This is a genomic window from Paraburkholderia suaedae (assembly GCF_040812055.1).
In the GTDB taxonomy this organism is placed as follows: Bacteria; Pseudomonadota; Gammaproteobacteria; order Burkholderiales; family Burkholderiaceae; genus Paraburkholderia.
In genome coordinates, this window is sequence record NZ_JBFOAH010000018.1 from 57,471 (window position 1) to 166,626 (window position 109,156).

The window sequence follows — 109,156 nt, forward strand, 5'->3', positions numbered from 1 at the left end:
GTGTCCGAGCTTCGCGAGTTCCCGGCCCCAGTAGTGCGAAGAGCCGCATGCTTCCATGCCAATTACACACGGTTCGAGCGTTGCGAAATACCGAAGTACATCCGTGCGTCTCAGCTGTTTGCGTACAACGATGTGGCCTTGCAAGTCCACTGCGTGGACCTGCAGCACCTTCTTGGCCAGATCCAGTCCCACAGTCGCTATCTTCATGATGAACTCCTATGCCGTGGATATCACGATCTCTCCACTCTGGCACAAACCTCTCCCCGCGTAGCGGGAGTCGTCCATCACATCACAGCCCTCAGCCGGAGGTACGGGGTGGAGGAATGCGAAGTGCCCATCCCCGGAGGAATTTGGGTGCCCGCCAGGGCGGCTGGGCGAACGTTAAACTTCGGTCTGTTCTGCCATCTGCCATCTATGGCTCAGAGACGCTGTACCAGCGGTTCTAAGCCGCCACCACTGGGCAGGTATCTTGTCGCGGCGCGTGATCCATCAGACGGAAGCGGAATTTCTCACCGAGCTTGCGGCCACCGGCAGTCGTAACGAGCGGATCTTGAAAACGTTGCGCGCCAGGGGCGGCTCGGAAAAACGTGATCCACCGGTCAATCACGCGATCCGTTGCATGTACTTCGGCAAATCGGGTTCGGGCAGCACCGCCAGCACCTTCAAACGCTTCAGCGTGCGTTTTTGCGCGACATGCAGATGCGCGCCTAGCGCTTCGGTTGCAGCGTCGACATTGCCATCGAGCAGGTGCCGCAATACCGCGCGATGTTCCGTTAGCGTCGCCAAGTCGGGATGCAGATTGAAGGCGTTGTGGAACGCATGATTCACCGTTAGCGGCATGTGCGCATGCCCGATCATGCGTAGCAGCTTCTTGTTGTGCGCATGCTGCAGGCAGTCGACGTGCAGTGTGCTCTCAAGCCGCTGCAAGCCATCTGCATCGATCGAATCGGGGTCGCGGATCGCACTTTCGATTTCGGCATACGCATCGGTGAGCACATCTTCCGCGAGCAAGGGCTGGCTGGCGCGAAGCGCGGCCGGCTCCAGCAACATCCGCAGTTCATAGTCCTGCGCTACCGCACGCGCGGTCAGCGGACCGGCAAGCCAGTGCGAGTAAGCGGACTTCTCGATCAGTCCGAGATCGCGAAGTCGGTTCAGCGCTTCACGTACCGTACTCCGACTCACGCCGAATGCTTCTGCAGCGACGCTCTCGTCGATGCGGAAATGACCGAACGCGATCCCGATCGACACCGCCGCTTCGAGCGCGTGATAGATGCGCTCGCTGTTCGACGGCAGCGCTAGCGCAACCGGCGCCTCGCCCAAGCCGAGTGTCGCTTCGGACAACGGTGCCCGTAGCGGTTCTGCGACGCTGCCGTCGGGATGTGCGACCAGGTAGCCGCGCCCTTGGAACGTGTGCACCAGCCCAGCGGCATGCAGCATCTCAAACGCCTTGCGCACCGGCACACGGCTCGTGCCGAAGATCCGTGCGACCGGTGCCTCGACCAACACCAGTCCTGGCGCAACGCGTCCGAGGGCGATCGCCTTTCTCAGGTGGTCGTAGATCAGGCGATAGCGTAGTCGGGTGTCCGCATCGACCGCTGCTTCCGCAAGCGTACAGGGCGGCGGCGAAACCGGAGCACGTGTGCGTCTTGTCATCTTCAGGTTTTCTGTGAGTCGTCAGGCTTGCGTGAATTCATTCCAGCGACGCACCAGGTAATTGTGCTCGTCCATCACGGAGTTCCACACCGCGATTCGGCCCATGCGCGACACATAGTTGCCGCCATCGCGTTGCTGACCCGCGGCGATTAGGTGCTTGCTGGTCGGGCCCGGCAGTTCGGACTCAGCGGGCTTGCCATCGTACCAGTAAGCCCATTCCGCAGCGTCGAGATAGCCGCGCGAGCGCTCGGAGTTGGAGATATAGAAGCCCTGTCGCGCCATGGCCGCGCCAGCCCATCCGTCGAGCCACCAGTTGAGGTAATCATACGCGGCATCGAGTACGCGTCCCTGCGCGAGACGCGACAGCGACATCCCTCCGAACCATGCGCGGTAGCCCTCTTTGGGACTGGCCAGCCGGAAGCGCAAACCGGCGCGCTGCAGTTCGACGGCCGCGGGCGACCAGACACTTTGGATCGCGACCTTGTTGGCAATCATCAGTTGCGCAGCGTCTGCAAAAGTCGACCAAAAGCCGGCAAAGTGGCCGCGCCGCTTGAAGCCGATCAGCGTCGAGATCAGCGCGTCGATCTCTTCGATCGTCAGGTTCCCGATGTCCGCGAACTGCATGAGGCCACTGGCCTCGACAGCGAGCGCGGCGTCGATTGCCCCGATCGCAGCATCAGCCTGCAACGCGACGCGACCGGCCAGTTCCGGCGCAAGCAGCCACGCCCAGCTTTCCGGCGTTGCCGCCAGTGCCGGCGGCAACGCGTCCTCGAGATATACGAAGCTGTCCGCGTTGTGCGTCAGCGGTAGCATACTGATGCGCCCGGATGCCTTGCGGGCGAGAGAGCCGTCAGCCTGTACGTAAAGGCGGTCAACCGGAACGCTGCCGGCGCTTGCGCACTTATGCCGCGCGAGGCTATTCGCGCGCGGCAGCGAATTGACTTCTTGCCAGCGCCTGATTCGCGCGAGGTCGATCGGCTGAAGCGCCCGCGCGGGCCACAGGCAATCGATGCTGTGAAACCACTGGTCGTAGATTTCGTAGCTCTCGGGGTGCATCACGCCGGCACGCTGCACGGCCGAGCTGTCGTCGACGATGAAGCGCAGCCGGATCCCCAGATCTTCCTCGGCCTGCTTGCGGATGTGTTCCTGCAGCGTGGAAGTGGTGCCCAGTACACGCAGTTCGGTCTTGCCCCGGTGAACCGCGGGTGCCCGTCCCGGTCGGGACGATGCGCCTGGTGTGTCGTCTGGCGCCACAGGGGGCGAATGAGGCGTCGGCGGATCGGGCCTGCGACGGGAGAGTTTAGCGCGGACTGTGTTCAATGATGAGGTTCTTCGAGGCGTTGGCGGAATCGCGCATATGACGCTTCGACGCTGTCGCGTGCGAGCCCCTCCGTGATAAAGACGAGTTTTGACCACCTCTGGGCATCGGGCCAAGCGTCAAGGTGCAGCACCGGATGGACCATGTGCTGTACGGCGTGCAGGACCGCCGGCTGAGCGCAGCCCGCGATCGACAGCAGGCCTTTGACGCGCAAGATCTTATCACCGTGACGGTTCAGCAGCATAGTGAACCAGATCGTGAACACCTGCCAGTCAATCGGTTCATCGATCTGCATGCAGAACGACACGATGTCCTGTGGCTCCATTCGATCGAGCACTGCAAGCGACGGCATAGCGCGGCGGTGCGCGAGGGACGCGGGGTCGCTCGACCAGGCCCGGTACCTGCCTTCGTCGTGCGCGCCATTGCATCCGGTAGCGCGTTCCGCGGACCGGGCCGAATCGACGCTCGCAAATGTCGCCCCCCTCCCCAGCTCCCGCTGCCCGCTGCCGAGCCTGCGCATCAGGTCGGTCGAGCTAGCGGGAGTGAAAAGTATATCGACTCTTTCCGCCGCGCTTGCGCGTACCACCACTTCCGCCGCCGGGTTCAGTGCCGCGAGCGTGCGGGCCAGCGCGGCAATGTCCGTAGCGTCGACAAGGTCCGACTTGCTGATCAGGAGCCGGTCGGCAGCGCTCACCTGCGCAAGCCATTCCGGATGACGTGCGCGCTGCTGCGCGGCGTTCAGCGCGTCGACCACGGTCACAGTCGCATTCAACGCATAGTGACTGCGGATCACCGGATCGGCGAGCAGCGTCGCGATGATCGGCGCTGGTGTCGCGAGGCCTGTGGTCTCTAGTACCACTCGGGAAAACGGCGGCAGGTCACCGCGCGCGCGTTGCGAAAACAGCGTCGCCAGAGCCTCCTTGAGCTCACCGCGAATCGAGCAGCAGACGCAGCCATTATCGAGCAGTACCGTGCGTGCATTGACCTCACCGACCAGCAGATGATCGAGTCCCACTTCGCCGAACTCGTTGATCAGGACGGCGGTGTCTTTTGCCGCGTCGCCGTGAAGCACGTCGGCCAACAACGTCGACTTTCCGCTGCCAAGAAAGCCGGTGACGAGAGTGACCGGCAGGATGTCGTAACTGGGGCTCATGATGCGGATTTCTTGTCCGCGAAACGGTGGCGGGCGGTGGCGGCCGCTCGATCGCGGGAGGGTGGCGTTGAGGGTGACGTTGCTTCGTCCGCGTCGAAAAGGATGAGCGGATCGAGCGGCCTTCCCAGCATCTGCTCGGCGACGCGCCAAACCTGCGCGAAATCGCCGACGAGTTCGCTTGTGCCCGTCGGGGACGACAGGACGAACGACTGTCCATGAAAATCGTCGAGTCTGAGCCGGTACGAGGCGAGCACGCGGTTCGCCAGGGCCACGTGAATAAGGCGCTGGCGTCGCGTGTTCGCCCCTTTGACTGGCGGGATCGCGTTAGACCAGTGATTGCCGCCGCCTAGCAGCCCACACATTCCACACATGCTCACGCTCCGTCTGGTGGTGGCATGCCCTTCACCAACGACGCTTCGTTAGGAAACGCGCGCGAATCGGCTTCAAACCACAGTGCGAGCAGCACAGGGGAAAGACCGAGTGCAATGGGCATGATATCGGTGTAGTCCGATTACAAAACAACGCGGTCGGCGGACAATCGATCGAGTTCACGACAATGTGTCCGCCGGCCTGCCAAACGACGGAAACCGGGCGCGCCAACTACAAAAATCTTCGAACGCGTTGTCTAAAAAGAATTTGGGTTGATAACCGGTGTCCCGTCTGAGGCGCTCGATGCTCATTGGAGCGCGCGGAATCGATGCAGTCTGTCCGACCGTGCACCGCTCCAGTACTTCGGCGGATTCGTAGCGGAACGCCGGAAAGCGCTGCTTGAGATGTTGACACCACCCCGCCAGCGACCAGCGCATGCCGGCCGACAAATGGTAAATCGGCTCTGGCGTATCGTGCCGGTCGAGCAAGGCGACGATGCCGCTTGTGACGTCGGTCGCGTACACCCAATCATCGCCCGCGCCTCTATGCACGACCGCGGAACCACCCGCCTCTGCGATATCGAATAACTGCAGCGGCAGGCTGAGCGTGTCACGCATCCCAGTGTCGTATTCCCATCGGCCGAACACGACGCCTAGCCGCGCCACCGCAACATTGAGGCCGCGGCTGCTGCGGTAGCGCACCGCGGTGCGTTCAGCCGCGTATTTGCTGATGCCATACATGGTAAGCGGAACAGCCGGACTGGTATGCTCATCCAGCATCGCGCTGGCGGTACCGGCGGCGCCGAAAATTGAACCCGTTCCGAGCTGAACAACGCGGCTTACGCCGTGGCGCAATGCCGCTTCCAGAAGTTCGACCGTTCCCAGCAGGTTTACGGCAAAGATGTCGCGCGCGGCGCGCTTCTCGCGCGCCAGATCCGCGGTAATAGCCGCGCCGTGGACAACCCGGTCGATCGTATACGAACCGAACACCGCGTCGAGATCGGCTGCCACCGATACATCGCCGCGGGCCAGCGATAGCTGGCCGGGATTGCGCTCCAGACATTCGACCGCTGCGGGGGGCGGCGCGCCGGGACCGAACAAAACGACATCTGCGCCCCGCGCCAGCAAGTTCTCCGCAACGTTCAGACCGACAAATCCGGCGCCGCCGGTAATTAAGACCGCCATTTCAGCATCCTTTAAACTGGGCTAAACCCGAATCAGGCTGACACGACTCGGCTTGCCTAACCTAACCCGCCCATCCATGTTCCGCCAATATACGGTTCACCTGTGTCGCTGCGCTTCGCAACGTGGCAATTTCGCCTTCGCTCCAGACGCGCGTGCTGGGGACGTAGTGGAGCGATACGAATCCGAACAGCTCGTCCTGCGCCATCAAGGGTGCAAGCATCTGCGCCTTGACGCCGTACACAGCAGTCAACGCTTTGGGAGGCTTGACCGCGTGGTTCTCGCAATCGCTCTGGATCAGCAGATCGCGGTTCGCTTCCAACCACTTCACCGTCGGCAGACTTCTCTGGTTCATCGAAGAATTCAGTTTGAGCGGCACGATGCCCGGCGCCATCGCTTCGGCGCATACCGTATCCAAGTGGCAGTTGTGAGCGGGAATATCGATACGCACGGTGGTCCGGCTCGCACCGGTCGCCTGCAATAGTGTGGCCATCGTTTGCTCCAGCGCGGTGAGCACCGGATTGTCCCGCAGAAGCTTGCCCCAGCCGTGCAACGGTACATTGATGCCGGTCATCTGCAACGCCTTCCACAGCATCACCCCGATGCTGTCGAAGATCGGTTTGCCCAATTCCGCTTCCATTTCGTCGACAACGACGGTCGCCGGCAGATTGGTGCCGGCGACGACGATGCACTCGGCCTGCGACGAATCCGCCTCACGCAGCAATTGTTTAATCCGCTCGAACGGGACATCGGCGACGCGAATGCTCTCGGTTTCATCGAGCCGGGCGGACTTCACCGCGGTAAATCCCTCAGCCCCGTAGGCGTCAATGATGTTGCGGGTGGGCGCCTCGAAGTACGGAACCGCCAGTCCGAAATGCTTGATACCGTAGCGCTTCAGGACCTCGACCTGCGCCAGTGACGCGGTTGAAGCCGGTACGCCCGTCACCCGGCCGATTTCATCACACAGCGTCAGATCGGCCCTGAATCCCTTGCCGGTCCAGCTGCCCGAGGTGCCGCCCCAGAGCATCGCGTTCATGCCGCCATCTTTCAGGAGCGCCCCCGCGTCCGCCATTCTCTGCGTTTGAAACTGATCGACGTCCCGGGTATCGAGCGTAAGCGTCTTCACCGGCACCCGGCTGAAATGAGTCGAGACCCGGTCGCTGATTGGATGCGTCATTTGCGTCGTCAACAGCTCTAATGCGGTATTCGACGACGGCGTGATGAAACCCACCTTTTTCAAGGCTTTGAAGCTTTCCAATTTTTTCAAACTGCTTTCCACCTTCCGCTCCTTTGGGATGTTGCCAGCGACACAATGTCATGAGGTCAAACCGCACGCTGGTCCTCACAATACGCGCGATCAGGCGATGTAGAGCCCATGCCGACACTATGCCGCCAGCCAGTCACATCGGACTATGAGACCGGTGTGCCGCCGGAAGCTCGCACCGATCCGTCGTTCCCGTACTACGGTCGTCATACCGCTTCCGATGGCAGTTCTTGGGGATAATTTCAAGTGGCGTTGTAGCCGCCATCTACCAGCAGATCGGCACCGGTCATGAAACTCGATGCATCGCTCGCGAGGAAAACCGCGGCGCTGGCAATTTCATCCGGTTGCCCGAGGCGGTTCAGCAGATGCTCGGGGCCCAACTTTTGACGCGCCTGCTGCATCGACCCGAACTGGTACACCAGCCTGTCCGTTTCGATGGCACCGGGTGACAGCGTATTGACGCGGATGCCCTGCGCGGCATGATCGGCAGCCATCGCGCGCGCCATGTTGATCAATGCCCCTTTCACGGCGCAATACACCACCCGGCCCGCACGGCCAACCCCGCCCAACTGCGATGAAATGTGAATCACCGATCCGCCGCCGCTTTTGATCATGTGCGGAATCGCCGCCCGGCTGGCAAGGAAGCAGCCGGTCAGATCGACCGCCAATACCTTGTTCCAGTCGGCCAGGCTGTAGTCGAGCACCGTGCCGATCGGGTCCGCCGTGGCCGCGCAGTTGACCAGGACGTGCACGCCGCCAAATGCGGCATGCACGGCATTGATCGCCGAGCCGACCTCGTCCTCCTGGGTCACGTCGACTTTGAAGGAGCGCGCCTGGCCGCCCGCCTCGGTGATTTGGAAAGCGGTGGTAGCCGCGTTCGACGCATGAAAATCAAGGCACCCGACCGCGGCGCCCGCTTGCGCGTACGCGTGGCTGATGGCGCGACCGATTGCGCCGCCGGCGCCAACCACAATCGCCACCTTACCCTCCAAGGAGTATCTGTCCAAAATTGATGCCATGCATATTCCCTTTTTTCGGAAGGTTAGATGTACTGACGCTTGCCGCTGCCCGTCGCGACTGTGTGAACGAACAGGCCTCTCGATCCGCGCGCTTTCAGTAGCATGTTAGTCTTTCAGCGCTTGGAGGAACGTCTTCTGGCCGTCCTTGTATTGGTAGATGGACACCGACGTGTTCAGCAAATCTCCGTTCGGCTTGAAGCGAATCTGACCGGTCACCCCAGGGTAATTGGTCGATGGCATCATCGCGAGAATTCTTGAGGGATCGATGGATTGAGCTCGCTTCATTGCATCTACAATGACATAAACCGCGTCGTAACTGTATGGCGCGTAGCTCTGGATTGGGACATTGAAGCGTTTCTCATACGCATCCTGGAAAGCACGTCCACGTGGCATCTCCGACAAGGCAACGCCGCCCTCGGAACAGTAGATATTTGCTGCGGCCGGACCAGCAAGCGAGCCCAGGTTCGACGTACATGCACCATCGCCCATCAGAAGTTTCGAATCCATCTCCAGTTGTCTGGCCTGCTTAGCCATTGGGCCACCCGTAGCATCCATTCCCCCGAACATGATCATTTGGGGACGGTCGGCTTTGATCCTCGTAAGAATCGCTCGAAAATCGACAGCCTTGTCATTGGTGACCTCGTGGGACGTCACTGCGAAGCCTTGTGACTTCGCGCTTTTTTCGAATTCTCTGGCCAGGCCTTGACCATAGGCCGTCGCATCGTCAACGACCGCCACGGATTTCAGGTGGAGATTTGATGCTGCGAACTTGGCAAGAGCCGGCCCCTGGTCAGCATCCGTTGCAACCAAACGAAATTCCGTCTTGAACCCTTGCATGGTTAAAAGCGGGTTTGACGCTGCGGGAGTGATGTTGGTAATGCCAGCGTCGTTGTAAAGTTTCGAAGCAGGGATGTTCACCCCAGAATTAAGGTGGCCGACCACCGCGACGACCTTGTCATCGATGAGTCGCTGCGCAGCCTGCGTACCTATTCGCGGGTCACCAGCGTCATCCTGAGAGTCGAGTTGCAGCTTTACTTTGTGACCATTGATGACAAGTTCTGCGTGATTGATCTCCTCTACGGCGAGGCGGGCGCCGTTTTCCAGATCCTTGCCCACGTGTGCGGCGGCGCCTGTTAGCGGAGCGATGTGCCCGATCTTCACTACGATTTCGTCCTGCGCAACCGCGCCTGTTGCCGCGCCAAGCGCGGCGAGAGCGAAGACGGCAAGCGAGGAAAGATGTCGTACATTCATTTGTTAATCCTTTTAACGATATTCCAATGAGTTTTGTCTTCGCTCTGTCTAAGCGCCAGTAGCTCATTTCAATGAGAGGTCTTAATGTGGAATCAGGCTCTGTCGCTCCTTCCACGCCAATATGTAGCGGGTGTGACGAGTGGTGGGCCGTGCGCATGCAGCTTCCAGTACGCCTCGTGCAGACGAGCAGTGCTACGAGCTGGACCTTTGTCGGTCACCTTTTCATCGATCATGGTGACGTGACCTGCAGCTCGGGCAGCGCGACGCCGAGCCTGGCGGCGAGCGGCTTCCTCATCAGCGTCCCCACGTATTGCGAATTGGAGATCGACAGCATGCAACGTGGCCCGAGGCCCAACTGGAGCCACCGGCTATGCGTGGCCGCCGTCGAGACCGTCCTGGCGACCGGTTCATCGAGAGGCTGCGAGCCTGTACTCATTGGTTCTCTCCAGAATGCATAGAGTCGCGCTCAGCGGCGATGCGCACGAGCGCTCACCCGAAGCCAGGTCAGCCGCGCGGATTGTTCGCCAGGAAGTCGTCGGCCATCTCGTCGCAGGTGCAAAAGCGCACGCCGTCGTGCGCGCGGAAGTAGGCGATCAGGCGCTCGAGCATCAACAGCACCTGCGGACGACCGGCGACGTCCGGGTGGATCGTGATCGGGAACACTGCATCGTCGTATTCGCGATAAACCCAGTCAAACTGATCGCGCCACATCTGCTCGATGTCGCGCGGATTGACGAAGCCATGGCTGTTCGGCGACTTCTTAACGAACATCATCGGCGGCAGGTCGTCGAGGTACCAGTTCGCCGGGATCTCGACCAGACTGGTTTCCTGCCCGCGCACCAGCGGCTTCATCCATGTGCTCGGGTGCTTGCTGTAGTCGATTTTGGTCCACGTGTCGCCGACGCGAACGTAGTAGGGGTGAAAGTCGTTATGCATCAGGCTGTGGTCGTACTTGATTCCCTTCTTGATCAGCAGCTCGTTCGACACTGGGCTGAATTCCCACCAGGGCGCCACGTAACCCGTCGGCCGTTGGCCCGATAACTGCGTGATGAGTTCGATACTGCGGTCGAGCACGGCCTCTTCCTGCTCCGGCGTCATCGCGATGGGGTTCTCGTGGCTGTACCCGTGAAGGCCGATCTCGTGGCCGGCCGCAGCGACTGCCTTCATCTGTTCGGGGAAGGTTTCGATCGAGTGCCCCGGGATGAACCAACTGGTCTTGAGATTCTCACGCTCGAACAGCTTAAGCAGACGCATCGAACCGACCTCTCCCGCGAACATCCCACGCGAAATATCGTCGGGCGAGTCTTCGCCGCCATAGGAGCCGAGCCAGCCCGCCACGGCGTCGACGTGAATACCCAGTGAGATAAGAATTTTCTTAGTCAAGTTTTTCCTCTTCCTCTGTCGATTGGCATCGTGCCGCATAGGGCGGCGCGGCGTCTATGTATTTTGTTGTCAAGATACGTTTATTAAAGCCTGACAAAACGGCATAACATATAAGGGTAATCACTTATAGAGAACGTGCATCCAGGTCAGGCCGCCAAGCCGTTTCCAGCGCGGCCAGCATCCCGGCATGTTCGCCACGAACGCACGCATTCCCTTTCCGGACGAGCCCACATTCCCGAAGGGCTATGGCATTCACGCCAATTCTCGTGAAATAGCCGTGCGGGCGTTACTTTCAATGAGGTTGGTTGCGATGATTTTTCGGACGCTAGGTGTCCTGGCGGGCGTTTCGAGTTAAGCCGGACGCTTCTCCAGGGATCGAGAAAAGCGTCCGATGAATCTACGCCACATCCGCACAACTGGATGCAGACGCTTGAATCTGGCTCAGCCCGCGTGGAACGGCGGCCAAGGCGAAATGCCCGCCACTTGCAGCAGTAGAACGACGTTGAGGGCCAGCACAACGACCGTGCCGATCACAGCAGCGAGCGTTGTCGAGCGGCGGTTCCGGTAGCGGCCCATCAGGTCGCCGCGCGACGTGAACCAGACCAGCGCGATCATCGGCACAGGCAGGGCGATGCTCAACACCACCTGGCTTAGCACCAGCGCGCGCGTCGCATCGACGCCCCAAGCCACGACGACGAAGGCCGGCACCATCGTAATCAGCCTTCGGGCCCACACTGGAATATGGAAGCCGACGAAGCCCTGCATGATCATCTGTCCGGCCATCGTGCCGACAACCGAACTCGATACGCCGGACGCAATCAGCGCAGCAAGGAAAAGACCCGCGGCCGCGCCACCGAGCAGCGGAGTAAGTGTGCGCCATGCGGTTTCGATGCTGGCGATCTCAACGTGGCCGGCATGGAACGCGCTCGACGCCATGATCACCATCGCCATGTTGATGAGCCCGGCGACGCCCAGCGCGACCACCACCTCGATGTTCGAAAACCGCAGCAGCTTCGCGCGCTCGCCTTCGTTGCGCGGCTTCGCGCGATTCTGCGTGAGTCCCGAATGCAGGAACAGCACATGTGGCATCACCGTCGCGCCGATGATGCCGACCGAGATCGTCAGAGCATTGCTATCGGGCATGCGCGGCGTGAAGGTATGCGCAACCACCGAAGACCAATGCACCGGGGCAATCAGCAACTCGGCCAGATATGACAGGCCAATCACGCCGACCATTGCCGCAATCGCCAATTCGAGCGGACGAAAGCCGCGTTTCTCGAACTGCAGCAAGCCGTAGGTGACGGCTGCGGTGATCAGCATGCTCGGCAGCATCGGCAGATGCAGCAGCAACGACACGCCGATTGCGCCGCCGACGAATTCGGCCAGATCGGTCGCCATCGCCGCGATTTCGCTAATGACCCACATCGCAAACACGCAGCGTCGCGGCAGCGCCGAGCGGCAAAGCTCGGCGAGATTGCGGCCGGTCACGAGCCCGAGCTTGGCGGACAGCGATTGAAACAGCATCGCGAAGATATTCGCCACCGCCACCACCCACAGCAGCGTATAGCCGTAGCCGGCGCCGGCCTGAATATTGGTCGCGAAGTTGCCGGGGTCCATGTACGCGATCGACGCCACCATTGCCGGTCCGACGAACGGCAGCATCGCTCGCAGGCCGCGCCGCCGGCCCGCCAGTGTTTCCCGGATATCGAAACAGGTCTGCTCGGTGAGCGTCTGCGGCACGGCCGCCTGACTCATCGCTTCGTTCATGACTGCGCCTTTATTGTTCATTGCCGCAAGTGTTGCAGGGGCATTGTCGCGGCTCTCGTCTCCCAAATGAGCATTCGACAATGCGACGCCTAGCAGCCGCAAGGCGTCTGGCGGCTATCGCTCAGCCGATCGCGTGCTTGTCCAAACACGTCGCTAGGGGCAGGCAGACGTGGCACCGTTCGTGAACGGTGCCAGCTTTTGCCAAGGCGCGGCCTGCTCAAACGCCGCCGCAAGCGACAGCAGCAAAGCCTCGCCGCCCAAAGCAGTGACGAATTGCAAACCGATGGGTGTGGAACCGCTCGGTACCGGCGCGGGAAGCGACATCGCTGGCAGTCCTGCGAGACTGACCGCCGCTGTGAACGCCCCCGGCGCGCCGCTTTTAGCCGGCTCACCCGCAATGGCGGGCGGCGAAGGCTGGTCACGGAGCCAGCCCGCAGTTGCCATGACGGGCGTGACGATTACGTCGAAATCGGCGATAGCATCGCGCAGACGCCACCGAAACAACGTCAATTTGTCGATGACCTCGACGTAACGATCGGCGGATACATCGCGGCCGGCCTCCGCCATGGCGAGCACCGCAGGCGTAACGTCCTCACGCCAGGTGGGGATATCCTTCACCACCCGAGCGATCCCGACGTTCACGAGTGCGTTGAAGATATCGCGCGCCACCTCGGGATTCCAGAGCGGATCGATAAGAAGCACTTCATGCCCCATCGAGCGAAGCACCGCAACACCTTCGTCGAAAGCGCTAGAGACCGTAGCGTCCACATTCTCCGCAATGGCGTTCCCCGGGAAACGCACGAATGCGCCGATGCGCAGGCGCCGGGGCAACTCCGATTGAAAGGGACGATCCGCGATGGCAGCATAAACCGACGTCAAATCGGCAACGCTACGGGCGAAGGGACCAATCACCTGCACATCATGCGCCAATGGCAAAAAGCCATAACGGCGCGGGACACTGCCGATTCCGGGCTTCAGGCCCACTACACCCGTTTGTCCCGCTGGCTTGCGGATCGAGCCTCCTGCGTCCGTCCCGAGCGAAATCGGACATATTCCGGCAGCCACCGCGGCAGCGGAGCCACCGCTTGAACCGCCTGGGGTCATCGCCAGGTTCCAAGGGTTGGCGGTAGAACCGAATACGCGATTGTATGTATAGCCCGCCATCGACAACTCGGGCGTGTTTGTTTTCCCGAGAAACACGCAGCCGGCTCTTTTCAGTGCGGCCACGGGCAAATCATCAGAGGACGGAATAAAAGATGGGTATAGCAAGCTGCCCCACGTGGCACGCACGCCGCCCACATAAATATTGTCCTTGATCGTAATTGGAATGCCGTCGAGGTCGCTCACCGGCGCGCCTCTTTGCCATCTACGAGTGGCCGATTTTGCCGCAAGTCGAGCGCCGTCTATATCGAGCGTCACGACCGCGTTGATGTCCGCGTTGACCTCCTCGACACGTGACAAAACGCTTTCGAGCGCCATCTCGGGGGTGGCGGCACCACTTGCGAAGCGCGATCGAAGGTCGCTAGCGTCGCACCTCCATAGCTCCAGCGTACTCATAGAATGGAGTTCTTTCATGATGAAGACGTCTTCTACCAAGCCCTGCGGCTTATTAAAAAAACGGCGCCCCTTACACAAGGGCCACCGCTCAAGGCGATAGGCGCGGGCGAAGCGAGCGGGAAAGCCTAGCGCATCCTGAATATCACCCCATCTGATTGTTCGACTCTTCCCGAATGAGTTGGATTAGTCGATGTGCCAGATCTCCGAACTCGGGGCTGAAGCGGTCCCGTGGGTTCTTGAAATCGACGTCGATCACCTCTTTAACCCTGCCAGGCCGTGTTCCCATGACCACGATTCGATCGGCCAAAAAGATGGCTTCCGAAATACTATGCGTGACGAAGACGACGGTCTTCCGTTCATGTTCCCAGATCCGTTTCATTTCATCCTGGAGGGTCTCGCGCGTTTGTGCATCAAGCGCGCCAAATGGCTCGTCCATCAGCAGGATCGACGGATCGTTCGCCAAAGCGCGCGCTATCGCGACGCGTTGCTTCATCCCTCCCGACAAGTTCCGAGGATACATATGGGCGTTCTTGGCAAGCCCCACCTTGCCGAGATGCTTGAGTGCGATATCTCGTTGATCGTTCTTGTTTTTACCTTGAAACATTGGACCAACCGCCACGTTCTCGAGGACCGTACGCCAGGGGAAAAGCGCATATTCCTGAAACACCATCCCACGGTCTCTGCCCGGGCCGCGAACGACATTGCCATCGATCAGGATGTCTCCCGTCGTCGGCTCGAGAAATCCCGCCATCATGTTCAAAAGGGTCGACTTGCCACAGCCCGATGGCCCGAGAAGACAAGTAAAACTGTTTTCATACAATGAAAGATCGACGCGATCCAAAACCGTTTTGCCTGAAAACGATTTTGTGACACCGCTTATCGAAATCTTCGTCGTACGCGCCGCGACTGCTTCGGAGACCATATTTTCACCGCTCTGTCGCATATTCATTTACTTGACTCCGCGCGCCATGCTAGCGCCTTCCCTTCCAGAGTTTTCAGGATCCAGTTGACGATGTAGCCAAAAAAACCGACCACTGCGGCACCGAACAACATCTGCGAGACCATGAAGTAAATCCTCGCATTGTTGATTAGATAGCCAATGCCCGAATCAGCGCCGAGGAACTCCGCCGCCACGATCACAAAAAAGGCCAACGCGATGCCCAGCCGCAGACCCGTAAAAATCGAGGGCAGCGCCGATGGCAATATCACGTATCTGAACATCTGCGTACGCGTTGCACCCAGGCTGTTGGCCGCCCTTATCAACACCGGATCGACATGCTTAATCCCTTCGACAGAGGTGATGAATATGGGGAAAAACGCCGAATACGCAATAAAGGACACTTTGGAGAACTCGCCGATACCGAACCACAAGACCAGCATCGGCAGGAACGCCAGCGGCGGTATCGGACGTAATATCTCTATCAAGGGCTCGACGAAAAAAGCGACTGGCTTGCACACCGCCACCAGGAACGCGGTCAGTACGCCAAATACACAGGCAATCACAAACCCTTCGCCAATTCGGGACAAGCTTGCAAGGATGTCCCCCTGCAACTCGCCGGTCCGCGCCGTTTCAATCCCGCTTTTGATGACATCGATAGGACCAGGTAACAGGTTAGGATTGACCCAACTGAAGACCCGGGCATTGAGATAGGCGAACACGAACCACAAGAGGATAACCGCTCCCGCGGAGATCAAGGTCCTGTTGGCCTCAACTAGGCGACGGAAGTTCATGCTTGCGGCCCCCACGTCACACGCGCCGGCGCGACCGCTTTAAGCGCGTCTGGATAGATCCCCGAGTTAATATCCGCGGGTTTCAGGATGCGATGATTGGCAAGCGCCCATGTCGAGATCGAGTTGTACGTGTTGGCCAAAGGCTGGGAAATCGACAGGCTATAAACACTTGAATCCGTCATTGCCTCGAGCGGAGCGGCCGGGATCTTCAATACAGCTTCGAGCCCCTCCATCGCCTTACTTTTATTGTTGAAATATACTTCCTCGGCCTTGATTAGCGCTCGAAGCAATGCCTGTGTTGTATTTGGATGCGCGCTCAGCCACGCCGGATTGGCGACCAGCGTCGAGTTCTGATGCAGAAGCTTGTCTGCTTCTGAAAGCTTCTGTGGGGGGTGCGTGAAATAAATTGTGTTGCCCGTTGCGTAAAGCGTGCCATTCAACTGCTGCAGCCGATATAAAAAGGGCTGCCACGACAAAAGCATGTCGACATCGCCTCGACTCGCAGCCACCACCCCTTCGCTCGGCTCCATATTGATCATGCGAATCTTCGTATGATCGAACCCATATTTGGTACCGAGTCCTGACAGGATGAGCGGGTTGTTTACCCCTTCCGTAAAGGCGCACTTTCTTCCTTCGAGCTCGCGCGGCGTCTTCGGCTGAAATTTTGGCGCGAGGACAACACCGTGCCCCCCCGATATGTCAGCGAATGCGCAAACGATCGTGGTAGGAACATTGCGCGACGCCAAAACGATCTGCGTCAATGGATTGCCTATGCCAATGGGGAAGCCCCCGCCCATGATGTTCAGTACATCGCCACTCGACTGCTGCCAACGAATCTTGACGTCGATACCCTCCGCCTTGAACAAACCAAGGTACTCCGCCACCGCCAGGTGCATACCCAGTTGCGGATCGCGTACGCCCAAGAATTCGAACGACGTCAACTCCGGCGTCCCTGCGGCTCTCGCCAGGGAAGGCAGTAACATAGAAGCCGACATCACACCGAGGAAATCCCGCCTGCTAATCTTAGCCATCGTCTTTCATCCATTCAGCGTGGTTGCGGCCCGGAAAGGGCCCACGACCACTAAACAAAAAAGTTTTAAAAAGCTCTACTGCCTCGCCAGCTTCTTACGCTTGTAATGCATGGACCGCATCGATATCGACCTCCGCACCGTGGCCGATGCCCGGGGGCACCTCCACCAGCCCGCGCGCAATGTTCAATGGGCTTTTGACGACATCCTGAGAGAGATAGCCGTTGGTAAAGCTGACGCCGGTCTCCAGATCTGGCACGGTCGCGGAGAAGTGGGCCATTGCGCTGGCCCCAATGCTGGACTCGGCGATCTTGCAGGCGAGGATCGTTCGATTTCCTGTTGAATGACAAAAGTCGACCGCTTCCTGAAGGGGGAGATAACCACCCAGCTTGATCAGTTTCAGACCGAACCAACGCACACCCACTTGCGCGTTGTGTTTGACGTCTTGCAGGTCATGGATACCCTCGTCGGCGGCAATATCGATTAAGCCGAGATGCGACAGCCGCCCAGCGCCCGCGACGTCCTTCGCGCCGAGCGGTTGCTCCAGATAGTGCAGTTTCGAGCCAACGACGTTTTCAAGAAATACCCTGCTCTGGGATTCATCCCAGCCCATGTTGGCATCCGCCGAGATAGCCATATCCCAACCGCACAGATCCCGAATCGCGGCCACACGCCGCGCGTCGGTTAGCGGATCGTTCGCCCCAACCTTGATCTTTATGTGTCCGATCCCCATGCGTCGAGCGGTGCTAGCCTGCTTCAGTTCCTCGGCCTCGTCGTCATCGCCGATGATCAGCAGTGCCGGAATACGGTTGCGCTGGAGATCGCCGAAAAGCTGCCACATCGGCACCTTGCGCTGACGGGCGAACAGATCGTATAGCGCCATGATCACGGCTGCCTTGGCAGCGGTGTTGGCGCCCACACTGCGGGCGATGCATGTTTCAAGTACCCGCAGATCATCGAAGCTCGCCAGCTCTTGGCCGATGATGGACGGTGCTATCTTCTCGCTTGCGCATGCGTACATGGTCGATTGCGTTTCGCCCGTCATGGTCGGGGCCGACGCCGCCTCGCCCCATCCCACGACATTGTCGGAGCAAGTGAGGCGCACCAACACATTTTGCGCGACCTGAATGCGCTCGCTTGCAAGCTTCATGGGCTTGCACAACGGTAGATTCACGCGAAATACATCTACTTTTTCAATATTGGCCAAAGTCCATCTCCCGGGAATAAACGCTTAACGCCGGATCAATTTATGCGCGTCGATCGCATTACCCAACAGAAATTCCTCGACGGTATAGTGATCCGATGCCAGTCCGTAATCGAGCTTGCTGACAACAAGATCGGGCATCTTTTGCCCGACGCGCGTCCAGGCAAAGCGAATGCCGTCCTTCACGCCGCAAGCGTAGGTATTCGCTTGCCCGACGACTCCAGCGAGGATGATCCGCTCCGGCGGCAGACAGGCAGTGACAGAGAAGAGCGCGCTTCCCAAGGCGTATCCGCCGGCATAAAAGAGCTTCCCGGCCGCGGTGTTTCTGGCGTCCGATAGGCGAATGACATCGAGCAGTTCCTGCGGGTCGAATTCGTTGAGATTTCCGCCATCGCTGAACAGATCCACCGACTTCAGGCGCCTGATGATTGAGTGACCGGACGCGCTCGTCAGAAGACAGCCGCGGGCGCCGCAGATGCATCTTTCCTCTTTCCCCGAAATGGGGATATGCGCGAACAGCCGTTCGTCTTGCTGATTGCCATACGAGCGGCCATTGACCAGAAAATTGGCGCCCATACCGAAGGCGACATGCACCACAAGCGCCGTGTTCAGGCTTGCTTCCTGCCCTTGTCGCTCGTCGTCCTTGTGCGCGGCCTGCTTTTCGAGAATGACCTTCTCGCCGATATTGATCGCTTCGCCGATGGTGGCCAAAGCGACTGGCAAACCCAACAATTGCTCGAGCGGATCGGCCACGTTCTGCCCGTTCAATCCGTTGATCGATGACGCAATGATGTTCCTGCTTGCTTTATCGACTGAGCCCACCGTCGTGATGCCGATACCGAGGATATTGCTGACCGCGATATCAAGCGTCTTGACGACTTCCCGAACCTTTTCCGCGATCATCAACGCGGCTTCCTCCCCGGATGCGGAAAGTATCTCGGGAAACTCGACGCGCAATATGCGTTTTCCGAGCAGATCGAGCACACTTATGCTGTGATCGAACGCCGTAAGGCAGATAGACGCGACATAGGCCGCGTCGGCGACGATATCCAATGCAATATGTCGACGCCCAGGCCTCCCGGAGACAGGTGCCGTTTCCGTTTCGTATAACAAGCCGTCATCGATCAGTTCGCGCACGATTCGCGAAATGCCCGCCTCGGTCAGACCGATGCGCTCGGCGATTTCGCTGCGTGACAACCCGCCGCGCCGACTCAGACACCACAAGACAAGCGCGCGATTGTGGTCGCGAACCTGCAACACGTTGCTGCCTAAGTCGCGCGGCCACATCATTCGATCCATGCCACAGCACGAATCGGGCTTCCGGTGCCGCCGCGGATCTTGAGCGGAAAGCCGATGAACTTGAATCTTCCCAAGCCGACCAGCAGATGCAGATTGTCCAGGCCTTCCATATGGGTAAATCCCATATCCCTGCAGACGTGGTGCACCTCGAAATTATTGCGCCCTGGTCGTCCCGGACTCATGGCCTCTACCCCAAACATGTTTATGCCGCGATTTCCCAACCACGTCGCCGACTCCTTGGTAAGGCCTGGGAAATCCGTGACATGCTCCGGCGTTCCTATTGTTCTGTGGTTGAAGTCCATGTACAGGAAGACCGTATCTTTCGGTTTTATCTCTACCCCGGCTGCTTTCTCGGCCGCCTGGAGATCTTCGATGCTGATGTCGCTCTGCAGTGGCTTGTGCGACAAATCCAGGCAAACCGCCTCGGTAAAGAAGTTTTCGATGGGCATATCGGCCATCGTCAAGGCGTCCTCACTAGCATCGAAGTGACAGGGTGCATCGACATGCGTGCCCGAGTGTTCGCCCATGACGAGCACGTTTACGGCGGTGGAAAATTCATAACCGTCGGCAATCCGTTTCTCCGCGTGGGTCGTGTAGGGGGTGATGCTGACGGTCGGGTGATTCGGCAGCCGTTGCATCTTGTGCGTTATTTCGCGGCTGAGATCGATGAGCTTCATTCGACATTCCTTGTGGAGTTGAAAATGCGGGTGACGCGGTCCGTCCATCGTAAGGGACGGGTTGGTTACCACCTACAAGCAACATCCGGGCCAAGCTTTTTAAAGGGGAAATTCACGAACTTGGTGCTAATTTTTTCGACAGTTTCTGATTTTTTTTGGGGCTAATTCCTTGAATGGATATTGATTAATTTCTCGTGTCTTGAGAAATGGGCGAGAAGACTCATTACTGTGCGTCTGCGCGGCTTTGTTCTCGATTGGTGCATTCGCTCTCGGCTCCCCCACCATGCTTTCTCCGGTGCGAAGTCTTGATGCCCGTGCACGGCGCAAAGAGGCGTTACGTCAAGGTGCCATCAGGTTCGACAATCGCCCACTCCACGTTATGTTATTAATCGTGGAAACATCATGAATAGGTCGTGCCATGAAAACGCTGGACGTCTCCCAGGCGACCGCCGCTGCCCAGGCGGGCGGTGTCCTGTCGGCCATCCTGAAGGCCGAGGGCGGTGCCTTCTACGTCGAACTGGAAACCCGCACAGCCGGCACCGCCGTACTCGTCACGTCGAACAACCGGCGCCCGCGGGCCTTCCGCAACCCGGTCAAGGCGCTCGGGGTGATCCGCGAACTGGGGTTACAGACGGGAAGGTTTTCGCTCGCGGCGTGGCGCCCGGATGAGGTCGAATCCGGGCGGCCAGGCCGGCCGGACCGCGCTGAGGCGATGAAAGCCACGCATGCGAGTGCCGCCGCCTACGACAAATGGGTCCGTCAGCAGGTACCGGAGGCGATCGATGACCCGCGCCCTCCGATCGCGCATGAGGACGTGATGGAAAAGGCTGAGGCGCGCATCGAGGCGATGCGCAAGGGCAAACGTGCGAAGGCTTGAACGGAAGGTCCAGGCAGAAAACGACCTCTTCGACATCCTCGATTACATCGGCGACGACAATCCCAATGCGGCCGTCGAACTGGTCCAGAAGGTCCGCGCCAAGGTTGACGCCTGCGCGAGCGCCCGACGCTGTACCGGGCCGGTCGCATCCGGGGCACCCGTGAGATGATCGTTCACCGCGACTACATCGTGTTTTATCGTGCGAGCGATGTCGATTTGCCCCATTTTCGTACACTTGATTCGCTACTGTACGTAACCGGTCGATTTCGTACGTAGCCCACCAAAAAAAAGCCCGCCTCAGTGGGCGGGCTTAATCCAGTTCTTGGGGAAGCTGGAGAAGACGAAGTAAGTATAAACCCTAATCTTCATCGATGCAGCGATGCCGAAGCGCTACATAAGCTTAAGATTGGGTCGAATGGGTGGCGGCGTTGAGCGCACCGCCGATCGAATCCGAAGGGCGCTCGCGCGTATAAATGAAGTGGTCCGCGTACGCAGCGCGCTGCTGCGTCGGGGCCGAAACGCGCGCACATGATCCCCTTCATCTCACTTTGCCGGAGGCTGGCATGAAACGAATATCGACGACATCGAGGGCCGTACTGGGCCTGCTGTGCGCCGCGTTGTGCGGGTTTGCCGCGCACGCGGGCGCGCAGGGCCTGAGTGCGCAGAACGACATGAACGCGCCGCAAAACAGCACGCGCCTGATGCCGAATGCGCCGCTCGGCAGCGAATATCCGACCCACGGCAACCAGCAGGCCGGCGAACTGAATCTGAACCCGACCGATCCGCGTGCGCAACTGGTCAACGGTTTGCCGAATCACGCCAGCGCGGGCGGTTATGGCGCGCCGCTTGCCGGCGTGCGGACTTACGTGCAGCCGATGCAACCGATGCCGACGCCGTCGAACTGAACCTTCGCGCCCGCGAGGGTCGTGCGCATCGCGCGCCGCACAGCCGCGCATCCATATGCACGTACCGCGCCGTTGCAGGTCGGATTCCGAACACGAGGCGCAACGTATCGTTGCGCGCGATCACCGATACGCCGATCGCCAGCAGGATCAGCGGCAGCAGCGCGGTGCCGTAGCGGCAGATCGGCGCGCCCAGCAGCGGATGCTCGACGAGCCATACCGCCGCCGCGCGATAGCCGCGACTGCACATATCAAACTAGTCAAAGCGTTTTTTATTACGACGACCCCGTCGAGATTTTTTTTGAATAGTTTTCCTATCTATCCGACACTGTGACCAACGCGCGGAGCGCGTGCGCGGGCAGCATCTTCCATTTCCGTTCGGGCGCATCGATATCGCCGGGTTGGTCGCTTTCGGCTTCATCGGCGAGGGCGAACGTATAGATCGGCGTACCGTCCTTTCCCTGCGCAGCCGACAAGCTAGGAAGCACCGCCGCGAGCGCGGCAGTGTATGCAACATCAGCCTCGGTTCCCTGCCGCTGCGGCGTACCGAGTTCTTCATCGATAGCACGACGCGCAGCAAGAATCGCTTCGTTCGCTGTCCCGCCGATCATCTTGTGGACCGGTGTGTTGTCTTTCCACGCCCAGCATCGCGCGCCGAAATCGCTGGGCCGCGCGACGAGAACATATCCCCGGTAGTTCTCTGTCTTCTCTGTCATTTTTTTCCGTGACTATCCGAGTTCTCGCATGCGAGAGCGTGTTTTTATAGGTGAGATTACTGCCGCAGTGCTTGCACTTATTTGCTTGCTTCTTTATGCGTTCGGCGCAGTCCGGACATTTTTTGGATGAGGCCGTATAGGAACTTTCCCATCCATACCCTCCCAACCATGTTTTCCGATTCGCAAGGACTGGTTGTTTGCGCCGGTCAGATCACTCTACGTCGCCACGCAACTTCATGCATGCCGAGTTGATCGCTTCATAGGTCAGCTGGTTCATAGGCGACGCCCAGCGCTCGGGGTGGGCGTGGACAAACCCGTCCACGACTCCGACAATCTGCGCCACGGTCCATCCTGTAAGACATCATTGTGTTTGCTTTTCCTACGCGTGCGACTGCTCGCCGAGATCTGCGTAGAACTGAGTCTGCTGCGCAGTTTCAGGGTCGTGCTGCTCGATCGCCTCGATCGCGGTAGCCGCAACCTTTACCATCTGAGCCCGCAAATCATTGCCGGCGCACGCGTCACTCAAGTGCTTCGTGATTTCGGCGATGCGATCTGCCGGGTTGCGAGCCGTCAGCACACCAGCTTTGTCGTACGCTTCAATTTGTGCGGCTGTCGCCATAATCATCTTCCCGGTTATCTGTTCGCCGGCCGCGCCGGCTTTTCCTATGACTCAAAGCGATCCGCGCGGATCGCTGCGATCGCCGTCTCGCGAGCAAGCCTCTCAGCGGTCGGCTTACGCGGAGCTTGGCCTCGGTAAACGCCCATGACGCGATTTTCCTGTCGATGCCAAACTTGAACGTCGCAAACATAGTCGCGGCCGCCATCCCGCTCAGGCATGCTGTAGGTGGCCATACGCGTCGGCCAACACGAAGCCGTACACACGCTGCGAACCCATCAGCAGCATCACTGCCGCGCACAATGACAGCAACGACTTGAACTTCATCTCAAAATGCGACATGAAGTAGACGAGCATGGCGAGCGCGCAGGCCACGAATAGAAGGGCCGTGACGATGCTCATGGTCGCTTCCTGCTTTTTCCTTAGTCAAAGGGATTCAACAGCCGAACCCCTGTTCCTGCAAAATCATCGACGTTGCGCGTAACAACGGTCAGGTCATGAATCAAGGCCGTGGCCGCGATCAGTTTGTCCAAAGCGTGCTCTGGATGTGGCACCCGGAGCCGTCCCCATAGCTGGCCGATTTCTTCATCGACAGACAGAACATTTTGGGCATAGTCAGCCATGACTGCCCCAAGCCACGTTTCGAGCATTGTCGCCTGCTGCGTGTCGCCCCTGTGACGGATCAACTCAACTCCACGGCGCAATTCCGCAACAGTAACCACTGACAAATAAATATCGCTGTCCTCTCGCACCGCCTGGCGGAAGAAAGCACGCACCCCTTTGTTTGCGCGGTCCCGTTTTCTGACCTCGCTAATAACGTTCGTATCAACCAAATACACGCGATGCCTCGCCGTCATCGACGCGCTCGAAGTCCGAATCTGCGCCGACGTTTGGAATCCCCGCCAACACTTCCGCGAAGCTTTTACGTTTGGGCTTGCGCAGAGCCTTTGCCAGGATTTCGCGATGTTCGGCTTCGGCGCTGCGGCCATGAGCAGCGGCCAGCTCGCGCAGACTCTGGACCAAGCTGTCGTCCACGTTGCGCACCAAAAGATTTGCCATTGCAATAACCTCCTGTGATGTTGCTATCAATGATAGCACTCAGGCGTAGAATTGCAAGCATTGCTATCATCGAAAACGGCATGCGGCTCTTACCTGATATCGGCTCATTGCGGAGCTCTCTTCAGTCCCATTCCAAGCAATCGAAGGCGGATACCTCCCACGATGCGGCCGTCTCTGTCGTGCTTGCCCCATGCCTTGCTGTCGGCCAGCGCGAAGTGCCTGAAATATCCATCGACAGATTCGTCGTCCGCCTCGCGAACAATATTCGCATTGTCATTGCGCCCAGCGAGCCGTCCAGGCATCGCAGACGAGTGTCTGTCATTCGCGCTTAGTCTGCGCCCAAGTCGAGAATTCTCCGATTAGTGCGACAATAAGCTGACATCAGTGCAAGCCAATTCCGGTCAGGGAGGCAAGCGTGATTCACATCGCAAATGCAGCGGTTCTGGCGACGGTGAACGGAATCGTCGCATCCCGGTTCTTCCGATGTTTTGCGCCGGTTCTTGCTGGCCTGATGGCAGCAACAGGTCCGGCGCAGGCTCAGTCCGCTTCGTTCGACTCATTTGCCGTGCCGTCCGGCAGCGCACCGCACGACGTCGCGCCAGAGCCTGATGGCACCGTCTGGTATACCGCTCAGGCGCAAGGTGCAGTCGGGAGGTTGGACCCGCGCAGCGGCAAGATCGACAGGGTCGCCCTCGGCGAGGGATCAGCGCCGCACGGCGTGATCATCGGTACCGATCGGGCAGCATGGATCACCGACGGCGGGTTGAACGCGATCATACGCGTCGATCCCAGGACACTCGCCGTCACCCGCTTCCCGTTGCCCAAAGACCGACCGAACGCCAATCTGAACACGGCGGTCTTCGACAAGAAAGGGCACCTGTGGTTTACCGGACAAGGCGGGATCTACGGAGAGCTCGACCCGGCGACCGCCCGCATGCGCGTGTTCAGTGCGCCGCGCGGGCCGGGCGCCTACGGAATCTGTGTCACCCCTGACGGCAGCCTGTACTTCGCTTCACTCGCTGGCAGCTACCTCGGCCGAATCGATCCGGTGAGCGGCTCGGCGCAGGTCATCGAGCCGCCAACACGGGAACAGGGAGCGCGCCGGGTATGGTCTGATTCGAAAGGACGCGCCTGGATCAGCGAGTGGAACGCAGGAAAGGTGGGAATGTTCGACCCGGCGACGCATCGGTGGCGCGAATGGAAACTGCCGGGCTCTGATCCGCATGCGTACGCAATATTCGTCGACGACAAAGACATCGTCTGGCTCAGCGAATGGAGCGCTAACGCGCTAGTGCGCTTCGACCCGCGAACCGAACGATTCGAGACGTTTGCGCTGCCGCGGCCACACGCGAACGTACGTCAGATGATGGGCCGGCCAGGAGAAATCTGGCTGTCCGAGTCTGGCACGGATCACCTGCTGCGCTACCGGTCTAACGTAGCGATTGCCGGCAGCAAGTGACGCCACAGCAACCGTCACCCAGTCCAGGCTACTCCAATGACAGACGATTCCGATCGCCATCCTGATTCCGATCCCGACGAACCAAAGGGCCCTGGTGGCATGACGATGCGACAGATCCACGAACAGGTGCGGAAATCAGTTGAGCGCGACCGTGAGGCGCAGGCCGCGCACAACTCGCCCGCGCCGAAAACCCGATGGCAGCGGTGGGTACGCTATGTATGGGGCCGGAGCGGGCGACGCTAGCTGCTGTTGTGGCAAAAGGTGCTTATCAATGCATTTCCAGATACCAGATTTCTTAAGAGCCTTGGTCCATGTCACTTGCGCCAAAGCGTGGCCAACCAGAGTCACCCACCTAGCCCAGCCTTCGCCATCATCCCGAGTGCCACGCAGATCAACACGCCCGCGAAACCCACTTGTACATGCATTGCGCGGAGACGGTGCGAGACCAGCCGCCCGGTCACCATGCCGGCGGCCGTCGCCAGGCTGAACCACAGCGTCAGACCGAGCGGCAACGGCGCGCCGTGCAGGACCGTCGCGACAACACCGCCGCTGCCGACCAGCGCGATCACCATTAGCGACGTCGCAACGATGCCATGCATCGACACGTTGGTGAGCTTGCGCAGCATTGGCACGATGATGAAGCCACCGCCCACACCAAGAAGTCCCGTCATCAGTCCGGTCAACGCACCGGTTGCCGCGAGAGCGGCCGCCGTGGTCCACGACCAGATCAGTCGGCCGGTGTCCGGATTGATGCGGCCGACACAAAGCCGCGAGTGCGGGCGGTCCTGGCGCACGCTCCGCAGTGCGTGTGACAGCAACCTTCCCGCCACCACCAGCATGACGCTAGCAAACAGTGCCAATAGCACGCGTTGTGGTAGCGCGTGCGCGAGGCGGACACCGAGCGAGGTCAGCGGTACGCCCGCCGCGGCCATGAATAGCGCGGCGCGATAACGGACGAGCCGCTTCCGGAAGGCTTCAAGCGCGCCGATAGCAGCGCTGCCCGCCACGGCGACCAGGGCGACCGGCGTCACCTGCTGCATCGGCCAGCCCATGCCGGCCACCAGCGCCGGAACGGCCAGGATGCCGCCACCCGCGCCAGTCAGGCCGAGCACCGCGCCAACGATGGCGCCAAGGATAAGTGAAGTCAGCATGAGAAATCCGACAGGTAGTTAGCCGCCGCGGCGTTAGCTCACAAGTTCAGGCTGCGCCAGCCAATCGCGCCGCTTGAGCATCCCGTGCCAGTACATCGGCGGCAGAATGCGCTCCTTCAGCAGCCACGCGAGGCGCGACGGATGTTTGCCCTCGATCCGCCAGCTTGGCAGCGGGACCCTGTTGCTTCTATTGATTACATGCACCGGGTCAGATTGCGTTGAGGGGAATCTTGAGATACGACACTCCGTTATCTTCCGCATCGGGCATATGTCCGGCGCGCATGTTGACCTGCACTGACGGCAGCATCAGCACCGGCATGTTGAGTGTCGCGTCGCGCGCGGTGCGCATCGCAACGAAGGCCTCCTGGCCGATACCGTCGCGTACATGGATGTTGTGTTCGCGTTCCTCGGCTACCGTGCTGACAAACTGCAAAGGCCGCCCACCCGGCTGGTAGTCGTGGCACATGTATAGCTTCGTGTCTGACGGCAGGCTCAACACCTTGTTGATCGACCGGTACAGCGTACGGGCGTCGCCGCCGGGAAAGTCGCAGCGCGCGGTACCGTAGTCGGGCATGAACAGGGTGTCTCCGACAAAGGCTGCGCTGCACTCGCCGTCGCTGACCAGATAGGTCATGCAGGCCGGCGTATGTCCGGGGGTATGGATGGCGCGCGCCTGCAACGCCCCGACGGCGAATGTTTCGCCGTCGGAGAACAGGTGATCGAACGGGCTGCCATCGTGCGCTAAGCGCGAGCCGGCGTTGAACAGCTTGCCGAACACGTCTTGCACTCGCGTCACGTGCGCGCCGATCGCGATCTTTCCGCCGAGCCTTTCCTTCAGGTAGGGCGCGGCGGACAGATGGTCCGCATGGACGTGGGTTTCGAGAAGCCACTGGACGTTCGCACCCAGCTCATGAACGCGAGCTATGAGCTTCTCGGCTGCCGTCGTGCCGGTACGGCCTGACTTGGGGTCATAGTCGAGCACACTGTCGATCAGTGCACAGTCGCCCGTGTGCACATCCAGCAAAAGGTAGCTGACCGTCGAGGTGGCGGGATCGAAAAAACCTTCGATCAGCATGGGGCTCGCGGTACTCGTATTGAGGCCAAGGAAATGGCGCGGTTAATAGGATTTGTACGGCAGGAACTTGCCCGATAGCAGGACCTTGACACGATCGCCTTTCGGATCGGCCTCACGCTGGATATCCATCGAAAAATCGATGGCGCTCATGATGCCGTCGCCGAACTCTTCGTGGATCAGTTCCTTGATCGTGGTGCCATACACGCTGACAATTTCGTACCAGCGGTAGATCAGTGGATCGGTCGGCACTGCAGTCTCGAGAGAACCCTTGTACGGCACGATCTGCAACCACGCAACGGCCTCATCCGGCAGCCCGAAAATCTCGCCGGCAATCTCGGCCTGCTGCTTGCTGAAGGTCATCTGTCCGAGGCACGCGGCCGTCGTCCATTCCTTGCTCTGGCCAATCTTCGCGGCAACCTCACTCCACTTCAGGCCCTTCGCGACCTTGGCGGAAACGATCATCTGCGTTACTTCATTGCGGCTGGAAATCATGGTTGGTTCCTTGGTTAAAAGGTCAGGCAATCGCCTTGAGATTGGGTCCGGCAGCCCGTGCGACTGTGGCCGGCGCGGCTGCGCCGTCATCGAGCCCGGGATAAACAAGCCGCGTTGCGGCGGCGGCCACGTGTCCGGTATCGGCTCGACCGCCGTGGGTGGCGCTCAGTTCTTTCGAACGTCGCACCAGAAAGTCGACCAGATAATTGCGGATCCGGTAAAACTGTCGGTCATGGTGCATGGTCTCGCGCTGACGATTAGCCGGCAGGGTGTTGACGACGATCTCGGCGATCCGGGCGCGCGGCCCGTTGCTCATCAGCATGATCTTGTTCGACAGCAGAATCGCTTCGTCGACGTCGTGCGTGATCATGAACACGGTTTGCTGCGTCGCGGTGCAGATTTTGAGCAGTTCATCCTGGATCACACCGCGCGTCAACGCGTCGAGGGCGCCGAACGGCTCGTCGAGCAACAGCATGCGCGGCTCGATCGCAAACGCCCGTGCGATGCCCACGCGCTGCTTCATCCCGCCCGACAACTCCGACGGCTTCTTCTTTTCAGCGCCCTTCAGGCCGACCATCTCGATGAAGCGCGCGCCGTGCACGGCGATCTGTTCGCGTGTCCAGTCTGGATAGCGTGAGCGCACTGCGAACGCAATGTTGCCTTCCACGGTCATCCACGGCAGCAGCGCATGGTTCTGGAACACCACGCCGCGATCGAGCCCCGGTCCGGAAATTTCGCGATTGCGCACGATCACGTGCCCCTCGCTGGGCTGCTCGAGACCAGCCAGCACGTTCAAAATGGTGCTCTTGCCACAGCCGGAATGGCCGATTACGCAAATGAATTCGCCCTGCTCGATCGTGAAGCTGACGTTTTCGAACACCGGGGGCAGGTCGTCGCGATAGCGCTTCGTCAGTCCTTCGACGCTGACGAAACTCGTAGCGCCGGACGTCTGGGCATTCGACTTAGTCGACATAGGTCACCTTGCGCTGAAGTTGGGCGAACAGCAGGTCGAGCGTCATGCCGACCAGACCGATGAGTAATACCGAGAACAACACGTTCGCCAGCGACAGGTTGTTCCATTCGTTCCACAGGAAGTAGCCGATGCCGGTGCCGCCGACCAGCATTTCGGCCGCGACGATCACGAGCCACGCGATGCCCATCGAAATCCGCATGCCGGTGACTATGGTGGGCGCCGCCGCGGGCAGCACGACCCACAGTGCACTGCGCAATGGCGGCACTTCAAGGGTGCGCGCCACGTTGAGCCAGTCGCGCCGCACGCCAGCGACTCCGAACGCGGTATTGACGAGCATGGGCCACACCGAGCAGATGAAAATAACGAACACCGCCGAGGCCGACGAACTCTTGATCGTGTACAACGCGATCGGCATCCAGGCGAGCGGCGAAATCGGCTTCAGCACCTGGACGAACGGATTGAAGGCGAGGAACGCAAGCCGCGACATGCCGATCACAAAACCGAGCGGCACCGCAACCAGCAGCGCAATCGCGTAACCGGCCGCGACCCGCACGAGCGAATAGCCGAGCTGGATGCCGACGCCTTTATCGTTCGGTCCGTTGTCGTGGAACGGATGCGCGAGCTGGCGTGCGGCCTCGTGCGCGAACTCGGCGGGCGATGGGAAGCCAGTGACCTTCATCGAATCCGCCGCTGCCCCGTCCGCGCCCGGATCGGGCGCCTTGCCCATCAGCACTGCGTACTCGGCAGCTTCGGCGGCCGCGGCACTCGTGGTTGTCGATGCCGTCGTCGCAGCTGTCGCGGCTGGCGTCTTCGGGAGCGTCGCGGCCTGCCAGACGACCAGCAGCAGCGCGAACAAGGCAAGCGAGCATAGCGCCGCCTTGCTTCGCAACGTGAATCGTCGAATTGCAGTCATTCAGTTTCTCCTGCGTTCAGGCGCGTTTGATGGTCAGGGCATTGAGGTAAGCGTCGGGCCGGCTGGAGTCGAAAGTTCGTCCCATCACCGTAATCGGCGGGTAGCCGCCGTTGCTCGCAATATCCGGCGGTGTCTCACCGATCTGCTTCATCGCGTTGTCCGCGTCGGTCAGCAGGAATATTTGCTGCGCGAGTGAACGGTAGTTGACGCCGCCCTTCAGATAACCCCAACGCTTCATCTGCGTCATCATCCATGTCGCCATCGAATACCACGGCAGCGGCTGAAAATCGATCCGGTCCGCGACGTGGTGCACGTGACCAATGCCGTCCGCAAAGGTGCCGGTCAGCACCTGCCGGATCACCAGCTCGGGCTGATTCAGATAGGCAGGCGCCGCAATCATTTTCGACAGCTCGGCGCGATGCGCAGAGTCGCTGGCATAGGCGGCCGCGCGCAGATTCGCACGCAGCAGCGCGGCGAACGCGTTCGGGTTCTGCCGCACGAACGCATCGGGCACACTGAACGAGCAGCAGGGGTGCCCCGCCCAGATGTCTTTCGACAGAATATGAATGAAACCGACCTCGTCGAATACCGCGCGTTGGTTAAACGGATCGGGTCCCAGAAATCCATCGATGTTGCCCGCGCGCAGGTTGGCGATCATCTCCGCGGGCGGTGTCACACGCAGTTGCACATCGCGATCCGGATCGATGCCATGCTCCGCGAGGTAATAGCGCAGCAGAAAGCTGTGCATCGAATAGTCGAACGGAATCGCGAAGCGGAAACCTTTCCAGTGGCGCGGGTCGCGATTGTCCTTGTGTTTGAGCGCCAGCACGATGGCCTGGCCGTTCACGTTCTGGATCGTCGCGACGCGCGTCGGCGTGGGCTGCGAACCGACGCCAAGCGAAATCGCGAGCGGCATCGGCGCAAGCATGTGCGATGCGTCGAGTTCGCGATTCAGCATCCGGTCGCGCACCAGCGCCCAGCCGCCCACCTTGTTCAGCGTGACGTTCAGCCCTTCCTCTTTGTAAAAGCCGAGCGGTTCTGCGGCGATCAGCGGCGTGGCGCACGTGATCGGCAGAAAGCCGACGTTGAGGTCGCGCTTTTCGGGCTGCGGGGCTTTCGTTTCTGCGAAAGCCTGCTGGAGCGACGCGATCGGCAGCACGCTGTACACGGCGGCGATGGCCGTGCTCTTGCCGACCGCACGGATAAAGGCACGCCGCATCGCGTTGCGCGGAAAGAGTGCGCGTACGGCCGCTGCTTCGATCGCGTCACACCACGCGGCTTCGCCGTCCGCGCGGCGTCCTTCATGCGCGTCGTGCGCGGTGCCCGCCGTGGCGGCGCGGTGCGCGGCTTCATCGGCATGGCGGCCACATGAGCAGCCGCCAAGTGTGCTGCCGGGGTCGAACGGTTGATAGCGGTTACCCATGTGGTGTCCGATGCGTGAAGGTGGGTTCAGGCCGCGAGCTCGACGCGCCGGCTCCCGACCGTCAACGAGGAAACGATGTCGCCATCACGGTACTGCGCCATCGCGAGGTGTCCGTCGTCTTCTTCGACGACTTGCCAGTCCAGTTCCCGCGAAGGCAGTCCGCGCAACACGATCGGCGTCGAGCGCGTCTTCACGCGAATCACCGGCGACTGGTGACGATATCCTGCGTATTCGCAGCCGGTCACCGCGTGCGCGATCGCTTCGGCCTGCGCGGCAATCGGCTCGATGAAGCGGCACGGCTCGCCGGCGAAGCTGATGCAGTCGCCGAGCGCGTAGATATCCGGCACGCTGGTCTGCAACGTGCGGCTGTCCACAACGATGCCGTGCGCGAATTCGAGTCCTGCCATTCTTGCAAGGCGCCCTTCGGTGGCGAGCCCCACCGCGCACAGCACGAGATCGGCGGCAATCCGCTCGCCGTGCTGCGTCGTGATCACCTTTTCGCTTCGCGTGGCGCTGACATCGGCGACACCGCCGCTTGCCGTCGTCGCGTCACTCGTCCGCTGTGTGGCGCCCGCGTCGAGCCCACGCCGCTCCTCGACGCTCACGCTGCGGCCGGGCAGAAAGTGGATGCCCAGTTGCGTCCAGCTGGCGAGCAGGCGGCGTGAGGCCGGCGCCGGCAACAAGGTCGCGAGGGGCCTGTCGCTCACATCCAGCACGGTGACCGTATGTCCCGCCCGTGCCAGGTCCTCCGCCAGCTCGCAGCCGACCAGACCCGCGCCGATTACCGCTACGCGCGTCGGCCCCGCCGTCAACCGGCGCTGCATGCTGCTCCACATCGACAGATCGTTGACGCGCCAGCACAGCTCGCGCGGCAAGCCGGACGGCACTACGGGCCGCGCCCCCTGGGCAAGAATCAGTTGCCGGTAACGGAACGTGCCCGCTGTCGTGCGCAGTTGATGCAGCGCCGGTGACAGCCCGATCGCGTAGGTATGGGCGACCAGCCGTACGCCGAGGCGCGTTGCGGCGGCCGGCCCGGTCTCGAATACGAGCCGCTCCGGTGTGCGCTTCTGGCTCAACGAAACCGACAGTTCCGGCTTGCGGTAACGGTCCGCCGAGCAGGCGCTCACCAGCGTGATCGGTATGTCCGGATCCAACGCCCGGACTGCTTCGACGGCTGCCCAACCCGCTGTGCCGCCGCCGACCACGATGACCCCAGGGGTGCGCGAGGGCGCGCCCTGCGCCGGCGCGCACGCCGCTGCGCCGGCCACAACCGGCTCGTAAAGCACAAAATCCGCTTTTGTCACCCCGCATAGCGGGCACTCCCAGTCATCGGGGATCTCGTCGAAGCGCGTACCGGCCGCAATGCCGCTATCGGGGTCCCCCAGTTCTTCGTCATAGATCACGCCGCACGCGCGGCAGATGTATTTCTTCCAGTCGACAATCAGGACGCTCATGCTGGAAGCTCCTCGGCGGAAAGGCGGGCCATTTCCCAACGCAGATGCTTGATGGCAGGCGTCACGATCGCCACGAAGTGCGACTCGCGAATCCGCCGCTGCGGCGCTGCGCTCATCAGATAGCCGCGCGCGCCTTGATGCAGCAGCGACGCCTGTGCCGCACGCAACGCGAGCTCGGCGCCGCGTGTGCGCAAATCGAGCACTTCGAGCAGATAGTCGGTGCTGCCGTCGTAGGCGGTGCGCGCAAGTCGCTGCGTCGCGCTCATCGCTTCGTCGAGTTCGGCCGTCAGTTCGACTGGCCGGTCGTGCAGGAAGCGGTTCACGTGACCGAGTACCGGCTCGACTTCGAGACACGAATCGATACTGCCTTGTGCGACACCCAGCGCCATGCCGACCTGCAGCAGAATGAACGCCGCCTTTATCCGCGCGACGAATGGCCGCGCCGGATCGGCAATCAGGTCGGCTTCGCCGACGAAATAGTTGGTGAGCTTGACGCCCCATGTGCTGGTGCCTTCCATGCCGGAGAACACCGGGCAGTGGCGCAACTCGACGCGCTCGTCGCAGCTCAGCAGGAACATGACCTCGTGCGAGACCGAACGGTCATCGCGATGCACCGCGGCGATCGCACCGCAATACTGGCCAAGGCCGATATGACTGACCCACGGCAGTGTGCCGTTAATCAGATAGCCGCCGGGCGTAGGCGTGGCGCGGAACATCATCGGCTCGATCCCTGAGAACGCTTTCATCGGGTTCGACAGCGCGGTGCCGCCGAACGTCTGGCCGCGGGCATGCGCGTCGAGCCGCGCGCCGCCCAGATACGGGTTGCCGGACTGCTCCATGTACAACCCGCAGACATCGTGGGCCCACATCAGGAAGCCGGTCGAGCCACACGCGCGGCTCGCTTCCTGCATCGCGGCGAGCGACAGACCGAACCGCGCGCCGTACCGGTCCAGGTGAACACCGAGCGCGCCGGCCGCGCCCAGCTCTCCCATGATGTCGAGCGGGTAGACTCCTTCGCCGTCGATCCGTGGCGCGGCTGCCGCGAGCGGACCGCGAGCGATCGCGGCCACGCGCGCCAGCACCGCTTCGTCACACCAGGTGTCGACGCTGGCCTCTTCTACCAATGCGTGTTCCATGTTGGTTTTCCTTCGAGTACCCGGGGCAGCCGCTACGGGCGGCGCGCACTAGCGAAGCGGCGCTTCAGTCGGCGAGCGTAACGGTCATGGGAATCGGATTGCGCATCGAGTTTGCAACCGGCGAGAAGTAATTAGCACGACTGACGATATCGTCAAGCTCGTCGCGCGTCGCATCGCCTTCGATGACAATTTTCACGCGGATCGCCTGGAAACCCATCTGCGCGGAGTCCATCTCGGCGCCACCTGCGCCCCATGCCGCGGGGTTGCCGATATCCGCTTCGAGGAACACCTCGAGCTTCGACAGCTTGACCTGCTTCCACGTCGCGACGGCTGTGATGCCCACCGCGAGGCAACCGCCAAGACCCGACAGCACGATCTCGCCCGGCGCAGGCGCGGTGTCTTCGCCGAACAGATGCAGCGGCTCATCCACTACGACGGGCGTATGGTTGCCAACATAGCTCAACGAGCGGTACTGACCTTGCATGACCGTATGCACGTTGTTCTTGCCGCGCGACCCCGGGTTATTGCGCCCCTTTTCGGCGAAGGCCATCAGCCCATCGCGGTCGATCGGCCGCAGGTAGGTGGAAACGGTCGTGGGATTATCGGTGACAGTGTTCAAGTGACGCTCCTTGATGCGTGGATGGTGAAGGCGCGGGCGTCGCATCGAAAGCGGGGCGCGCCGGCACATCACTAAGGCAACAGGCGTGCCAGTTTCTCTACATAGCCTCAAACTGCTTTCCTGGCGGGGGCTTTGGACCAAACAGCAAGAGGCGCCCTGGCTTGGCGCGGCGTCTTCCCTATCAACCGGCGAACCGACAATGTCGACAATGTCGACAATGTTCACCGCGGCCGGCCCGGCGGTCAGTCATTCGGCAGGCCAAGTTTTTGCCAGCGATAGCTGAACTGGCGCGCTGTCATGCCCAGCTGTTGCGCCGCGCGCGATTTGTTTCCCCCGCACTGTTCGAGCGCGTCGACAAGCGCCTGCGCCGGGTGCGAACCGACACGCCGGTAGGGGCGCATTGGCAGCGGCACCGTGTGGGTCACGCGATCATGCGAAGAAGCGCCCTGCCCGCGGTTTGCGGCCGCCGACTCTGCGGACGCGGGCGCAACATCCGGCTCATCCGCCGCGTGTGAAGGCAACAGCCGGTCGATATCCGCGGCATCGAGCAGCGGCTTCTCCGCCAGCAACACGATCCGCTCGATGAAATTGGTCAGCTCGCGAATATTGCCTGGCCACGGATACTCTTCGAGCCGATCCAGCGCGGCCGTCGTGAGATTGACGTTGCGCTGGTTGAGTTGATTCGTATGACTGATGAAATGCAGCGCAAGGACGCGAATGTCCTGGCGACGTTCGGCGAGCGACGGCAGGCGGATCGGAATCACGTTGAGCCGGTAGTACAGGTCCTGGCGGAAGGTGCCGCGCGTCACATCGCGTTGCAAATCGCGATTGGTGGCCGCGACGAGCCGCACTTCGACCCGGATCTCCGCCTTGCCGCCGAGGCGCGTAATGGTCCCTTCCTGAAGCGTACGCAGCAGCTTGGTCTGCATCGTCATTGGCAGTTCGCCGATCTCGTCGAGAAACAGCGTCCCGTTGCTGGCCTGCTCGAACCAGCCCGCGCGCATATTGTTCGCGCCCGTGAACGCGCCGCGTTCATACCCGAACAACTCGGACTCGAACAGCGTATCGGGTATCGCCGCGCAGTTGATCTTGATGAAGGCACGGTCGCGTCGCGGACTCGCCAGATGCAAGGCCCGTGCAAACAGCTCCTTGCCAGTACCCGAGTCGCCGAGCAATAGCACGCTCGCGGCGGAATCCGATACGCGCTCCAGTTCCGAGATTGCGCGCAGCAAAGGCGGCGCGGTGCCAACGATCCCATAGCGGGCGGCCGCCGATTCGAGGGCCCGCGCGAGCACTGCGTTCTGCTGTTCGAGCGCACGGGTTTTTTCCTCAAGGCCGGCTTCCAGCTGCAGCAATTGCCCCGCCAGGGTCGCCAGAATACGCAGCACCGTGATGTCGTCGGCCAGCGCACGCCAGCGGTGGCGAATGCGGTGACACGCAAGAACGCCGACAGCCCGCCGTTCGACGACGATCGGCAGCGCGATGAACGAGACCGGGCCGTCCGGCAACCGGGAGCGCTCAACGGCACGCGCCAGAAAATCCGGCTCGCGGTCGATGTCCTGGACGATCGTCAGTTGACCGTGCTGCAGCGCGCGCCCGGTGATGCCTTCACCATACGCATACACACCCCGGCTGATTTCCTCGGCGGTGAGTCCGTACGCGTACCGGATGCGACCGCTGCGAGCGGTTTCGTCCGTGAGCACGATACGGCCACGGTTCAGACCGAGCAGCTCGGACATCAGATGCAGCATCTCGCGCAGCGCAGGGGCGGGGGACAGGCTCTTGCCGACAAGCGCCATGACCTGCTGCAGCAGGAGCATTTCGTGTTCGCGCCAGTAGCCGGCAGATTCGCTGCCGGCTGAGGCGTCAGATGGTGTTTGCATGCGCGTGAGCCGCCGCAGTCGTGAGCGAAGCCTATTATTTCAGAACACAAAAAAACTCGCAGGCTCCCCATGCGACTGACCCTGCCCCTGTTTGACGAATCCCATAGCCGCGCAAATCAGGCCGCTTCGTTCGCACCGCGGCGCATATGAGTCAGCTATGGAGCGCATCCCGGACATTCGCATATGCACTTGCGGACAAAAACTTCAGCGTTCTGAATGGCTGATTGGCGCCTGATGCATGGATTGCGCGTATGATCCCGACTTTCGAATTCAGCGGCCGACGTCGCTAGTCGGCAACCGCTGCGCGTCGTGCTTTACCTCTTCAAGGTGAGAGCCATGTTCAGGGATTTTTTTCAATTAGGCTTTGCGACTGTCGTTGTATCGATACTTGGGGCGTGTGCGACGGCGCCTGCAGTTCCCGCCAGTTCTTCCATCGACCCGCCTCAGGGCGAGCGCGTGATGACGTTGGTGGCGTCTGGTGTGCAGACTTATTCGTGTGAGTTCGACGCGCAGCACCATCTGGCATGGATGTTCAAAAGCCCACAAGCGACCCTGTTCGACATGAGCGGCCGCGCCGCGGTCCGGCACGGCGCCGGGCCGTCCTGGGAAGCGGAAGACGGAAGCCGGATTGTAGGGCGTGTGCTCGCACAGCGTCCCAGCGAAACGTCGGCAAGCATACCGCAACTGTTGCTCGAAGCTCATAGCACGTCCGGTATCGGCACATTGTCGGCTGTCCGGTATGTGCAGCGAGTGCATACCGTTGGAGGGTTGATGCCGGCCGCACCATGTTCGACGGAACACGAAATCGGTAGCTCGCCCTATCTCGCGGATTATGTTTTCTATCGGTAGCAGCACGCGTCAACGGCCGTTCCTTTGACTTGTTCGTCGTCGGCTATCGCCGCCGTTCGCGCGTTGACCTTGATACGGCCGCTGACCACTGGTTCAGCGGCCATTCGCTCCAGTCGCTCGGCAGGTCATCGGCAATGAGCTGATAAACCTTGCACGCCTGGCGATCATCTGCATTAGCGCCCAACCCTGCTGCTCGCAGGTTGTCACGGTGCTCAGCGGGGACAACACCAGCGTTGTGCCGCCGTTTATCGACGCAAGCCGGCAGTCGTTTTCGCCATGACCGACCTGACCATACTCCGCAACTGTGATGGAGACGGTTGAATGGGATTCCACCAAAGACATCGTCAGCGCGGGCCGTACTTGAAATTGAGTGGCAAATTGCTCAGGTAATACTTTCCAGGTGGGCCGCGAACGACCGTCCATCGACGTCGGTCAGCCTCAAGGTGACGCGCGTGTCTGGCGACACGTTGCTGTGAGGAACAGGCGGCAGTGTGATCGTTGCAGCCGCACCCATCGACGCACGAATGCCGTATGGACCTGCGGCAAACTGGTTATAGGCGAAATCATTCGAGAACGCGGCCTTAGGCAACGTCGACAGAGCGGAAGCATCCCAGTGCTCGATGACCGTCCCATCCGTGCCCAGCAATGCCGCTTCGACGATGTGCACCGGCGCTTCGGGCGTGCCCGCGTCCAGATACACATGGAATCTGACCTGACCGTCCGCCAGCAATTTTCCGTTTCGCATCGTCAGATGGTGAACTGTCGGGCTGATCGGACCGCTGTGAAACGGCGTCACCACGGAACCGCGAAAGTAACTGTAGGTGCCGACGTTGTACGCCGCGACAAAGACGAACAAGGCCAACGCGAGGGTACGGAACGCACGATCGCTCTGCGGTAGCGGCAGACTGCCGCCCATCCATTGAAACCAGGCCTTACCGGAAAGCGCCGGCCTGATACGAAGCAGCACGTTGTCTATCGAATACGCGCTGCCGCCAGCCAGCAACAAGGTCGTGCCCATTGCGAGATTGCAGGCGGCCATGGTCCACTCATCGATGCAGGTCGCCCCCTGCCAGCCGAACAGTGCCATCAGCACCACAGACAGCAACATGGAAACGAGCGCACCCAGACGCGTGAGCAGCCCAACCATCAACATGAGGCCGAACACCAGTTCCACCGCGCTAAATATTATTACGCCGACGTAAAGTACGTAGAAATGCTGGAGCATGAATGCGATCAGATGATCGAGCCCGAACAGTGCCCCTGGCATCGCCGTCTGAAACTTGTAGGCCATCCAGTGCGGTGCGTGCGGATCAAGTTTGGCTGGCCCATAGATGAAGCGTCGTGAGCCACCGCCCCAATAGATGAACCCTTGTATGAAGCGTGTGACAGTCAGGGCGACACCGGCCAGTCGCCAGCTTCGAAGTGCGTCGTCACGTGGGGTGTCGACAGTCGTCGATTCCAATGGGAGGGTAGCCATGTTGATGTATTCGCGGATTACTAGAGCGGCATAAAGGCGTAACCCGCTTGCTGCAGGGTGGTCACGGTGGTCAGCGCGGACAACGACAGGGTCACTCTCGGGTCGATCCATTCGTACTCGAAGTGATGTTCTGCCATCGCCTGGCCACAGACTGCGATTGTGATGCCGTCCTTCTTCAGTGCATCAATCAACGGCAGATTGGGATTGGGCACACCGAACTGCGCGCGGTAATGCGTATCGTCGAGCACCAGTGACGTGGCCGAACCAGAAGCGACCGCGACGAATTTAAGCTTGCTCATTGGCACGCCCGACGCCACGTAGAGATTCACGGCACGGGCCACGTGATCGAGCGCCGGGCTCACCTGATCGGGATTTTTTGCCCCCTGCGTCAGAGAGAAGACCACCTTGTACGTGTGCCCCGGCTGAGGCTTGAACGCGCCGTTCGGCAGAAAGTGCATCTTGCCGTAGTCGCGAACGGTCGGCGTGGTCCAGAAGCCGGGCGAATCCATCGTGCCAGCGTGGACGGATAGTGAAGCAGCAGCAAGCACGGCGGTAGCAACGAAAGTTTTGACTTTGGACATGGCTGGTTGCGGTTTAGGTAAGGTCGGCATCCGCTTGGAGGATACCTGGCGGTCATTACCGCAACACCGACAAACACATGACAAATTTGTAATGGACTCTTTTTCACTTTGGCGATCTTCCGCCAAGCGCGCGACTAGCCGTAGCCCCCTACCGCGCGAGCGGTTCCGCGACCCTGGATAGACACCCGCCTTCCGAGGCGCAGCCGTCCGCTCACGGACAGGCAGCGACCATGCCGGATTGCAAGTAAAAAGTATCGTCTAAATCTACTGATCCGAAGGTAATCCCATAACTGATTGGATCACTACCTGAAGGCCGACTCCGCCCAGCCCGCCGCTGTTGCCACCGCTGCAGCGCCAAAGGAGGCGCTGCCATCGATGAACGACGCGGTGCCGCCAATCGGAGCAGCCCAGACAGGCAGTGATTCGGAAAAGGCGTCGAGCGGCAAGTAACCGTCGACGGCACCAGGCGCTCGAACCACGTTTGGTCCGCGTGGTAGTCAAGAGATTGGGGCGCGTCTAGAAGGACACCTGAGCCGCCAACAGGTCTTCGATCCGAACCGGAAGATCACGCACGCGCACGCCCGTCGCATGATAAACGGCGTTCGCAATCGCAGGCGCAATACCCGCGATTCCAATCTCCCCGACACCGCGTGCGCCGAGAGGATTCAATGCGAGATCCGGATAGTCGAGGAACGTGACATCGATCTTCGGTGCGTCGGCATGCGTGACCATGACATAGTCGGCGAGGCTCCGGTTGATTGGTGCGCCGGAACGGCTGTCGTAGTTCGTCTGTTCGAATAGCGCCATGCCGACGCCCATTACGACCGCTCCTTCGATCTGGTTGCGGGCCGTACGGGCATTGATGATCTTGCCTCCATCGATCACGCTAACCACGCGGCTGACTCGCAACCGCGCTGTTTCGGGCTGCCATGTAACCTCGGCAAAATGCGCGCAGTATGAGTGCACCGACACGCGTTTCGCGTCAGGATCTTCCTGATTCGGGCCGGACCGCCCTCTTCCCACCACCGCGTTGATACCCGCCGGCCCCAAAATCCGCTCAAAGGGCACCCCTGCAGCCGGTGAGGTTCCTTTGCGATACACCATCCCTTGCTCAAAACCAAGTGCATCCGCGTTCTGCCCGTTGAAGGGCGAGTTACCCGCTTCGGCTGCGGTGACCAAAAGGTGCTGGACTGCGACCTGTGCCGCCTGCGCGACCGCCGGAATCAGCGACGCGGTAGCCCTTGAGCCCCCCGACATCGGCCCGGGAGGCAAGCGTGTGTCACCGATCACAACTGAAATTCGGTCAAGCGCGATTCCGGTCGCATTCGCGACCATCTGGGCGATTACAGTGTACGTCCCCGTGCCGATGTCCTGAGTCGCTGTCAACACGCGCGCCGTTGCGTCAGCGTTCAGTTCAACGATGACTTCGGCTGCAGATCGCTGGGCCTGCCACGACCCCGCTGCGACTCCCCAACCGATCACCAGACCGTCGTTACGCATCGAACCGACCGGCGTCTTGCGTGACGCCCAGCCGAACTGCTCCGCGCCGCGCGTGAGGCATTCCTTAAGATGCCGGGATGAAAACGGCACATTCAGGCTTTCATCAATCGTCGGCTCGTTGACAAGGCGTAACTGGACCGGATCGATATTGAGCTTGATGGCTAGTTCATCGACGGCTGATTCGACTGCGAACAAGCCAGGCACGGCACCTGGGCCGCGCATTGATGTGCTGGGCCCGATGTCCCGGCGCGCATGGGCGGCAGTCACTTGCAGGTTCGGCGCGCTGTAGAGATAGCCTGTCGCCTCGCCGCAATTCTCTTTTCGTGTATCGAGGCGGCCCGTTTGATAGACGTAGTCCTGCTGCAGCGATGTCAAACGTCCATCGCGTGTTGCCGACAAGCGTAGGCGCTGCTCCGTGGCCGGACGGTGGCCCACGTTCTGGAACATCATCCCGCGGCTCAGCACCAGCTTGACGGGCCGCCGCAGACTGCGGGCCGCGGCGGCAGCGAGTAGCGAATGGGACCACGGAAACAGCTTGCCGCCGAATCCAGAGCCTAGATACTTCATGATCACGCGCACCTGATCTTCGGGCACACCAAGCATCTGTGCCATCATCTGCCGCTGGTTGACGATCGACTGCGTTGTTTCGTAAAGCGTATAGTTCGTGCCATCGAAAACCGCCACCGTGGCATGCAGTTCTATTGGGTTGTGCGTTTCGATCGGTGTCGTGTAGGTCTCGTCCAGCTTCAGCGCATCAGAAGCGGCCGCGAATGCGGCCTCCGCGTCGCCGCGCTGCGTGTCGACGGACGGGGCCCCCTGTGCGGACATCTGGACCGTTACATCGGGTTGGCTCTGCGCATACCGCGCCTTCACTGCATGGGATGCGGCCGTTGCCTGCTCGAACGTATCGGCCACTACCAGTGCAATGTACTGGCCATAGTACGAGATGATGTCGTCGTCGAGCGGCGGACGTCTTTCATCGATTCTTGGTCCGAAGCCGACGCGAAAGAACTTGCCGATGTTCTCGCGCGTGAAGACAGCCCGGACCCCTGGCATCGTCGAGGCAGCGGCCGTTTCAAGTTGATGGATGCGCCCCTTCGCGATTGTCGCGCAAACCGGTACGGCGTAAAGCGTCCCTGGAAAATTGAAATCCGACGTATACGTCGCCGCTCCGCTGACCTTAAACGGTCCGTCGATTCGGGTAAAGTCACCGCCGATGAGCGGCTCCGTTTTATTGCTAGCTAATTGCACGTTCTCTCCGCGTCACGAAGCTGGGTCAAGAATTTTGTGTGGCCAACTTGAGTGCTTGCTGGATGCAGCGTTTAGCAAGCTCAACCTTGAAGCCGTTCTGACTTTGCGGGCGCGCTGACTGGAGCGCGGCCTCGGCCGCCGCCTGGAACGCCGCAGGCTCAGGCGCGCGGCCGAGCAACGCGGCTTCGGCCTCGCGCGAGCGCCAGGGCTTAACGCCCACACCGCCAAGTGCGATCCTGATGTGAACGGTCCTGCCCGACGATACGGTCATGACGACCGCTGCCGACGCCAACGCAAATTCATACGATGCGCGATCGCGCAGTTTCAGATAGACGCTGTGACTGCCGGGAGCCGGCGCAGGGAGCGTCACGTGGGTGATGAGCTCGCCGGGATTGAGCATGGTCTCGCGTTCGGGCGTGGCCCCGGGCAACAGGAAGAAGTCATCAATTGCGATGCTTCGCTTGCCCTTGCTGCTTTCGACATGGATCGTGGATTCGAGCGCAGTCATTGCGACACTCATGTCCGAGGGGTTCGTCGCGATGCAATGATCGCTGGCCCCAAGAATGGCGAGGTTCCGATTGAACCCACCGATCGCAGAGCAACCCGTACCGGGCTTACGCTTGTTGCATGGCGTAGCGGTATCGCGAAAGTAGACGCAGCGTGTGCGCTGCAACAGGTTGCCGCCGGTCGTTGCCATGTTTCGCAACTGGGCTGACGCGCCGGAAAGCAATGCCTGCGACAGGACAGGATAGTGCGTCTTGATCAGGGGATGATTCGCGAGATCGGAATTTCGCACCGTCGCGCCAATTGCGACGCCGCCACCGTCTATGGCTTCGACCTGAGCGAGTGGCAGGCGATGGATATCGATGATCTGCGTCGGACGCTCCACGTCGAGCTTCATCAGGTCGAGCAGTGTTGTGCCGCCTGCCAGAAAGCGCATAGACGAGCCACTTTGCTGGCTGCCGTCGTCAGTCTGCGCGATGTCGAGTGCCTGTGCGACGCTGGAAGCGCGCCTGAGTTGAAACAGTTGCATTCGTACGCTCCGCTCAAGCTTTCCGGCGAACTTGCTGGATCGCCGAGACGATGTTGGAATAGGCGCCGCACCTGCAGATATTTCCGCTCATCGCTTCCTTGACGTCCTCGTCGCTGTGACCATAAGGCTCGCTGAGCAGCGCGACAGCCGACATGATCTGGCCGGAGGTGCAGTACCCGCACTGAAAGCCATCGTGTTCGACGAAGGCGGCCTGCATCGGATGCAGATTGCCCGGCCGTCCAAGGCCTTCGATGGTCGTGATCGCCTCACCCTCATGGGTGGCGGCAAGGCTTAGACAGGAATTCAGGCGCCTGCCGTCGACATGGACTGTGCAGGCGCCGCACTGGCCGTGGTCGCAACCCTTCTTTGTGCCGGTCAGCCCCAGATGCTCGCGCACGCAATCGAGCAGTGTCGTGCGGGGATCGATATCCAGTTCGTGATCGGTGCCGTTGACGTTCAATCGGACATGTACGTTGGTACTATCTGCACTGAGGTCGTTGGCTCGTGTTTCACCCTGGTCAGCACCGCCGGAAGCTGCATGCGCGACAGAGGAAAGTTGTCCGGCGCCAATCGTGATGCCGGCGGCACCCATGCGGCCCAGGAAAGACCGACGAGACACGCGTTGGAACACCGTCTCGGCATCACTTTGGCTTGTGCTTCGTTTCTGCGACTTTTCGTCCATGAATCGAATTCTCCACTGAATTTATGGATCGGCGAACGACGACGCAATGCGTCGGCGCCTGTTCGACCGAGCTTTTCTTTCTAACACCGGCGATATAAAACCGGACGGACGGCAAGATGAAACTCCTGTCATCTTTCAAGTTTGAGTGGGGCCGTGGCGGGACCAGGCAGGGCGGCGTTTCGTCGCACTGGCAAATGCTGCCCTTCCCTGCATCGCCCAGTGCTTGCCAATTTCATCTTCGGAGCATTAGCACTGAAGGCTTACGATTTCAAAGGTTTCCCTAATCCCGCCCGCGTTCGTATCGCGATTGCTGAGGAAGGTCTCACCAACCGCGTCGAGTCGTCCAGGTCGATCTGCCTGGCGGTGCACATAGGACTCCGAAGTTCCTTGCAAAAAAATCTTTCCGTGTCGTGCAGAAGATAACGAAAACGTCATCAACGGGTCAGTTCCAGGCCACTTCATTTGTCTACAGTAGAAGTCTCGGATTGCAAAACCGGAACAGATTCCATGAAGTTCATGAAACGGGTCTTCTCAATCGTTGTGCCGTCATGCATCGCGTTCGGTATGGCGGGCCATGCGCTCGCCGATCAGGACAATCAGGCACTGCTCCCCCCATCGGAGGCGATTCAGCGCACGCCTGAAGAGCTGCAGGAGCTTGTTGCTCCCATCGCGCTGTATCCGGATCCACTGGTCGCAGAAATTCTCGCGGCAGCCACACATACGGCGGAAGTCGTCGAAGCGGACCGCTGGATGCAATCGAATTCCCAATTGACCGGGGAGGCACTGGCCGCTCAAGTCGATCAGCAATTCTGGGATCCCAGCATCAAGGCGCTTACAGGATTTCCCGCCGTGCTCGCAGACATGGACCAGAATGTCGTCTGGACATCATCGCTTGGCGACGCGTACCTCAGCCAATCGCAGCAATTGATGGCGGCCATCCAGACGATGCGGCAGCGGGCCAGCACCGCAGGTAACCTGCAAATCAACCAGCAGGAAACGGTAGCGAACGATGGTGGATTGATCAGCATCATGCCAGCCGATCCCGCGGTTGTGTACGTGCCCGAATACGATCCGTCGCTCGTGTATGGTGCGCCGGTGGCGCTCTGGCCTGGCTGGTATCCCGATCCGGGCCTCTACCTTGATGGGCCGGGGATTGTGTTCGGCGTTGGATTCGATCTGGGATACTTCGGCGGTTACGGATGGGGCTGGCGACACTGGAGGCCCGACTGGCACCATCAGGCGGTATGGTTCCATGGCGGCCAGTATGCGTGGCACAACCGCAATATCGTTGACGCCAATCACTTCGCTCACAGCAACGAAGGTTTCAATCCTGCCCGCGGCGCTTACGGCATGCGCGGCATATACGGCGCGGCGCACACGCACCTGCCTGGGATGTCGTCGCGAGAATTTCTCGGACCGCATACGGCCCCCGGCGTCGGATTGGGCCGGTTCGGGGGAATCGACCCCGAAGGCTTCGGTCGCGCAGAGTTCGGTAGGGGGCGTTTAGGCTTTGGCGCGCTGGGACACGCGGGGGTAGGACACGTGAGCGCAGGCGCCCATGGCGGAAGCGGACACGGTTAGGAGCAGTGCGCGCGCCGCGCACTAGCAGTCACCGCGCCCGTTCCTGGCGGTCGTGGAAAGGCGTCTTGAGCAGGAAGTCGCGCCACATGCGGACTACGCTCTGCTGACCACGGTGCCCAGCATTGGTCAAACGCTGGCCACCGTCATCCGGCCGGAAGCCCGGAGCATCGACCGTTTCGCCAGCGCCGGTATTGCTTTTCGCAGCTCAGTGATGCAAGGTCAAGCTCGTCAATAAACGCCTCGATGATCCTGAACGGATTGTCCCCGGCAACGAACTCATCGAGGCATTCTGGAATGCATGTCACCAGCTTGCGATCCTCGGCTTCTGCGAATCGCTTCGTCGGGTCACCATGCTGAACGCGCTAATCCAGCCTACGGAACCCGGTTATTTCGCCGGGGCGCTGACTTCGTTAAGGAGCGTCAGGTCTTCCGGAGAAAGTTGCAGGCGCGTCGCCGCCACCATACTTTCCAGTTGTTCCACCGAGGTTGTGCTCGCAATCGGCGCCATCACGCTCGGCCGTGCGATAATCCAGGCAAGTGCCACGGTGGAGGGCGTGGTGTCGTTACGTTTGGCCACGTCAATGAGCGCATCGACGATTCGTAGTCCACGGTCGTTCAGGTACTTGTTCAGGAATGGACCACGCGCACGCTTATTGATGTCCGCCTTCGAACGGTATTTTCCGCTCAGGAAGCCGCTCGCCAGGCTGAAGTACGTGACTACCGCCAGGTTATGCGTCTGTGCGACCGGTTCGAGATCCGTCTCGTAACCTTCCCGATCGTACAGGTTGTACTCAGGCTGAAGCACCTGATAAGCCGGCAAGCCCGATTCCTTCGATACCTTCAACGCTGCCTCGAGCCGCGCGCCGGTGAAGTTCGACGCGCCAATCACGCGCACCTTGCCCGCCTTGATCAGCTTCTGGTACGCGCCGAGCGTCTCTTCCATCGGCGTCGTCTCGTCGTCGAAGTGAGAAAAATAGATGTCGATGTAATCGGTCTGAAGGCGGCGCAGCGAATCGTCGACGGCTGCCTCGATATTCACCGCCGACAGCCCGAGCCGCGTCTTCAACCTGCTGACCTTGGTCGCAAGCACGATCTTGTCGCGCTTGCCGCTTTCCTTGAACCACTTGCCGATGATCGTTTCGGACTCGCCGCCCTGATGGCCCTCGGCCCACTGCGAGTAGGCGTCGGCCGTATCGACGAAGTTCAAGCCGTGGTCGACGAACGCGTCAAGGATGGAGAACGACGTCCGCTCGTCGGCCGTCCAGCCGAAGACGTTGCCGCCGAAGACGAGGGGTGCGACTTGAAGACTGGAGGTTCCGATGGTGTGTAGGTGCATGGCTTTCTTCGCTTACGGTGTTGAGTTGAAACGAACGGAATGGGATACGCGCTAATACGGCCGATCGGTTGCAAAGGAAGGAACCCGAGGACTCGCCTGCAAGGCATCACGCGCGGAACGCCGGCGGGCTACCGGGCTCACATGAAAGTGAAAATCTGCTCGCGCGGCAGGCGCGACTTCGGTAGGTTGGCATTGAAATCCTGCTCGCTGCGATGGCCGAACGCCGCCAGCACAACGCTCGTAAGCCCGCGTTCGCGCAGCCCAAGCTCGAGGTCGAGCGCCCGCGAATCGAAGCCTTCCATCGGCGTCGCGTCGATGCCGAGCACGGCCGCGCTCACGAGCAGTCCGCCCAGCGCAAGATACACTTGCTTCTCCATCCACTGAGGCACGTCGCGCAACTCGTAGCGGTGCATGTCCACATACGAGCGGCGGGACTTTTCCTGCATGCCCCTCGCTCCGTCGACCTGGAACCGTCCGTCATGGCCTTCCTGCTCAAGGACAGCGTCGAGGTGATCCGCGTCCATATCGGTGCGCATACAGAGCGCGATCACGTGCGAGGCGTTCACTATTTTCGGTTCGTTGTACACGTAGGCGCCCTGCGTTGCCTTGGCCACGCGCGCGCGGCCTTCTGGCGTCGACGCGACGACATAGTGCCAAGGCTGCGAGTTGACCGACGAAGGACTGTAGTGAAGCGTCGCGAGCAACGCATCGACCGATGCTTGCGGCAACGAACGACCCGGCTCAAATGCTTTGACGGTGTGACGGGTTTGTACGGCGTCAATCAAATTCATGGCAATACCCTTCTAATGGAGACAGACTAGCAACCGAAACAGAAAGCTGACCGGCGACTCAAAACCCTTCGAGAACGATCTTGCCGCGCGCGCGATTGCTTTCGATGAGCGCGTGCGCGCGCCGCAGGTTGTCCGCGTTGATCGCCCCGAAATGCTCGCCAAGCGTCGTACGCAGCGTGCCTGCGTCGACCAGCGTTGCGATGCGCTCGAGAATCTCGTGCTGGCGGATCATGTCAGGCGTCTCGAATAGAGACCGCGTGAACATGAGTTCCCAGTGCAGCGAGATTGCTTTCAACTTGAGCGGCATCGCGTCGAGCGTTTTCGGATCGTCGATGACGCCAAGCTTGCCTTGCGGCGCGAGCACGTCGACGATCTGGGGATAGCGCGCCTCGGTATGCGTGAGGCTCGCGACATAGCGCACCTGCTCAACGCCGATCCGGCGCAGCTCGTCTTGCAGCGGGCGCGCATGATCGATGACGTCGTGCGCTCCCAGATCGCGAACCCATTCTTGCGTCTGCGGTCGTGATGCCGTGCCGATCACGCGCAGCTTCGTCAGTTGCCGCGCGAGTTGAGTGAGAATCGAGCCGACGCCACCGGCCGCGCCGATGATCAGAAGCGCATCGCCGTCGCCCCCGTCCTCGGCAACGCAGAGGCGATCAAAGAGCAGCTCCCAGGCTGTAAGTGAAGTCAGCGGCAATGCGGCCGCGCGCGCGTCGTCGAGCGTGGTGGGTTGATGACCCGCGATGCGCTCGTCGACGATGCAGTACTCGGCATAGGCGCCGGCGCGGGCGACGGAGCCGGCGTAAAACACCTTATCGCCGACCTTGAACAGCGTGACGGCGGCGCCGACGGCTTCTACCGTCCCGGCGGCATCCCATCCAAGCAAGCGCGGCGTGTCGCCCAGCATTCCCGCACGAACCTTGGTGTCGACGGGGTTCACGGCAATGGCGCGAATTTTCACCAGCAGATCGCGCGGACCCGGCTCGGGCTTTGGCAATTCGGTTTCGTATAGTGCACGCGGATCTTCGATCGGCAACCCGTGCTGGTCATAAACGATGGCTTTCATTCGGCGTTACTCTTTGGCGTTCGACAGCGAGCCGCTTTGGCGGCTCGGACGTTGTGTTAATGATGTACTGCACACGCATCCCGGAAAACGGGGAGAGTCTGGTAAAACTTTCACTACAGGAACGAAAAAGGTCCGGTTCGACGCCAGGTCGAACGCTTCTTTGCACTGGTCACCTACAAGGCCATCCGCACGGGCTCGTTTGGCTCGGTCAAACAACTGATCAGGCGCATCGATCGGTTCGTCTCCCACTGCAACGAAAACTGCAAACCATTCATGTGGACCGCCTCAGTTGACTCCATCCTCGAAAAACTATACCGACTTTGTTGGCGAATCAGCGGAACGCAACACTAGAGGATGACTTTGAGGCCGGTATAGATGAGTCGCACACCGATTACCAACAGGATGATGTACGCGAACTTATACAAATGCGTGACCTTTAGCCGGCGGTTCAGCCAAACACCTGCACAGATCCCAACTACCGCAAAAGGCGTGAGAGCGAGGCTCGCGAGTAAAGTCGTGCGGGTGAACAGCCCAAGCATCGAAAAGCTGACTAGTTTCGCTAAATTGACGACGGCAAAAAACGCAGCCGTGGTCCCGGCAAAGCAGCGCTTGGTTAGCTTATACGGCAACAGATAGATGGCCAGCGCCGGTTCGCCCGCGTTCGCCATGAAACTTGCGAAGCCAGAGGTAGCTCCCCAGAAGATGCTTGAGGCCGGGTGCAAACCATGGTGATCTTCCCTTGCAGGGGGACGAGACTCGGACCAGCGACGCCGGGCAAAGTCGATTGAGATCACACCGACGCCAAGTCTCAGCCATGCTTCCGAAAGATGGTGTATCGCCACTGCACCTAGCCCAATGCCAAACAGTGCGGCGGGGATCGCGATACGCAGCAATGGCCAATTCCATTCGCCGCGATATTGCCAGAGCGTGACCAGATCAGTCAGGCAAAGAATGGGCAAAAGAAGTGTCACGACAACGGGCACTGGCAAGTGCAGTGCCATAAGTGGCACTGCCACGACGCCGAGGCCAAGCCCGAGACTACCCTTTGAGATGCTGGTCAGGAGGAGTGCCGGGATGCTTGCAGCGTAGAACCAGGGATCGCTGATTAAGAAAGTACCAAACATCTAGTGAATTCCGATGCCGACGCATTACAAAGCTTGAGGCGACTATTCAACCATGGCTGGTCCGAGGCAGTCGCCAACTCCGGCACAACTGATCGAGCGAGTCGCATACGGTGCAACCCAGATTCGAGGGCGCGCTAGTAGCAGTGACTAACCCCCACGAATGATAAAACGCAATTGCGGTACGTTCGGATGGGGCGGCCAGCCGTAAAGCCGCAGAAACGCGAAAATTGGCATGCTACAGCTACTTGATCTCGCACGCAATGGAAACGATTATTATGTCTATTTCATCCGGCTTGTGACCCGATTGTTGCGCGTTGGAATGCTGTGGTTGCCCGTAATGTCGATGCAGCGCCGCTCAGTCGCTTCTTTCAATCTGCAGCTTCGGTGTGCCCCACCTGATTGGTCGTTGATCGGGACCCAACCCGCCGCGGGCGGCACGTCATTGTCGATGCCGCAACGAATGTGCCGATCCGAACGTTGATTCAATTCACGCCATAAATGACATTCCAGATAATTACCGAATAAAACCAACATCATTACAATTTCTTCATTGTGCAGATCCACAAAGTTCACTCACATTTAGAACGTTTGTCGCATAGTTCCGCATAAGGAATCAGTGGTTGTTTGACCAGAACAACACAACTGTTTCAGGTCGGCCTGAACCCTATGATCCGTTTGCACGGAGAATGCGCCCGCCAGACGTGTGAGACGGCAGGAAATCACCAGGCAACAGATCATGTTCCGATCCGGCATTTCGCCTCACTGAATACGTGATCCGATAACACGTACCTGACACACCGCATGAAGCAACTCGAATCAACCTGCATCGACCCGTTTAATCTATAAGGCGATTACCATGACTGATCTGTCTAGACGCAAAGTTCTGGTGGGTGCTGCCGCTTCCGCTGCGGCCATGGGCGTGGCGGCCACGGCCAAAGCCGCCTCGTTCGGCAACCCGGACCGGCCGCCCGAAGGCCAGATAAACGGGAAGAGCCCGACCAGTCTCAGCGATCCGGGCCCGCAGAATCCTGCGATCGCGAACCAGTTCCCGTCATTCCAGAATCCGCCAGCAACCGACATCAACGGCATGCCGCTCTTCTGGGCCTCGTTCAACAATGCGCACAAGCGTTATCAGAACGGCGGCTGGGCGCGTGAAGTGACGCAGGATGACTTCGCGATTTCGGAGGACATTTCGGGCGTGAACATGCGTCTCTCGGCCAATGGCATCCGTGAGATGCACTGGCACCAGCAGGCTGAGTGGGCCATCATGGTGGACGGAAAATGCCGGATCACGATCCTGGATGAACAAGGCCGTCCACAGGTGGCCGACGTCAAAACCGGCGACCTCTGGTATTTCCCCCCAGGCCTGCCGCACTCGTTGCAAGGCCTTGGCCCGAGTGGCGCTGAATTCGTCCTCGCGTTCGACAACGGCCGCGCATCCGAATTCAACACGCTCCTGGTAACGGACTGGGTTGCGCATACGCCGCCCGAGGTGCTCGCCCGTAACTTCAACGTGCCGGCCGACGTATTCAAGAATATCCCTCTCGACAATCTGTGGATCTTCCAGGGCACGAACCCCGGCCCGCTGGAGGCCGCGCAACGCGCAGTGGCGAGTCCTCGTGGCGCGCCGATGCATCCGTTCATCTTCTCGCTCGCCGATTTGCCGCCGCTCAAACAAACCAAAGGCGGGACGGTGCAGATTGCCGACAGCCGTAACTTCAAGGCATCGGCAAACATCGCCGCTGCGCTGGTCACGGTCAAGCCGGGCGGTATCCGCGAGTTGCACTGGCATCCGAACGCGGACGAGTGGCAGTACTACATCAAAGGTCAAGGCCGGATGACGGTATTCGACACGGGCCCGAAGGCGGCGACCGCCGACTTCCGTGCAGGCGACATCGGCTACGTAAAGAAGAGCCTCGGACATTACGTGGAGAATACCGGCGACACCGACCTGGTCATGGTTGAAGTCTTCAAGAGCGATCACTTCGCGGAAGTTTCGCTCTCCGACTGGCTGACGCACACGCCGCCGCAGATGATCATGGACACGCTGAACATCAGTGCTGCAGACCTCGCGCGTTTCCCGAACAATCGTCCGGACATCCTGCCGCTCTGATCCGCACGGTCGCGGGCGCGACGCATCCGCGCTGTGCTCGCCAACCGCCTGCCTCATTTTGAAGAGTGTCCAACAAACATGACGTCACCATTTTCCAAGTCGACCCAACCCAGCGTCGGGCCGACTGGCAGCGTGACGCTGCAGACGGAGCTTGCGGTGCGTGCGTCACTCGACGGACGCCGCAAAGGCCTGCGGGCATTGCTACCGTTCGTCGGGCCGGCGGTGATCGCGTCGGTCGGCTATATGGACCCGGGCAACTTTGCCACCAACCTGCAAGCCGGCTCGACGTACGGCTATCAGTTGCTTTGGGTGGTGTTGATTGCAAACCTCGTGGCAATGCTGTTCCAGTCGATGTCCGCGAAACTCGGCATCGTCACAGGCCGTAATCTTGCTCAGCTGTGCCGTGAGCAGTTTTCGCGGTCCGTTGTAATCGCCATGTGGATCGCATCGGAACTGGCTGCCATCGCCACGGATATCGCCGAATTCCTCGGCGGGGCATTAGGCATCTCCTTGCTGTTTCACGTCTCGCTCGTGGTCGGGATGGGCGTGACTGGGGTGGTGACCTTCGCCATCCTGTCGCTCGACAAACGCGGCTTTCGTCCGCTCGAACTGATGATTGCCGGGCTCGTCGCGGTGATCGGTCTTAGCTATCTGTACGAACTCGTGATCGCGCCGCCGGACTGGCATGCGGCACTCCTGGGTACCATTGTCCCGCATCTGCATGGTGCGTCGTCCGTGACGCTCGCGGTGGGGATCGTCGGTGCGACGATCATGCCACATACTCTTTATCTGCACTCCCGACTAACTCAGACTCGCACGCTTGCGCGTAACGACGGCGAACGTCGGCGGCTACTCCGCTTCTCAAACAAGGAAGTCGTCGTTGCGCTCGGCTTCGCCACTTTCGTGAATCTTGCGATGGTGATGATGTCGGCGTCCGTGTTCGGCAAATCCGGCTCGGGCGTGGCCGACGTCAGCGTCGCCTATCACACGCTGATTCCCCTGCTGGGTGTTGGCGCCGCGACCGTGTTTCTGGTTTCATTGCTGGCGTCCGGCATTTCGAGTTCAGCGGTGGGGACGATGGCCGGTCAGGTGATCATGCAGGGCTTCGTCGGCTTCAGAATTCCGATCTGGGTACGGCGCCTGATTACTGCAGTGCCGGCCTTCGTCGTCGGTCTGAACGGCAATGTGATGGACGCGATGATGGGCAGTCAGGTGGTGTTGAGCCTCATCTTGCCACTGCCGCTAGTTGCACTCGTCGTGGTGTCGTCGCGCCGTAGCGTGATGGGCGATTTTGTCGCCGGCAAGAAGACCGTATTGGCCGCGCTCGCCGCGACGGTCTTGATCGTCGTGCTCAATGTTGTGCTGATCTGGCAGATGGTGTCTTAAGAGTCCTTAACAAAATGAACGAAGGGGCTGTTAACCCTCGATGAATGCTGTTAACCTTTTCATTGTTTCGACGACGAAAAGGACATGGCCAAGCCGATACTCGACGACGAACTGTGGGCACTCATCGAACCGTTGCTGCCCCCTCCCAAACCACGACGAATCCGTTATCCGGGGCGCAAGCCGCTCGACAATCGTGCGGTGCTCACCGGCATTCTCTTCGTCTTACAGACAGGTCTGCGTTGGGACCTGCTACCTCGCGAGATGGGTTGCGGCAGCGGCATGAGTTGCTGGCGTCGCCTGCGTGACTGGCAAGCCGCTGGCGTCTGGGTGCAGTTGCACGAGGTGCTGCTTGCGCGACTGCGCGCAGCCGACCAAATCGACTGGTCTCGCGTCATCGTCGATTCCTCTTCAATCCGTGCTGTGGGCTCAGGTCAAAAACAGGACCGAATCCCACGGACCGCGCGCGACCCGGTTCAAAACACCATCTCATCACCGAAGCGCAGGGCATCCCGCTCGCGGTGATTCTGACCGGCGCCAACCGCAACGACGTCACTCAACTTCAAGCGTTGGTCGAGGCAATTCCGCCAATCGGCGGCAAGCGTGGCAGACCACTATCGAAGCCTCGGGTCGTTCAGGGCGACAGAGGCTACGACCACGACAAGTATCGACGTCCACTGCATGCCGCCGGCATTGCCACCGACATCGCTCGACGTGGTGAGCCTCATGGTAGTGGGCTAGGCAAGACACGCTGGGTTGTGGAGCGGACCATCTCGTGGCTTCACAACTTCCGTCGACTGCGCATCCGCTTCGAACAGCTCGCTTTCATCCACGAGGCTTTCCTCAGAATCGCCTGCTGCATCATATGTTGGCGACACCTGCAAAAGTCATTCTGTTAACACCTCTAAGGCGGATTCGAGGCGCTAAACGATGGCGTCGACGCACCCTGCTCGGCTGACACGGGTACACGCCGGCCGCCATAACCGGGCGAAAACCCTGCAATGGCTGCTGACCCACTGGTTCACCGGCCATACGCTAGCCGTGAGGCGGGTGACTGAAAACGCCACGACCCGACCGTTTGCGGTTCTTGCATTGGGGAATTTACGCGGCCTGCCCATGTTCTGTTACAGGAAGTGCCAGTTCCCCAGCATCGAGAGCGCGCGCGACGCATTGCCTGATTTCGGGTGTGTCGGCGTTGAGGTCCAACGTCACCGCACGGGTCGGCTGTAGGGAACAGTAAGCCGACTCGCGGTTATTCCGAAATTGGAAAGACGCCTTGCGGCGTCCTTCGAGTCGTGTGAGTGGCTACGAGTTACAACTCGAAGTCAGCATTTAGAACCGGTGGCGCAAGCCGATCGCCGTGACAAGCTGTTTGTTAGTCGAAGACTGCGTCATGCCGTAGACGCCAGCGTTAAATATAGCGTTGCCATTGCCGCCGCCGACGAGCTGATAGACCGCTTGCGCGTACACGTCGGTGCGAGCCGAAAACTGGTAATCGGCCTGAACCACAAAATTGTTCCAATGCGGGTCGGCCGCCGGTCCGGTTGATCCGCCCGAAAATGCACCCATGGTGTACGTGTACGACGCACCGAGGCTAAAATCGGGCCGCACGAAATAGCGGCCGTTGACCTCGAAGTTGTCGAATTTCATCGACTGGCCAGAGATGGTGTTGGTGGCGCCGAAGAGCGAGTTGATGTTGTAGGTAACGGAATGGGTGTATACGAGGCCGACGGTAGACTTTTCGCCGAACTTGTACTGAGCACTGGCGCCCCAGATTCGTTGGTCGCCGCCCCCCGCCAGCTGGTCGCCGTCGTTTATGCTTGATGCGCCTGCCGCGTTCGGCAATGCCGCGTCGCGGTTGAGTTGAAGATACGCGGCCCCAATATTGATGGGACCGTTGGAATAGCTGGCGCCCAAACTGTATGCGTTGTTGTCCCCGCCTGCGCCCGCCATGTTGGAGAATGCATACATCGCGCCGGCCTTGAAGCCGCCGTACGAGATGCTGCTGAACTTGACCGAATTGTTCAGACGCAAGTCGTTGTCCAGGTTGTCATTGTCATACGGGTGCGCGGCAAGATTGCCGCCGAAACCCGATCCCGTCCCGCTATTCGGTGCGACATAGTCAACCATGAAATCGTATTGACGGCCCAGCGTAAGCGCCCCGTACTGGTTGGAACTGAGACCCACCCACGCCTGCCGGCCAAACAGGTCCGTTTGCGCGGCTGTTGAATTCTTGAGCGCACCATTGTTCAACGTGAAGCCGTTTTCCAGGTCGAACACGGCGTGCAGACCGCCGCCGAGATCCTCATTGCCGCGCAAGCCCCAGCGCGAGGTACTCAGGCTTCCAGAGCTCAGCATGAATTGGCTAGCCCCTTGGCCGGTGCTAGTTTTCACGTTGTTCGCATAGACCATGCTCGTGTCGATGGTGCCGTAAAGCGTCACGCTGCTTTGCGCATGTGCTACCCCTGTGAAAAGCAGGGCTGACCCAATCGCCAGATTCTTCAACTTCATTTCAAGTTCCCCGATAACGTAAGTCGTTCCCGAACAGGCGATTCCCGATCGCCAATACAACAGCGTGCGGAGTATAAGTTTTTGTCGGCGCGCCGCGACTCGAAGTAGTGAAAGACACCGTTTCAGAAGCCTGAACGACGTGTCACAAATAGTCAGCAATCGATTGAGGAACAACGGCGGACGCACGTGGGCACAACGAGGCGCAGAAGGTACGGCGCTGCCTCGCACGGTTTGCTGTCGGGCAGGCGTGACGGTACGTGCGCCGAACGGACATCGAACCTGGACACCGACCCTATCAGTGCGCCGCAATTGGAGACTGTGTCCGGACATTCAGGGGCTGCTCCGTCGCGTGACGCCAGTTTGGCGTCTGATGGAATGCAACGGCGCTCGGCGAAACGCTAACTAAATAAACCTTAATCTGAGTGGCGATGTTTGCTTATGCCGCACCCCCGATCATCGCCTCTGCTGATACACCTCGTCGGTTCCCGCAGGATCAGGGCGCCGACGCAATGCTCATCCGACACAGACACCTTTACATGAACGCCATTGTCCTGGTTGCCTTGCGCCGCCCCCTCACCTTCGTGGTGATGAGCATCCTCATTATCCTGTTCGGCGCGATGGCCGTATTGAAGACGCCGACGGACATCTTTCCCGCCATCCGCATCCCGGTGATCGCGGTCGTGTGGAACTACAACGGACTGTCCCCGCAGGATATGTCCGGCCGCGTAGTCTACTACTACGAGCGCGCGTTGACCGCGACGGTGGCCAACATCGAGCACATCGAGAGCCAGTCCCTGTACGGTGCCGGCATCGTGAAGATCTTCTTTCAACCTGGCACCGACATCGCCGCCGCCCAGGCCCAGGTTGCATCCATCTCGCAGACCGTGCTGAAGCAAATGCCGGCGGGCATCACGCCGCCTCAAGTGCTGGTGTACAACGCGTCCTCGGTCCCGGTGCTGGACCTTCAGGTCTCTGCGCCGAACATGACGGCTGCGCAGGTGTACGACATGGCGTCTAATCTGGTCCGCCCGCAACTGGTGGCCGTGCCGGGTGTCTCAATCCCCAATCCGTATGGGGGCGCTTCATTGAACGTCGAAATCGATCTGGACCAGGCGAAGCTGCTGGCGCACGGCCTCTCGGCCGCAGATGTAGCGGCGGCGCTCAGGTCGCAGAACGTGGTGCTTCCTGCGGGCGACCAGAAGATCGGCGGCCTCGACTTCATGGTTGAAACGAATTCGACGCCTCTCACCGTGCCGACGTTCAACGACATGCCGATCAAGACGGTAAACGGCGCAACGGTCTATCTGCGCGACGTCGCCTACGTGCATCGCGGGGCGCCACCGCAGACGAACGCGGTCCTGGTGAAAGGCAAGCAGTCGGTGCTGATCCAGATTTTCAAGAGCGGCGACGCTTCGACACTGGCCGTGGTGGCAGGCATCAAGCAGGCGCTGCCCGGCATTGTCCGGACGCTGCCTCCGGGTGTGAAGATTACGCCGCTCAACGATGCCTCGGGGTTCGTGCGCGATTCCGTGCAAGAGGTAGTTCAGGAGATGATCACCGCAGCCATCTTGACAGGACTGACTGTGCTGCTCTTTCTCGGCAGTTGGCGTTCGACGTTGATCGTTGCGACGTCGATTCCGCTCGCGATCCTGTCTTCGATCCTGGTACTGCACTACACCGGGCAGACAATTAATGTCATGACGCTTGGCGGATTGGCGCTCGCGGTCGGTATTCTGGTCGACGACGCGACCGTCATGATCGAAAACATCGATTCCCACCTTGAAACGGGCGCCGATCTGGAAGAGGGAATCATTGCGGCGGCAAACCAGATCGTTGTGCCGACGCTCGTCGCGACGCTGTGCATCTGTATTGTGTGGCTGCCGTTGTTTCAGTTGGGCGGCATCTCAGGGTATCTGTTCCGCCCGCTTGCCGAAGCCATCATCTATGCGATGGTCGCTTCGTTCATCCTCTCGCGCACGCTGGTGCCGACGATGGCCGCATGGCTGTTGCGCGGCCAGGTCAAAGCGCACGGGCATGAGCACGAAGGCAACCCTGGCTTCTTCACCCGGTTTCAGCGACGCTTCGAGCAGGGTTTCTTGCACTTTCGCGATCAATATCGAGACGTTCTGACCGCCGCGGTGATTCATCGCAAGCGCTTCATCATAGGCTTCGTTGCCTTTGCGCTCGCGTCGATGAGTCTGCTGGCTTTCCTCGGCAGAGACTTTTTCCCAAGCATCAAATCGGGTGAACTCGATTTGCATATGCGCGCGCCGATCGGTACACGGCTTGAAGATGCATCGAAGATTGCGGTGCTCGTCAATGGCCAGATCCGGAAGATCCTGCCGGGCGACGTCGCCAATCTCGTCGATAACTGCGGTCTGCCCTCCAGCAGCCTCAACCTGGCCTATACCTCCGACGGCACGATCGGTCCGCAGGACTGCGACATTACGATCAGTCTGAAGGATGGACAGTCGCCTGTGGAGGACTACCGGTCCAAGCTGCGCCGCGCACTGCCAACGCTGTTTCCCGGCACGGTGTTTAGCTTCCTGCCCGGCGACATCACGGCCAAGATCCTGAACTTCGGCCTGCCCGCGCCAATCGATGTGCAGATCTCGGGCCGCCGACAAGCGCAGAACATGGCCTTCGCGCAGACGCTGGCGGCACGCATCCGCAAGATTCCGGGCAGCGCCGACGTCCGCATTCAACAGGCGTTCAACGAGCCGACGCTCAGGATTGCCGCGGACCGCTCGCTTGCCTCCGGTATGAACCTGACGGAAGCCGACATCGCGAATAACGCGCTTGCGACGCTGTCCGGCAGCGGGCAGACCGCGCCGACGTACTGGCTCGACACGACGAACGGCGTCTCGCACCTCGTCAACATGCAGACGCCGCAAGACCAGCTCGCGTCGACGAACGACCTGGAGACGATTCCGATCAATCAGGGCAACGGGAATCCAGGTGGACAGCCGTCGCAGTTGCTGGGCGCACTCGGCACCATAACGCAAACCGGCACGCCTCTGTTGGTGTCTCACTACGGCATCCTGCCCTCGGTCGATATCTACGTCAGCAACCAGGGGCGCGACCTCGGCGCTGTCTACGATCAGGTCGAACAGGTGGTGAAGGAGATGAATGCGCAAGTGCCGCAAGGCGCGACCGTGCATCTGCGCGGCCAGGCTACGACGATGAACAGCGCGTATGTGCAACTTCTCGGGGGACTGGCGCTTTCCGTGCTGCTGGTTTACCTGGTAATCGTCGTCAATTTCCAGTCATGGCTCGACCCTTTCATCATCATCACGGCATTGCCAGGAGCGCTCGCCGGCATTGTCTGGAGCCTCTTCCTCACACATACGAACGGTTCGGTGCCTGCGCTCACGGGCGCAATCATGTGCATGGGCACGGCGACGGCCAACTCGATCCTGGTCGTGTCGTATGCCCGTGAGCGCCTCGCGGAACACGGTGATGCGATCGCCGCGGCCATCGAAGCCGGATACGCCCGTATTCGCCCGGTTTTGATGACCGCCCTCGCGATGATCATCGGGATGCTCCCGATGTCCATGAGCAATACTCAAAACGCACCGCTCGGACGCGCGGTCATTGGTGGACTTCTCGTCGCGACGTTCGCAACTTTGCTCTTTGTTCCCTGCGTATTCGCGATGATGCATCGCAACGACAAGAAAGCCACGGAGTCCTATCTATGAACGTAAATCGCGAATTTGTGGCCCCGAGCCGAACCCGATCTAAGTGGTCCGCCGCAATTGCCGCGCTTGTTCTTGCCGGCCTCGTTGTCCGCGGCATCGTCGAACGCCACGACAATGTCACCGATCTCAAGTCGGTCGCGGACGAGGAGTCCATACCGCAGGTTCAGGTTATGACGCCTATGTCAGGACCCGCCACGCGAACGATCACGCTGCCCGGCAACATCAAGGCCTGGTACACCGCCCCGATCTATGCGCAGATTACCGGCTACGTGCACAAGTGGTACGTGGATTACGGCGCGTTCGTCAAGGCCGGTACCTTGCTCGCCACGATTGATGCGCCTACCGTCGACGAGCAGTACCAGACGGCGGTCGCGAATCTCGACGTGGCGAAAACCAACGGCACGCTTGCCGACGTGACGGCGCAGCGCTGGAAGGCACTTGCGGGCACGGAAGCCGTCGCGCAGGAGGAGGTGGACGTCAAAGTCGCGGATGCCGCAGCGAAGAAGGCTCAAGTGCTGGCAGCCCGGCATGACCTCGCGCGCTACCAGGCGCTCGAGGGGTTCAAGAATATCGTGGCGCCTTTCGACGGCGTCGTCACCTCGCGCGACACGGACGTAGGCAACTATGTGAACGCCGCGGGCGGTGACGTGAGTTCCCGTGGGACGGCGGATGAGCTGTTCTCAGTAGCGGATATACACAAGATGCGGCTCTTCGTTTCCGTGCCGCAGGACTATGCGGACATGCTGAAGCCGGACCTCGAGGCGACCTTCACCCTGCCTCAGTATCCGGGCCGCCAGTTCAATGCGACGCTCCTGACGACCGCGAACGCGTTCAACCCGCAGACGCGAACCGTCATCACGGAATTGGTGGCTCAAAACCCGGACCATCTGATCTGGCCCGGCACCTATGCGACGGTTCGATTTGTCGTGCCCACCAACAAGAGCGTGCTCGTCGTGCCCGAACAGGCGCTGCTGTTCCGCGACCAGGGCATGCAGCTGGCGGTCATCGGTTCGGATGACAGGGTGCACCTGCAAAACGTCAAGCTCGGGCTGAATCTTGGCCAGAACGTTCAAGTGCTCTCTGGCCTGAAACCAACCGACCGCTTCGTCGCCAATCCTTCGGCGGGCACCCTCGAAGGCGAGAAAGTGCAAATCGTAAGTGGCGTACCGGGCATCGCGCCCCAAGCGGAGGTCCGAACCTCGGCATCTGAGCCGGCGCATTCAAGCGGGAATCAGCAAGCCAACGTCGCGGCTGCCACGAGCGAGCCAAGATGATGCGTTACTTCAATCCTCGTTGCCGTCTTGCCGTCGCCACGACCCTGATGCTGCTCGGTCCGCTTGCCGGATGCAGCCTTGCGCCACCCTATACGCCGCCGCAAATGGCGCTGCCCGCCAGTTACAAAGGAACGGGCCCCTTCGCGCTCGCGCATCCGGAAGCGCAGCTCGCGCAGGGTGATTGGTGGAACATGTTCGGCGACGAACAACTCAATACCCTGGAAGCGAGCCTGAATGCCGCCAACCCCAATCTTCAGGCGGCGGAGGAAACCTACACCCAGGCGCGGGATATCGTGGGCGAGGCCCGCTCGCAATTGTTTCCGCAGTTGAGTGCCCAGGCGTATGGATCGAAGAACCGCCAATCCGAGCACCGATTGTTCCGCGCCGCCGGAGCCGGACCGAGTGAGGAAGGTTCGCTCGGCTACGGGGCGGCCCTGTCGTGGGAGCCAGATTTCTGGGGCGAGATTCGCAATCGGACCAGCTATGCGAAGGCCAACGCCCAGGCCACTGCGGCGATGGTTGCATCAGCACGGTTGAGCCTCGAAATCGAACTGGCCAATGACTATATGGCGCTGCGGGGGCTCGACTCGGAGCATGCGGTCTACACGAAAACGCTCGCCTATTACAGCGAAGCGCTCAAGATCACGAAGCTGCGCTTTGCGGGGAAGATTGCGGCAGGTCTCGACGTCGAGCGGGCTCAGGACCAGCTCTCCTCGGCACAGGCGGCCGATACCGATATCCAGGCGCAGCGCGGTGTGCTCGAACACGCGATCGCCGTGCTCGCAGGCGAAAACCCGTCGACCTTCAGCCTGCCCCCCAAAGGACTGGCATCGCTGGCGATTCCCACGATTCCGGTGGGCATACCCTCCGCTCTGCTGCAACGGCGCCCCGATATCGCCCAGTCCGAGCGACAGATGGCGGCAGAAAATGCGGCGATCGGCGTGGCGCGTGCGGCGTTCTATCCGAACATTCAGTTGAGCGCCAATGCGGGATTCGAGGACGACGCCTTCGGTGGGCTCGCTTCCCTGCCCAACAGCCTGTGGTCGATCGGCGCGTCGGCCGCGCTTCCGCTGTTCGAGGGTGGACTGCGCAGAGCGGAGGAACAGCAGAGCAAGTCAGCGTTCGCGCAGGCCGCAGACAATTACCGCGCGACTGTGCTGCAGGCGTTTCGCGAGGTCGAGGACCAGCTCTTACTGACGAACAGTCTTGTCTCGGAGAACACCCAGCAGCAAGATGCGCTCAAGGCTGCGCTCAAGGTGCAGGACCTCGCGCTGCGCCTCTATACCAACGGTCTGGACAACTACCTCAGTGTGACGGTTGCGCAGGTCGCCGCGCTGAGCGCGGAGCTCGCAACGGTTCAGGTGCAGACCCGCCAACTGCAAGCAGCTGCAGGGCTGATTGGCGCGGTGGGCGGTGGCTGGAGCACGGCGGATCTGCCGACCTCGAAGCAGACGATCCCCTTCAATCCGGTTGCGTTTCACCACGCGCCAGGTGACGTTCGCGAACCGAATTGACGATGCGGCGTGACCGGCTTTGACTGGTTCGTAAAAACTGCAGGCCCAATCGATGCAAATTAGGCATCCTGATTACCTATACACACTACGCAGAAACTTGAATCAACTTGTCGAAACCGCTTCAATCACCCGTAAAGGAAATGAAGATGACTGACCTGTCTAGACGTAAGGTTCTGGTAGGCGCTGCTGCATCAGCGGCCGCCACTGCCAATGCAGATTCGTCCGGCAACCAGAACCGGCCACGCGAAGGCCGGATCAACGCGAAGAGCGCTACCAGCCTGAGCGGTCCGGGCCCGCAAAGCCGGACGCTCGCGGACCAGTTCCCATCGTTTCAGAATACGCCTCCCACGCACGTCGATGGCATGCCGACCTGCTCGACCTCCTTCAGCAACGCGCACAGACACTATCAGAACGGCGGATGGGCGGGTGAACTGATGCAGGACGACTTTGCGATTGCGGAAGACATCTCGGGCGTCAGCGTGTGTCTCGCGGCCAACGGCGTGCGCGAGATGCACTGGCACGAGCAGGCCAAGTGGGCGATCATGGTCGACGGAAAGGCTCTGTCACGTTCGCGAGGTGATACGTGAGATTGCGCGATGGAGAAAACACGATCGCTTGTGAAACGGATGAACTTTTTTTACACTGCGTCGCGCACGTTCGGTGAAACAAGTTTCATCATTTTCGAATCCGTTTTCCACTTACGCCGTGCGCCCAACGCGCATACTTCTGCCGGTTAGCCAGTCGCAGGAGTCGATATGTCTCATCCAATGCAAGTGGAACTTATCAACGAATACGGCGATCAAGCGCTGCGCGTCACAATCGGCCCCAGCGCCGCGCTGCTCGACGTACCCAACGTAGACGCGTTGATCGAACAGCTTGCGCTGTTGCGCGCCCGGATGCGCCCCGAGGTGTCAAAGGAAGTCTCGCACCGGCATCGCTACGTGGTCGAGGTCGATCCGTGCTGGTACACCGAAAAGCATCCGCTGTTTGAAGGCGCGGTCGTGTTTTTCCGACATACGGGCTTCAACTGGGCCGGGTTCGCGGTGCCGAAGGAAAGTCTGATCAGACTGATCGATGCGTTGACGATGCACATGGAAGCATCGCTGGAAACGAACGGCATGCCGAACTGAGCGACGCGTCTAGTGCGAACAATGCTTCACATTGGGAGCGATTCGCTGACGAGTCGAAAAAACGCTCACACGCACCCCGCCGGATGAAAAAAATTTCACGGTCGTGCGGCCGAACCGCTATCGACCCCTGCTTACACTCGACTCTGACCGTTGCAAAGCGCTGACATTGGCGCGCGGTGGCCAAGCTCTTCTACCTCTAAAGGAATGCGACATGAAACTTCCTCTGATCCCCCTCGCCCTTGCCTGCGCAGCGTTCTGCGGTTCCGCCTTCGCGCAGACCGCCACGCTCGCGAACGCCCCAGCCGGCACGCTGTCCGCGCCGGCCGACCCGCCCGCCCCCGCAGCGCAAGCCGGCCAATGGTCCGCTCCGTATGGTCAGCCGGTGGCCGGCAAGACGCGTGCAGAGGTCTATCAGGAGCTGATTCAGGCAGAGAAAGACGGCCAGGAGCAGTACCTGAACACTGAGCTCTACTCACACGGCTAAACTCATCCGGGTCACGACGAGACGACGCACACGATGGAGAGCGGTCGGTCGAAAGCGCGACGTCTCGCGCAGCTCGGCTGCAACTTGTGCTGGTCGCAGCCGGTGCGATGGTGTCGGGCTGCGCTGCCGACGCAACGCTTATTCCGGGAAATACAGGAAAGTGAACCGCCCCAAAAGGTGCCGACCGCATGCGACGTTAGCGATGCGGTGACCATCTCGTCGCAAGCACGCGACGCTACTCGTTCCCCGTCTCGCCCACCGTTCAGGTTGCGTTCCCTGTCTAAACATTTCTTCACAAACATGCCGGGTGAAAGTTAGTCGCTAGGCCCGATGATGCAAGGCATCGACGACCTGGAGCCTTTCAAATGGATCAGATTCAGGGAATGCGCGTGTTCATGCGCGTGGTTGATCTGAACAGCTTCGCGCTCGCCGCGCGTCAGTTGGGTATGTCCGCCGCTGCAGTGACCCGCAGTATCAACATGCTGGAAGCGCATTTGAACTTGCGTCTCATCAACCGTTCGACGCGTTGCCTCTCATTGACCGAAGCGGGCGCCGAGTATCTCGAGGGATGCCGGAGGATCATTGACACGTTCGACGAAGTCGAGTCGAGTCTAGTCAAAACGACGCGCTCCCCGCACGGAACGTTGAGGATAGGCACTTCCGCGACGTTCGCGGCATCGCAGCTTTTCGGGCTACTCGCTGCCTATCACCAGACGCAGCCGCTCATTGACTTCGACGTATCCCCTTTCGACTCGCACATCGATATGATCGAAGGCGGATTCGATATCGGGTTCACGGATACACGCCGTCAACTCAACTCGTCGATGGTGAGCCGGGAACTCGTTCAGTTCGAGGAAATGCTCGTGGCGTCGCGTACCTACCTGGTACGGCGCGGTGCACCCGCCAAACCCGCCGAGCTCGGCTCACACAGCCTGCTCATCGCTTCCGACGGCGCCGCCCGCACATGGGAATTGACGGACGGCACAGAAATCTACCGTGTGCAGGCGCCGCGCAATGCGCTGCGCACACCCAGTCATGCGGTGGCGCATGCAGCCGCCCTCAACCATCTGGGCATCGCTTTGTTGCCGATGCCGCTCATCGGCCACGATCTCGAACGAGGCGCGCTAGTGCGCGTTCTCGAGCAGTATCGTCTCAACGACGGCCCGCGTACCGTGTCGATCGTCTATTCTGGCCGCACTCAATTGACTGCAAAAGTGCGCACCTTCATCGAGTTCTCGGTCGGTTTCTTCCGCGCCAGGAATTCCTCTGTGCCACTACGCGAAGTGGCCTAAGCCAGGTTGCGCAATGCAGTTCGGGCGACGGGGAGAACACCCGATGTCCGTCACGCATCAGTGATGTGCGTAGGCTGTCTTATTCAGATTGGCGAGTTGCCCATCCTGCTGCAGGTGAATCAGCTGCTGCGCCCGCACGGCGTCGTCTAAAAAAACCTTCATTTCTCCAAAGCCGTTCTGCGACTCACACTCCTTTACGCTGCATAGCGACCGTCTCGTGTTCCACACGGTCTGCGCCGAACCACACCGCCATCGCCGCGTGTGCCTTCCCGTTCTTTCTGGAGATGACCATCATGAATGGCACATTCAAGACCCTCGTCTGTACCGCACTGCTTGCCCTCACGACTTCTGCATTCGCCGCCGGCAAACTGACGCCTCAACAGTGTGAAGACTATCCTTTCACGCCGCTCAAAGGATCCGTCACACACGCGCAATTGATGAACGAACTGAGCGAATTGGAATCCGTCGGCTATCAGCCGTCGAACGGTGACGATGTGGACTATCCGGTTCCGATCGAAGAAGCCGAGCAGAAGCTGCACCTCAAGTATGAAGCCGACTGCGTAAGCGCCGTGCAGCCCAGGATGTCGACACAAGCCGATGTCACGCAATAGCGGATCTGTCGACGCGGGGTACGTCCGCGCTCGGCATGACCGACACATGAATATCTCTTCATGCTGGTATCGCCAAAGCGCTAGTCCCAGTTGTCTATCCTGATTTCTGTCGGATGCAATGAAGCTGCACCGGCCACCCATCGGCTTAATATGGAAAATGACTATGTATAAACTCACTTTGGCTGCGGCCGCATTGAGTGTGATCCTGTGCAATTCGGCATTTGCACAGAACACCCCCAGCAATCTCAGTACCGGGAGCGCCACTGCCACGGCTGCGCCACAGGTCGCGCAGGCTGCAGTGCCTGCTCAGCCAGGGCAGGGGGTGCCGCCGTATGATGAAGCAGTTCAACCCAAGACGCGTGCCCAGGTCTATCAGGAACTCGTTCACGCCGAGAAGGACGGACAACTCGCCTACCTGAATTCGACTGTCTACGCCGGCGGCTGAGCGCTGCTGCAGGGAGCCTTCATGAACGCAGCAATAATCAAGTCTCGCCAGCCTCGCGCGCTATACCGGCATGCAGCGCGCCTCGCACTCGCCGTCACCGTGCTGCTGTCGGGCTGCGCGGCGCAAAACACACAGGACGCCGGCGGTTGCGTCGGACCTGCGAGCTTTTGCAACATCTACTTCGGATCGTGAGCGTTAAAACAGAATGCCCGCTTGCGTGGCATTCTGTTATCCGGCAATGAAACAACACGGGCCCGGCCCTGAAACACAATCGGCCCACCGGCAGCCGGACAGGCTAGCGCGCGCCAGAGATCCGATAACCGAAGCGGCTCACCGTGCCGATCTGAACATGGGGGAATCGTTGCGCCAGCTTCCTGCGCAGACGCGAAACCACCAAATTGACGCTTGCGGGGTCGACATCTTCCTTTTCTGACCATGCATACCGGATCAACTGATCGCGCGGCACTGGCATGTCCGGCTGGCGCAGCAGACATTCGAGAAGTTGGTATTCACGCTTGGTCAGGGGAAGACGGACATTCGCGTCGACGAGTTCCCGCGTTGCCGCGTCGAGCGTCAGGAGTGCGGGCGCCGTGACGGTTTCGTTCGCCGCCTTCAGCGAAGATCGATACAACGCCAGCATCCGCTCGTGAATTTCCATAAACGACCACGGGTACGACAGACAGGCGTCGGCACCGGCACGCAGCACGTTGATCCGATCCTGTGGGGCGATTGAGCGCACCATCGCCACGACGATGGCACTATTCGGCAGACTCGCGAACAGCGGCACGGCAGCGAGCATCGCGGCCTGAGCGGCTGCATCGGCAGCCAGCAGGACGACAGCGTCGAAGGGCTCATGAGACGCCACGAACAGCGCGTCGCGCGTGTCCTCGGCACGTTGCAGACTATGTGCACTTTCCTGGAATGCCTTGTGTAACCAGCCGGCTTCGGGAATGGCCGGTGACACCAATAGGATGCGCATGCGATCAGCTCGAAATCGATGGGTTCAGTTACGAATCAGGACACGGCGGACTACACGAGTGTGTGCGGCCAACACTCGACCGTCACACGGGTGCCCGGTGTGGCGTCTTCCAGGATCAGCCGGAAGTCGTGGAGCCTCATGACGGCGCATACGACGCTCAGACCGAGTCCCGATCCCGCAAGATGCCGCGTTTGCTCGGCGCGGTAGAAGCGCTGCATGACCGCCCCGCGTTCGGCACTCGGAATGCCGGGCCCGTTGTCGGTCACGACCGCCTGCGGACCGCGGGGGGTTTGCCTCAGTTCGACTGTGACTGCCCCGCTGTCGGGCGTGAATTTCACCGCATTATCGACGAGATTGCTCAACGCTTCGAAGAGCAATGCCCGGTCGCCGTGAATGCGCTTGACGGGTTCTGTCTGCACCGTCAATGCGATCGAGCGCGTCTCGGCAAGCGGCTCGTACAGTTCACAGATGTCGCGCACCAGATCCTGCAGTTGCATCTGTGCAAAGCCTCCACGACGTTGCAACGCGCCGATCTCCGAAATGCGCAACATGGCGCGAAAGCGCTCGAGCAATTGATCCGTTTCCGTGCGCGCGCGTGACAGCAGGTCGAGAAGCGCGGAGTCCCCACACGGCCGCGCGCGCTCGTCGATGTGAGCCAGCAGCGTGCGCACATGAGCAAGGGGCGTACGCAGGTCGTGCGCAATGCCGTCGCACGCGTCTTTTACTTCCGTCATCAGCCGTTCGACCTCGTCGAGCATGTGATTGACAAGATGCGCCAGCATGTCGAGTTCATCCCGCCCGCCCACGGGCAACCGTTGACGCAGATCGCCTCGCGCGATCTGCTGCGTGACCCGCCGGACGGCTCGGACGCGGCGCGCTTGCCGCGAGCTCAACGCAAGGCCTCCCATCATCCCGGCGATCAGACAGAATACGCCGGCAATGACCAGCGTCTTCACGATGTCGTCGCGGATCCCGATGATATGCGTGAGGTCGCGCGCCACAACCAGAATGTCGCCGTTGCTGGTGTGATTCGCCATGACGCGCACCACGGGTGCACTCAACCCCTCGCCGACAGGCAGCGTGTGGCCCAGCGTGACGGGACGGCGGTCGGTCGGCACTTCAGGTGGCAGGCGCACCACGTCGCCCGCAATATGCTTCCCCTGCGCCGTAAACAGTCCGTAGTAGTCCACATGCATACGCTCGTGCTCGATACGACGCTGAACGGCTCGGGCGACCTCGTCATGCGGAAGTGAATCGAAATAGGCTAGTTGCCACTTCATCACGATATCGTTCTGGCGCTCCATTTCCCCCGTCACGACAAAAGACAGCACGGCGAGCAGCGTCATGACCGTGATCGCGAACATCAGCCCATAGGCCGACAGCAGCCGAAAGCTCGCCGTATGCCAGCGGCGCCCCAGGCTTGAGCGAGGTTCAGTAGTCATCTGGTTAGCGAATGATCGATTAGCCGAAGATATAGCCTGAGCCGCGTACTGTCTGAATCATGGGCTGTGTCCCCGCCGGATCGATCTTTTTGCGCAGCCTTCCCATGTGGACGTCGATCAGGTTCGTGCCGGGATCGAAGTGATAGCCCCATACCGCCTCGAACAGCATCGTACGGGTGATCGTTCGGCCGGCATGGCGCATCATGTACTCAAGCACCCGATACTCAGTCGGCAGCAGAAGAATCTCCTGCCCGTCACGCGTGACCTTGCGGGAGATGAGGTCGAGTTCGATGGGACCGACCCTCAGCGCCGTTTCCGACTGCGCGGGCGGCGACGCTCGTCGGCGCAGCAGCACTTCCAGCCGCGCAACCATTTCTTCCGGATCGAATGGCTTCGTCAAATAGTCGTCGCCGCCCGCGCGCAACCCCCTCACACGTTCGTCGACGTCGCCCAGCGCGCTCACCATCAGGACGGGCGTGGTAATGCCGATGCTGCGCATCGTCTTCAATATCGTCAGACCATCGACTCCGGGCAACATCCGGTCGAGGGTGATGATGTCGTATTCGTCGTTGAGCGCGTGAGTCATGCCATCGCGCCCATCGCTGACGCGCCGGACGGCGTATCCGCGTCGCGTCAGTTCATTGACGATTTCGTTTGCGGCGATATCGTCATCTTCAATCGTGAGCACTCGCAACATAGGTCTGCCTGGGGCACCGGCCGATACCGGATAAATGGCGTTGGTTAAAAAGTCGCACCGGCAGGCGAAAGCCCGCACGATTTTCGCGTGCGTTTTGCAAACGCAAGGTTAGCGTTATACCGGGGGCGCAACCGCAGCATTTCGATGAAAAAAAATATAAAGACCGGACGCTTCGTGTCGAAGCCACCGGAAGGCGCGGACGTTCCTGACGCTTCGAAACGTGCGACACCGTCCGGGTAACCATGTTGAATAACGCCAGGGCAATCGCCGAACCAGGATCACCGGTCCCACGCACCGGCACTGCGAGACGGGCAGCGTATGTCGACGCCATCAGGCATGCCCCCCGGATCCAGGGCGATCCGCGTGCGGCCAGCACAGCAGGCCGTTGCTTCTCAGATCGACGGTGATCTCCTGGCCGGGCGTCAGGCGGTGATGACGTACCAGATTGAGCGGCGCGGCCAGCCACAACTGTTCGGCGCCACAACGCAAGGCGACCTGGCAAAGCGCGCCGAGATTCAGCAAGGTTTCAACCCGGCCGACGACAGGGTTGCCACTGCGGTACTGCTCCGCCTTCGCTGACGGAAGTCGCACAGCCGCCGCAGGGATCATCCAGTGAACCCGTTGACCCGCTGCCAGCCCCGCCTGCTGCGGCACCCGCAATGTCGAGCCGTTTGCTGTGTCCCACTGCAGTACGGTCGTTCCTGTAGCAGCTTCATGCCCGGTAACGAGAGCCGTGAAGACGTTGCGATGTCCGAGCAACCGCGCGACTGCCACACTCGCCGGTCGGGACAACACTTGCTCGGGCGTGCCCTGCTGCACGATGCGTCGCCCGCTCATCACCGCAACGCGGTCCGCAAGCATCGCAAGATGCGGATCATGACTGACCGCCAACGCGGGCAAACCGAATTCGTGCATCTCAGAGATGAGTTCGGCCATGACCTCGTCGCGCGTCGCGGCGTCGAGAGCGGAGGTTGGCTCATCAAGCAGCAACAATTGCGGCTTGCGTGCCAACGCTCGTGCCAGTGCGACGCGCTGCTGTTGGCCGCCGGACAGCGCGATGGGGTAATGGTCGGCGACCTGCGCGAGTCGTACGCGCGCGAGGAGTTCCATCGCCTGCGCGCGTCTGTGCGATCCACGCGGCAGTGCAAACGCCACGTTTTCCCACGCCCGCAGGTGCGGAAACAACGCGTATCCCTGTGGCAGATAGCCGATTGCACGATGCTGCGGCGGCAGCCCGCCGAAGGGCTCGCCCTGGGCTGGCAGCAGGCCCGCGATGGCACGCAGCAGTGTGGTTTTGCCCTCGCCGCTTTGCCCGAGCAGCACCGTGAAACCCTCGACCTCAAAGCTGGCCTCCAATCGCACGGGACGGTCGATGCGGTAATCGATGCGCATGGGTTCAGAACAGTCGCTGGCGCCGCGAAGCGAGGCCAAGTATCAAAGGCAATGGCATCGCCACCAGAAAGAACACCCACAGCAACGGGTACACTGCAGTCAGCCCGATGTCCTGCAGATTGACCCAAAGTTTGACCGGAATGCCCTGAGGGTAATAGGCCAGGATCAATACGATGCCGAACTCGCCCAACGCGCGCACCCAAGCCAGCGCGACACCGGCAGCGAGGCCCAGACGCGCCAGCGGCATGCTCACCTGCCAGAAGGTTTGCCACGGCGATTTGCCGAGCGTGAGCGCGATATGTTCGAGCTCACGCGGCACGCCCTCGAATGCGGCGCGGGCCGCAACTACGTAGTAGGGCAACGCTCCGTAGAACTGCGCCAGCACGAAAGCCCCGGCGGAGTTGGTCAGCTCGAAGCCGGTGCGTGCCACCAGACTGCCTACCGGGCCATAGGGGCCGAACAGCGCCGTCAGCAGAATGCCCATCGCCAGCGGCGGTGTAAGCAACGCCAGCAGGATGATGGCTTCCAGCATCCATTTGCCGCGGAACGATTGTCGGGCCAGCCACCACGACAGGGGCGTACCCATTGCAATGATCAGCAGGAGCGAGATCAGACTGTACCCAAGCGATACAGCAACCGCGCCAGTATCGCCGGGAGCGAAATAAAAACTGCGCCAGTGCGTGACAAACGCCAGACCGAAGAACGGCCCGGCGATCAACAAGAGCGTGAGTGCGCTGATCAGCGCCGGCGCGCGTGCGCGCGGCAGACCGTCTGCCGCTTCGGAACCGGCTAGCGCGTTCATGCTGCGTTAAACCTCACGTTGATGTTTGAATGGTCCTGCGGATGCAAATCTTCGCGTTGTCCGACCGTCACTGGATCGGGCCGCCCTTCGGCGGGCTGTAGCCGTTGTCCCGCAGCATCTTCTGACCTTCGGGGCTTGTCAGGAACTGCACGAACTTTTCGGCCAGCGCGGGCTGCTTGCTATCTTTAAGCACCGTTGCATAGAACACCAGTGGCTGGGTATTGAGCGTTAACGCCTTGCCGCTGGGCAGCTTGATGCTGAACTGCACCGTCTTGTACCACTTCGCATCCATGTCCGGGTTGCTCAGATTGACTTCATCCGGCAGTGCGATAAACGGCAAGTTGTGGGATCGCGTCGCGCTCAGGTAACCCGACGAGGCGTCGATCTGCCCGGCTTCCAGGCGAGAAAGCAGCGAAGGTTCAGCGAAAATCTGCTGCGGATTCTGGTAATCGCCGAGGATCTGCTCGGCCAGCCCCGGCTGCTTGTAAAGATCCTGGGCCAGCAACATCGTAAAAATGATGTTCTGGCCTTGCGGATCGGTGGCCGGGTCCGTGCGTCCGAAGTGCAGCCCCGGCGTGCGCAGTACCTCATACCACGGCTTTTTGCCCTCTGATGCAGCTGCGAGTTGAGGGGCGAATCTGCTATGAGGACTGTACGCGATCACCATCTCGGTGCTGGCCACCGGCACGGCCGGTCCAATCATGTTGGCCTGTTTGAGGATGTCGATCGGTCCCGGCGTTATGGAAATGAACGCGTCGGCCTGCAACAGTTTGCCCTGCAACTGCCGCGCGAGTGCGTAAGCGCCCTGACCAATACCCTGATACTCAACGCCGTTCTGCTTCGCGAATGTCGGGCCGATGAAGCGGTCCATCACCACGCCCATCGAGCCGGCATAGGCAACACGAAAAACGTCGGCCGCGTGCGTTGTTGCTGTCGCAAAGAGGCATGTGCAGGTCACCAACATGCCGACCCATTTGCGCAGCTCAGACATCGTCATCCGGTTTGTCCTCAATATTCGATCTCGCTCAGACGGTGATCTACGTCTCGTTCATTTACCGGAATTTTGCCGCCGCTTACTCGATCCCGAAGGCACCTCCGCCGCGCCTGCAAACCGCCATACTTCAATCTCGCGGATTGCATGGTTGTTATCTCGACCTTCGCGCCGCCGCCCAGGACGGTCCATATCATTCAGGCGATGCACACACGGCGGCGCACAACTCCTATGTAAGGAGATAGGCTTAAGGCGCCCCACTGGGCACTCATGCTACCGGGTACGGTTCCGCTCGCATGACAGCGACCGTCTCCTGACGGTCTGCGACGGCCTGGATTCTATTCGACCATCAGCATCACCTGCAGCGCGGCATAGTGCGCAGGCGAACAGCACGAGAATGCCCCATGCGGACAGGCCCGCAGTTACGATCATTCCGGTCATCGTCGGCTCCTGTCAGGCTGCACATCCGCTGCCTTCCTCTGTCATTTCGGCGAAACACTTCGCACAGGAGACGGCGGTGATGTTGGGCCAAAGGCTCACGCGCTCCCGAACGTCTACTTTCAACTTGCCGCATTCATTGCAGCGATCCAGGACACGGACCTCCATCGGGCGGCGGTGCCACTGCTCCAACGCGTTCATTTCAGTAGTCCTCGTATTGATATGCGACGGCGACGCTTTTCGCGGCGCTCTTCCGCAGTTCTGCTGACTCACTGGAGATAGATTCGGCTAAGGTCAACAGTCCGGCGATACACGTTCTTGTTCAGCGGGGACGAACGTGTACTCGTCGCGCGGCTTGCTACTCATATAAACCCAGTTACGCACAACATTGGACCGGCTGACATTCATATGAAATCGGCAAGTCCATGGAATCAAGATAGACCGACGGCTGCACGAAAACCATTCTACGAACGGTCACTGCGGTCCTACTTGGATATAGTGCGCTTATACGTTCGGATGGTAGACCGCCCAGACTACTAGCACGAAACGGCCCGTTGATCAGACTGACTCCCTGCACCTGCACGCTAACCTCTTGTTGCTTCCAGGTGGGTCACGAAAGGCCGGATTTGTTCGTCGTCCGGATTAACATACACGACATCAGTGGGCACACGACGAGGAGCGTCAACTGTAAAGAAGATTGCCGGCGACTCTATTATTTCAGTTATCGCGTGTACAGTGTTCCGCTCAAAGGTCACTAGCTGGCCCGCAGTGAGGACGCGGGGCGCTTCGTCCTCGATCGCGAAGGCAACCTTTCCGGTCAGGAGGTACAGATGTTCTTCGCACGTTTCGTGGTAGTGGCGAGGAATAGGGTAATAGACACGAAAGATCCGTGAGCTTGCAGAGGGTTCATCGGTGAGATAGACGTCAACAATCGTACTATCCGCCTCGTCCGGGAATTGGCTAATGATCTCTTTTATATCGAAAAAATCGAACAATTCAATCTCCATTGTGTGGTGAGGCGACGAACAAATCGATGCGTTGTACCGTCCGGTAGCGTGGACGTCGCGTTATGTATCTGGATCAAGTCGTCTATGCACTCGTCCTGTTCGCCGCGGCTGACTACAGCTTGCCACGTGGAAGCGGAGCCGCGAAATGGCCGCATTTGGCAAATGAGATTTGCCAAATGCGGCCGTGGTCCACAGGGAACCACTTCCGTACCGGTGCATAGTCGAACGGGACATGCCTTCCAGGTCACTTTCCGGCATCGATATCGGTTCTCGCCAAGTCTCGCCCCGGACACGGCGCAGAGGGAACCATGACCAGCACGAACTATGGCCCGCGCCGCTCTCCACCATCGCATGGGTAATCAGAAAATGCTCAACGGCCTTCCCTGCACGTTCAGCGTATCGACAACGAATACTGAAAGAAGATAACGAAAACGTCATCACCCGGTCAGTTCCAGGACACTTTGTCTGCGTACAGTAGAAGTCTCAGATTGCAAAAGCCGAATACCTACGCCGCGGCAACAACCACGTTTCTGCGCGCAACGATTTGTCCGCAGACGCGCGGGCGGACTTCTTCTCGAACGCGTGGGAAGGTAGCCTGTTGCGAATAAAAGGGAAGATTTGGTCGAACCGCTGAAAGCCTGCGTGTACCTGATGCCCCATCTGTTTTTCAAATCCGCCCCTAACGTCTCGATCGCCCTCATCTCCTTGTGGCTAGCCCGTCACATTCTTTCAGTAAGTTTAAGACGGCCGGTCATGTAAATTGCACGAAAGGCAACTTATGCAAAACTTTACGTTTCAAAATCCCACGAAGATCATTTTCGGCGAAGGGCAGATTGCCGCGCTCGACGCGAATGTGCCGCGCAACGCGCGTGTTCTGATCACGTGTGGCGGCGGCAGCATCAAGAGCAACGGTGTGCTCGCGCAAGTACAGGCCGCGCTTGGTGAGCGCGCGTGGCACGTGTTCGGCGGCATCGAGCCGAATCCCACTTACGAAACGCTGATGGAAGCGGTTGCGCTCGCCCGTGAGAAGAACATCGACTTTCTCCTGGCGGTGGGCGGCGGCTCGGTGATCGACGGGACGAAGTTCATCGCGGCGGCGATGAAGTTTGACGGCGAACCATGGGACATTCTTGCGAAGCAGGCTCCGGTGCGCGATGCGGTGCCGTTTGGCAGCGTGCTGACGCTACCCGCGACAGGTTCGGAAATGAACAATGGTAGCGTCATCAGCTACCGCGCAAAGGGCGATAAGCTGTTTTTCACGAGCGACGCAACCTATCCGCTTTTCTCGGTGCTCGACCCGACCACGACCTATTCGTTGCCGCCTCGGCAAATCGCCAACGGCGTGGTCGATGCGTTCGTCCATACCGTCGAGCAATACCTGACCTACCCGGTCGATGCAAAGGTGCAGGACCGCTTTGCCGAAGGGTTGCTGATCACGCTGACCGAAGTCGGCCCACAAGCGCTCGCCGACCCTCACAACTACAGCGTGCGCGCGAACCTGATGTGGACGGCGACGCTGGCGCTGAACGGGCTCATCGGCGCCGGCGTGCCGCAGGACTGGGCCACACACATGCTGGGCCACGAGATCACCGCGCTGCATGGGCTCGACCACGCGCAAACGCTGGCCATCGTACTGCCGGCAATGCTGACCGTGCGCAAGGAACAGAAACGCGCGAAGTTGCTGCAGTACGCTGAGCGCGTATGGAACATCACCGAGGGCAGCGAGGACGAACGCATCGAAGCGGCGATCACGGCAACCCGTATGTTCTTCGAGACGATGACCGTCGGAACTCGACTGCGCGACTACCAGATCGGCGGGGATTCCGTCGACACACTGATCGCCAAACTGACGGAGCACGGCATGGTCGCATTAGGCGAGCACGGCGACGTCACGCCGGAAGTCAGCCGCAAGGTCTATCAGGTGGCCTTTTAAGCCAGAACCGGAGCCAGCTCTACGATGACGCTAACTAAATTCGTCCTGCTCGCGTGCGCCGCCTTCGCGGCGGTTTCCGGCGCGGCGCTTGCCGACGACGGTACGCTTGCGCCTCGGCAGGCGCCCGCGAAGACCATTCCGGTGCCGACGGAAGTCAGCCCCCAATTGCAAAAGCTGATCGCGGCGCCACTGAATCCCGCCTGGAATGTCTTGTGGTCGACGGGCGAGCAATGGAGAACGGCTGCCGACGCACAGGCCGCAAAGGTCATGAAAACGCTCCCGGCCATGCGCGCGCGTCTGGACGTGACGGTGCAGGCGTCGACGATCAACGGCGTGAGGGTGCACATCGTGACGCCCAACTATATTCCGCCCGAACATCGCGACAAGGTGCTGGTTCATATCCATGGCGGCTGCTATGAGCTCTTTCCAGGCGAGTCGGGCACGGGCGAGGCCATCATCATGGCGGGTCTTGGACACTACAAGGTCATTTCGGTCGACTACCGAATGCCGCCGGAGGCTTATTTCCCCGCCGCGCTCGACGACGCAGAGACTGTGTACAAGTCGGTGCTCCAGACGAACGACCCAAAGAATGTCGGCGTTTTCGGGACCTCGGCCGGCGGCGCACTCGTGCTTGAGCTGATGCTGCGCGCGAAGCAGGAAGGGCTGAAAATGCCGGGTGCGATCGCGCCCGGTACGCCGATGTCCGACCTGACGAAGACTGGCGACTCGTTCTACACGAACGAAAAGGTGGACAACGTGCTGGTGTCGCCCAGTGGGTTCTGCCATGCCGCGGCGGTTGTCTACGCGAACGGTCATGATCTGAAGGACCCGCTGCTCTCACCCGTCTACGGAGATATGCATGGCTTTCCGCCGGCGATTCTGACCACGGGAACACGCGACTTGCTGCTCAGCAACACGGTCCGTGTGCACCAGAAGCTTCAGCAGTCCGGCGTCAATGCACAACTCGAAGTCTTCGACGGAATGTCGCACGCTCAGTACCAGATGGATGATCGCGTGCCCGAGGATAAAGCGGCATTCGCAGAAATCACTCAATTCTTCGACAAGCACCTCGGCCATTGATCCACATTCGAGAGGAGCGCTTGCGCTCCTCTCGACATGTCGACGCTTAGCGCATGCACACGCCGACGAGCTTGCCGACTGTGATCAGCGCCTTTTCGATTTCGGGCGACCACGTATAGCTGTAGTTGAGCCGGATGAAATTGCGGTAGCTGTTCGTGGTGGAGAACATATAGCCGGGCCCGATCGTAATGCCTTGTTCGAGCGCGAGCTGGTAGAGTTTCATCGAGTCCACGTCTGGCGGCAGCTCGACCCACAGCACGTACCCACCCATCGGCTGAGACGTGCGCGTGCCTTCGGGGAAAAACCGCCTGACCGTCGCAACCATAAGGTCGGCCTGCTGCGCAAACGCCTTGCGTACGCGCCGCAAGTGATGTTCATAGCCGTCCTTCTCCAGGTATTCGGCGATCGCGAGCTGTGGCACCCACGGTGTCGTCAGTGTATTGAGAAATTTGAGTTTTTCAACCTGGTCCCGGTAACGGCCGGGAATCGTCCAGCCAATCCGATACGCGGACGTCAGGCTTTTGGAAAACGATGCGCAGTGCAGTACCAGCCCTTTCGTATCGTACGACTTGAGGGGACTGGGATGCGAGTTGCCGAAGTAGAGTTCGTTGTAGACGTCGCTTTCGATAGCCGGCACGTCGTGCCGCTCAAGCAGTTCGACCAGATCGCGCTTTCTCTCGTCGGGCATCTGGAACCCGAGGGGATTCTGGAAATTCGGCATCACCATGCACGCTGCGATACGACGCGTGTCGAGAAGCCCAGAAAGCGCGCCGATATCAATTCCTTCACGAGGATGCGTCGCGACTTCGATCGCGTACATTCCCATCCGCTCGATCGCGTGCAGCATCGCGTAGAACGTCGGCGATTCCACGGCCACCGTATCACCGGGCTTCGCGACGGCTTGCAAGCACAGATTGATGGCTTCAGTCGCGCCGAGCGTCACGACAATCTCGTTGGGATCCACCGTCACGCCGTTCTCCAGATAGCGGCGCGCGATCTGTCGCATCAATTGTGGATTCCCCGGCGGTAGTTCAGCGGCCAGACCCCACTGCGTCTTGCGTCGCGCGATGCGGTAGGCATAGCGGTTGATCTTGTCGAGTGGGAACAACTTTGGATCGGGGTAAGGCGAGCCCAGCGGCACGGCCGACTCCGTTCCGATCGAGCGCAGCGTGGACAGCACGAGCCGGCTTACGTCCACCTGCGCGGACACCGCGATCGGCTTCGAAGTCAGCAGCTCGTTCGCGGCCTGATTTCCTGCGCTGGCCGGCGCGAGACGAACGAAGTACCCGGATTGTGGACGGCTTTCGATGATGCCCTTGCTTTCGAGCAGCAAATACGCGTGGATCACTGTCGTAATGCTGAGCTTGTGATGCTGGCTCGTCTGCCTGACCGACGGGATGCGATCACCGTGGCGAAACACGCCGCGCCGGACCTGGCGTTCGATGTCTTTCGCCAACCTCTCGTATAAGTTCACCGACTTTCTCCAGTTGGGGCGACCTTCCATCCCGGCGCGGGCTGCGTCTCGGCCTCCCGCGTTCAGCGGCCAACTGTACTCTTCGAGGGCACAGTTTTCTGGACACGGCGTCGTACCTGAACTGTACTCTTTTCATCACCACAAATTTGTGCGCTTTGCCCATGGTCGAAGACTTTTAACCTTCAGTCACTGCACGCGCGACGCGATACGCCCCGACTGCCAGGACGCAAGCAAAGCGTAAAGTCTACGGAGGTGACGTCATGGAAAAATCCAAGCCGCAAGGTCGCATCGAGCCCTATCATCACCCGGCCGCCGGCTGGGGCGCACTGAAATACGTTGCCATCAATCTGATCAAGGAGAAGGTCGCAGGCGGCAACTACAAGACTCTCTTCAGGCAAAATCAGCCTGATGGTTTCGATTGTCCCGGCTGTGCGTGGCCGGACCGCCAACACACTTCGACTTTCGAGTTCTGTGAGAACGGTGTGAAGGCGGTTGCCGCCGAGGCGACCAGCAAACGCGTGACGCCCGCGTTCTTCGACGAGTACACGGTCGAGACGCTGATGAAGCAAACCGATTACGAACTCGAACGGCACGGCCGGTTGACCGACCCGATGGTCTATAACGCGCTCTCCGACAAGTACCAGCCGATCTCCTGGGACGACGCGTTCGGGCTCATCGCGAAGCACCTGAATGCGCTCGGCAACCCCAACCAGGCAGCGTTCTACACGTCGGGCCGCGCGAGCAACGAAGCGGCATTCCTCTATCAGCTGTTCGTGCGCATGTACGGCACCAACAACTTTCCGGATTGCTCGAACATGTGTCATGAAGCGACGAGCCGCGGCCTGCCCACCACGGTGGGCGTCGGCAAGGGCACCGTCACGCTTGACGATTTCGAACTCGCCGATACGGTCCTGATCTTCGGCCAGAATCCCGCGACGAACCACCCGCGCATGCTCGGCGAGCTGCGCGAATGCGCCAAACGCGGCGCCACCATCGTGTCGATCAATCCGCTGAAAGAGCGAGGGCTGGAGCGTTTCGCAAGCCCGCAGCACCCGCTCGAAATGCTCACGATGTCGAGCACGAAAATCGCGTCGACGTTCATCCAGCCAAAGCTTTCCGGTGATTTCGCTCTACTCAAAGGCGTCGCAAAGCGCGTGCTCGAACTCGATGACGAGGCGCGCGCGCAAGGCACCGAGCGCGTTCTTGACGTTCCGTTCATCAAGCAGCACACGTCCGGCTTCGAAGCCTTCGCAACCGATCTGCGCGCCGCAAGCTGGACCGCGCTCGAAGCCGAATCGGGTGTGCCCCGCGAAGACATCGAAGGCCTCGCGCGCATCTACGTCAACGGCAAGCGCGTGATCGCAACATGGGGTATGGGCCTCACGCAGCACAAGAACTCGGTTGCCACCGTGCACATGCTGTCGAACCTGATGTTGATGCGCGGCAATATCGGCCGCGAAGGCGCGGGCCTGTGCCCGGTTCGCGGCCACTCGAATGTGCAGGGCAACCGTACGGTCGGCATCGAAGACAAGCCGTCGCAAGCATTCCTGGACCGCCTCAGACAGGTATTCGATTTCGAGCCGCCGCGCGAGCACGGCTACGACGTCGTCGAAACGATCGAAGCGATGCTCGAGGGCCATGTGAAGGTGTTCGTCGGCCTCGGCGGCAACTTCTCGATCGCGACACCGGACACGCCGCGCACGTGGGAGGCCCTGCGCGCCTGCGACCTGACCGTCCATATCACCACCAAGCTCAACCGCAGCCATCTCGTGCACGGCAAGGACGCGCTCATCCTGCCGACCCTCGGTCGCACGGAAATCGACATCCAGGGCGGCGTGTCGCAAGGCGTGACGGTCGAGGACTCGATGAGCATGGTCCACGTCTCCTACGGCATGAACATCCCGGCATCGAAGAACTTGATGTCGGAACCCGCGATCGTCGCGCACATTGCGAACGCGACGCTCGGAAATTCGAAAGTCGACTGGCTCGGCTACGCAAAAGATTACGCGCGCGTGCGGGACGCGATCGAGAGCGTCCTCGACGACTTCGAACGCTACAACGAACGGATCGCGAATCCGGGCGGCTTTCGCCTGCGCGTCGCCTCCCGCGAGCGCGACTGGCAGACACCTACCGGCAAGGCAAACTTCGTCGTCCATCAGATCGAGGAGGATACCCCGCTCCGCCGCGCTAAGAAGCTGCACGGCGAACGCCTGATGACGCTGATGACGACCCGTTCGCACGACCAGTACAACACCACGATCTACGCGCTAGACGACCGCTACCGCGGCGTGTTCGGGCAACGCCGCGTCGTGTTCGTGAATCCGAGGGACCTGGAGATGCTCGGCTTCAAACCCGGCGATTGGGTCGACATGACTACGGTGTGGGACGACGGCATCGAACGGCGGGCCGACTCGTTCCTGGTCGTCGAGTACGACATTCCGCGTGGATGCATCGGGTCGTACTACCCGGAGACGAACCCGCTCGTCCCGCTCTCGAGCGTCGGCGACGTATGCAACACGCCGACCTCGAAGTCGGTCCCGGTGCTGTTGCATCGGTCAGCGCGGCCGGCCGCAAGCGCCGCAGCGTGAGGCCAACGCCCTCATGAATTGAGCAGCGCGCCGGCCGGCGCGCTCACCCGATTTCCAGTTTACCCCTGGTAACCGACATGCCACTCGAAGCCTTACATCTCGCGCGCGGCCAGTTCGCAATGACCGCCATCTTCCCTATCCTGTGGCCGATTCTGACGATCAGTCTGTCGGCCTTTCTGCTCGTCGTCGAAATTCTTTGGGTACGCACGAGTGAAGTCGTGTGGTATCGCCATGCGCGCTTCTGGACCAAGCTGCTTGTTCTCAAACTGGTCAATTCATTACAGGACCTGCAAAACGTTTCACTCGATCTCGCGGGTATCTATGCGCTTGGAAGGAATATCGACGCCAGCGCAACATCGCGTTCGCTCGCGAGCGTCGTGTAACGCCGATCGGAAACAGCGCCACGCCGTTCTCCGGCCAGGTCGACGGCATGGGACATAGCGTCGACCGGCTGGGGCAAACGGGCGGCCCTCATTTCGAACCTCGAAGAGGACCGTAGCGCTTCAGAAAATAGACTGGTCGTATCAACCTACCACTACCGGTGTCTGCGCGGTGCCGACGTTCGAACGTCGAACCAGGCTGCCCCAGTGCACATGGTGCCTGGAAGGCTATACATCCCGCTTCATTAGGGCCGGCGGTGACGGGGGAGGCAGCACCAGAGTAGAAACCTTGCCGTCGTTTTCGATTTCGACAAAACCGATTCTCCCGTACCAGTCATGAGCAGTTCGGTTGGATACCAAGACATTCAGGTACAGGGGTTTTTCTAGAACGCTGCACAACGATATGACCTTGGCGAGTGCTTGACTGCCGATCGATTTGCTTTGCATTGCTGGTACGACACAGAGCATCCTCAGCCACAGCAGATCTGGTTCGACGTCCCAGTGCACAAATCCGCATCGTTCGCCTTCGCAGGTAATTAATTGGCAAGTGCCTTGACGAAGACTCTTGGCGAATCCTGCTTGTTGTAGGGCCTCGTTCCAGCCAAACGCCGAGGTAACGAAACCCTTCATCGTTCGCCGGTACGTGTCAAATAGCCATTCCGAGTCTCCGGGTACGGCCTGTCTAAATTCCAGATCCATAACAACAGCCGATCGCGTGAGGCGAGTCTTCGCCAGGGTGACGGATACGAGGGATTGGACTCAACCCGTCAGGGCCGGCGAACGTCAACTGATGCCTATTGCCGTTAAACGGGCGGCTCTGTTAGCCATCCGCCGATGTGTGCTGCCTGACCCTGCCTTGAGTGTTCGCCCAGCAAGTCGACAAGCCCCTCCTCTTGACCTGATTCAATCCCACCGCTCATCACGCACCTGAACGATGCCCGCTTCGATCCGCACTGGAAACACCACCACATCCTCATAAGCCGGCGGCGCCAACACCTTCCCCGTCCTGATGCAAAACCGCGCACCGTGGCGCGGACAGATAACCACGTCGCCTTCCACCACACCGCCTGTCAGGATGCCGCCGTCGTGCGGGCAGATATCCTCGATTGCATAGCAAGTGCCGTCGACATTGAACACGGCAACCTGCGTGCCATCGACCTCGACGCTGCGGCTAGCACCGGGCGGAACATCCTTGATCGCGGCGACATCGACCCAGTCAGACATATCAAAGCATCCCCAATTGCAGGCGTGCCGCGTCCGACATGCGCTCTCTTGACCACGGCGGATCCCACACCAGTTCGACGTGCACGTCGTTCACACCGTTCACAGAAAACACCGCATCCTCAACCGTCGCCGGGAAGGTCTGCGCGACCGGACAGCCAGGGGCGGTCAACGTCATGCGGATTTCGACGCGACCTTCGGCGTCGTCCACGTCGAGACCATAGACAAGCCCCAGGTCGTAGATGTTGACCGGAATCTCCGGGTCGAACACGGTGCGCAGCGCGTCGATCACGCGTTCTTCAAGACGTTCTGTTGTTGCGCCGCTGCCAGGCTGTGCGGCCTCAGCGCGCTTGAGCCAGTCAAATGTGCTCATCGTCTGCCTCACTCTGTCGAAACGCGGCGATCCCCGTCGTGCAGCGCCGCATGCAACGTGTGCCACGCGAGCGTCGCGCACTTCACGCGCTCGGGAAATTCACGCACGCCGGACAGCACCGCCAGCTTGCCCAATGCCGACGCGGCTGCCGCCTGACCTGCAGCGGGTGTTGTCACCATGTCGTGAAAACGTCCGAACAGCGCTTCGGCCTCCGCTTCCGTTTTGCCTTTTAGTGCCTCGGTCATTAGCGACGCGGACGCGGTCGCAATCGCACAGCCCACGCCTTCGAAACTTGCGTCCTTGACGACGCCATCTTCGATTCGCAGATACAGCGTGATCTGGTCGCCGCACAACGGGTTGTAGCCCTCGGCCTTGTGATTGGCGTCGACCAGCCCATGACAGTTACGCGGCCGCCGGTAGTGGTCGAAGATGACTTCCTGATACAGGTCGCGCAGATCACTCATGAGCCAAATACCTCCCTGACCCTGCCGAGACCTTCGATCAGGGCGTCGATATCCTCGTGCGTGTTGTAAAGGGCGAGTGACGCGCGCACTGTCGCCGGTACGCCAAACCGCTGCATCACCGGCATCGCGCAGTGGTGGCCCGCCCGCACGGCGACGCCGTGATGATCGAGAATCGTGCCGACATCATGCGCATGCACGCCGTCGAGCACGAATGACAGGATGCTCGCCTTGTCGCGTGCGGTACCGATGAGACGCAGGCCCGGAATTCCCCGCAATGCATCCGTGGCGTAAGCAAGCAGGTCGGCCTCGTGCGCGGCGATGACTTCCATGCCGATGCGGTCGACATAGTCAAGCGCCGCACCCAGCGCAATCGCGCCGGCAATGTTCGGCGTGCCTGCCTCGAACTTCCACGGAATCGCGTTGTATTCCGTTTTCTCGAACGTCACCGAGCGGATCATGTCGCCACCGCCCTGCCACGGCGGCATCGCCTCAAGCAGCGCGGCCTTGGCGTACAGCACGCCGATACCAGTCGGCCCGTAAACCTTATGCCCAGAGAACGCGTAGAAATCACAACCGAGCGCGCGGACGTCGACCGGCAGATGCGAGATCGCCTGTGCGCCATCCAGCAGCACCGGCACGCCCTTCGCGTGCGCCGCTGCAACGATCAGCTCTACCGGATTGATGCTGCCGAGCGCGTTAGCCAGATGCGTAATCGCGACCAGCTGCGTACGGTCGTTCAAGAAGCGCTCGTACGCGCCGGCATCAAGTGCGCCCGTATCGTCAATCGGCACGACTTTCAGCACCGCCCCAGTTTGCTCGCAGACCATCTGCCACGGCACGATATTTGAATGGTGCTCCATCGCGCTGATCAGGATTTCGTCGCCAGGCTTGAGCTGCGGGCGCACAAAGCTCTGGGCGACGAGATTGATCGCTTCGGTCGTACCACGTACAAACACGATCTCCTCCGGACGCTGCGCGTTGATGAAGCGTGCGATCTTCGCGCGTGCTGCCTCGAACGCATCGGTTGCACGCTGCGACAGCAGATGCACGCCGCGGTGCACGTTGGCGTTGCTATGCCGGTAGTAGGCGTTTTCCGTGTAGATGACTGACGCCGGTTTTTGCGTAGTCGCACCGTTGTCGAGATAGACCAATGGCCGACCATGCACGCGCTCGCCCAGAATCGGAAAATCGGCCCGCCAGTGCTCGACATTGCGCGGATCTGGCACCTGCATCCGTTCAATCGGCTTCATAGCAGCTCCCCGATGCGCTCACCTTCCGGGGTGCGCGCGAGCAGCAGCCGTTCGAGCCGACCCCGAAGCGATTCGATGCGCACACGTTCGACAATGTCGCGCGCAAATGCGTAGGTCAGTAGCGCCCGCGCCATGCGCGCTTCGACACCGCGCGCACGCAGGTAGAACAACTGGTTTTCGTCAAGTTGACCGACCGTCGCACCGTGTGTGCATTTCACATCGTCGGCGTAGATCTCGAGTTGTGGCTTCGTGTCGATTTCCACGTCGCGCGACAGCAGCAGGTTGTGATTCGCCTGATGCGTATCTGTGTGCTGCGCATCGCGATGCACGATGACGCGCCCGTTGAACACGCCGCGCGCGGCGCCGTCGAGCACGCCGCGGTAGTATTCGCGACTCGAGCCATGCGGCTCTGCGTGATCGATGCGCGTGTGGTGATCGACGAGCTGCCGGCCACCAACGAAATAGAGCCCGTTCAACGTAGCTTGTGCGTTTTCGGCGTTCAGGCTCGTGCCGATGCCCGTGCGCGACAACGCACCGCCGAAGGCGAACGCATGCGATGCAAAACAACTGGCGCGTTGCTGCGCAACTGCGACCGACGCGATATGAAACGCCTTCGAGCCTTCCTGCTGTAACCGGTAGTGCTGCACGTCCGCCTGTTCGTCTGCGACGATGCGGGTCACTGCATTGGTCCAATACGCGTCGTCGCCCACCCCTACGAAGTGCTCGACGATCGTGCAGCCGGAGCGTGCTCCCGCATGCACGACATTGAACGGCTGCACCGCAAGACCGGCTTCGTCAGTCAGGAATAGCATGTGCAACGGTTGATCGATGACCTCGCCAGGCGGTAGCACGACGACAAATCCATCCGTCAGAAACGCCGTGTTGAGCGCGGTAAAGCCGTCGGCATACGTCCGCGAGGCGAACGCCGCTTGCAGTCGTTGTGGTATTTCCCTTAACGCCCGCGCGAGCGAGCCCACAAATACCCCATGCGGCAAGCCATTCAGGTTCGACAGCCGCGGCACATGCCGACCGTTGACAAAGACCAGTCGATGACCAGCATGGTCCAGCACGAGTTCATCGACGATGCGTCGCACGCCGCTATCGTCGGTGGGGCCGGTGCTTTGCGGCGCGAAATGCCAGGGACGCTTGCCGATCGCCGACACGTTCGTGTACTTCCAGTCCTCGTGGCGTGTGGTCGGAAAGCCGAGCGCGTCGAACTGTTCGAAGGCGCTTCGGCGCGCGGTACGGAGCCACGACAACTCGGCGCCGGGCAACGTCTTCGCGAGTTGTCCAAAAGCCTGGTGGAAGAAGTTGAGCGATTCGTTTTTCATGAGTGCCCCGCACTTGCTACACTGAGTCCGCTGGCTGATTGCCGGCCTCATCCTCGATCCAGCCATAGCCGTTGCGTTCCAGCTCCAGGGCCAGATCACGCGACCCCGACTTTACGATCCGGCCGCTCGCCAGCACGTGGACGCGATCCGGCACGACGTAATCCAGCAGTCGTTGATAGTGCGTAACCAGCACAATCGCCCGTTCTGCACTGCGCATGCTGTTGACACCCTGCGCAACGACCTGCAGCGCATCGATATCAAGTCCGGAATCCGTTTCGTCGAGAATGGCGAGCCGGGGCTCCAGCACCGCCATCTGCAGGATCTCGTTGCGCTTCTTTTCTCCACCGGAAAAGCCTTCGTTGACTGCGCGATACAGCAGGGTCTCGTCCATCTGCATCAGCGTCATTTTGTCCTTGACCAGTTGCAGAAACTCCATCGCGTCGAGTTCCGGCTCGCCACGATGCCGGCGCTGCGCGTTCAACGCTGCCTTCAGCAGATAAACATTGCTCACACCGGGTATCTCAACGGGATACTGGAACGCGAGAAACAGACCCGCGTGCGCGCGCTCTTCAGGCGCGAGCGCGAGAAGATCGCGACCGAGATACGAGACCGTTCCGCCGGTCACGACAACGTCCTCGCGCCCTGCCAGCACGTGGGCAAGCGTGCTCTTGCCCGAACCGTTGGGGCCCATGATCGCGTGCACCTCGCCGGCCTTCACGCTCAGATCGATCCCGCGCAGAATTTTCTTGCCGTCGACTTCGGCTTGCAGATTGCTGATTTCAAGCATGGTTCCAATTCCTCGCGAATCACCGTGGGCCAGGTGCTAACGGTTAGCCCACACTGCCCTCCAGGCTGACACCGAGCAGCTTCTGCGCCTCGACAGCGAACTCCATCGGCAGCTCCTTGAAGACTTCCTTGCAGAAGCCGTTCACAATCATCGACACCGCATCTTCCGCAGACAGCCCGCGCTGCCGGCAATAGAACAGCTGGTCTTCGCCGATGCGTGATGTCGACGCTTCGTGCTCGACCTTCGCGGTCGGGTTCTTGACCTCGATATAGGGAAACGTATGTGCGCTGCAACGGTCGCCGAGCAACAGCGACTCGCACTGTGTGTAATTGCGCGCATCTTCGGCCGCACGGCCGACCTTCACGAGGCCGCGGTACGCATTCTTTCCGCGGCCCGCTGAAATGCCTTTCGACAGAATCGTGCTGCGCGTATTGCGGCCGAGGTGAACCATCTTCGTCCCGGTATCGGCCTGTTGATAGTGATTGGTCAGCGCCACCGAATAGAATTCACCAACCGAGTTATCGCCCTGCAGGATCACGCTCGGGTACTTCCACGTGATCGCCGAACCGGTTTCCACCTGGGTCCACGAAATCTTCGAATTCGCCTCGCGGCAATCGCCACGCTTGGTCACGAAGTTGTAGATGCCGCCCTTGCCTGACGCATCGCCCGGATACCAGTTCTGCACCGTCGAATAGCGGATCTGGGCCCCTTCCAGCGCGATCAGTTCGACCACCGCGGCATGCAGCTGATTTTCGTCGCGCATTGGTGCGGTGCAGCCTTCCAGATAGCTCACGTACGCGCCTCTGTCCGCGATGATCAGTGTGCGCTCGAACTGCCCGGTGTTCTGCGCGTTGATGCGGAAGTACGTCGATAGCTCCATCGGGCAGCGCACGCCCCGCGGGATGTAACAGAACGAGCCGTCGCTGAACACGGCGGAATTCAGCGCAGCAAAGAAATTGTCGGTATGCGGCACCACCGAGCCGAGATACTTCTGCACCAGCTCAGGATGATGCTGCACGGCATCCGAGAACGAACAGAACAGGATGCCGAGTTCCGCAAGCTTGTCGCGGAACGTCGTGGCGACCGAGACGCTGTCGAATACCGCGTCCACCGCGACGCCTGCCAGGAGTTCGCGTTCTCTCAGCGGCACACCCAGCTTTTCGTAGGTACGCAGCAGTTCCGGATCGACTTCATCGAGACTCTTCGGACGATTCCTCTGCGCCATCGGCGCGGAATAATAGACGATGCTCTGGTAGTCGATCGGCGGATGCCGGACCGTCGCCCAATGCGGCTCGGTCATCGTAAGCCAGTGCCGATAGGCCGCGAGCCGCCATTCGAGCATGAACGCCGGCTCGTTTTTTTTTGCGGAAATGAGCCGGATCACGTCCTCGCTCAGCCCGCTCGGCAACGCGTCGGCCGCCAGGTCGGTCACGAAACCATGCTGGTATTCGCGACTGATCAGTTCGTCGAAACCGGTTGTAGATGCGCTCATGCGCAGCCTCCGTTAGTCGTTTTGCGCGCCAGGGGCGTCGCGTCGGTGCGGCGGCGGGGAATGCTGCGCGCGCGGATCGCGCTGATATCGACCGCGCGCAAGGTCGGTCCCGCCATGTCCGCCAGCGTGACCTGCTGTAACGCCTCGTAGATCACGCGATTGACCTTCTGCCAGTTGGCGCGCACCGCGCACACCGTCTCCTGGATGCACAGGCCTGGCTGCGTGCTGCATTCGGTGATCCCGATCGGGCCGTCGACCGCGGCGATCACCTCCGCCAGCGTGATCCGCCCGGGCGGCCGCGGCAGCAGGTAACCGCCGTTCGTGCCGCGCAGCGACTCCACGACACCGCCCCGCGTCAGGACTTTCAGCACCTTTGACACGGTGGGCATCGCGACGCCGGTCGCCGCCGCGATGCTGCTCGCGCTATGGACGGTGTCCGGGTCGCGCGCCATCGCGGTCATGATCACCGTGCTGTAGTCGGCCAGTTTGCTCATGCGCAACATCGGAATACCTCCCGTCTTAATCAGGACCTATTTAGTCCTGATTCGACCATAATGGAATCGGCACGTTTGCAGTGAAGGACACCGTCCTGCGCGGGGATTCCTGGCCACGTCGCCAACCGCTTCCCGTTTTCGGAGAAGCATTTCGATGTACGACGGTTACGTTGATTTCATTCTAGACCTGTATGCAAGACCTTGTCCGTGCATGGGTCTTCCTGAGGAGCGGCTATGGAACGCCATATCGCCCACGATTACCCATCGTGGCTTAACCCCATGAGCCGAGGTCATCGCCGGGCTGTGGTCGCCGTGGCCCGCTAATTCGCCGTCCCTGTGCACAAGATATGGGTGGATTGCACCGACTTCCGCTGCAGGTAGATGGAGGCGACGGCATGATGCAAAGCGCTCAACAGGTCCCAAACTCGTGGCGCCGACCGGCATCGAGCGCAACCAAATTAGCCCCGGTTCTGTCCCCACATAGCCGGAACCGGAGATCTCCATGCAGCCAAAGGTCGAATATCGTGGATGCGAAATTCACGTTGAGTTGGTATCCACGTCGAAGGGCACGTTCGACGTCTGGTTTCGTATCGAAGGCGCCACCCAACCTCCGGGCGTCGCGGCAATCGGCGAGCGCATAAAAGTTCGTGGCGGGCCGTTCTCTCGTCGCTGGGCTTATCTTGTTGCAGAGATAGTCGGCCAAGCTTGTCGCGACGGAAGTCGGCTATCGTCTTGAAGTCCGGCGCCAGACGACCCGTGAGCCACATCAATTCAACGTTGCGTTGACACTCCCGTTCCACGCGACGGCTCGATTGGACCCGGTTTTGATAGCCGTAGATATAGATCTTCAGCAGCACTGCTGGATGATAGGACGGCCGACCTGTAGTCGACGGCATCGCGCCATCGAAGCCCAGTGAGCCAAGCTCAAGCTCTTCAACGAACGCCTGACCGGATTGTCCTCGGCGGCGAAATCATCGGGGCATTCTGGAAGCAGCGTCACCTGCTTGCGGTCTTCACCTTCTATGAATCGCTTCATCCGGTCACACTGCTGAATGAGTTAATCCAGTCTAGGTGATCAGCGTGTTTTCACACAAGCTCGACCCGTACCGGCTCTTCAACGTGTCAGCCCGACTATGGCGGGTTGAGATGTGGAACGGACGTCCGCGCATTCAGCGATATCAGTCACGGATCCGCTCGGACGGTATATAACCACCAACGATCCATCAGAGGCGCGAGCGCATCGTTGCACTTGGGTCACACTTCAGTGACTATCCGCTCGATCATGCGGATTTCGTACAACACGCCTTTCACGTGACGTGCGCGCCCTGCAAGCAAGCCAAAAACGATAGCAGCGACCCCAACCGCGGCGAACATCCATCCCACGCTATCGAAATTTCCCGTCGATCCATGCAACACACCAACCAGCAATGGGCCCGCCGCTCCGACGCCATAGCCAACTCCCTGCACCATCCCGGAAAGTTCGGCGGCAACGTGTGCGTTTTTCGAGCGCAGCACAATCAGCGTCAACGCTACCGAGGTGAGCGCGCCCTGGCCGAGCCCCTGTACAACCGCCCAAAACCAAAGCGTTGAAAGTGGAGCAAACAGACAGCCAAGGAAACCACTTACAGCAAGTACAACCACGACGGCATTGAGCACACGCTGGTTTGGAAGCTTCGCTGCCGTAGCAGGCGCTACCAGGCACGCCAGCGTCTGCAGGATCACCGAGACCGACACCACCAGACCAGCGTGGTCGGCCGGGACACCGCGATCACGCAGGATTGGAGCCAGCCATCCAAACACGGTGAATGACAGCATCGACTGAAGCACCATGAAGGTCGTGACCTGCCATGCAAGTGGGCACTTCCACAGGCCACGCGACACGAACCGCGCTTGATGACGGACCACCTGCGGCGAGCGCAAATGAGGACGCCAGCAGAGTGCTGCGACGAGAGCCGGTAATGCCCAGAAGGCCAGTGCGGGTGCCCATGCACCGTGGAACCGCCGTTCGAGTGGCACGGTCAATCCGGCCGCCATGGCGGCACCCGCGCACAACGCCATTGTGTACAGTCCCGCCATCAGACCAGTACGTTCGGCAAAGTCCCGTTTGATCAGGCCGGGCAGCAGCACGTTAATGACCGCGATCGAAGCGCCAGCGAGGATCGTGCCCGCGAATAGCGCGACGATCGGCCCGGTCACCCTCAACGCGGTACCAACCGCAAGCAGCACCATCAGCCAGAAAATGATCCGTTCGGCGCCAAACCGGCGTGCAAGCGCAGGACTGGCCGGCGCAAAGATGCCAAGGCACAGGACCGGCAAGGTCGTGAGCGCGCTCGCCATCGCGGGCGCAAGGCCATTCGCACGGGCCACTTCAGGCAGCAACGAACCGAGGCTCGAAAACAGCGGACGGAGATTGAGCGCGACCAGCACAAGGCTGGCTCCAAGCAATACCTTCCCGCGAACAGTAGTGAGTGCTTCAGCCTTGGGCGGCGGCACGGAATCAACCTGCGCATCGATCAGCTGCTCGTCTGCAAGCGTCATGTCGGCGGCAGGCTGCAATTCTCTTGAACCGGCGTACTTCTGAGCGGCGAGCAATGAATCGGAAATCTCCGGGCTCATGAGCGAGACACCTCCGGCAACGCGACAAAAATGAAATCCATGAAATCGCGGACTGCCTTTTCCGCTATATCGGGAGAGCGCGACTCGATGGCGTCGATCAACGAGCGATGCGCTTCGTAATCGGGTTCAGGAATGTCGACTTCAAGCGTCGATGCGATGGTTTCATTCACCGCCATCGAGAGGAATTCGTAAGTTTCAAGAAGTGCGGGATTGTGCGCCGCCTTTACGATCGCCAGGTGGAACAGGTAGTCATCGGCAACAAATCGCACCTTGTCACTTTCGACGCCGAGCCAGTGACCGCGCTTCTCAAGCAACGAGCGCAATTGCTTGAGGTCGCGCGCTGTCGCCCGCACAGCCGCAAGGCGCATGGCCTCCACTTCAAGTGCGCGGCGTACCTCGAACTGACTCCGCAGGCCCATACGCCGTAGCCGCTTTACTTCAGCTGAACGCTCCCTGGCTGATGCCACAAAGGTACCCGCCCCCTGACGCACGTTCAGTAATCCCTCGACGACAAGGCTGCGCACAGCCGCACGCACTGTTCCACGACTGACCTCGAGAAGGATTGCCAGCTCAGGTTCGATTGGCAGTTTGTCGCCTACCCTCCACACACCGCTACGAATACGTTCACGCAAGATATCGGCGGCCGAATCGACGAGTGATAGGCGTGCGGCAGGCTGCCCAAATCGCTGACTGGAGAGATGAACTTTCATTTATTGATTATTGATTGATTCATTCAATGAATTTAAATGAGATCCGAGTCTGTGTCAAGGCGAGCCACGAACGTTCGCTTCGGCAGGCGAACCGCGCAAAGACGTCGTCCAGCGCTGGTACACGACACTGCTAGCGCTTCCGGGTCCGCCTGGCGTCGTTCGCCGCGCAGGAGAAATTCATCTTCATACGAAGGAAGACAACCATCCCGAGATCCCATACATCGATCCACAACCGCTCCTGCTCAGGCCGATTTCTTCCCCGGTTCAAACTTTAATCGGCGCGGTATGTGAATTAATTTGTCGCGCCCGGATGGGTCATTCCGCGAAGCAAAGCCGCATGAAACGCGTCCGGATCCTGCATCTGTGGCGCATGTCCTGCGCTCGGAAACTCGACGAGCTTGACGTGTGGAATCACAGCGGCGGCCTGATGTGCAAGTTGTGGATAATTGCCGAGAGAGGGGCGAATCCCGGTCGGTGCAAACTCTTTACCGATCGCGGTCGTGTCCTTGTCTCCAACCATCAACAGCGTCGGCGTCTTGATTTGCGACAGTTCGTAATAGACCGGTTGCGTCAGGATCATGTGGTACAGCAGCGCCGAGTTCCACGCCACCAGATCTCTTTGCGGTCCGCGATACATACCCGCGAGCATTTGAACTGACGGTTCGTAATCGGCTCTCCATTGGCCCGCGAAATAAGTGTTCCTTTCGTAATTCCGGATGCGATCAGCCGAAGTGTGCAACTCACGCTCATACCATTGATCGACGGAGACCGGCGGCACGCCTTTCGCCCCCCAGTCTTCCAGTCCAATCGGATTGACCAGCACGAGTTGTTCTGTTTGCTGAGGATAGGTTAGCGCGTAGCGAATCGCGAGCATTCCTCCGGTCGAGTGGCCAATCATCGTGGCCTGCTGGATATCGAGCGATTGCAACAGGTCGCGGGTATTGCGCGCCAGTTGCTGGAACGTGAACTGATAATTCTCGGGCTTGCTCGATTTGCAAAAGCCGATCTGGTCGATCGCAATCACGCGATAGCCGGCTTTGCTCAGCACACTAATTGTCGGCGCCCAGGTGGCCGCACAGTAATTCTTCCCATGCAGGAGCACCGCGGTTCTTCCGTTCGCCGTCTTTGGATCTGGGGCGACGTCCATATACGCCATCTGCAAGTCCTGTCGTTGCGAATGGAACTTGAAGTAGGAGACGGGATAGGGATAGTCAAAGCCCTGAAGTTCGGCGCCGTAGACCGGCCCGTCCTGCGCCATGGCGGCGGGCGTTTGCGCGAATGCGGAGGTGATGGGCAACGTGGACGACAGGAGAAGCGTCGCGGCAGCGACAATCGAAACAAGACAATGGGACTTTTTCATTGAAGGGACGGAAAGTAGGACAACGGAAACCCGTGACACGGTTTCGAACACTGCTGCGAGGATTCGCCGCCGGTGCGAGCGAGTTCGGCGAACGCGGTCCAGGCAAGGCATGATGGTGGCACATCAAAATATCCCTTGCCATTTTGCAACGCACCGCGTTCCCTGATTAAAGGAAGAGCTTGCGTCGCCCCCATACGTAGCAGCCGCGGCAATCCTGCGCAGTCTCAATACATCAGGTCGCGCGCCACGGCAGGCGAACTGACATTTCGTCTGCGCTCGGCCAGGGCGGAAACCAACCACAGTAGCAAGCCTCCTATCGCTAGATAGCTGCCCACCAATCCCGGCGAAGTCCATCCCTCCCCCCCGGCGATGGCAAGGCCGGCAAAAAAAGGGCCAAGCGCGTTCGCGCTGTTGAACGCGGAATGGTTCAGCGCCGCGGCAAGCCCTTGCGCGTCACCTGCGACATCCATCAGGCGGGTCTGCAGTACAGTGGCCAACGCGCCTCCCATGCCAATCAGAAAGACATCGACAGAGACGGCCCATACATTCATGGCGACCAGCGGGAAGATCGCAAGGAATACCGCGCTCCAAACCAGCAAAACGCCAGCGGTTCGCATGAGCGCCCGGCCAGCGAACATGGGCACGACGATGTTACCAATCGTCAATCCGATCCCGAACACGGCGAGCACGAGCGGCACTTGAGCCACTGCGACGTGCGTGACAGCGCCAAGAATGTCCGCGAGATAGGTATAAACCGCGAACAGTCCACCCAAGCCGATTGCGCCGATTCCCAGCGTCAGCCATACCTGCGGCTGCCCTAGCGCGCCAAGTTCGCGCAATGGGCTGGCGTGGGTCGTTGCCGGCGCCAGAGGAGCAAATAGCCGTACCATGATCATGGCCGCCAGCCCAAGCACCCCAACAAGGCCCAGGCTCCAGCGCCAACCGACGGCCTGCCCGAGCCAGTTTGCGAGCGGCACGCCTACAATCGTGGCGCATGTCAGTCCGAGGAAAACCCTTCCGACGGCGGCCACCCGCGGGCTTTCCAGCACCAGCGTGGTAGCAACGAGCGCGGCGCCGCCGAAATAGGCACCATGCGGCAAGCCACTGATGAAGCGGAAGAACAGCATCGCATGATAGGTGGGCGCCAATGCGCTCAACCCGCTCAATCCGTTACCCACGGCGAACATCCCCATGAGACTCACGAGGAGCGTCCTGCGCGCGAGGCGCGCTCCCAGTACCCCAAAACAAAGGCGCGCCGATAACCACACCGACTGCGTAGGCGCTGATTACATGGCGGGCGGTGGGAGCATCCATGTGAAGTCCTTGCGCGAGCATCGGCAACAGACTCATGGTCGCAATTCGGTGGTTCCGATCGCAAATGCGCCAAGGGCGAGCGCAAACAATACCCAGCCTACCTTTAAAGCGTTGTTGCCAGCCTTACTCATTGCCTGTCCTTAGGCTGACTATCGCTAAGTCACTGCCTTTTCTGCCGCTGCACCTCGAGATACTTCGAGTAGTGCTTGTCAAGCGCGTCTGCAGCAGGAGCGTCTGTGAAGCGATCCGCTACGACCGCTAGCGACTTGCCATCGTACTTCCCATAGTCAGTCAGTCGGAGCTGTAGTGCGACATGGACGATAGATCGTGAGTCGACCCTAAGAAGACCTTTACGCACAGCAAAAGCAGACGGCCGTGGGCGTCGCTGACAGAGTGGTTTTACCTGTCCCGATTGAACGATGCCGATGCTGTCAACAGCGACTGTCCACGAGGACAACGCCTGGCCGCTCAGGAATGGGTTTTGCGGCCATACGCCACTGTAACGCGCGATGGCATCCGGTCTGCGCAGCGCGCCGCGCCGCGCCGCGCCCCCGAATATGCCTGTTGCAAGGAGCCTATTGCAAGGAGCCGGCATTGTGACGAACCGTTTATTCAAACGACTCCACGATTACAGGCAGGCAAGGTCGACACGTATGGTCATGCCCCATGAGAGCTAACCGCGCCCTGGAAGCCTTGAATTTCTTCGCTGCGGACGTGCAGGCCGGCATCGGCCCGTTTCTCGGTGTGTTCCTTCAGGCGCGTGGTTGGGGCACTGACCTGATCGGGACGGTCATGACGATTGGCGGCATCGCAGGTATGGTCGCAACCTCCCCCGCCGGAGCGCTTGTCGATGCAACTCGCCATAAACGCGCGCTGGTCGTGGTCGCGGGGGTAATGACCGTAGCCGCATCGGGATTACTGTGGATCTCGCACGATTACTGGATGGTCGCGGCATCGCAGGTAGCAACTGCGATTACGGGAGCGGCGCTTGGGCCTGCCATGGCGGGCCTAACGCTGGGCATCGTGCGGCAGCGCGGCTTCGACCGGCAGTTTGGACGCAATCAGGTGGCCAATCACGCGGGCAATGTGGTGGCCGCTGCACTATCCGGCTGGCTAGGCTGGCGTTACGGTTTCGGCGCTGTTTTTGCGCTGAGCGCTGCCTTCGGGATCTTGTCATTGATTGCGGTGGCGATGATTCGCGGAGACGCAATCGACCATAACGTCGCGCGTGGACTGGGCTCCGACGGTTCGACCGGAGAAGTTGCCGATGGGCAGGTCAGCGGCCTACGCATCTTGCTCCAGTGCCGGCCATTGATAGTGCTCGCCGCTGCGCTCGCCGTGTTCCACCTGGGCAACGCTGCGATGCTCCCACTCTATGGGCTTGCCGTCGTCGCCGCTCATCAAGGGGACCCGAGCGCGTTCACGGCCGAAACCATTGTGATCGCACAATTGGTGATGGTCGGCGCTGCCATGTTCGCTTACCGTCTGATCCGCTGGCGCGGTTACTGGTGGGTGATCCTGCTAACGTTTCTTGCGTTGCCGCTGCGCGGCATGATTGCCGCGTGGGTGATTCATCAGTGGGGCGTATGGCCGGTTCAGGCACTCGATGGCATCGGCGCGGGACTGCAAAGCGTCGCCGTTCCTGCGCTCGTGGTTCGATTGCTGGAGGGGACTGGTCGGGTCAACGCTGGGCAGGGTGTCGTAATGACGGTGCAGGGTGTGGGCGCGGCTTTGAGCCCGGCGCTGGGCGGCATACTGGCGCATCGCTTCGGCTATCCGGCGGCGTTTATCACGCTTGGAGCCATTTCAACCGGCTCTCTGATGGTCTGGCTTAGCTTCGGAGCGGGACTGAGAGACCTGTGTCCTCCACGCGGCGACCTCAATAGCAACACCGTCGACGCACGCCCCGCCGAATATTGATAACCCTTCGTCTTTCCAATGTCCGCATTGAAGCGTCGAGAGCGAACAGCAGCTCGCCGTCGATGCCTGCCGGATGGCGATCGGCTTGACGCGACCGGCTCCGTTGTTGGACTGAAAATCGAATTGTGCGTTAGCAAGGTCAGGCCGTTGGAGTATCAATGCCTGCATGGACGATACGAGGGCATTGGCGACATTCTGCGCATCCGCACCGGTACGCGAATTAATCGTCATCGCATTCAGGTATTTAGAGACTCGATCGGAGGTCTCCTGCGGATCGATTGCCGTCATCGATGTCACCGACGAGGCAGATAAGCCATCTGTCGCTGTGAAATTGTGATTTAGCGCTACAGAATTGAATCTAAACCGGAGGCCGCCACTATCGCTGCGCTTGCTGGACTGATAGACAGACTCATCTTCCCCTCCGGGATTTATGAACATACTGACATATCGGCGCAGTGCCGCAGAACTTTAGGCGCATAGGCGCTGTGACGAAATCACACTCGGTAAAAGCGTGGATTTCAGGAACCCTTCCCGAACGGCCGAGAAGCCGAGAACTGGAAACATTGACACTCCGCGCGCGACCGTCTCTGCATGGCCGACTGCCGCCTTACCTCTATGGCATCACATCACCGCCGCGGATACGCATGAGCGTCCTCGCCGCTCTACGGGGAGGGAAACCTCCGGTGTCGTGCATCCAGCTGGACTACCAAAAGCCGTTGCGGCAGCGCAACGCGCAATGCTCCTGGTCGGCGCGGTGATCTGCTAACCGCACGCCACAGCATACCAGCGCGCTTCATTTGTTGCGGATTTATGAATAGTTATTGCGTTTATAGCAATGGCGTATTTCACGGTACTTTCCCCAATATGCCCCACTTGGCTTCTTATACTCGCGGCGCTTTTCCGTCGTTCTAAAAACCTGGAGTAGTTAATGAGAAAAATATCTTTTGCTGTCGCCGGCTGCGCAGTTTTTGCCGCGTCCGCTGCCCACGCTCAAAGCTCGGTCACGTTGTACGGTCTGGTCGATGCAGGCATCGCATTTACGAACAACGTTCAGAATGGCGCCCCCGGTCATGGCAGTTCACGCGTGGCACTCGCAAGCGGCAACATCAGCGGCAGCCGGTTCGGCATGCGCGGTGCGGAAGATCTCGGTGGTGGCCTGAAGGCGATCTTCGTGCTCGAGAACGGCTTTAACGTCAACAACGGCACGCTCGGTCAGGGTGGCCGGATGTTTGGCCGTCAAGCGTTTGTTGGCCTGAGCGCCAACAACTACGGCACCGTCACGATGGGCCGCCAGTATGACTCGATGGTCGACTTCGTCGCGCCGCTGTCCGGCACGGCGGGCTCGTTCGGTGACTCGGGTTTCGCGCATGTGTACGACAACGACAACCTGCAACATACTGTCCGCTTAAGCAACTCGGTGAAGTTCGCGAGTAACGACTATGCCGGCTTCAAGTTCGGCGGCGTATACGCATTCAGCAACAGCACGAGTTTCGCCGTCGATCGTGCGTATAGCGCCGGCGCAAGCTACAACAACGGCCCGGTGCGACTGGCGGCGGCCTACCTCCAGATCAACGGCTCGGCGGCGGCCAGTACCCCTGCGGGCGCAGTAAATCAGAACGTCGCGGCTGACCCGAGCGAGTTCAAGCCGACCGCGGGCGGCGGCAATCTGACGGCGGACGTGCAGCGCACGGTCGGTGCAGGCGTCGGCTATACATTCGGCCCGGCAGCGATCAACTTCGTCTACACGCACAGCCAGTACCAGAATACGTCCGCGTTCGGCCTGACGGCGTCGAACGGTTCGGTTCGCTTCGACAACTACGAACTGAACGTCAAGTACGCACTGACGCCTGCGCTCTCTCTCGGCCTCATGGATACATTTACGGACGGTCATTTGAACGGTGTGAGCAAGTCGAACATCGGCACCGATCCGAAGTGGAACCAGGTCAATGCGATTGCGCGTTACTCGCTGTCGAAGCGCACGGAACTGTACGCTGAAGCGATGTATCAACACGCGATTGGCAACAACAACACCGCAGTCATGTACAACGCGGGAGGCAACTCCGCGACGAGCAACCAGGTGATGGGCGCCGTCGGCATGCTGACCCGCTTCTAAGCACCGGAGCCGGCCCGTTCATGCCCCCTCCAGCGCTCGGGTGGGGATATTCGACCGGGCCGCGCAATGACACGTCGCGCTGTGGCAACGGCCGCCATGTCGGTAAGGCGTGACATACATCTGTCAGCTAACCTGGTGGCTCGCGATTGACGTTTCAATTGGTCAGAAGCCCCCGCACTCCGTCCTAATATTCTTTGCGGACTGGCGACCTGTGGAATCATTCTCCGTCCGACACGGCTCTTTTCCGTACCGAGTCCGATATGGCCGCGCCGAATGTTGACAATGACCTTGTCAAGGCGATCGCATTTTCGCCGCGTTTGAAATGCAAAATATCCGGACCTCGGGCAAAACTAGTCGCCATAAACCTCGATCCGGTTGCGACCGAGCTCCTGAGCCCTCGCGAGTCTCGTCACCGTTTGGCATTGGGTGTCAACCGGCGGCAGTGCGACTCCGCCGCCCGCGCGTGCGGCGGATGCACGGAGTCTTAATCCGAATAGCTGCAAGCCAGCATAGCAATTGCGGCGTTACGGCGCCGGGTCGCAAGTCGTGTCAAGCACCTGTATAACGGCACCGAACGCCGTGGATTTAGGGGGGAGATCCACGTCATACGCCAAAGATGCCTCGCCCAACGGATACCCCGACTGCGAGCAATGACACTGTCGGGATGACCGCCCCGTAATCGGCCTCAGCGAAGGGTAGTGACAGGTTCGGTCCCGCGACGAAGCTTACCTTGGAAAAAGCCTACTGCCGTTCGCCTTCGGTCAGTTTCCTCCATTAGACCTCACCCAAGGGGCGGTCGTCGCGCCCGAGGATTCGACGGCCGACTCAAAGCAACGAATGCGATCAGTGACGCAGTGTCGCGTTGGCCAGGTAGTGCCCCGCGCCGAACAGAGTGTCAATACTCGGCGCCGCGATCTTCGCCCAGTGCTTGCCGTCAATCAGCGCGTTACCGGTGCGTGTCGAGATGGTCTCGCCTCGAGCCCGCCGAATAGCGCGTTCCCGCATTCGTCCGGCGCAATGGCCATCGACAGCGCGCGGCATCGATGCTTTGCATTCTGCCCTTCTCCGTCGGTCCTACGAGATACTGCTCGTCCGTTACTGGTATGAGCCATCCGACGTTTTTGCCATCCAAGGCTATTAGGCTGTATCCTTCGCCACGGAATCCTGGCGTGCCACTTACATGTGGCAGCTTTGGATCCAAGCGTTTTGGGTTCGATAGAGTTCTGGCGATAGTCATATCATTTCCTTCTTGTTCTTGTCTCGAGGTGATGCCGCAATGAAAAAAATTATTCTCACACTGGTGACCTCGGTGGCCGCCTGTGCTTTCTGGTCTGCCGGGGCACTGGCACAAGACCGTGAACTGGTAGTGGCATCGAGTGCCACTTACACCCCGTTCGCGTTCGAAAACAAGGACAAGCAGATCGTCGGCTTCGACATCGACATCGTCAATGCCATCGCCCGGCAGCAGCATTTGAAACTGCGTATTGTGAATACGCCGTTCACCAGCATCTTTGCGTCGCTCAACAATGGCGATGTCGACTTCGTGATCTCCGGCGTCACTATCAACGACAAGCGCAAGCAGAGTTTCGACTTCTCGGCACCGTATTTCGATGCCCGCCAATTGATTGCCGTGCCCAAGAACAGTCCGGTGAAATCGCTAAAAGATTTGGACGGCAAGAAGGTCTCGGTGGTCAGCGGCTCGACGGCCGACGATGTCATGAGCCGTGAAGTGGGCAAGACCAATCCGAATATCCGCCGTTTTGAGAGCACGCCGCTCATTATCTCCGAGCTGGCTTCGGGCGGCGTGGATGCGGCAATTGGCGACAACGGTGTCATCGCCTACCGCGTATCGCAGAATCCCGGCCTCAAGACCGTCGAAGATGCGAACTTCCCCCAGGAGTACTATGGCATCGTCGTGCGCAAGGGCGATAAGGCCTTGCTGAACAAAATCGACGCCGGTCTCGCTGCGATCCGTGCCGATGGCAGTTACAACGTAATCTATAAGAAGTGGTTCAATCAGGACTTCAAGCCTTAATCATGGTGTGATGCGGCCTCGCGCGAGCGTCTCGCGCGGGCCGTCGCGCAAACAAGACCTTGGCCGCGCTGCGGCCGTTTCGTTTTTTAAAGCGAACATGGAAGACAGCAATCCGATATTGTGGTTCGGGTGGTTCCGCCCCGACGTCCTGGTGGAGTACAAGCAACTGTTCTTGCAAGGCGCGCTCGTCACCGTCGGCACGACCGTGGTCTGTGTGCTGATGGGCTGCGCCTTGGGCCTGCTGTTGGCGCTGGCGCGGCTGGCGGAGGCGAGACATCAGCCGTGGCGGGCGGTGTGCCAATACCTGCTGCGCTGGCCGTCGACCGCCTACGTCAGCTTTTTTCGCGGCACACCGCTGTTCGTGCAGATTTTGCTGATGCATTTTGCGGTGATGCCGGTATTTATTCACCCGGTACACGGGCTTCTGATCAGCGGCGATCTGGCTCGCACGCTGAAGCAGGATCACGGGGCTCTGATCTCGGGCGTGGTGGCACTGACGCTGAACTCCGGCGCGTATATTTCGGAAGTGTTTCGCGCCGGCATCCAGTCGATTTCACGCGGGCAGAAGCAGGCGGGCCTGTCGCTGGGCATGACGTATGGACAGACGATGCGTTATGTCGTGATCCCGCAGGCGTTTCGGCGCATGCTGCCGCCGCTGGGTAACAACATGATTTCGCTGCTCAAGGACACGTCGTTGGTCTCGGCGATCGGCCTGGGTGAGATGGCCTATGCCGCGCGCACCGTGGCCGGTGCATACGGCCGCTACTGGGAGCCGTACCTGACCATAGCCGCAGCGTATTGGCTGATGACGTTCGCGCTGACGATCGGCCTGCACAAGCTGGAGCATCACCTGGCACGAACAGATCGCGTCGCGCACTGACATTGAAAGATTGGACCGCGCAGGAAAGCTGGGCTATATGGAAGTAGCAGCATCTGGCGTGCATGCGCTTATTCCATGGCTCTCGAGGCCGTTACAGGTATTTCGTGGAGGCGCGTGCGAATCCCCGTAGCTGGATCGAGGTTCTTCTCGCGAGCAAGGCGCTCGACCAGCTTCTCGTCGGGTTTCTGCGGCGGCCGGGCGGCGTCCTGTTGCTTTTGCCATTGGAACGTGCCGTCCCACTCCGGCAGCTTCGCGGGAGGTAGCGGCACGATCTGGTTGAGGTCGGGGAGCTTGGGATTCAGGCCGTCGTTATCGTCGATAAACTTACCGACCTGCTTATAGCGGCGTGATCGCTCGGAGTCGTTCTTGACGCCAAGGTAGTAAAGCTTATCCGATGGATTGCTGCTGAATCCATTCGCCAAAAACCTGGCCGATTGTGAAGCTCCTGCACGTACCCCGCTTTGAAATGCCTTGGCCGCTTCAGTGAATTGCTTTTCAGCTTGGTAGTCGATGCCTAGCGTGCTGGCCGCATCACCAAATCCTTGGTCCATCGCACACTTACGCATCTCCTTCGCGATATCCGGTGCTCGGTCCAGCGGCGCAAGCAGATCGCCAACATAAGATTGCGCGTTGGGGTTGCCCAGATCGGCGGCCTTGCGGAAATAGCGTCGGGCCTTGTCCGCGTCCTGTTCGACCCCGTATCCCTCTTCAAGATAATGGCCCATGTCGTAGTACCCACCCGGGACACCGGCATTGATTAACTGCGTCGCAAGATCGATGGCTTCGCTGGGGGCATCGGGTGACGACGCGAAGCCGTCCGTGAGTAAGCCCTGAAGATTATTGTTGGCTTTGTAGTGACCATAGGCTGCGGCAATGCGGTAATAACGGGCAATTGCATCAAAGTCCTTTGGACCGTCCTTTTTTTCCAGGTAGCGTCCGTACCTGAACAACAGGTCGGCGGTCGGATCAAGCGCCGGCAAGTGATCGGTTTCATGGGTACAGGTGAAAGCCAATTTGGCGCGTACGGCAGACATGTCGGAAGCTGAGGGTACTGAATTTTCCTTATTTGAACAGGCACACAACATCGACGCGAGACAAATGGCTAACGGGACTTTTTTCATGGATCAATCCATCCGGCTCTGCTTCACTACAACCGGTCAATGTAGGACTGGAGTGTCCATTCCTCGTTGGTGCGGTGTACGCGCATGCCGAGCAGCCAGTCCAGGCCCGGAATGGGACGAGGATCGTTCAGGGCAAGTTGCGGCATCGTCTCGCCTTTCCTGAAACGGCGCGTCGCGTCGTAGCTGACTGATGCGAATCGCCGGACACACCATACACCGTCCTGCGGGCACACTTCGCCGGGGTGTACAACCGTACCCAGCGGTACGCGGCTGTCCTGTTGCTTTTCATGCTCGGTGTTGAGTCGAATGCCTGTCGCGGGATCGAGGTTCTTCTCGCGAGCAAGGCGCTCGACCAGCTTCTCGTCGGGTTTCTGCGGCGGCCTGGCTGCATCCTGTTCCTTCTGCCACTGGAACGTGCCGTCCCACTTGGGCAGTTTCGCGGGCGGTAGCGGCACGATCTGGTCGATGTCGGGGAGCTTGGGATTCAAGCCGTCATTGGCATCGATGAAATCGCCGATCAATTTGTACCGCCGTGAGCGCTCGGGGTCGTGTGGAAGCGCGAGATAATTTAGCCGATCGCTGTCGGATGGGCCATTAAAGCCCTCTTGAAGTGCCAGTGCCGATTGTGCGTCGCCCGCCGCTACGCCCATCTGAAATGCTTTGACGGCGTCTGGGAAAAGTTGGTCCGTCGCAAAGTCGATACCTAGATAGTTAGCCGCCTTACCGAGTCCTTGGTTAGCCGCGCATTGGCTCATTTGACGGGAAATCTCAGGCGCTTTGTCCCGAGCAGAAAGGAGATCGGCGACGTAATACTGTGCATCGGGACTACCAAGGTCCGCTGCCTTGCGGAAATAGCGACGGGCTTTGTCCGAATCTTGCTCAACCCCGTAGCCTTCTTCCAGATAGTGGCCCATGTCGTAATAGCCACCGGGCACTCCCGCCTTAATCAACTGCAGGGCGAGATCGATGGCTTCGCTAGGTGCATCAGGTGAAGACGCCTGACCCGATGTCAGAAGATTCTGGAGATTGTTGTTGGCTTTGTAGTGACCATAGGCTGCGGCAATCCGGTAATAACGGGCAATTTTGTTAAACTCTTTTGGACCGTATTCCTTTTCCAAGTAACGCCCATACTTGAACAATTGGTCTGAAGCCGGGTCAATCGAGGGCAAATGGTCGGCTTCATGCGTGCACGTAAAAACCAGTTTAGCGCGCACAGCAGCCATATCGGAAGCTGAGGGCATGAGATTATCCTTTTTCGAGCAAGCACACAGGGAAAGTGCAAGGAACACAATTGTCAACATTTTCCTCATGGATCAATCCATGTTGCTTCGGTTTGCTGACGCGCGTGAAAAACCAATAAGGGAGGCTACCGGAGGTTGACCAACCTTCTGAAATCTCGCGTTGCGCTCGATAGTGCGACCCCATCGTTTATATGCTTCCTGGGGATCATCCTGCGCTCCCGTCCCTCCGGTGTGGATATTCCACAGCTTCCTACGCAGCGGCTGCGTCACACCCATATGCTCATGACAGATATTCATTTCACTATCCACTTCCATGCTGCGCGTGTTGATGTTCGCCGAGCCATGCGTGAGGAACACATCATCGATAATCATGATCTTGCTGTGGATATAAACCGGCATCCAGTTGTTACCCGGCGAATCCGGTGCCACCAGCGTACAGATATGGATCTTCAGACCGGGTATATCCTTCGGTGTGAGCGGCCCGTTACGGCCCTGTCGAGCCTCGTCAAGCTTCTTCTGGGCCGCCTTCTGCCGTGCGGGGGCGTCAGCATCAGAACTCATCCGTGCAAGCGCAAGTTCATTCGCCGCACTCGCGACATCATGCTGTTGCTGGATATCCTGATTTTGTTTCGCCATACCGGACATAAGGTTCGCCTGTCCAAGACTGTCCAGCATCTTGTAGGTGCTGTCGGTGCCAACGCCCATGCCGTCATCGCTTGAGTTGGTCACAACGAAAAGATATATCGGCCCGTGTTTTCCAGGGTCGCGCCCCCACTCAAGCTGCTTCGCGGCAGCTTCCTTGATCTTCGCCGCCAACGGCTCCCAGCGAAAATACTGATTCTCGATGTAAATAAACTTCGTCGCGTTGCACGCCGCCTGAAGGTAAAGCGACTTGATGTCCTGCTTGCCTTCCTGAGACTGAGTGCGCGTAATCTGCGCCATGACAGGCGTTCCGGAGTCCTGACGCACCGTCAGTCGCGTTGCCAACGCCTTACGCTTGGTCAGCAGATCGACCTTTGCATTGTGCTTCCACGCGTTACAAAAATTGGCGTTGAGGCATTCCAGAATCGGGCCGGTGATGATGCTTGACATATCCTGACGCGGTGTTTCGCCGTTGCGTCCAAAGCGCGCATTCATCCGGGCGTACCGATGCGCGTCATCGTCCCAATAAGCATCGAGTGTATTGTGTCCCATGACGAACCCGACCGCATGCTCAGGGGCTTCGTAGTCGACGATCACCATCTTCTGGTGGTGCGACGGCCCTCCACCGAAACCCACTGTGACTGCCGCCTCACTCAGCCCCTTGTCCGCTCGCCGCAGAGTTTCCCGGTACATAATCTCGACACGGTCTGCCAGGGAAAAATCGCGGGTTACGAGCTCGATGTTTGTCAGCGGCTGCGCTGCCAGTTTCGGCGCAGGCGATGAATTTGACGAGGCGGCTCTCATATGCGCGCGCAGGTCGTCCGACAAAGCCTCCTGTTCCGGCGACGCGGCGATTCGCGCGCGGTAATACCAGGCGCGGTCATACTCGCGCTGCGTAGTATTCTCGTTTTGAGTTTTTGCACTCCGCAGAAGGTCGTATCCCGGATTTTCGTTTTCGATGAATTGTCCAACAGCAAATGAGTCTGCCCAGACCAACAGGCGAACCTCCACGCCTTCCTGCCCCTTCCTGGCGAGCAGATCACCAATGCACTGCGAATTGCCACCATCCCGCTTGAAATACATCGATGGCTGGAAACCCCAACAGATGTAATCGATGGTGTGCCTGGCGTTCTCGATCGCATCGTATAACGCGCCGAACGCCTCCGCGCCGTTAACCAGAGGACGATACGATGCCGCCATTGGAGGATACTCAGTGAGTTGCACGAACCAGGGCGTGCATATCAGCGCCGACGACGTGTGATCGAGTGCGATCGGCGTCACAATAGAAGAAGACTTGCTCAATTTTTTATTGCTCCGCTTCGGGGTTGAGCACTGTGTTGTACCTCTGCCTGTTCAACGCACGGTCTCCAGGTGGATTGATATCGCCTGATGGCTGACTTTCATGGAAGTGAAAGCCCTGGTTCGCAAGATCGCCATTCGCTGCGTCACCGCGATATGTCCTGCCAACAGGAATCGTATGTTGGATGCCGCTTGCGAGTTCGAGCGTGTACTGCTGGGTCGTGGGATGATGATCGACCTGCAGTCGCCCGGTTTCATCGAGTACGCCCTGTTTCACCATTGCGCCAGCGGCGAACAGCTTGTAGGGCATGCCTGCGGGAATCGCAGCCCGCGACGCGGGTGATGCGGACGCGTAAATCGTGAGAGGCGTGGTTGGCATACCGGCGAGCGCGGGGTGGTTCAGGTCCAGCGGCATGTTCAGCGACGCCTTGCCCTGCTTCTGGACCGTGATCGTCTTGATGAACAGATCAAGCGGGCCGCCTACCGTAATGTTGCCGTCCTTCATGTGGATGAACGCGCCGCCTGATCCGAGCGTCAGTTCCTTCTTCGCTACGATACGGGCCGTGCCGTTGACGCTCGACACGGTAATGTCCTGGTCCGCGATCAGCGACATGGCATCGGTCTGCGCCTGAATTTCCACCGGACCTTTCGCCGCGAAAATCTTGATGCCAAGTTCTTGGGCGAACAGTGACAGCTTTTCGCCCGCCGCAACCGTGAAGCGCTTCAGCACGCTCCAGTCGGCATTTTTCCCGGCCACGGCGTTGATGTTCTCCCGCGCCGCGAACTGCATGCCCTGGCCCGCGACGATGGCAGCGGAGGCGGCCGTGCTCATCAGCATACCAGGCTTGTTCAGGCCGTCCAGGTCGTTCTTTATCTGCTGCTGTGCGTCCGTGTCGGCGGGTTCGGCCTTTGCGCTGCTAGCGGACGCGGCGAGCGCCTTCGCGGTCGCCAGCGCGCTCTCAAGCTGCGCGATGGTCTCCTGCATGTCGAGCTGCTTGCCGGTCGCACCGGGACGGTCGTAGGTCGTGAACATCATGCCCTTGCCCGCGCGGTTCACGCCGTAACCGGACGTGCGGGCTTCAAAGCCTTCGCCCCTGTACTGCAGCTTGTTGTTGACCAGGTAGCCCAGATTCAGTTGCGACTTGCCCGAATGTTCCGTGCTCAGTTTGATGCCTTCCTGGCCCGCCCAATCCTCCATGCGCAGCTTGTTATTTTTCTGCGTGCGGATCATGTTGCGCGAGAGCCAGCGCCGGTCATTCGTGACCAAATCGCGCGCCTGGCTATGGTGGTGGAAGGCGCTGATTTCCGGCTTGTCCGGGTCGCCGTCACGGCAGGTAATGACGGCTTCTGCATCGTCCAGCGCCGGGAAGTGCATACCGGTTTGCAGTTTGCCCGCGAAGGGTTTTGCCAGGCGCAGCGGCACGCTCTCGCCGCCATTGGGCCACGTCTCGAAGTCCGAATCGAAGCGGACCGTATAGTGGCCGTTGGCGGTGATGTATGCGTAGGAATATCTGTCGGGGCTTGTGACGCGGGCAGAGAGTGTGCCGGTCACTTTGGCCCATGATTCCTGTTCAAGCTTGAGGCGAAAGCGCCGGTCTGCGGGTATCGCCTTGTAGCCGTTCGAATAGGATGCGTCACGCGCGCCGCTGTGCGTGACCTCGACGATCACCTGACCTTTGGGCGCATCGGGCAAGGTGGTGTCCATCTCCAGCACGCTCGCGCACTGCAGCGCCAGCACGTTGCTCTCGCCCTCGTACACGATCTGCCACGCGATGGCCGCTTCGTGGCGAAGCTGCGCCTCCCACTTCGCGCCCGCCTGGTCCAGGTGGTGCGTAGCGTAGATATACGCCTGGCCGTAGGTGGTTGTATCTTGCGGCGCGACGTTGGCTTCGTCGCGCAAACGCTCCCAGGCCTGGGCCGGGTTGTAATCCGCCACGATGAACGATTGCGGCACCGTCACGGTATGGGTTTTGATCGCCGTAACCGCCTCCACGCCGCCCGCTTCGAGTCCCGCCGCCTCGCGGTACGGCACCGCCCGTCGGGGATCGTCGTAGATGTAATGGTCGATATCGTCGCCAAATACGACCACGTCGCCGTGCTCGTCTTCGCAGAGATAGCAATAGATGCCGGCTTTCTGCATCAGCATCTGCACATAGGCCAGATCGGTCATCTGGTGCTGCATGCGCAACAGGTGCTTGGGGTATTGCCCGCGCAGACGGAACCGGAATTGATGCTCCCTTAATCCGTGACTGCGGAGGATCGCCGCAATAATGTCCGGCGTTCTCACTTGCTGGAAAATCTTGCGGCGCGTCACCGCTTCCAGCCGCGCGAAGTGCGATTTAAGGACTGTCTCGTATTGGGTGTAGTCCTTGGTGGTCTGCACCGTCGAAAACCGCGCGATAAAGCCGGAAAACTTCCGCACGGTCCCGTCGTCCGACACGATGGAAAACGTTGCGTCGCGGTTGAGATAGTCGGCGCGCGCAAGCCGCTGCGGGTGCGTCAGTTCGATGCGCACTTCGGTGGGCGCGCCCATCTTCTCCGTGGCCTCGAACGACACGACTGACAGCGCTGCCGCGCTGTCCGTGCCGGGCACGTCGAGGTGATACGCCTGCCGCCCCGTGATGCCCCGCCACAATGAATCGAATTCCGCCATGCCTTCTCCCTGGAAGTTCTGCAGCACGCGGACACACCAAAATCGCGACCTGCCTGCAGACGGATCGACGCTAGAGCACCTCTGCCCTTAATACAATCGGATAAGGATGAACAATGGTTAAGTCGCCATGCGAGGCAAGTAATCCTCACAAAAATTGACATTCAACAAGAAGCGTCTGATATGGCGGGGCGGATTCAACCGGTGGATGCAACACACTTAAGACTGCACAAGCAGCTGGGAGTGTTGCAAATGAAACAGCGACGGCGGATTTATTACAGCGAGAAGCAGAAAGCGCTGATGTGGGAACGT

At 60.1% G+C, this 109,156-nt stretch carries 94 protein-coding genes and 7 pseudogenes (1 of these 101 running past the window's edge); 31 read left to right on the top strand and 70 right to left on the bottom strand.

All coding sequences use genetic code 11. From position 1 onward, the window contains the following. From ABQJ48_RS22975 to ABQJ48_RS23065, 19 genes and pseudogenes are all read right to left on the bottom strand, one after another. Positions 1-207 (bottom strand): annotated as a pseudogene (locus ABQJ48_RS22975) (IS110 family RNA-guided transposase) (its annotated part extends 372 nt beyond the left edge of the window); the annotation flags it as partial. Positions 208-603: 396 nt separating this feature from the next. After that, positions 604-1,653, bottom strand: a complete 1,050-nt coding sequence (locus tag ABQJ48_RS22980) for a GntR family transcriptional regulator (protein WP_367840300.1) — start codon at positions 1,651-1,653, stop codon at positions 604-606. Between the two features lie 21 nt (positions 1,654-1,674). Then, complete coding sequence (locus tag ABQJ48_RS22985; protein WP_367840301.1) at positions 1,675-2,907, bottom strand: ABC transporter substrate-binding protein; 1,233 nt, start codon at positions 2,905-2,907, stop codon at positions 1,675-1,677. 62 nt (positions 2,908-2,969) lie between these two features. After that, on the bottom strand, positions 2,970-4,124 hold the full coding sequence (locus ABQJ48_RS22990) for a CobW family GTP-binding protein (protein ID WP_367840302.1): 1,155 nt from the start codon (positions 4,122-4,124) through the stop codon (positions 2,970-2,972). After that, positions 4,121-4,378, bottom strand: a complete 258-nt coding sequence (locus tag ABQJ48_RS22995) for a hypothetical protein (protein ID WP_367840303.1) — start codon at positions 4,376-4,378, stop codon at positions 4,121-4,123. The genes ABQJ48_RS22990 and ABQJ48_RS22995 overlap by 4 nt, the downstream gene beginning before the upstream one ends. A 294-nt stretch (positions 4,379-4,672) precedes the next feature. Continuing rightward, the gene (locus ABQJ48_RS23000) at positions 4,673-5,677 is read right to left on the bottom strand and encodes an NAD-dependent epimerase/dehydratase family protein (protein ID WP_367840304.1); all 1,005 of its coding nucleotides are present in this window, start codon (positions 5,675-5,677) and stop codon (positions 4,673-4,675) included. Between the two features lie 61 nt (positions 5,678-5,738). Then, complete coding sequence (locus ABQJ48_RS23005) at positions 5,739-6,953, bottom strand: aspartate racemase/maleate isomerase family protein (RefSeq protein ID WP_367840305.1); 1,215 nt, start codon at positions 6,951-6,953, stop codon at positions 5,739-5,741. A 227-nt stretch (positions 6,954-7,180) separates the two neighbouring features. After that, positions 7,181-7,918 carry an SDR family NAD(P)-dependent oxidoreductase gene (locus tag ABQJ48_RS23010; protein WP_367840306.1) on the bottom strand — a complete coding sequence of 246 codons (738 nt, stop codon included), beginning with the start codon at positions 7,916-7,918 and terminating at the stop codon, positions 7,181-7,183. Between the two features lie 144 nt (positions 7,919-8,062). Then, complete coding sequence (locus tag ABQJ48_RS23015; protein WP_367840307.1) at positions 8,063-9,208, bottom strand: branched-chain amino acid ABC transporter substrate-binding protein; 1,146 nt, start codon at positions 9,206-9,208, stop codon at positions 8,063-8,065. 238 nt (positions 9,209-9,446) lie between these two features. Beyond that, positions 9,447-9,644: pseudogene (locus ABQJ48_RS23020) on the bottom strand (oxalate/formate MFS antiporter); the annotation flags it as partial. Between the two features lie 68 nt (positions 9,645-9,712). Next, a complete protein-coding gene (locus ABQJ48_RS23025) occupies positions 9,713-10,591 on the bottom strand; it encodes a polysaccharide deacetylase family protein (protein WP_367840308.1) in 879 nt (292 codons plus the stop codon). Positions 10,592-11,032: 441 nt separating this feature from the next. Then, positions 11,033-12,358: an Nramp family divalent metal transporter gene (locus ABQJ48_RS23030; protein WP_367840309.1), complete on the bottom strand. Its 1,326-nt coding sequence runs from the start codon at positions 12,356-12,358 to the stop codon at positions 11,033-11,035. Positions 12,359-12,511: 153 nt separating this feature from the next. Next, the gene (locus ABQJ48_RS23035; RefSeq protein WP_367840310.1) at positions 12,512-13,933 is read right to left on the bottom strand and encodes an amidase; all 1,422 of its coding nucleotides are present in this window, start codon (positions 13,931-13,933) and stop codon (positions 12,512-12,514) included. A gap of 124 nt (positions 13,934-14,057) precedes the next feature. Continuing rightward, entirely contained in the window at positions 14,058-14,864 is an 807-nt protein-coding gene (locus ABQJ48_RS23040; RefSeq protein WP_367840311.1) for an ABC transporter ATP-binding protein, read from the bottom strand. Then, a complete protein-coding gene (locus ABQJ48_RS23045; RefSeq protein WP_367840312.1) occupies positions 14,861-15,646 on the bottom strand; it encodes an ABC transporter permease in 786 nt (261 codons plus the stop codon). The genes ABQJ48_RS23040 and ABQJ48_RS23045 overlap by 4 nt, the downstream gene beginning before the upstream one ends. Next, a complete protein-coding gene (locus ABQJ48_RS23050; protein ID WP_367840313.1) occupies positions 15,643-16,677 on the bottom strand; it encodes an ABC transporter substrate-binding protein in 1,035 nt (344 codons plus the stop codon). Before ABQJ48_RS23050 ends, ABQJ48_RS23045 begins: the two co-directional genes overlap by 4 nt. Before the next feature lie 94 nt (positions 16,678-16,771). Further along, complete coding sequence (locus ABQJ48_RS23055; RefSeq protein ID WP_367840314.1) at positions 16,772-17,881, bottom strand: mandelate racemase/muconate lactonizing enzyme family protein; 1,110 nt, start codon at positions 17,879-17,881, stop codon at positions 16,772-16,774. Between the two features lie 24 nt (positions 17,882-17,905). Then, positions 17,906-19,177 carry an ROK family transcriptional regulator gene (locus tag ABQJ48_RS23060; protein WP_367840315.1) on the bottom strand — a complete coding sequence of 424 codons (1,272 nt, stop codon included), beginning with the start codon at positions 19,175-19,177 and terminating at the stop codon, positions 17,906-17,908. After that, positions 19,165-19,854 carry a cyclase family protein gene (locus ABQJ48_RS23065; RefSeq protein WP_367840316.1) on the bottom strand — a complete coding sequence of 230 codons (690 nt, stop codon included), beginning with the start codon at positions 19,852-19,854 and terminating at the stop codon, positions 19,165-19,167. The genes ABQJ48_RS23060 and ABQJ48_RS23065 overlap by 13 nt, the downstream gene beginning before the upstream one ends. 418 nt (positions 19,855-20,272) lie before the next feature. On the opposite strand from ABQJ48_RS23065, the gene ABQJ48_RS23070 reads away from it, so the two are divergent. The 3 genes and pseudogenes from ABQJ48_RS23070 to ABQJ48_RS23080 all read left to right on the top strand — a co-directional run bounded on the left by ABQJ48_RS23070 (position 20,273) and on the right by ABQJ48_RS23080 (position 21,636). Next, on the top strand, positions 20,273-20,731 hold the full coding sequence (locus ABQJ48_RS23070) for an antitoxin PaaA2 family protein (protein ID WP_367840317.1): 459 nt from the start codon (positions 20,273-20,275) through the stop codon (positions 20,729-20,731). After that, a pseudogene (locus ABQJ48_RS23075) lies at positions 20,718-21,007 on the top strand (type II toxin-antitoxin system RelE/ParE family toxin). Before ABQJ48_RS23070 ends, ABQJ48_RS23075 begins: the two are co-directional and overlap by 14 nt. Before the next feature lie 287 nt (positions 21,008-21,294). After that, a complete protein-coding gene (locus ABQJ48_RS23080) occupies positions 21,295-21,636 on the top strand; it encodes a hypothetical protein (protein WP_367840318.1) in 342 nt (113 codons plus the stop codon). A gap of 311 nt (positions 21,637-21,947) precedes the next feature. Here the strand turns inward: ABQJ48_RS23080 and ABQJ48_RS23085 are convergent, their stop codons facing one another. Continuing rightward, complete coding sequence (locus ABQJ48_RS23085) at positions 21,948-22,349, bottom strand: hypothetical protein (RefSeq protein ID WP_367840319.1); 402 nt, start codon at positions 22,347-22,349, stop codon at positions 21,948-21,950. A gap of 304 nt (positions 22,350-22,653) precedes the next feature. Between ABQJ48_RS23085 and ABQJ48_RS23090 the strand changes: the two genes are divergently transcribed. Next, on the top strand, positions 22,654-23,106 hold the full coding sequence (locus ABQJ48_RS23090) for a hypothetical protein (RefSeq protein WP_367840320.1): 453 nt from the start codon (positions 22,654-22,656) through the stop codon (positions 23,104-23,106). A gap of 72 nt (positions 23,107-23,178) precedes the next feature. Here ABQJ48_RS23090 and ABQJ48_RS23095 read toward each other — a convergent pair whose 3' ends face one another. Genes ABQJ48_RS23095 through ABQJ48_RS23105 form a run of 3 tightly spaced genes read right to left on the bottom strand, consistent with a single transcriptional unit; the run spans position 23,179 to position 24,024 of the window. Beyond that, positions 23,179-23,367, bottom strand: a complete 189-nt coding sequence (locus ABQJ48_RS23095; protein WP_367840321.1) for a hypothetical protein — start codon at positions 23,365-23,367, stop codon at positions 23,179-23,181. Positions 23,368-23,387: 20 nt separating this feature from the next. Next, a complete protein-coding gene (locus ABQJ48_RS23100) occupies positions 23,388-23,804 on the bottom strand; it encodes a type II toxin-antitoxin system VapC family toxin (protein ID WP_367840390.1) in 417 nt (138 codons plus the stop codon). Beyond that, positions 23,791-24,024, bottom strand: a complete 234-nt coding sequence (locus ABQJ48_RS23105) for a FitA-like ribbon-helix-helix domain-containing protein (protein ID WP_367840391.1) — start codon at positions 24,022-24,024, stop codon at positions 23,791-23,793. The genes ABQJ48_RS23100 and ABQJ48_RS23105 overlap by 14 nt, the downstream gene beginning before the upstream one ends. 511 nt (positions 24,025-24,535) lie before the next feature. Here ABQJ48_RS23105 and ABQJ48_RS23110 point away from each other — a divergent pair. Further along, positions 24,536-25,483 (top strand): Vgb family protein, encoded by a 948-nt coding sequence (locus ABQJ48_RS23110; RefSeq protein ID WP_367840392.1) that lies wholly within the window; start codon positions 24,536-24,538, stop codon positions 25,481-25,483. Positions 25,484-25,827: 344 nt separating this feature from the next. On the opposite strand, the gene ABQJ48_RS23115 is transcribed toward ABQJ48_RS23110, so the two are convergent. The 10 genes from ABQJ48_RS23115 to ABQJ48_RS23160 form a co-directional block, all read right to left on the bottom strand. Next, positions 25,828-26,634, bottom strand: coding sequence for a sulfite exporter TauE/SafE family protein (locus tag ABQJ48_RS23115; protein WP_367840322.1), 807 nt, complete (start codon positions 26,632-26,634; stop codon positions 25,828-25,830). A gap of 208 nt (positions 26,635-26,842) precedes the next feature. Continuing rightward, on the bottom strand, positions 26,843-27,709 hold the full coding sequence (locus ABQJ48_RS23120) for an MBL fold metallo-hydrolase (RefSeq protein WP_367840323.1): 867 nt from the start codon (positions 27,707-27,709) through the stop codon (positions 26,843-26,845). 42 nt (positions 27,710-27,751) lie between these two features. Beyond that, on the bottom strand, positions 27,752-28,201 hold the full coding sequence (gene cynS, locus ABQJ48_RS23125; protein ID WP_367840324.1) for a cyanase: 450 nt from the start codon (positions 28,199-28,201) through the stop codon (positions 27,752-27,754). A gap of 22 nt (positions 28,202-28,223) precedes the next feature. Beyond that, a complete protein-coding gene (locus tag ABQJ48_RS23130) occupies positions 28,224-29,174 on the bottom strand; it encodes an ABC transporter ATP-binding protein (protein ID WP_367840325.1) in 951 nt (316 codons plus the stop codon). After that, positions 29,164-30,087 (bottom strand): nitrate ABC transporter permease, encoded by a 924-nt coding sequence (gene ntrB, locus ABQJ48_RS23135; RefSeq protein WP_367840326.1) that lies wholly within the window; start codon positions 30,085-30,087, stop codon positions 29,164-29,166. Before ntrB ends, ABQJ48_RS23130 begins: the two co-directional genes overlap by 11 nt. 16 nt (positions 30,088-30,103) lie before the next feature. Beyond that, entirely contained in the window at positions 30,104-31,510 is a 1,407-nt protein-coding gene (locus tag ABQJ48_RS23140; protein ID WP_367840327.1) for a CmpA/NrtA family ABC transporter substrate-binding protein, read from the bottom strand. A 26-nt stretch (positions 31,511-31,536) separates the two neighbouring features. Further along, complete coding sequence (locus ABQJ48_RS23145; RefSeq protein WP_367840328.1) at positions 31,537-32,964, bottom strand: FAD-dependent oxidoreductase; 1,428 nt, start codon at positions 32,962-32,964, stop codon at positions 31,537-31,539. Beyond that, positions 32,961-34,100, bottom strand: coding sequence for an acyl-CoA dehydrogenase family protein (locus ABQJ48_RS23150; RefSeq protein WP_367840329.1), 1,140 nt, complete (start codon positions 34,098-34,100; stop codon positions 32,961-32,963). Before ABQJ48_RS23150 ends, ABQJ48_RS23145 begins: the two co-directional genes overlap by 4 nt. 64 nt (positions 34,101-34,164) lie before the next feature. Next, positions 34,165-34,650, bottom strand: a complete 486-nt coding sequence (locus ABQJ48_RS23155; RefSeq protein ID WP_367840393.1) for an OsmC family protein — start codon at positions 34,648-34,650, stop codon at positions 34,165-34,167. 311 nt (positions 34,651-34,961) lie between these two features. Continuing rightward, positions 34,962-36,602, bottom strand: coding sequence for a sigma-54 interaction domain-containing protein (locus ABQJ48_RS23160; RefSeq protein WP_367840330.1), 1,641 nt, complete (start codon positions 36,600-36,602; stop codon positions 34,962-34,964). Positions 36,603-36,911: 309 nt separating this feature from the next. On the opposite strand from ABQJ48_RS23160, the gene ABQJ48_RS23165 reads away from it, so the two are divergent. After that, entirely contained in the window at positions 36,912-37,451 is a 540-nt protein-coding gene (locus tag ABQJ48_RS23165) for a DUF3455 domain-containing protein (protein ID WP_473094172.1), read from the top strand. A 382-nt stretch (positions 37,452-37,833) separates the two neighbouring features. Here ABQJ48_RS23165 and ABQJ48_RS23170 read toward each other — a convergent pair whose 3' ends face one another. The 5 genes from ABQJ48_RS23170 to ABQJ48_RS23190 all read right to left on the bottom strand — a co-directional run bounded on the left by ABQJ48_RS23170 (position 37,834) and on the right by ABQJ48_RS23190 (position 43,975). Continuing rightward, positions 37,834-39,039, bottom strand: coding sequence for a TQO small subunit DoxD (locus ABQJ48_RS23170; RefSeq protein ID WP_367840331.1), 1,206 nt, complete (start codon positions 39,037-39,039; stop codon positions 37,834-37,836). Next, positions 38,949-39,437: a DsrE family protein gene (locus ABQJ48_RS23175; RefSeq protein WP_367840332.1), complete on the bottom strand. Its 489-nt coding sequence runs from the start codon at positions 39,435-39,437 to the stop codon at positions 38,949-38,951. The genes ABQJ48_RS23170 and ABQJ48_RS23175 overlap by 91 nt, the downstream gene beginning before the upstream one ends. Before the next feature lie 588 nt (positions 39,438-40,025). After that, positions 40,026-42,260: a xanthine dehydrogenase family protein molybdopterin-binding subunit gene (locus tag ABQJ48_RS23180; RefSeq protein WP_367840333.1), complete on the bottom strand. Its 2,235-nt coding sequence runs from the start codon at positions 42,258-42,260 to the stop codon at positions 40,026-40,028. Between the two features lie 25 nt (positions 42,261-42,285). Then, positions 42,286-43,293 (bottom strand): FAD binding domain-containing protein, encoded by a 1,008-nt coding sequence (locus ABQJ48_RS23185; RefSeq protein WP_367840334.1) that lies wholly within the window; start codon positions 43,291-43,293, stop codon positions 42,286-42,288. A gap of 13 nt (positions 43,294-43,306) precedes the next feature. After that, positions 43,307-43,975 carry a (2Fe-2S)-binding protein gene (locus ABQJ48_RS23190; protein WP_367840335.1) on the bottom strand — a complete coding sequence of 223 codons (669 nt, stop codon included), beginning with the start codon at positions 43,973-43,975 and terminating at the stop codon, positions 43,307-43,309. Positions 43,976-44,482: 507 nt separating this feature from the next. Between ABQJ48_RS23190 and ABQJ48_RS23195 the strand changes: the two genes are divergently transcribed. Further along, positions 44,483-45,556, top strand: coding sequence for a DUF3300 domain-containing protein (locus ABQJ48_RS23195; protein ID WP_367840336.1), 1,074 nt, complete (start codon positions 44,483-44,485; stop codon positions 45,554-45,556). A 385-nt stretch (positions 45,557-45,941) separates the two neighbouring features. On the opposite strand, the gene ABQJ48_RS23200 is transcribed toward ABQJ48_RS23195, so the two are convergent. From ABQJ48_RS23200 to ABQJ48_RS23210, 3 genes are all read right to left on the bottom strand, one after another. Continuing rightward, positions 45,942-46,892 (bottom strand): aldo/keto reductase, encoded by a 951-nt coding sequence (locus ABQJ48_RS23200; protein WP_367840337.1) that lies wholly within the window; start codon positions 46,890-46,892, stop codon positions 45,942-45,944. Between the two features lie 137 nt (positions 46,893-47,029). Continuing rightward, positions 47,030-47,683, bottom strand: a complete 654-nt coding sequence (gene nfsB, locus ABQJ48_RS23205; RefSeq protein WP_367840338.1) for an oxygen-insensitive NAD(P)H nitroreductase — start codon at positions 47,681-47,683, stop codon at positions 47,030-47,032. A gap of 58 nt (positions 47,684-47,741) precedes the next feature. Beyond that, complete coding sequence (locus ABQJ48_RS23210) at positions 47,742-48,749, bottom strand: zinc-binding alcohol dehydrogenase family protein (protein ID WP_367840339.1); 1,008 nt, start codon at positions 48,747-48,749, stop codon at positions 47,742-47,744. Between the two features lie 144 nt (positions 48,750-48,893). Here ABQJ48_RS23210 and ABQJ48_RS23215 point away from each other — a divergent pair. After that, positions 48,894-49,100, top strand: a pseudogene (locus ABQJ48_RS23215) (IS630 family transposase); the annotation flags it as partial. On the opposite strand, the gene ABQJ48_RS23220 reads toward ABQJ48_RS23215, so the two are convergent. Both ABQJ48_RS23220 and ABQJ48_RS23225 read right to left on the bottom strand, forming a co-directional pair. Further along, entirely contained in the window at positions 49,097-49,873 is a 777-nt protein-coding gene (locus ABQJ48_RS23220) for a sulfite exporter TauE/SafE family protein (RefSeq protein ID WP_367840340.1), read from the bottom strand. The pseudogene ABQJ48_RS23215 and the gene ABQJ48_RS23220 sit on opposite strands and share 4 nt — an antisense overlap. A 279-nt stretch (positions 49,874-50,152) precedes the next feature. After that, positions 50,153-50,437: a hypothetical protein gene (locus ABQJ48_RS23225; RefSeq protein ID WP_367840341.1), complete on the bottom strand. Its 285-nt coding sequence runs from the start codon at positions 50,435-50,437 to the stop codon at positions 50,153-50,155. Positions 50,438-50,729: 292 nt separating this feature from the next. Between ABQJ48_RS23225 and ABQJ48_RS23230 the strand changes: the two genes are divergently transcribed. From ABQJ48_RS23230 to ABQJ48_RS23245, 4 genes are all read left to right on the top strand, one after another. Beyond that, complete coding sequence (locus tag ABQJ48_RS23230) at positions 50,730-51,986, top strand: oxalate decarboxylase family bicupin (protein ID WP_367840342.1); 1,257 nt, start codon at positions 50,730-50,732, stop codon at positions 51,984-51,986. A 78-nt stretch (positions 51,987-52,064) separates the two neighbouring features. Further along, the gene (locus ABQJ48_RS23235) at positions 52,065-53,372 is read left to right on the top strand and encodes an Nramp family divalent metal transporter (protein ID WP_367840343.1); all 1,308 of its coding nucleotides are present in this window, start codon (positions 52,065-52,067) and stop codon (positions 53,370-53,372) included. Positions 53,373-53,456: 84 nt separating this feature from the next. Next, a protein-coding gene (locus ABQJ48_RS23240) for an IS5 family transposase (protein ID WP_367840344.1) occupies positions 53,457-54,268 on the top strand; the annotation gives its coding sequence in 2 pieces (ribosomal slippage) (positions 53,457-53,805 and positions 53,805-54,268; 813 coding nt in all). A 31-nt stretch (positions 54,269-54,299) separates the two neighbouring features. After that, a complete protein-coding gene (locus tag ABQJ48_RS23245) occupies positions 54,300-54,599 on the top strand; it encodes a reverse transcriptase N-terminal domain-containing protein (RefSeq protein WP_367840345.1) in 300 nt (99 codons plus the stop codon). A gap of 102 nt (positions 54,600-54,701) precedes the next feature. Here ABQJ48_RS23245 and ABQJ48_RS23250 read toward each other — a convergent pair whose 3' ends face one another. Next, positions 54,702-55,880: a porin gene (locus ABQJ48_RS23250; RefSeq protein ID WP_473094173.1), complete on the bottom strand. Its 1,179-nt coding sequence runs from the start codon at positions 55,878-55,880 to the stop codon at positions 54,702-54,704. A 536-nt stretch (positions 55,881-56,416) separates the two neighbouring features. Here ABQJ48_RS23250 and ABQJ48_RS23255 point away from each other — a divergent pair. The 10 genes from ABQJ48_RS23255 (at position 56,417) to ABQJ48_RS23300 (ending at position 66,520) form a co-directional block, all read left to right on the top strand. Beyond that, positions 56,417-59,578: an efflux RND transporter permease subunit gene (locus ABQJ48_RS23255; protein ID WP_367840347.1), complete on the top strand. Its 3,162-nt coding sequence runs from the start codon at positions 56,417-56,419 to the stop codon at positions 59,576-59,578. Further along, complete coding sequence (locus tag ABQJ48_RS23260; protein WP_367840348.1) at positions 59,575-60,852, top strand: efflux RND transporter periplasmic adaptor subunit; 1,278 nt, start codon at positions 59,575-59,577, stop codon at positions 60,850-60,852. The genes ABQJ48_RS23255 and ABQJ48_RS23260 overlap by 4 nt, the downstream gene beginning before the upstream one ends. Positions 60,853-60,899: 47 nt before the next feature. Next, the gene (locus ABQJ48_RS23265; protein ID WP_367840395.1) at positions 60,900-62,366 is read left to right on the top strand and encodes an efflux transporter outer membrane subunit; all 1,467 of its coding nucleotides are present in this window, start codon (positions 60,900-60,902) and stop codon (positions 62,364-62,366) included. A 146-nt stretch (positions 62,367-62,512) separates the two neighbouring features. Beyond that, a complete protein-coding gene (locus tag ABQJ48_RS23270; protein WP_367840349.1) occupies positions 62,513-62,953 on the top strand; it encodes a cupin domain-containing protein in 441 nt (146 codons plus the stop codon). Between the two features lie 168 nt (positions 62,954-63,121). Next, a complete protein-coding gene (locus ABQJ48_RS23275) occupies positions 63,122-63,496 on the top strand; it encodes a hypothetical protein (protein WP_367840350.1) in 375 nt (124 codons plus the stop codon). A 211-nt stretch (positions 63,497-63,707) separates the two neighbouring features. Continuing rightward, positions 63,708-63,980 (top strand): DUF4148 domain-containing protein, encoded by a 273-nt coding sequence (locus ABQJ48_RS23280; RefSeq protein ID WP_367840351.1) that lies wholly within the window; start codon positions 63,708-63,710, stop codon positions 63,978-63,980. A 365-nt stretch (positions 63,981-64,345) separates the two neighbouring features. After that, positions 64,346-65,272 carry a LysR family transcriptional regulator gene (locus tag ABQJ48_RS23285; RefSeq protein WP_367840352.1) on the top strand — a complete coding sequence of 309 codons (927 nt, stop codon included), beginning with the start codon at positions 64,346-64,348 and terminating at the stop codon, positions 65,270-65,272. 293 nt (positions 65,273-65,565) lie between these two features. Then, positions 65,566-65,883, top strand: a complete 318-nt coding sequence (locus ABQJ48_RS23290) for a DUF4148 domain-containing protein (protein WP_367840353.1) — start codon at positions 65,566-65,568, stop codon at positions 65,881-65,883. A 163-nt stretch (positions 65,884-66,046) separates the two neighbouring features. Continuing rightward, positions 66,047-66,328: a DUF4148 domain-containing protein gene (locus tag ABQJ48_RS23295; protein ID WP_367840354.1), complete on the top strand. Its 282-nt coding sequence runs from the start codon at positions 66,047-66,049 to the stop codon at positions 66,326-66,328. Positions 66,329-66,349: 21 nt separating this feature from the next. Next, positions 66,350-66,520 (top strand): hypothetical protein, encoded by a 171-nt coding sequence (locus tag ABQJ48_RS23300; RefSeq protein WP_367840355.1) that lies wholly within the window; start codon positions 66,350-66,352, stop codon positions 66,518-66,520. A 103-nt stretch (positions 66,521-66,623) separates the two neighbouring features. Here ABQJ48_RS23300 and ABQJ48_RS23305 read toward each other — a convergent pair whose 3' ends face one another. The 7 genes from ABQJ48_RS23305 to ABQJ48_RS23335 all read right to left on the bottom strand — a co-directional run bounded on the left by ABQJ48_RS23305 (position 66,624) and on the right by ABQJ48_RS23335 (position 74,064). Next, positions 66,624-67,307, bottom strand: coding sequence for a winged helix-turn-helix domain-containing protein (locus tag ABQJ48_RS23305; protein ID WP_367840356.1), 684 nt, complete (start codon positions 67,305-67,307; stop codon positions 66,624-66,626). A gap of 50 nt (positions 67,308-67,357) precedes the next feature. Further along, positions 67,358-68,749 carry a sensor histidine kinase gene (locus tag ABQJ48_RS23310; protein WP_367840357.1) on the bottom strand — a complete coding sequence of 464 codons (1,392 nt, stop codon included), beginning with the start codon at positions 68,747-68,749 and terminating at the stop codon, positions 67,358-67,360. Positions 68,750-68,768: 19 nt separating this feature from the next. Next, complete coding sequence (locus ABQJ48_RS23315) at positions 68,769-69,446, bottom strand: response regulator transcription factor (protein WP_367840358.1); 678 nt, start codon at positions 69,444-69,446, stop codon at positions 68,769-68,771. Between the two features lie 330 nt (positions 69,447-69,776). Then, positions 69,777-70,838, bottom strand: a complete 1,062-nt coding sequence (locus ABQJ48_RS23320) for an ABC transporter ATP-binding protein (RefSeq protein WP_367840359.1) — start codon at positions 70,836-70,838, stop codon at positions 69,777-69,779. 4 nt (positions 70,839-70,842) lie between these two features. After that, on the bottom strand, positions 70,843-71,640 hold the full coding sequence (locus ABQJ48_RS23325; RefSeq protein WP_367840360.1) for a molybdate ABC transporter permease subunit: 798 nt from the start codon (positions 71,638-71,640) through the stop codon (positions 70,843-70,845). A 67-nt stretch (positions 71,641-71,707) separates the two neighbouring features. After that, positions 71,708-72,631, bottom strand: coding sequence for an extracellular solute-binding protein (locus tag ABQJ48_RS23330; RefSeq protein WP_367840361.1), 924 nt, complete (start codon positions 72,629-72,631; stop codon positions 71,708-71,710). Between the two features lie 1,022 nt (positions 72,632-73,653). Further along, on the bottom strand, positions 73,654-74,064 hold the full coding sequence (locus ABQJ48_RS23335; RefSeq protein WP_367840362.1) for a cupin domain-containing protein: 411 nt from the start codon (positions 74,062-74,064) through the stop codon (positions 73,654-73,656). 790 nt (positions 74,065-74,854) lie between these two features. Here ABQJ48_RS23335 and yqhD point away from each other — a divergent pair. Together yqhD and ABQJ48_RS23345 are read left to right on the top strand one after the other, a co-directional pair. After that, entirely contained in the window at positions 74,855-76,009 is a 1,155-nt protein-coding gene (yqhD, locus tag ABQJ48_RS23340) for an alcohol dehydrogenase (protein WP_367840363.1), read from the top strand. A gap of 24 nt (positions 76,010-76,033) precedes the next feature. Beyond that, complete coding sequence (locus tag ABQJ48_RS23345; protein WP_367840364.1) at positions 76,034-77,089, top strand: alpha/beta hydrolase; 1,056 nt, start codon at positions 76,034-76,036, stop codon at positions 77,087-77,089. Between the two features lie 46 nt (positions 77,090-77,135). On the opposite strand, the gene ABQJ48_RS23350 is transcribed toward ABQJ48_RS23345, so the two are convergent. Further along, positions 77,136-78,563 (bottom strand): aminotransferase-like domain-containing protein, encoded by a 1,428-nt coding sequence (locus ABQJ48_RS23350; RefSeq protein ID WP_367840365.1) that lies wholly within the window; start codon positions 78,561-78,563, stop codon positions 77,136-77,138. Between the two features lie 260 nt (positions 78,564-78,823). On the opposite strand from ABQJ48_RS23350, the gene ABQJ48_RS23355 reads away from it, so the two are divergent. Together ABQJ48_RS23355 and ABQJ48_RS23360 are read left to right on the top strand one after the other, a co-directional pair. Beyond that, on the top strand, positions 78,824-81,151 hold the full coding sequence (locus ABQJ48_RS23355; RefSeq protein ID WP_367840366.1) for an FdhF/YdeP family oxidoreductase: 2,328 nt from the start codon (positions 78,824-78,826) through the stop codon (positions 81,149-81,151). Between the two features lie 77 nt (positions 81,152-81,228). After that, positions 81,229-81,414: pseudogene (locus tag ABQJ48_RS23360) on the top strand (cytochrome ubiquinol oxidase subunit I); the annotation flags it as partial. A gap of 345 nt (positions 81,415-81,759) precedes the next feature. On the opposite strand, the gene ABQJ48_RS23365 reads toward ABQJ48_RS23360, so the two are convergent. The 9 genes from ABQJ48_RS23365 to ABQJ48_RS23405 all read right to left on the bottom strand — a co-directional run bounded on the left by ABQJ48_RS23365 (position 81,760) and on the right by ABQJ48_RS23405 (position 88,952). After that, on the bottom strand, positions 81,760-82,230 hold the full coding sequence (locus ABQJ48_RS23365; protein WP_367840367.1) for a GNAT family N-acetyltransferase: 471 nt from the start codon (positions 82,228-82,230) through the stop codon (positions 81,760-81,762). 204 nt (positions 82,231-82,434) lie between these two features. Further along, positions 82,435-82,755 (bottom strand): nitrite reductase small subunit NirD, encoded by a 321-nt coding sequence (nirD, locus tag ABQJ48_RS23370; RefSeq protein ID WP_367840368.1) that lies wholly within the window; start codon positions 82,753-82,755, stop codon positions 82,435-82,437. Between the two features lies 1 nt (position 82,756). After that, positions 82,757-83,125 carry an SUF system Fe-S cluster assembly protein gene (locus ABQJ48_RS23375; protein WP_367840369.1) on the bottom strand — a complete coding sequence of 123 codons (369 nt, stop codon included), beginning with the start codon at positions 83,123-83,125 and terminating at the stop codon, positions 82,757-82,759. An 8-nt stretch (positions 83,126-83,133) separates the two neighbouring features. Continuing rightward, the gene (sufU, locus tag ABQJ48_RS23380; RefSeq protein WP_367840370.1) at positions 83,134-83,589 is read right to left on the bottom strand and encodes a Fe-S cluster assembly sulfur transfer protein SufU; all 456 of its coding nucleotides are present in this window, start codon (positions 83,587-83,589) and stop codon (positions 83,134-83,136) included. Continuing rightward, positions 83,586-84,839, bottom strand: a complete 1,254-nt coding sequence (locus ABQJ48_RS23385; protein ID WP_367840371.1) for a SufS family cysteine desulfurase — start codon at positions 84,837-84,839, stop codon at positions 83,586-83,588. The genes sufU and ABQJ48_RS23385 overlap by 4 nt, the downstream gene beginning before the upstream one ends. Beyond that, positions 84,836-86,170 (bottom strand): Fe-S cluster assembly protein SufD, encoded by a 1,335-nt coding sequence (gene sufD, locus ABQJ48_RS23390; protein WP_367840372.1) that lies wholly within the window; start codon positions 86,168-86,170, stop codon positions 84,836-84,838. The genes ABQJ48_RS23385 and sufD overlap by 4 nt, the downstream gene beginning before the upstream one ends. Positions 86,171-86,186: 16 nt before the next feature. After that, positions 86,187-86,957 (bottom strand): Fe-S cluster assembly ATPase SufC, encoded by a 771-nt coding sequence (sufC, locus tag ABQJ48_RS23395; RefSeq protein WP_367840373.1) that lies wholly within the window; start codon positions 86,955-86,957, stop codon positions 86,187-86,189. A 43-nt stretch (positions 86,958-87,000) separates the two neighbouring features. Beyond that, entirely contained in the window at positions 87,001-88,449 is a 1,449-nt protein-coding gene (gene sufB / locus ABQJ48_RS23400; RefSeq protein WP_367840374.1) for a Fe-S cluster assembly protein SufB, read from the bottom strand. Then, positions 88,446-88,952 carry an SUF system Fe-S cluster assembly regulator gene (locus ABQJ48_RS23405; RefSeq protein WP_367840375.1) on the bottom strand — a complete coding sequence of 169 codons (507 nt, stop codon included), beginning with the start codon at positions 88,950-88,952 and terminating at the stop codon, positions 88,446-88,448. Before ABQJ48_RS23405 ends, sufB begins: the two co-directional genes overlap by 4 nt. 493 nt (positions 88,953-89,445) lie before the next feature. Here ABQJ48_RS23405 and ABQJ48_RS23410 point away from each other — a divergent pair, with 493 nt between their 5' ends. Then, a complete protein-coding gene (locus ABQJ48_RS23410; RefSeq protein WP_367840396.1) occupies positions 89,446-89,679 on the top strand; it encodes a hypothetical protein in 234 nt (77 codons plus the stop codon). On the opposite strand, the pseudogene ABQJ48_RS23415 reads toward ABQJ48_RS23410, so the two are convergent. From ABQJ48_RS23415 to ABQJ48_RS23435, 5 genes and pseudogenes are all read right to left on the bottom strand, one after another. After that, positions 89,651-89,979: pseudogene (locus tag ABQJ48_RS23415) on the bottom strand (transposase); the annotation flags it as partial. The gene ABQJ48_RS23410 and the pseudogene ABQJ48_RS23415 sit on opposite strands and share 29 nt — an antisense overlap. A gap of 218 nt (positions 89,980-90,197) precedes the next feature. Continuing rightward, positions 90,198-91,559 carry a CynX/NimT family MFS transporter gene (locus ABQJ48_RS23420; protein ID WP_367840376.1) on the bottom strand — a complete coding sequence of 454 codons (1,362 nt, stop codon included), beginning with the start codon at positions 91,557-91,559 and terminating at the stop codon, positions 90,198-90,200. Further along, positions 91,556-92,269 (bottom strand): FadR/GntR family transcriptional regulator, encoded by a 714-nt coding sequence (locus ABQJ48_RS23425; protein WP_367840377.1) that lies wholly within the window; start codon positions 92,267-92,269, stop codon positions 91,556-91,558. Before ABQJ48_RS23425 ends, ABQJ48_RS23420 begins: the two co-directional genes overlap by 4 nt. Before the next feature lie 292 nt (positions 92,270-92,561). Then, positions 92,562-93,629, bottom strand: coding sequence for an alpha/beta fold hydrolase (locus tag ABQJ48_RS23430; RefSeq protein ID WP_473094174.1), 1,068 nt, complete (start codon positions 93,627-93,629; stop codon positions 92,562-92,564). Between the two features lie 224 nt (positions 93,630-93,853). Beyond that, on the bottom strand, positions 93,854-94,897 hold the full coding sequence (locus tag ABQJ48_RS23435; RefSeq protein WP_367840378.1) for an MFS transporter: 1,044 nt from the start codon (positions 94,895-94,897) through the stop codon (positions 93,854-93,856). Between the two features lie 712 nt (positions 94,898-95,609). Here ABQJ48_RS23435 and ABQJ48_RS23440 point away from each other — a divergent pair. The 4 genes from ABQJ48_RS23440 to ABQJ48_RS23455 all read left to right on the top strand — a co-directional run bounded on the left by ABQJ48_RS23440 (position 95,610) and on the right by ABQJ48_RS23455 (position 101,891). Continuing rightward, on the top strand, positions 95,610-96,863 hold the full coding sequence (locus tag ABQJ48_RS23440; protein ID WP_367840379.1) for an MFS transporter: 1,254 nt from the start codon (positions 95,610-95,612) through the stop codon (positions 96,861-96,863). A gap of 928 nt (positions 96,864-97,791) precedes the next feature. Then, on the top strand, positions 97,792-98,976 hold the full coding sequence (locus ABQJ48_RS23445) for a porin (protein WP_367840380.1): 1,185 nt from the start codon (positions 97,792-97,794) through the stop codon (positions 98,974-98,976). A 1,276-nt stretch (positions 98,977-100,252) separates the two neighbouring features. Continuing rightward, positions 100,253-101,011 carry a basic amino acid ABC transporter substrate-binding protein gene (locus ABQJ48_RS23450; RefSeq protein WP_367840381.1) on the top strand — a complete coding sequence of 253 codons (759 nt, stop codon included), beginning with the start codon at positions 100,253-100,255 and terminating at the stop codon, positions 101,009-101,011. 97 nt (positions 101,012-101,108) lie between these two features. Beyond that, positions 101,109-101,891: an amino acid ABC transporter permease gene (locus tag ABQJ48_RS23455; protein ID WP_367840382.1), complete on the top strand. Its 783-nt coding sequence runs from the start codon at positions 101,109-101,111 to the stop codon at positions 101,889-101,891. Positions 101,892-102,010: 119 nt separating this feature from the next. Here the strand turns inward: ABQJ48_RS23455 and ABQJ48_RS23460 are convergent. From ABQJ48_RS23460 to ABQJ48_RS23475, 4 genes and pseudogenes are all read right to left on the bottom strand, one after another. After that, positions 102,011-103,012 (bottom strand): annotated as a pseudogene (locus tag ABQJ48_RS23460) (SEL1-like repeat protein); the annotation flags it as partial. Between the two features lie 26 nt (positions 103,013-103,038). Beyond that, positions 103,039-104,322 carry an SEL1-like repeat protein gene (locus ABQJ48_RS23465; RefSeq protein WP_367840384.1) on the bottom strand — a complete coding sequence of 428 codons (1,284 nt, stop codon included), beginning with the start codon at positions 104,320-104,322 and terminating at the stop codon, positions 103,039-103,041. Positions 104,323-104,325: 3 nt separating this feature from the next. Then, on the bottom strand, positions 104,326-106,197 hold the full coding sequence (locus tag ABQJ48_RS23470) for a phospholipase D-like domain-containing protein (RefSeq protein ID WP_367840385.1): 1,872 nt from the start codon (positions 106,195-106,197) through the stop codon (positions 104,326-104,328). 4 nt (positions 106,198-106,201) lie between these two features. Beyond that, on the bottom strand, positions 106,202-108,847 hold the full coding sequence (locus ABQJ48_RS23475) for a type VI secretion system Vgr family protein (protein ID WP_367840386.1): 2,646 nt from the start codon (positions 108,845-108,847) through the stop codon (positions 106,202-106,204). Between the last annotated feature and the right edge of the window lie 309 nt (positions 108,848-109,156).

Bases quoted from the DNA above. Each gene is read 5' to 3' on its own strand.
- ABQJ48_RS23455 (WP_367840382.1), top strand. From the start codon at position 101,109: ATGGAAGACAGCAATCCGATATTGTGGTTCGGGTGGTTCCGCCCCGAC.
- yqhD (WP_367840363.1), top strand. From the start codon at position 74,855: ATGCAAAACTTTACGTTTCAAAATCCCACGAAGATCATTTTCGGCGAA.
- ABQJ48_RS23145 (WP_367840328.1), bottom strand. From the start codon at position 32,964: ATGAGCGTCCTGATTGTCGACTGGAAGAAATACATCTGCCGCGCGTGC.
- ABQJ48_RS23050 (WP_367840313.1), bottom strand. From the start codon at position 16,677: ATGGCTAAGATTAGCAGGCGGGATTTCCTCGGTGTGATGTCGGCTTCT.
- ABQJ48_RS23330 (WP_367840361.1), bottom strand. From the start codon at position 72,631: ATGTCTGAGCTGCGCAAATGGGTCGGCATGTTGGTGACCTGCACATGC.
- sufC (WP_367840373.1), bottom strand. From the start codon at position 86,957: ATGCTTGAAATCAGCAATCTGCAAGCCGAAGTCGACGGCAAGAAAATT.
- ABQJ48_RS23275 (WP_367840350.1), top strand. From the start codon at position 63,122: ATGTCTCATCCAATGCAAGTGGAACTTATCAACGAATACGGCGATCAA.
- ABQJ48_RS23290 (WP_367840353.1), top strand. From the start codon at position 65,566: ATGAATGGCACATTCAAGACCCTCGTCTGTACCGCACTGCTTGCCCTC.
- ABQJ48_RS23375 (WP_367840369.1), bottom strand. From the start codon at position 83,125: ATGAGCACATTTGACTGGCTCAAGCGCGCTGAGGCCGCACAGCCTGGC.
- ABQJ48_RS22980 (WP_367840300.1), bottom strand. From the start codon at position 1,653: ATGACAAGACGCACACGTGCTCCGGTTTCGCCGCCGCCCTGTACGCTT.
- ABQJ48_RS23065 (WP_367840316.1), bottom strand. From the start codon at position 19,854: ATGAAGCTCATCGATCTCAGCCGCGAAATAACGCACAAGATGCAACGG.
- ABQJ48_RS23280 (WP_367840351.1), top strand. From the start codon at position 63,708: ATGAAACTTCCTCTGATCCCCCTCGCCCTTGCCTGCGCAGCGTTCTGC.
- ABQJ48_RS23130 (WP_367840325.1), bottom strand. From the start codon at position 29,174: ATGTCGACTAAGTCGAATGCCCAGACGTCCGGCGCTACGAGTTTCGTC.
- ABQJ48_RS23035 (WP_367840310.1), bottom strand. From the start codon at position 13,933: ATGAAAGAACTCCATTCTATGAGTACGCTGGAGCTATGGAGGTGCGAC.
- ABQJ48_RS23250 (WP_473094173.1), bottom strand. From the start codon at position 55,880: ATGAAGTTGAAGAATCTGGCGATTGGGTCAGCCCTGCTTTTCACAGGG.
- ABQJ48_RS23185 (WP_367840334.1), bottom strand. From the start codon at position 43,293: ATGCAACTGTTTCAACTCAGGCGCGCTTCCAGCGTCGCACAGGCACTC.
- ABQJ48_RS23440 (WP_367840379.1), top strand. From the start codon at position 95,610: ATGAGAGCTAACCGCGCCCTGGAAGCCTTGAATTTCTTCGCTGCGGAC.
- ABQJ48_RS23410 (WP_367840396.1), top strand. From the start codon at position 89,446: ATGCAGCCAAAGGTCGAATATCGTGGATGCGAAATTCACGTTGAGTTG.
- ABQJ48_RS23015 (WP_367840307.1), bottom strand. From the start codon at position 9,208: ATGAATGTACGACATCTTTCCTCGCTTGCCGTCTTCGCTCTCGCCGCG.
- ABQJ48_RS23295 (WP_367840354.1), top strand. From the start codon at position 66,047: ATGTATAAACTCACTTTGGCTGCGGCCGCATTGAGTGTGATCCTGTGC.
- ABQJ48_RS23255 (WP_367840347.1), top strand. From the start codon at position 56,417: ATGAACGCCATTGTCCTGGTTGCCTTGCGCCGCCCCCTCACCTTCGTG.
- ABQJ48_RS23110 (WP_367840392.1), top strand. From the start codon at position 24,536: ATGGCAGCAACAGGTCCGGCGCAGGCTCAGTCCGCTTCGTTCGACTCA.
- ABQJ48_RS23355 (WP_367840366.1), top strand. From the start codon at position 78,824: ATGGAAAAATCCAAGCCGCAAGGTCGCATCGAGCCCTATCATCACCCG.
- ABQJ48_RS23270 (WP_367840349.1), top strand. From the start codon at position 62,513: ATGACTGACCTGTCTAGACGTAAGGTTCTGGTAGGCGCTGCTGCATCA.
- ABQJ48_RS23000 (WP_367840304.1), bottom strand. From the start codon at position 5,677: ATGGCGGTCTTAATTACCGGCGGCGCCGGATTTGTCGGTCTGAACGTT.
- ABQJ48_RS23105 (WP_367840391.1), bottom strand. From the start codon at position 24,024: ATGGCAAATCTTTTGGTGCGCAACGTGGACGACAGCTTGGTCCAGAGT.
- nirD (WP_367840368.1), bottom strand. From the start codon at position 82,755: ATGTCTGACTGGGTCGATGTCGCCGCGATCAAGGATGTTCCGCCCGGT.
- ABQJ48_RS23305 (WP_367840356.1), bottom strand. From the start codon at position 67,307: ATGCGCATCCTATTGGTGTCACCGGCCATTCCCGAAGCCGGCTGGTTA.
- ABQJ48_RS23425 (WP_367840377.1), bottom strand. From the start codon at position 92,269: ATGAAAGTTCATCTCTCCAGTCAGCGATTTGGGCAGCCTGCCGCACGC.
- ABQJ48_RS22990 (WP_367840302.1), bottom strand. From the start codon at position 4,124: ATGAGCCCCAGTTACGACATCCTGCCGGTCACTCTCGTCACCGGCTTT.
- ABQJ48_RS23365 (WP_367840367.1), bottom strand. From the start codon at position 82,230: ATGGATCTGGAATTTAGACAGGCCGTACCCGGAGACTCGGAATGGCTA.
- ABQJ48_RS23150 (WP_367840329.1), bottom strand. From the start codon at position 34,100: ATGGAACACGCATTGGTAGAAGAGGCCAGCGTCGACACCTGGTGTGAC.
- ABQJ48_RS23095 (WP_367840321.1), bottom strand. From the start codon at position 23,367: ATGAGCATCGTCACGGCCCTTCTATTCGTGGCCTGCGCGCTCGCCATG.
- ABQJ48_RS23070 (WP_367840317.1), top strand. From the start codon at position 20,273: ATGAAAACGCTGGACGTCTCCCAGGCGACCGCCGCTGCCCAGGCGGGC.
- sufB (WP_367840374.1), bottom strand. From the start codon at position 88,449: ATGAGCGCATCTACAACCGGTTTCGACGAACTGATCAGTCGCGAATAC.
- ABQJ48_RS23345 (WP_367840364.1), top strand. From the start codon at position 76,034: ATGACGCTAACTAAATTCGTCCTGCTCGCGTGCGCCGCCTTCGCGGCG.
- sufD (WP_367840372.1), bottom strand. From the start codon at position 86,170: ATGAAAAACGAATCGCTCAACTTCTTCCACCAGGCTTTTGGACAACTC.
- ABQJ48_RS23160 (WP_367840330.1), bottom strand. From the start codon at position 36,602: ATGCAAACACCATCTGACGCCTCAGCCGGCAGCGAATCTGCCGGCTAC.
- ABQJ48_RS23260 (WP_367840348.1), top strand. From the start codon at position 59,575: ATGAACGTAAATCGCGAATTTGTGGCCCCGAGCCGAACCCGATCTAAG.
- ABQJ48_RS23230 (WP_367840342.1), top strand. From the start codon at position 50,730: ATGACTGATCTGTCTAGACGCAAAGTTCTGGTGGGTGCTGCCGCTTCC.
- ABQJ48_RS23265 (WP_367840395.1), top strand. From the start codon at position 60,900: ATGCTGCTCGGTCCGCTTGCCGGATGCAGCCTTGCGCCACCCTATACG.
- ABQJ48_RS23325 (WP_367840360.1), bottom strand. From the start codon at position 71,640: ATGAACGCGCTAGCCGGTTCCGAAGCGGCAGACGGTCTGCCGCGCGCA.
- nfsB (WP_367840338.1), bottom strand. From the start codon at position 47,683: ATGAATTTGATTGACGCCGTACAAACCCGTCACACCGTCAAAGCATTT.
- ABQJ48_RS23190 (WP_367840335.1), bottom strand. From the start codon at position 43,975: ATGGACGAAAAGTCGCAGAAACGAAGCACAAGCCAAAGTGATGCCGAG.
- ABQJ48_RS23170 (WP_367840331.1), bottom strand. From the start codon at position 39,039: ATGGATCGACCCGAGAGTGACCCTGTCGTTGTCCGCGCTGACCACCGT.
- ABQJ48_RS23200 (WP_367840337.1), bottom strand. From the start codon at position 46,892: ATGCACCTACACACCATCGGAACCTCCAGTCTTCAAGTCGCACCCCTC.
- ABQJ48_RS23320 (WP_367840359.1), bottom strand. From the start codon at position 70,838: ATGCGCATCGATTACCGCATCGACCGTCCCGTGCGATTGGAGGCCAGC.
- ABQJ48_RS23155 (WP_367840393.1), bottom strand. From the start codon at position 34,650: ATGGCCTTCGCCGAAAAGGGGCGCAATAACCCGGGGTCGCGCGGCAAG.
- ABQJ48_RS23175 (WP_367840332.1), bottom strand. From the start codon at position 39,437: ATGGATTCGCCCGGCTTCTGGACCACGCCGACCGTTCGCGACTACGGC.
- ABQJ48_RS23445 (WP_367840380.1), top strand. From the start codon at position 97,792: ATGAGAAAAATATCTTTTGCTGTCGCCGGCTGCGCAGTTTTTGCCGCG.
- ABQJ48_RS23045 (WP_367840312.1), bottom strand. From the start codon at position 15,646: ATGAACTTCCGTCGCCTAGTTGAGGCCAACAGGACCTTGATCTCCGCG.
- ABQJ48_RS23220 (WP_367840340.1), bottom strand. From the start codon at position 49,873: ATGTTTGGTACTTTCTTAATCAGCGATCCCTGGTTCTACGCTGCAAGC.
- ABQJ48_RS23060 (WP_367840315.1), bottom strand. From the start codon at position 19,177: ATGGATCGAATGATGTGGCCGCGCGACTTAGGCAGCAACGTGTTGCAG.
- ABQJ48_RS23120 (WP_367840323.1), bottom strand. From the start codon at position 27,709: ATGCTGATCGAAGGTTTTTTCGATCCCGCCACCTCGACGGTCAGCTAC.
- ABQJ48_RS23405 (WP_367840375.1), bottom strand. From the start codon at position 88,952: ATGTTGCGCATGAGCAAACTGGCCGACTACAGCACGGTGATCATGACC.
- ABQJ48_RS23085 (WP_367840319.1), bottom strand. From the start codon at position 22,349: ATGACAGAGAAGACAGAGAACTACCGGGGATATGTTCTCGTCGCGCGG.
- ABQJ48_RS23385 (WP_367840371.1), bottom strand. From the start codon at position 84,839: ATGAAGCCGATTGAACGGATGCAGGTGCCAGATCCGCGCAATGTCGAG.
- sufU (WP_367840370.1), bottom strand. From the start codon at position 83,589: ATGAGTGATCTGCGCGACCTGTATCAGGAAGTCATCTTCGACCACTAC.
- ABQJ48_RS23430 (WP_473094174.1), bottom strand. From the start codon at position 93,629: ATGAAAAAGTCCCATTGTCTTGTTTCGATTGTCGCTGCCGCGACGCTT.
- ABQJ48_RS23475 (WP_367840386.1), bottom strand. From the start codon at position 108,847: ATGGCGGAATTCGATTCATTGTGGCGGGGCATCACGGGGCGGCAGGCG.
- ABQJ48_RS23310 (WP_367840357.1), bottom strand. From the start codon at position 68,749: ATGACTACTGAACCTCGCTCAAGCCTGGGGCGCCGCTGGCATACGGCG.
- ABQJ48_RS23030 (WP_367840309.1), bottom strand. From the start codon at position 12,358: ATGAACGAAGCGATGAGTCAGGCGGCCGTGCCGCAGACGCTCACCGAG.
- ABQJ48_RS23465 (WP_367840384.1), bottom strand. From the start codon at position 104,322: ATGAGGAAAATGTTGACAATTGTGTTCCTTGCACTTTCCCTGTGTGCT.
- ABQJ48_RS23140 (WP_367840327.1), bottom strand. From the start codon at position 31,510: ATGGGTAACCGCTATCAACCGTTCGACCCCGGCAGCACACTTGGCGGC.
- ntrB (WP_367840326.1), bottom strand. From the start codon at position 30,087: ATGACTGCAATTCGACGATTCACGTTGCGAAGCAAGGCGGCGCTATGC.
- ABQJ48_RS23245 (WP_367840345.1), top strand. From the start codon at position 54,300: ATGGCGTCGACGCACCCTGCTCGGCTGACACGGGTACACGCCGGCCGC.
- ABQJ48_RS23115 (WP_367840322.1), bottom strand. From the start codon at position 26,634: ATGCTGACTTCACTTATCCTTGGCGCCATCGTTGGCGCGGTGCTCGGC.
- ABQJ48_RS23040 (WP_367840311.1), bottom strand. From the start codon at position 14,864: ATGAATATGCGACAGAGCGGTGAAAATATGGTCTCCGAAGCAGTCGCG.
- ABQJ48_RS23235 (WP_367840343.1), top strand. From the start codon at position 52,065: ATGACGTCACCATTTTCCAAGTCGACCCAACCCAGCGTCGGGCCGACT.
- ABQJ48_RS23285 (WP_367840352.1), top strand. From the start codon at position 64,346: ATGGATCAGATTCAGGGAATGCGCGTGTTCATGCGCGTGGTTGATCTG.
- ABQJ48_RS23080 (WP_367840318.1), top strand. From the start codon at position 21,295: ATGAAACGAATATCGACGACATCGAGGGCCGTACTGGGCCTGCTGTGC.
- ABQJ48_RS23300 (WP_367840355.1), top strand. From the start codon at position 66,350: ATGAACGCAGCAATAATCAAGTCTCGCCAGCCTCGCGCGCTATACCGG.
- ABQJ48_RS23315 (WP_367840358.1), bottom strand. From the start codon at position 69,446: ATGTTGCGAGTGCTCACGATTGAAGATGACGATATCGCCGCAAACGAA.
- ABQJ48_RS23420 (WP_367840376.1), bottom strand. From the start codon at position 91,559: ATGAGCCCGGAGATTTCCGATTCATTGCTCGCCGCTCAGAAGTACGCC.
- ABQJ48_RS23450 (WP_367840381.1), top strand. From the start codon at position 100,253: ATGAAAAAAATTATTCTCACACTGGTGACCTCGGTGGCCGCCTGTGCT.
- cynS (WP_367840324.1), bottom strand. From the start codon at position 28,201: ATGATTTCCAGCCGCAATGAAGTAACGCAGATGATCGTTTCCGCCAAG.
- ABQJ48_RS23195 (WP_367840336.1), top strand. From the start codon at position 44,483: ATGAAGTTCATGAAACGGGTCTTCTCAATCGTTGTGCCGTCATGCATC.
- ABQJ48_RS23210 (WP_367840339.1), bottom strand. From the start codon at position 48,749: ATGAAAGCCATCGTTTATGACCAGCACGGGTTGCCGATCGAAGATCCG.